Annotated in this window: 73 protein-coding genes, 1 tRNA gene, 2 rRNA genes and 3 pseudogenes; 54 read left to right on the top strand and 25 right to left on the bottom strand. The window is 64.9% G+C overall.

Translation table 11 applies throughout. The features are described 5' to 3' along the window. Positions 1–38 precede the first annotated feature (38 nt). From H1S04_RS12565 to H1S04_RS12550, 4 genes are read right to left on the bottom strand one after another with little or no spacing between them, the layout of a single operon-like run. On the bottom strand, positions 39–641 hold the full coding sequence (locus H1S04_RS12565; protein WP_181745529.1) for a plasmid pRiA4b ORF-3 family protein: 603 nt from the start codon (positions 639–641) through the stop codon (positions 39–41). Beyond that, positions 638–2,290, bottom strand: a complete 1,653-nt coding sequence (locus H1S04_RS12560; RefSeq protein ID WP_181745530.1) for an IS66 family transposase — start codon at positions 2,288–2,290, stop codon at positions 638–640. Before H1S04_RS12560 ends, H1S04_RS12565 begins: the two co-directional genes overlap by 4 nt. Before the next feature lie 58 nt (positions 2,291–2,348). Then, entirely contained in the window at positions 2,349–2,699 is a 351-nt protein-coding gene (gene tnpB, locus H1S04_RS12555) for an IS66 family insertion sequence element accessory protein TnpB (RefSeq protein ID WP_112312267.1), read from the bottom strand. Further along, a complete protein-coding gene (locus H1S04_RS12550) occupies positions 2,696–3,106 on the bottom strand; it encodes a transposase (protein WP_181745531.1) in 411 nt (136 codons plus the stop codon). Before H1S04_RS12550 ends, tnpB begins: the two co-directional genes overlap by 4 nt. A gap of 63 nt (positions 3,107–3,169) precedes the next feature. Here H1S04_RS12550 and H1S04_RS18765 point away from each other — a divergent pair. After that, a pseudogene (locus tag H1S04_RS18765) lies at positions 3,170–3,333 on the top strand (integrase); the annotation flags it as partial. A 338-nt stretch (positions 3,334–3,671) separates the two neighbouring features. Here the strand turns inward: H1S04_RS18765 and H1S04_RS12545 are convergent. The 6 genes from H1S04_RS12545 to H1S04_RS12520 form a co-directional block, all read right to left on the bottom strand. Next, on the bottom strand, positions 3,672–5,993 hold the full coding sequence (locus tag H1S04_RS12545) for a hypothetical protein (protein WP_220185221.1): 2,322 nt from the start codon (positions 5,991–5,993) through the stop codon (positions 3,672–3,674). A 52-nt stretch (positions 5,994–6,045) separates the two neighbouring features. Continuing rightward, complete coding sequence (locus H1S04_RS12540; protein ID WP_181745897.1) at positions 6,046–8,550, bottom strand: AAA family ATPase; 2,505 nt, start codon at positions 8,548–8,550, stop codon at positions 6,046–6,048. Beyond that, entirely contained in the window at positions 8,543–8,782 is a 240-nt protein-coding gene (locus H1S04_RS12535; RefSeq protein WP_220185220.1) for a hypothetical protein, read from the bottom strand. Before H1S04_RS12535 ends, H1S04_RS12540 begins: the two co-directional genes overlap by 8 nt. A gap of 405 nt (positions 8,783–9,187) precedes the next feature. Continuing rightward, complete coding sequence (gene pyk / locus H1S04_RS12530) at positions 9,188–10,132, bottom strand: pyruvate kinase (protein ID WP_181745895.1); 945 nt, start codon at positions 10,130–10,132, stop codon at positions 9,188–9,190. Positions 10,133–10,151: 19 nt separating this feature from the next. Beyond that, positions 10,152–11,408, bottom strand: a complete 1,257-nt coding sequence (locus H1S04_RS12525; RefSeq protein ID WP_181745894.1) for a glycerate kinase — start codon at positions 11,406–11,408, stop codon at positions 10,152–10,154. A gap of 10 nt (positions 11,409–11,418) precedes the next feature. Then, the gene (locus tag H1S04_RS12520; protein ID WP_181745893.1) at positions 11,419–12,492 is read right to left on the bottom strand and encodes a tartrate dehydrogenase; all 1,074 of its coding nucleotides are present in this window, start codon (positions 12,490–12,492) and stop codon (positions 11,419–11,421) included. A gap of 186 nt (positions 12,493–12,678) precedes the next feature. Here H1S04_RS12520 and H1S04_RS12515 point away from each other — a divergent pair, with 186 nt between their 5' ends. Together H1S04_RS12515 and H1S04_RS12510 are read left to right on the top strand one after the other, a co-directional pair. Further along, on the top strand, positions 12,679–13,593 hold the full coding sequence (locus tag H1S04_RS12515; RefSeq protein WP_181745892.1) for a LysR family transcriptional regulator: 915 nt from the start codon (positions 12,679–12,681) through the stop codon (positions 13,591–13,593). A gap of 123 nt (positions 13,594–13,716) precedes the next feature. Then, entirely contained in the window at positions 13,717–14,982 is a 1,266-nt protein-coding gene (locus tag H1S04_RS12510) for an SLC13 family permease (protein WP_181745891.1), read from the top strand. A gap of 325 nt (positions 14,983–15,307) precedes the next feature. Here H1S04_RS12510 and H1S04_RS12505 read toward each other — a convergent pair whose 3' ends face one another. From H1S04_RS12505 to H1S04_RS12495, 3 genes are read right to left on the bottom strand one after another with little or no spacing between them, the layout of a single operon-like run. Continuing rightward, positions 15,308–18,508, bottom strand: coding sequence for an error-prone DNA polymerase (locus H1S04_RS12505; protein WP_181745890.1), 3,201 nt, complete (start codon positions 18,506–18,508; stop codon positions 15,308–15,310). After that, on the bottom strand, positions 18,505–19,974 hold the full coding sequence (locus H1S04_RS12500) for a DNA polymerase Y family protein (RefSeq protein ID WP_181745889.1): 1,470 nt from the start codon (positions 19,972–19,974) through the stop codon (positions 18,505–18,507). The genes H1S04_RS12505 and H1S04_RS12500 overlap by 4 nt, the downstream gene beginning before the upstream one ends. Continuing rightward, a complete protein-coding gene (locus H1S04_RS12495) occupies positions 19,895–20,650 on the bottom strand; it encodes an ImuA family protein (RefSeq protein WP_181745888.1) in 756 nt (251 codons plus the stop codon). Before H1S04_RS12495 ends, H1S04_RS12500 begins: the two co-directional genes overlap by 80 nt. A gap of 153 nt (positions 20,651–20,803) precedes the next feature. Between H1S04_RS12495 and H1S04_RS12490 the strand changes: the two genes are divergently transcribed. Continuing rightward, the gene (locus tag H1S04_RS12490) at positions 20,804–21,451 is read left to right on the top strand and encodes an SOS response-associated peptidase (RefSeq protein ID WP_181745887.1); all 648 of its coding nucleotides are present in this window, start codon (positions 20,804–20,806) and stop codon (positions 21,449–21,451) included. 26 nt (positions 21,452–21,477) lie between these two features. Here the strand turns inward: H1S04_RS12490 and H1S04_RS12485 are convergent, their stop codons facing one another. Then, positions 21,478–21,666, bottom strand: a complete 189-nt coding sequence (locus tag H1S04_RS12485; RefSeq protein WP_220185219.1) for a ribbon-helix-helix protein, CopG family — start codon at positions 21,664–21,666, stop codon at positions 21,478–21,480. Positions 21,667–21,778: 112 nt separating this feature from the next. Here H1S04_RS12485 and H1S04_RS12480 point away from each other — a divergent pair, with 112 nt between their 5' ends. The 4 genes from H1S04_RS12480 to H1S04_RS12465 all read left to right on the top strand — a co-directional run bounded on the left by H1S04_RS12480 (position 21,779) and on the right by H1S04_RS12465 (position 26,207). Beyond that, positions 21,779–22,366 carry a hypothetical protein gene (locus H1S04_RS12480; protein WP_181745886.1) on the top strand — a complete coding sequence of 196 codons (588 nt, stop codon included), beginning with the start codon at positions 21,779–21,781 and terminating at the stop codon, positions 22,364–22,366. 214 nt (positions 22,367–22,580) lie between these two features. Further along, positions 22,581–23,510, top strand: coding sequence for a hypothetical protein (locus H1S04_RS12475; RefSeq protein WP_181745885.1), 930 nt, complete (start codon positions 22,581–22,583; stop codon positions 23,508–23,510). Between the two features lie 160 nt (positions 23,511–23,670). Beyond that, complete coding sequence (locus H1S04_RS12470; protein WP_181745884.1) at positions 23,671–25,761, top strand: AAA family ATPase; 2,091 nt, start codon at positions 23,671–23,673, stop codon at positions 25,759–25,761. Between the two features lie 113 nt (positions 25,762–25,874). Continuing rightward, the gene (locus H1S04_RS12465; protein WP_114350159.1) at positions 25,875–26,207 is read left to right on the top strand and encodes a hypothetical protein; all 333 of its coding nucleotides are present in this window, start codon (positions 25,875–25,877) and stop codon (positions 26,205–26,207) included. A gap of 11 nt (positions 26,208–26,218) precedes the next feature. Here the strand turns inward: H1S04_RS12465 and H1S04_RS12460 are convergent, their stop codons facing one another. Further along, positions 26,219–26,770: a hypothetical protein gene (locus H1S04_RS12460; protein WP_181745883.1), complete on the bottom strand. Its 552-nt coding sequence runs from the start codon at positions 26,768–26,770 to the stop codon at positions 26,219–26,221. 15 nt (positions 26,771–26,785) lie between these two features. Between H1S04_RS12460 and H1S04_RS12455 the strand changes: the two genes are divergently transcribed. From H1S04_RS12455 to H1S04_RS12355, 22 genes and pseudogenes are all read left to right on the top strand, one after another. Then, entirely contained in the window at positions 26,786–27,685 is a 900-nt protein-coding gene (locus tag H1S04_RS12455; RefSeq protein ID WP_181745882.1) for a hypothetical protein, read from the top strand. A 153-nt stretch (positions 27,686–27,838) separates the two neighbouring features. Continuing rightward, complete coding sequence (locus H1S04_RS12450; RefSeq protein WP_181745881.1) at positions 27,839–29,302, top strand: recombinase family protein; 1,464 nt, start codon at positions 27,839–27,841, stop codon at positions 29,300–29,302. 394 nt (positions 29,303–29,696) lie between these two features. Further along, positions 29,697–30,332 (top strand): annotated as a pseudogene (locus tag H1S04_RS12445) (Arm DNA-binding domain-containing protein); the annotation flags it as partial. A gap of 451 nt (positions 30,333–30,783) precedes the next feature. Then, the gene (locus H1S04_RS12440) at positions 30,784–31,032 is read left to right on the top strand and encodes an AlpA family transcriptional regulator (RefSeq protein WP_181745880.1); all 249 of its coding nucleotides are present in this window, start codon (positions 30,784–30,786) and stop codon (positions 31,030–31,032) included. Then, positions 31,029–31,268 carry a hypothetical protein gene (locus tag H1S04_RS12435; RefSeq protein WP_181745879.1) on the top strand — a complete coding sequence of 80 codons (240 nt, stop codon included), beginning with the start codon at positions 31,029–31,031 and terminating at the stop codon, positions 31,266–31,268. Before H1S04_RS12440 ends, H1S04_RS12435 begins: the two co-directional genes overlap by 4 nt. Further along, positions 31,265–31,660, top strand: coding sequence for a VRR-NUC domain-containing protein (locus H1S04_RS12430; protein WP_181745878.1), 396 nt, complete (start codon positions 31,265–31,267; stop codon positions 31,658–31,660). The genes H1S04_RS12435 and H1S04_RS12430 overlap by 4 nt, the downstream gene beginning before the upstream one ends. After that, the gene (locus H1S04_RS12425) at positions 31,657–32,664 is read left to right on the top strand and encodes a helix-turn-helix domain-containing protein (RefSeq protein WP_181745877.1); all 1,008 of its coding nucleotides are present in this window, start codon (positions 31,657–31,659) and stop codon (positions 32,662–32,664) included. The genes H1S04_RS12430 and H1S04_RS12425 overlap by 4 nt, the downstream gene beginning before the upstream one ends. Positions 32,665–32,669: 5 nt before the next feature. Further along, positions 32,670–33,131 (top strand): annotated as a pseudogene (locus H1S04_RS18760) (DNA cytosine methyltransferase); the annotation flags it as partial. 49 nt (positions 33,132–33,180) lie between these two features. Beyond that, on the top strand, positions 33,181–33,774 hold the full coding sequence (locus tag H1S04_RS18755; RefSeq protein ID WP_028720878.1) for a hypothetical protein: 594 nt from the start codon (positions 33,181–33,183) through the stop codon (positions 33,772–33,774). Then, a complete protein-coding gene (locus H1S04_RS12415) occupies positions 33,771–34,451 on the top strand; it encodes a hypothetical protein (RefSeq protein ID WP_181745876.1) in 681 nt (226 codons plus the stop codon). The genes H1S04_RS18755 and H1S04_RS12415 overlap by 4 nt, the downstream gene beginning before the upstream one ends. A gap of 66 nt (positions 34,452–34,517) precedes the next feature. Beyond that, complete coding sequence (locus tag H1S04_RS12410) at positions 34,518–36,059, top strand: class I SAM-dependent DNA methyltransferase (RefSeq protein ID WP_181745875.1); 1,542 nt, start codon at positions 34,518–34,520, stop codon at positions 36,057–36,059. Further along, positions 36,056–37,300, top strand: a complete 1,245-nt coding sequence (locus tag H1S04_RS12405; RefSeq protein WP_181745874.1) for a restriction endonuclease subunit S — start codon at positions 36,056–36,058, stop codon at positions 37,298–37,300. Before H1S04_RS12410 ends, H1S04_RS12405 begins: the two co-directional genes overlap by 4 nt. Then, positions 37,300–37,875: a hypothetical protein gene (locus H1S04_RS12400; RefSeq protein WP_181745873.1), complete on the top strand. Its 576-nt coding sequence runs from the start codon at positions 37,300–37,302 to the stop codon at positions 37,873–37,875. Before H1S04_RS12405 ends, H1S04_RS12400 begins: the two co-directional genes overlap by 1 nt. A gap of 57 nt (positions 37,876–37,932) precedes the next feature. After that, positions 37,933–38,364 carry a hypothetical protein gene (locus H1S04_RS12395; protein WP_181745872.1) on the top strand — a complete coding sequence of 144 codons (432 nt, stop codon included), beginning with the start codon at positions 37,933–37,935 and terminating at the stop codon, positions 38,362–38,364. 5 nt (positions 38,365–38,369) lie between these two features. Then, the gene (locus tag H1S04_RS12390) at positions 38,370–38,510 is read left to right on the top strand and encodes a hypothetical protein (RefSeq protein WP_181745871.1); all 141 of its coding nucleotides are present in this window, start codon (positions 38,370–38,372) and stop codon (positions 38,508–38,510) included. A gap of 157 nt (positions 38,511–38,667) precedes the next feature. Further along, entirely contained in the window at positions 38,668–39,294 is a 627-nt protein-coding gene (locus H1S04_RS12385; RefSeq protein ID WP_181745870.1) for an NYN domain-containing protein, read from the top strand. A gap of 9 nt (positions 39,295–39,303) precedes the next feature. Next, positions 39,304–42,438, top strand: coding sequence for a type I restriction endonuclease subunit R (locus H1S04_RS12380; RefSeq protein ID WP_181745869.1), 3,135 nt, complete (start codon positions 39,304–39,306; stop codon positions 42,436–42,438). 3 nt (positions 42,439–42,441) lie between these two features. Continuing rightward, positions 42,442–42,834, top strand: a complete 393-nt coding sequence (locus H1S04_RS12375; protein ID WP_298948712.1) for a hypothetical protein — start codon at positions 42,442–42,444, stop codon at positions 42,832–42,834. A 92-nt stretch (positions 42,835–42,926) separates the two neighbouring features. Beyond that, entirely contained in the window at positions 42,927–43,934 is a 1,008-nt protein-coding gene (locus tag H1S04_RS12370; protein ID WP_255435604.1) for an exonuclease domain-containing protein, read from the top strand. 396 nt (positions 43,935–44,330) lie between these two features. After that, positions 44,331–45,593: a site-specific DNA-methyltransferase gene (locus H1S04_RS12365; RefSeq protein ID WP_181745868.1), complete on the top strand. Its 1,263-nt coding sequence runs from the start codon at positions 44,331–44,333 to the stop codon at positions 45,591–45,593. Beyond that, entirely contained in the window at positions 45,590–46,930 is a 1,341-nt protein-coding gene (locus H1S04_RS12360) for a site-specific DNA-methyltransferase (protein WP_181745867.1), read from the top strand. The genes H1S04_RS12365 and H1S04_RS12360 overlap by 4 nt, the downstream gene beginning before the upstream one ends. Before the next feature lie 127 nt (positions 46,931–47,057). Next, on the top strand, positions 47,058–47,585 hold the full coding sequence (locus H1S04_RS12355) for a hypothetical protein (RefSeq protein ID WP_181745866.1): 528 nt from the start codon (positions 47,058–47,060) through the stop codon (positions 47,583–47,585). Between the two features lie 96 nt (positions 47,586–47,681). Here the strand turns inward: H1S04_RS12355 and H1S04_RS12350 are convergent, their stop codons facing one another. From H1S04_RS12350 to H1S04_RS12340, 3 genes are all read right to left on the bottom strand, one after another. Then, the gene (locus H1S04_RS12350) at positions 47,682–48,260 is read right to left on the bottom strand and encodes a DUF3489 domain-containing protein (RefSeq protein WP_181745865.1); all 579 of its coding nucleotides are present in this window, start codon (positions 48,258–48,260) and stop codon (positions 47,682–47,684) included. A gap of 137 nt (positions 48,261–48,397) precedes the next feature. Then, on the bottom strand, positions 48,398–48,622 hold the full coding sequence (locus tag H1S04_RS12345; protein WP_181745864.1) for a hypothetical protein: 225 nt from the start codon (positions 48,620–48,622) through the stop codon (positions 48,398–48,400). 111 nt (positions 48,623–48,733) lie between these two features. Beyond that, the gene (locus H1S04_RS12340) at positions 48,734–48,949 is read right to left on the bottom strand and encodes a hypothetical protein (protein ID WP_181745863.1); all 216 of its coding nucleotides are present in this window, start codon (positions 48,947–48,949) and stop codon (positions 48,734–48,736) included. A gap of 134 nt (positions 48,950–49,083) precedes the next feature. Between H1S04_RS12340 and H1S04_RS12335 the strand changes: the two genes are divergently transcribed. From H1S04_RS12335 to H1S04_RS12295, 9 genes are read left to right on the top strand one after another with little or no spacing between them, the layout of a single operon-like run. Continuing rightward, a complete protein-coding gene (locus tag H1S04_RS12335) occupies positions 49,084–49,620 on the top strand; it encodes a hypothetical protein (protein WP_181745862.1) in 537 nt (178 codons plus the stop codon). After that, positions 49,568–51,619 (top strand): phage terminase large subunit family protein, encoded by a 2,052-nt coding sequence (locus H1S04_RS12330; protein ID WP_181745861.1) that lies wholly within the window; start codon positions 49,568–49,570, stop codon positions 51,617–51,619. Before H1S04_RS12335 ends, H1S04_RS12330 begins: the two co-directional genes overlap by 53 nt. Further along, positions 51,619–51,831, top strand: a complete 213-nt coding sequence (locus H1S04_RS12325; protein ID WP_181745860.1) for a phage head-tail joining protein — start codon at positions 51,619–51,621, stop codon at positions 51,829–51,831. The genes H1S04_RS12330 and H1S04_RS12325 overlap by 1 nt, the downstream gene beginning before the upstream one ends. A gap of 3 nt (positions 51,832–51,834) precedes the next feature. Further along, a complete protein-coding gene (locus H1S04_RS12320; RefSeq protein ID WP_181745859.1) occupies positions 51,835–53,346 on the top strand; it encodes a phage portal protein in 1,512 nt (503 codons plus the stop codon). Next, positions 53,346–54,668, top strand: a complete 1,323-nt coding sequence (locus tag H1S04_RS12315) for a S49 family peptidase (protein ID WP_181745858.1) — start codon at positions 53,346–53,348, stop codon at positions 54,666–54,668. Before H1S04_RS12320 ends, H1S04_RS12315 begins: the two co-directional genes overlap by 1 nt. A 53-nt stretch (positions 54,669–54,721) precedes the next feature. Next, positions 54,722–55,102, top strand: a complete 381-nt coding sequence (locus H1S04_RS12310) for a head decoration protein (RefSeq protein ID WP_181745857.1) — start codon at positions 54,722–54,724, stop codon at positions 55,100–55,102. Positions 55,103–55,142: 40 nt separating this feature from the next. Further along, on the top strand, positions 55,143–56,165 hold the full coding sequence (locus H1S04_RS12305; protein ID WP_181745856.1) for a major capsid protein: 1,023 nt from the start codon (positions 55,143–55,145) through the stop codon (positions 56,163–56,165). Between the two features lie 11 nt (positions 56,166–56,176). Then, the gene (locus H1S04_RS12300; protein ID WP_181745855.1) at positions 56,177–56,491 is read left to right on the top strand and encodes a hypothetical protein; all 315 of its coding nucleotides are present in this window, start codon (positions 56,177–56,179) and stop codon (positions 56,489–56,491) included. Beyond that, the gene (locus H1S04_RS12295) at positions 56,488–57,111 is read left to right on the top strand and encodes a DUF6441 family protein (RefSeq protein WP_181745854.1); all 624 of its coding nucleotides are present in this window, start codon (positions 56,488–56,490) and stop codon (positions 57,109–57,111) included. Before H1S04_RS12300 ends, H1S04_RS12295 begins: the two co-directional genes overlap by 4 nt. 15 nt (positions 57,112–57,126) lie before the next feature. Here H1S04_RS12295 and H1S04_RS12290 read toward each other — a convergent pair whose 3' ends face one another. Further along, positions 57,127–57,951 carry a hypothetical protein gene (locus tag H1S04_RS12290; RefSeq protein WP_181745853.1) on the bottom strand — a complete coding sequence of 275 codons (825 nt, stop codon included), beginning with the start codon at positions 57,949–57,951 and terminating at the stop codon, positions 57,127–57,129. 95 nt (positions 57,952–58,046) lie between these two features. Between H1S04_RS12290 and H1S04_RS12285 the strand changes: the two genes are divergently transcribed. From H1S04_RS12285 to H1S04_RS12225, 13 genes are all read left to right on the top strand, one after another. Then, positions 58,047–58,469 (top strand): acyl-CoA transferase, encoded by a 423-nt coding sequence (locus H1S04_RS12285; protein ID WP_181745852.1) that lies wholly within the window; start codon positions 58,047–58,049, stop codon positions 58,467–58,469. A 26-nt stretch (positions 58,470–58,495) separates the two neighbouring features. Next, a complete protein-coding gene (locus H1S04_RS12280; RefSeq protein ID WP_181745851.1) occupies positions 58,496–59,434 on the top strand; it encodes a phage tail tube protein in 939 nt (312 codons plus the stop codon). A 2-nt stretch (positions 59,435–59,436) separates the two neighbouring features. Continuing rightward, entirely contained in the window at positions 59,437–59,874 is a 438-nt protein-coding gene (locus H1S04_RS12275) for a hypothetical protein (protein ID WP_181745850.1), read from the top strand. Positions 59,875–59,882: 8 nt separating this feature from the next. Continuing rightward, positions 59,883–60,104: a hypothetical protein gene (locus H1S04_RS12270; protein WP_181745904.1), complete on the top strand. Its 222-nt coding sequence runs from the start codon at positions 59,883–59,885 to the stop codon at positions 60,102–60,104. Then, positions 60,097–62,559, top strand: coding sequence for a phage tail tape measure C-terminal domain-containing protein (locus tag H1S04_RS12265; protein ID WP_181745849.1), 2,463 nt, complete (start codon positions 60,097–60,099; stop codon positions 62,557–62,559). Before H1S04_RS12270 ends, H1S04_RS12265 begins: the two co-directional genes overlap by 8 nt. 9 nt (positions 62,560–62,568) lie before the next feature. Continuing rightward, on the top strand, positions 62,569–63,195 hold the full coding sequence (locus H1S04_RS12260) for a DUF2460 domain-containing protein (protein ID WP_181745848.1): 627 nt from the start codon (positions 62,569–62,571) through the stop codon (positions 63,193–63,195). Further along, complete coding sequence (locus H1S04_RS12255; protein WP_181745847.1) at positions 63,192–63,539, top strand: hypothetical protein; 348 nt, start codon at positions 63,192–63,194, stop codon at positions 63,537–63,539. The genes H1S04_RS12260 and H1S04_RS12255 overlap by 4 nt, the downstream gene beginning before the upstream one ends. Before the next feature lie 128 nt (positions 63,540–63,667). Continuing rightward, entirely contained in the window at positions 63,668–64,318 is a 651-nt protein-coding gene (locus tag H1S04_RS12250; RefSeq protein WP_181745846.1) for a lysozyme, read from the top strand. Then, positions 64,315–64,524 carry a hypothetical protein gene (locus tag H1S04_RS12245; RefSeq protein WP_068766065.1) on the top strand — a complete coding sequence of 70 codons (210 nt, stop codon included), beginning with the start codon at positions 64,315–64,317 and terminating at the stop codon, positions 64,522–64,524. Before H1S04_RS12250 ends, H1S04_RS12245 begins: the two co-directional genes overlap by 4 nt. Beyond that, positions 64,521–65,405, top strand: coding sequence for a DUF2163 domain-containing protein (locus H1S04_RS12240; protein ID WP_181745845.1), 885 nt, complete (start codon positions 64,521–64,523; stop codon positions 65,403–65,405). Before H1S04_RS12245 ends, H1S04_RS12240 begins: the two co-directional genes overlap by 4 nt. After that, the gene (locus tag H1S04_RS12235) at positions 65,402–65,848 is read left to right on the top strand and encodes an NlpC/P60 family protein (protein WP_181745844.1); all 447 of its coding nucleotides are present in this window, start codon (positions 65,402–65,404) and stop codon (positions 65,846–65,848) included. The genes H1S04_RS12240 and H1S04_RS12235 overlap by 4 nt, the downstream gene beginning before the upstream one ends. 9 nt (positions 65,849–65,857) lie before the next feature. Then, entirely contained in the window at positions 65,858–69,856 is a 3,999-nt protein-coding gene (locus H1S04_RS12230) for a glycoside hydrolase TIM-barrel-like domain-containing protein (RefSeq protein ID WP_181745843.1), read from the top strand. An 11-nt stretch (positions 69,857–69,867) separates the two neighbouring features. Next, the gene (locus tag H1S04_RS12225; RefSeq protein ID WP_181745842.1) at positions 69,868–71,790 is read left to right on the top strand and encodes a DUF2793 domain-containing protein; all 1,923 of its coding nucleotides are present in this window, start codon (positions 69,868–69,870) and stop codon (positions 71,788–71,790) included. Positions 71,791–72,013: 223 nt separating this feature from the next. Here H1S04_RS12225 and H1S04_RS12220 read toward each other — a convergent pair whose 3' ends face one another. Genes H1S04_RS12220 through H1S04_RS12210 form a run of 3 tightly spaced genes read right to left on the bottom strand, consistent with a single transcriptional unit; the run spans position 72,014 to position 75,410 of the window. After that, entirely contained in the window at positions 72,014–72,949 is a 936-nt protein-coding gene (locus H1S04_RS12220; RefSeq protein ID WP_181745841.1) for a plasmid partitioning protein RepB C-terminal domain-containing protein, read from the bottom strand. Continuing rightward, a complete protein-coding gene (locus tag H1S04_RS12215) occupies positions 72,946–73,809 on the bottom strand; it encodes a ParB/RepB/Spo0J family partition protein (RefSeq protein WP_220185218.1) in 864 nt (287 codons plus the stop codon). Before H1S04_RS12215 ends, H1S04_RS12220 begins: the two co-directional genes overlap by 4 nt. 23 nt (positions 73,810–73,832) lie before the next feature. Further along, the gene (locus H1S04_RS12210) at positions 73,833–75,410 is read right to left on the bottom strand and encodes a recombinase family protein (RefSeq protein ID WP_220185217.1); all 1,578 of its coding nucleotides are present in this window, start codon (positions 75,408–75,410) and stop codon (positions 73,833–73,835) included. A 126-nt stretch (positions 75,411–75,536) separates the two neighbouring features. On the opposite strand from H1S04_RS12210, the gene H1S04_RS12205 reads away from it, so the two are divergent. After that, positions 75,537–75,917: an XRE family transcriptional regulator gene (locus H1S04_RS12205; RefSeq protein ID WP_181745840.1), complete on the top strand. Its 381-nt coding sequence runs from the start codon at positions 75,537–75,539 to the stop codon at positions 75,915–75,917. 289 nt (positions 75,918–76,206) lie between these two features. Next, entirely contained in the window at positions 76,207–77,340 is a 1,134-nt protein-coding gene (locus H1S04_RS12200; protein ID WP_181745839.1) for a Fic family protein, read from the top strand. Between the two features lie 133 nt (positions 77,341–77,473). Here the strand turns inward: H1S04_RS12200 and H1S04_RS12195 are convergent. From H1S04_RS12195 to H1S04_RS12185, 3 genes are all read right to left on the bottom strand, one after another. Next, positions 77,474–77,550: transfer RNA gene (locus H1S04_RS12195), tRNA-Met, on the bottom strand. 87 nt (positions 77,551–77,637) lie between these two features. Beyond that, positions 77,638–77,752: ribosomal RNA gene (rrf, locus tag H1S04_RS12190) — 5S ribosomal RNA — on the bottom strand. Between the two features lie 101 nt (positions 77,753–77,853). After that, positions 77,854–80,689: ribosomal RNA gene (locus tag H1S04_RS12185) — 23S ribosomal RNA — on the bottom strand. Positions 80,690–80,825: the final 136 nt, after the last annotated feature.

Raw genomic sequence — 80,825 nt, 5'->3', positions numbered from 1 at the left:
GTAACCATCCGGCGTAGGCCGCGGACGGGTGTCCGTGCTCAGGGAGTGGGCTTGGGTGCTTTGGGCTTGCCGGGCCGCGGGGACCATTTCTTCGCGAGTTGGTCAAAGCGTTCGACGATCCTGTCGATCCTGGCATCTTCGGGATCGAAGGTTGCACCTGACCAGCCGACCATGTCGTCGTGCTGCTCGTGGTCCGGATCTGCGAGGGCTTCGAGGAATTCCTCGTAGCCCGGAGCACCGCCGACATCCTCGGGCGGGCAGGCCCCGCTGGCCTTCAGAAGCCTTGGATAGGTCACGCCCGGGGTGGCCTCGGTGACCCGCTCGATCCGGATGCTGTGGTCCCAGTCATCGCCGAAGTCGTAGACATACTGGATCGTCCTGACGCCGGTATCCTCGAGCACCTTCTGCAGCGTCGCCTTCTTCGCGGGCATCGGGCCGTCGTAGAATCCGTCCGGACCGGGCACGCCCCAGCCCGCCCCCCCGGCCCTGAATTCGTAGAGATGGGTGTCCGTCCAGCCCATCGCCGCCTGGACCACCTCATGCAGCCGGTCGAGCCTGATCTTCAGCGGCACCTCGATATGGCGCATCGGCTGAGGATCGACGTCGTTCAGAAGGATCCGGAGGCGGGCGATCAGGGTCATGCGGCCCTCCTTTGCGGTATTTGCGACCAGTTCCAGGGAAGAAGTTCCGGCAGGCGCGACAGGGGTATGTCCGGCAGCCGGGCAAGGACATCGGCCAGCCAAGCCTGCGGGTCGACGTCATTCATCTTGGCCGTGACGATCAGGGAATACATGAAGGCGGCGCGGTCGCCACCGCGCGGAGATCCGGCGAAGAGCCAGGCTTTCCGCCCGAGGGCGACGCCCCGCAGCGCGCGTTCTGCTGCGTTGTTCGTCAGGCAGATGCGGCCATCATCGAGGAAGCAGGTGAAGGCGTCCCAGCGGCCGTCCTCCTCGAACATGTAGTTGATCGCCTTGGCGACGGGGTTGTGCTTCGACATTCGGGCGCGTTCGGTCCGCAACCAGTTGTGCAGATCCTGGACCATCGGGCGCACCAGCCGCTGACGGGCGTCATGGCGGGCCTCGGCGGTCAGGCCGGTGATCTCGCGCTCGGCATCGAAGATGGCGTCGAAGCGTTTGACCGATTCCAGCGCGATGGGCGAGATCTCCTCGGCCACCGATCTGCCCTTGCGGGCCGTGGCTTTGATATCCGCCAGTTCGAAGAACTTGCGCCGGGCATGCGACCAGCACAGCGCGCTCAGCACCGGCGCGGGCCTGTGGCTGGCATGATAGAGATCGTTGTAACCGCCATAGGCGTCAGCTTGCAGGATGCCGGTCCAGCCCGTCAAATGCCGGGTCGGGTGTTCTTTCCTGCGGTCGGTTGAGAAGTAATAGAGCGCTGCCGGCGGCGCCCCACCGGCAAAGGGCCGGTCATCCCGCAGATAGGTCCAGAGCCGGGCGGTTTGCGTGCCACCTTTGGCCAGCAGCGGCACGGTCGTGTCGTCAGCATGCAATCGCTCGGCGCCGAGGACATGGGCGCGGATCAGATCGTGGATCGGCTGCAGCGCCACGGCACAGGCCCCGACCTGATCGGCCAGGGTCGAGAGGCTGATCTCGACGCCCTCCTTCGCATAGCGCTCGGCCTGCCTGTTCAGGGGCTGATGCTGGCCAAACTTCTCGAACAGCACCATGGCCAGCAGGTTCGGGCCGGCCCAGCCCCGGGGTGTCGGGTGGAACGGCGCTGGCGGCTGGCTGATCTTCTCGCAGTCGCGGCAGGTGAACTTCTCGCGGACGGTTTGCACGACCTTCCACTGCCGCGGGATCACCTCCAGCGTCTCGGTGATGTCCTCGCCCATCTTCACGATGCGCGCCGAACCACAGCAAGTGCAGGAAGTCGGCGCCTTAACCACGACGCGCTCGCGGGGCAAATGCTCGGGGAACGGCTTGCGGGCTGGGCGGCGGCGTTCGAAGGCCGCGACCATCGCCCTCGGGCCCGTCGCCTCGGCTTTGGCCCGGTCATCGGCAATGTCGGTCTCGATGTCTTCGAGCTGCATCTCCAGTTGCTCGATCAGCCGGGCATGGCGTTCGGCACCATGGCCATATTGCTCGCGGCGGAGTTTGGCGATCTGCAGTCGGAGGTGCCGGATCATGTCTTCAGAGGCCGAGACGATCGCCTGAACCTGGGTCAACTCCCCCTTGGCGGCGACCAAGGCGTCCTCTGCGGCAGATGCGCGAGTCTCTGCCGCGGCGAGTGCGGCGCGCAGAACAGCGATCTCCGAGGTGGTCTCCGACATGCCGAAGACCTATCACGAAACCCCGGAATAGTCCAATAAAACAAGGGTATTTTGACTATCAACCCGCCGAGGCAGGCCGCTGCGTCCAGCGCGGATTGCGCCAGTCGATTCCTTCCAGAAGATAGCCGAGCTGCGCCGCCGAAACCGGAACGGCTGAGCCATTCTGGCTCACCGGCCAGATGAACTTCCCCGCCTCCAGCCGCTTCAGATACAGCGACATGCCGACCCCGTCGTGCCACAACACCTTGATCAGGTCACCCTTGCGCCCCCGGAAGCAGAAGATCTCGCCACCGTGCGGATCGCGACCCAGGCCCTGCTGGACCTTCAGCGCCAGGCTGTTCATCCCGCACCGCATGTCCGTCACCCCGCCTGCAATCCACACGCGCGCCCCCGCCGGAAAGGCGATCATGCGCTGTCCAGCACCGGAAGCAGCCGCGCCAGAATGACCGGGTCAATTCCCGCAGGAACCACGAGGTGCCGGCCATTCACCAGTGTGATCGCGACTGTGACGGCATCGGAGATCTCCAGCTCTGCCGCAGGTGATACCGATACAGGCACAGGTTCGGCAGCAATCATCACCGGCGCAAAGGTCAGGGCAGGCTCATTTCCGAGAAGGCCCTCGCGATAGTCCTTCCGCCAGCGCGTCAGCAACGCGCGAGAGATATCGTGACGCCGCGCCGTCAGCGCCACGCTGCGCGGGCGCGACAGGCTTTCCTCGACGATACGGATCTTCTCGGCAGCCGACCAGCGACGCTGCCGACCACTATCGGTCACCGAGAGAACCTCGACTTGGGAACTGAAGCTATGGGTGTCCATAGCTTCAGCCTCCTACATCCATCCCGCCTTCAGCGTCAGACGGTCCTCACCGGGAGCTTACGACGCGCCCGCAAGCTGCAGGGATCGAAACCAACGCCGGTGTGCGCCAACCGGGTCGGCGAGGTGCTCCGAAAGATGTTCACCTATGCGCAAAGCTGGGCTGGAGTGAGGACAATTCGGCATCGGGATTACGCCGCCGGATCGAGAACCCACGCGAGCGGTTCCTGCCACTGGGGGACCAACAATCGTGGTCGGAAGTAAGTGGTTGCCGCTTGCCGTCAACGGGCCAACGTAAAATGCCGCGCCAAGCATGCAATGGCAGGTCTGGTGATTGCTGCAATGTAGCGCCGAACTGAGCGCAAAAGTCCGCTCTGGGCCGCGTTTTCTGCTGCACAAGCGAAAGGCCTGCCTTGCTGCCGCCAACATGAGTGTCGGCGATGGGCTCTAATTGCCGCCGTTCGGCTCGTCGGGGGCAATCCTAGTAGCGGACATGAAATCAGGTGGGGCACGCCGCTGACCTATTCGACAGTTCGCGATTCGAGCCGATTGCGGCAGATAATTGTCGTCACTTATCTACGTCGTCGAAGATCGAGCGCTTTACGGCAGCATCGGTCGAGGACGGCTCTGCCCTCTTCTGCGTCACGATGTGGGTCCAGTCCGTATCGTCGTCGGTTTCCTCATCCCGCTCCCGCCTGCGCTCTTCAAGCATTTCGATTGCGCGCTTTACCTGATCTCGCGCGTCGGCGATCAAGCTGACCGCGTCGTCATCCAGACCGACGCCCATCTCTTCGACACATTCGAGAGCACCGAGCAATTTCTTGAAATGGCTGTCTGGCTCCTCGTCTAGGTCGGCATCCGCAGTGATCTCGCCGATTTTCTCCTCAAGGGCTGGCAACAGGATTGTTCGCAGCGCCATGCCAAGGCCGATGAGGAAAATCGGCGGTATGAGCGCGAGCATCGCCTCATCGGCGAAGAACGACGTATCGAGGTCGGAGAGCGCGATTGATTCCAGGCTGCGAGCTGCGTCGCGCCGCAAGTCATCCGGCAGCAGGCCGAATTGATGAGCGCGGGCATAGGCTCGAAAACGAGGATCGTTGGCAACAGGATCCGCCTGCCAACAGAGCCGTGGAAGCAGGTCAGGAAACTGCGTGATCACCTTAACGAAGACGGCATCACTGGCCCGGTAGGACAGGAAGTGAAAGAGCATCCAGTTGCGATGCGTCTCATCGGGCGTGCGGCTGAGCCGGGCGACCACCGCGTCGTCCAGCGTGGACGGAATCACGAGTGCGTCGCGAATGAGCGGCGAGCCCTCGCAGGTGAAGCTGCCGAGGATCGTGTCGATTGGTGCGCCGCGGATGAGCGCAGCCATCATGTGCGGCTTTTGCCGCAGAATCTCCGTCAAGGCGTCGGAGATTGTTGGATGCGCGAAGGTCCATCTGGCGCCGGACCGTTTTAGGAACGAGCCCTTCAACTCGGCAAAGCAATCCTGGATTCTAGACAGACTGAAACCTGTCAATTCCGCCACTGCTTCGGCGGCGCCGGCATCATGATCGTTCGGATCGAAGCCGGCCTGATGGACGTAGACGAGATACAGCGCGGCCTGGAGCTGCTCGTCCAGAGCGCTGACCGTGTCGACAAGATGCTCGGTCGGTTCCTCCATGAAGCGCACGAGCGAACTCTCGCGAGGTGCAAGCCCCTTAGTGAAGTTCGGATCGCCAAGCCTTTCGGCTATTCCAGGGAGGAAATCGTCGACGGCGGCGACCGCTTCCAGGTGCGGCTTGACGCTTGAACGCCAGCTCTGGCTCTGCTCACCGAAATTAATGTGATTATAGAGGATCTGCGCCTTCTCTTCAAAGGTCAGATCACCGACGTCGACTACGGCGCTGCCATCAGCGAATTGCGCAAGATTGCGCTGCCCCAGCCGGCGCCGAGCTGCCTCATAGATATGCTTGCGCGAAGTCAGCAGGAAACGGTTGCCGTGCTTGATCGCCGCGCGCAGCTTCGAGAAAGCCGACGTCCAGTCCTGCACGTAATCGTCTCGCAGCACGTTCGAGCCGAAGGCGTCGTCAATCCAGAAGAAGCGACCGGGATCGTTGGGATTCCAGCCTGCCTCGAAATCGCGCGGACTGGTCAGGGCAAGGACGGTGTTGTCCGGATTCTCCGAAGCGATCGTCGAAACGATTGCGCCGATCGCCGACTTGCCGCTTGCCGGATTGCCGAGCAGAAGCACCACGCCATGTTCCGAGATGGCGTTGACCGCGTCGCGATGCGCCCGCGTCGGAACATAGGTGCGAAGCTTCGGAATCCAGCTGTCGAGCAACGCTCGGCTCTGTTCGCTCAGCCGTTCGTCGACTATTGAGGTCAAGTCTCCCAAGCCATAGACCTGCGGGACGAGCGCGCGCAGTCGTGTGCTACTCCTAATAACCCGGACGATGTATTGGCGGCCCAGGATGTGTGGCCTTCGCACGCCAAGTTCTCGCAGCTTGGCCCGCATGGCGGCCCCAACTGGCGCATCCACACTCATGTTGGTCATGAAGACGTAGGTGTCCGCCTGGCCGGCATTAACGAGTTCCTCGACGTTACCGATCTCAGTGGAGAGGTCGCCGACCTTGAGCGCCTTTCCGGCATCCGAGGTATGCTTGCACTGAACCGTGCCGATGAATTGCTCATTGCTTGGCGAAGGTATGAGAAATACCGCGTCCTGACCGCCGTCCTGCGCCTCGCGAAATATTTCCACGGGGCGGCCCAGAACCACTTCGCAAACTTGAGAGCAGAGATCCTGGAAGGCGCGCCAACCGATCGTATGAAGCGCAAGGTCGCTCCACGGGCCATGCGCGCAACGCACATTCGTCTCCGCAGGTTCGGTTTGGCCGGCCTCGATTGTCACGTGGCCACCGCGCAATAGATGACGCTTGATCGCGATAGTTCATGCGCTCCCATCATGTGCCCGCCGCGTCGGCCGCAGTTGCTCCCGCCACAGGCGTCTTAAACGCGAACTGGGTCTCGCATTTATCATGCGCACACACCGGTTTGTTAAGGCCAAACGGCCGTTGATACTTGGTGCGACCGCATACGCATTCGAACTGCTTGCGGAACGCCTTGAACTCGTCCCACCGCGTCTGCTCATCCCCGACCGAGCCGTTGCCATAAGGGGCATCCTGAAAATGGCTTCCGAAATTCTCGATATCGCCCTTGATGAGGCTGGTGATGAAGCGATTGTTGACACCCGGCACATCGGCGGGGGTTAACTTGAGGTTGCCGAGGAACATCCCAATCGCCGAAGCCAGCTCGGAGCGCTCATAGGAATAGGCCTTTTCGAGCTGTCGGATGCGGACATTGACGCCGAACCCACGGGCGATGCCCAGCAGCCATTCCTCTTCCGCTTGACGCATCTCGTTGGCGGCGGATTGGCCCTTGGCCCAGCGATCGGCGATCATCTCATCGGTGACTTTGTGGTCGGCGAAGCGGGGCCCAAACGCCGGATCAAGTCCGATGATGCGGGTGAACTGCCAGTCCTTCGCTGCGAGCTGGTCCTTCAGATGATTGAAGAAACGTTCGTCGTGGGTGGCGAGGATGATCTGGCAGTCCGTGAACATCTTCGCGAGCAGCGCACCGATCGCGCGGCGATGATCGGCGTCATAGGATGTGACGACATCGTCCAGCGCAATCACCGGTGCGGCACTATTGAACTTCTTGATAGCCGCGAGGCGCAGCGCGAGCGCGACCGAATGGATCTGGGAGTCGCTGAGATAGCCGCCCGGCGCGACGCTTTGACGATTGTCCGCAAAATCGATCACTAGCTGCATGCGCTGCTGGTTGGTGTCGTCCTCACCAGGCAGTTCAAGCCGGATCGGCTTGGCGTTGGCGCCTTGGATCTCCTTGTAGATGTCGTTCATCGGCGCCTGAAGCGTATCGAGGAGCGACTGGACCTTGTCCCGGATTTTACCCGAGACGAGAGTGGCCTGCGCGACGAGCGCTTCGTGCAGCGTGGTCATCTGCTCGGTGGTGCGGGTTGCCAGCGCCACATCCTTTTGGAGATCAAGCAGTCGGTCGATGCTGGCCTTGACCTTGACCCAAGTATGCTCGCCCTGTTTCGCCTTGATGTCGGCGATCTCATGATCAAGGTTGGAGAGGCGCGTCTCCAACTCGGCGACGATGGCGGAGGAATCGGGCGCGGCAACGGTCGGCCATCCGTTAACGCCGGCTTGATAGGCGATGAGCGCGGTCTTGAACCCGTCGCCATCGTCATCGGATAAATGCTCGATCATCGCGGGAAGACGCGCCATCAGCCGACTGTGCGCCTGGCTGGCGGCGGTCTCGGCATCGTCCAGCGCGGTCTTCGCCTCGTTGTAGCTTTGCAGATCCTCGAGGTGGGTCGTCAGGAGATCGCGGATGGCGAGCACGCTTCCGGCAGCAGTGTTACCGATCGCCGTGGCGCAGACAGGGCATGCGTCGGGCGCGGTGGCGTCGTCAGCAAACAACTTCTCTGCTTCCTTCCACACTGACCGGAAGACCGTGCCCGCCGCATTCTCGCGCTCAACGACCTCAGTGGCCTTTGCGTCAGACAGCGCAGAGAGCGCCTTCTCGAACGATTCGATGGCGCCCGAATATACGGAGTCGCCGCCGTCCTCGGGGACGATCTTTTGCCACAGCGCGACGAGCGAATTACGAATCTGTTTGAGGCCAGCGAGACCAAGCCGCTTTTCCTCCGCCTCAACACGATTCCCGACCTCTATATAACCCTCGTCCTGGGCGGAGAGCGCTGCGAGCGTTAACTCGGGGTCGAGCGGAGCGATGACGCTCAAGTTGACGAAACCGAGCACGGTCGCGTCATCCCACGCCTGAACAGCCTGTGCGGTTTCCGACCGCAACAGACCAGCAAGGCGGACCTGTTCGGTGGTACTCTCGGCAGCCGCCTTCACATCGCGGCGCAGAAGACGGAGGTTTTTCTGCACTTCCACCAGCGGTGAAAGCTGCAGCCAACTTGCCACGTCGCTATAGCGATTCTCGGGACTATGCGTTTCGACGAAGGTGCGCAGCGTATAGCCGCGGATGATCGGCGAGACGACGAATCCGGCGTTCATCGCGGTGGCGGCCGGATGGATCGGGCGACGATTGCCGGTGGCGGTGCGGCTACCCTCGACCGTCGCCGTGCCGGTGATCGTTGTGAACTTGACCATCGGCACGATGCCCGTCGCCTCCGCCGCATTGTGCGCGAGGGCGGGCGGTCCGGCCTGGTTGTTCAAAGTGCGATGCCCGAGGCGTTCGAGCGTGCCGTGTTCGGAAAACAGAAACTCGATTGCGTCAATGACGCTCGATTTGCCGAAGCCGTTGGGCGCGAAGATCGCGAGGCACGGTTTCTTACTAAGGTTGAAGGTCTTGGGCTGAAGATAGGCACGGAAGCCTTCGAGCGTCAGCGAGTGAAAAAGCGTCGGATCAACCATCGGCCTGCTCCTCAACCGGTGCGGCGCGCCTCGCCGCGAGCGCGGCGATCGCGGCCTTGGCATTGGCTACGGCATTGGCATGCGGCGTGACCGTCAGCAGGTGATCGGACAGGATGCCGGCAAGATCGACATCGACATTGTCTGAAGCCTTGAGGGTCCCAGACAGGGTCGCGAGGAACACTTTGGGCGTTTCCGCCTGTTCGACCTGTGGCGCGGCCAGTGCCTCCAGCATATTGGGAGTCGCCGCTTCTTCCGGTGCCCCCGTTTCATCCTGTCCCATCATTCCCTCCTATTGTCGCCCCCCTTCCAAGAACCATCGACGGTGACGACTTACCAAGGCCGCTAGTATCAGATGGCTGGGCGGCAAAACTTCAGGCGCTGATTATTCCCTCTAACTCAACGTGAAACCAGAGAGCAAAGGCGTCAATGGTCGAAGGTGATTTAGGAACCCAAACGGGCAGTTGCCGTCGCCGCCGAGTGCCTGAACGTATGGCAGCTTTCGGAGTGTTGATCCGGAGCACGGTATGACGGGTATGTCCGCCCTACCGACTTTCATCCTCCGAAAATGCTGCGCGATGGACGAATGGCTGGTCTGGTGAAGCTGCACCGCGGCGATCGGCCAGGGACTGAACGGCGGCTAGGCGCCTGCCGCGCTTTCGGCAGACAGCATCACCGCATCGGCGCCGTCATAGATCGCGGTGGCCACGTCCGACGCTTCGGCGCGTGTCGGAGCGGGCGCGGCGGTCATGGATTCCAGCATCTGCGTGGCGACGATCACCGGGCGGCTTTCGCTGCGACAGAGCGCAATCAGTTCCTTCTGGCGGGCGGGCACCTCCTCGGGCGGGATCTCGACGCCGAGATCGCCGCGCGCGATCATGATCGCGTCGGATTTGCCAACGATAGCCTTGATATCGTCCAGCGCCGAGGGCTTTTCGATCTTGGCCACCAAGCCGGCGCGGCCATTGATGATCCGTGTGATCTCGTCCAGATCGCCGGCCTTCTGCACGAAGGAGAGCGCCACCCAATCCACGCCATTCGCCAGCCCGAATTCCAGGTCGCGACGGTCCTTTTTGGTCAGGACCGGCAGGTCCAGCACGGTATCGGGCAGGTTGATCCCCTTGCGGTCGCTGATCTTGCCGCCCTCCAGCACTTCGGCTTCGATCCGCTCAGGCGCAATCCGGCGCGCCGTCAACCGCACCCGCCCGTCATCGATGAACAACCGGTGGCCGGGCCGAAGTGCCGCGAAAATCTCGGGATGCGGCAAGGGCAGCAGGTCGTCATCGGCTTCGCAGGGCACAAAAGCAACGATCTGGCCGCGCTCCAGCATCTTCGGGCCGCCGCCGAGCTTGCCCAGCCTGATTTTCGGCCCCTGAAGGTCTTGCAGGATGCCGATGGGCACGCCTGCCTCGATCTCCAATGCGCGGATCGCGGCGATGACCCCGGCATGGGTCTGATGCTCGCCATGGCTGAAATTCAGCCGGAACGTGTCGACGCCGTCGCGGAAAAGCTGCCGCAACATTTCGGGCGAGGCGCTTGCCGGGCCGACGGTGGCGACGATCCTGGCGCGTCTGTCTCGCATCATGGGATGTTCCTTTCGGGGTTCAGGCGATCAAGATCGCCCTGAAATCATTCACATTGGTCAGGGTCGGACCGGTGCGGATCAGCGCGCCGACGCGGTCAAACAGGCTGTAGCTGTCATGGCCGTCCAGATGGTCGCGCGGGTTCAGCCCGTTCTTGCGGGCCTGCGACAGCGTGTCGGGGCCGATGATCGCGCCGGCGGCGTCTTCGGTGCCGTCGATGCCATCCGTATCCGCCGCAAGCGCATGAATGCCCGGATGACCGTCGAGCGACAGGGCAAGACCCAGCAGGAATTCGGTATTGCGACCGCCTCGACCGGGTTTGCGGTCGCCGATGGTCACGGTCGTCTCGCCACCCGACAGCAGCACGGCGGGGGCAGGTGCAGGCGTGCCATGCGCTGCGACGGCGCGGGCGATGCCGGCCATGGCGATGCCAAGCTGGGATGCCTCGCCCTCCAGCGCGTCGCCCAGAAGCAGAGGCGTGATGCCAGCGGCGCGCGCGACCTCCGCCGCCGCCTCCAGTGACATTTGCGGGGTCGCGATCATGCGGAAATCGGGGCTGAAGTCAGATTGCGGTTCTGCAGGGCGCAGCAGGATATCGCGCGCCGCCGCAGGCAGGTTCGGCCCCAACCTGACGACCAGATGCGACAGATCCTCGCCCGCCGTCGGATCGGGCACGGTCGGACCCGAGGCGATGGCCGACGGATCATCCCCCGGCACATCCGAGATCGCCAGCGTCACCAGCCGCGCGGGCCGGGCGGCTCGCGCCAGCCCGCCGCCCTTGACCAGCGACAGCCGCCGCCGCACCCGGTTCATGTCCTCGATGGTCAGGCCCGAGGCCAGGAGCAACCGATTCACCGCCCGTTTGTCCTCGAGCGTCAGCGGCGGCGCCGGCAGCGTCATCAACGCCGAGCCGCCGCCCGAGATCAGCGCCAGCACCAGATCATCCGGTCCGGCCGCCTGCGCGGTAGCGAGGATTTCCGCCGCCGCCCTGTGCCCGGCCTCGTCCGGGACCGGATGCGCGGCCTCTCGGACCACGATCCGATCAGTCGGGACGGCGTGGCCATAGCGGGTGACGACCACGCCCGACAGGTCAACATCAGGCCAGGCCAGTTCCACGGCCCGCGCCATCGCCGCTGCGGATTTGCCGGCCCCGATCACGATGCAGCGGCCGGCAGGTTTCTCGGGCAGAGCCGGGGCGAGGACGGCGGCGGGGTCGGCCGCCGCAATCGCCGCATCCAGCATCCGCTTCAGCAGATCTCTCGCGTCCTCCTCCCTCATGGCACGGCCCTCAGATATTCTCGCCGCGGATCGCCTCGACGACGGCATCCGTAACCTGCTGGGTATTGGCGCTGCCGCCGACATCCGGGGTCAGCACACCATCGGCACAGACCTTTTCGACCGCCCGCATCAGCCGGTCGGCGGCGGCGGGCTCGCCCAGATGATCCAGCATCTGCGCTGCGGTCCAGAAGGTCGCGACCGGGTTGGCGATGCCCTTGCCGGTGATGTCGAAGGCCGAGCCGTGGATCGGTTCGAACATCGAGGGGAAACGGCGTTCCGGGTCGATATTGCCGGTCGGTGCAACCCCGAGGCTACCGGCCAGCGCACCTGCCAGATCGGACAGGATATCCGCATGCAGGTTGGTGGCGACGATGGTATCCAGGCTCTGCGGGTTCTTGACCATGCGCACGGTCATCGCATCGACCAGCATCTTGTCCCAGGTCACATCGGGGAAGTCCTTCGACACCTCGGCGGCGATCTCGTCCCACATGACCATGCCGTGGCGCTGTGCGTTGGATTTGGTAACCACCGTCAGCAGCTTGCGCGGCCGCGACTGTGCCAGCTTGAAGGCATAGCGCATGATCCGGGTGACGCCCACGCGGGTGAAGATCGAGACCTCGGTGCCGACCTCTTCGGGCAGGCCGCGATGGGCGCGGCCGCCGATGCCCGAATACTCGCCTTCCGAGTTTTCGCGCACGATCACCCAGTCCAGATCACCCGGACCGACACCTGCCAGCGGCGACTGGATGCCCGGCAGGATCTTGGTTGGGCGGACATTGGCATATTGGTCGAAGCCCTGGCAGATCGGCAGGCGCAGCCCCCAAAGCGTCACATGGTCGGGCACGTCGGGGGCACCGACCGCGCCGAAGAAGATGGCGTCGAAGGCTTTCAGCTGTTCGGGCCCGTCCTCGGGCATCAGCGCGCCGGTCTTCTTGTAGCGGTCCGAGCTCCAGTCGAATTCGGTCACGTCGAACTGGAAGCTGCCATCGCGGCGGGCCAGGGCGTCCAGCGCCTGCAACCCGGCGGCGATGACTTCCGGACCGATGCCATCGGCGGGGATCGAGGCGATCTTGTAGGTTTTCATGGGTTTTCTCCTCATTCGGTTAAGGGGGCCGAGCGCGTCGCCGGGCGGGCCAAGATGGCCCCTCAAGTCTCCTCCCCTGCGACGCCCTGCAGCGATCACAAGGCGAAATTGCGCCCGGCGGAGCGATTCCTCAATTTGCGTAGAATTATATATAGAAGTGAGATAATATCGGTGGAGGAGGGGCGCATGGATATCCAGCAGATCAGGTGCTTTCTGGCCGTGGCCGAGCAGTTGCATTTCGGGCGCGCGGCGCAGGCGATGGACATGCTGCCAGCCTCGCTGAGCCGACAGATCAGGCTGCTGGAGGATCGGTTCGAGACCCGGCTGTTCCTGCGCACCACCCGCAATGTCGCGCTGACCGAGGCCGGCACCGCGATTCTGGACGATGCCCGCACGTTGGTCGCGCAGGCCGACCGATTCGAGCAGCGCATCCGCGCGGTCAGGCGGACCGAGACGGCGGTGCTGAAGGTCGGCGCCATCGACAGCGCGGCGGCCGGGCTGATGCCGCAGCTGTTGCAGCTGCTGCGGGCACGACATCCTGAGATCGAAGTCCAGCTGGTCGAACAGAAGTCCATCCATCTGCTGCCCCGCGTCCTCAGTGGCAGCCTTGATATCGCCTTCTGCCGCCCGCCGGACATTCGCGACCCGAAAATTCATTTTCAGACATTGTTTTTCGAGACGGCGGTTGTCGCGCTGCCCGAAGGTCATGCGCTGGCGGATCGCGCCGAACTGACGGTCCGCGACATCGCCGATGAGCCGCTGATCGTTCCCGACCGCCGGTCACGACCGCATTCGCATGACCTGACCATAAAGCTCTTCACCGATGCCGGGCTGACCGCACGGATCGCCCAGATCGCCGAAGAGAAGCACACGATCGTCAATCTGGTCGCGACGGGAACCGGCATCGCGATCGTGCCGCGTTGGGCCTCGCGCATCGCCATTCCGGGCGTCCGCTTCGTCTCGCTGCTGCTGCCCGAGGGGACCACGCGCGGCAAGCTGATCCTGGCTGCCGCCTGGCCGCGTGGAACGCGGGACGCTCAGCGCGACGCCCTGCTGGCCGTACTGGACGAGAACCTCGCGGCGCTGGAAGGCAGCGCCTGATGGCCATCGCCAATTATCACGATAATTAATATAATTTTCGGCGAATTTATTGCGACGTCCCACGCGCCTATCCCGGTGACGATCTGTGCCCAATGGCCAGAACCGGCAACCTGGGAGGAGACCATGGACCCTGCAAATATTACCCTACTGCTGCTGCTGTTCGCGATCGTCATGTTCGTGTGGGAGCGGATTCCGCTGGCCCTGACCGCCATGATCGTCTGCGTCAGCCTTGTGCTGACCGGCGTTCTGGACGCCGGCGAGGCCTTTGACGGCTTCGTCAACAGCAACGTCATCCTGTTCGTCGACATGTTCATCATCGGCGGCGCGCTGTTCCAGACCGGCATGGCGGCCGAGATCGGCGGACTGGTCACGCGCTTCGCGAAGACCGAGCGGCAACTGGTCGTGGCCATCATGCTGATCACCGGGCTGATGTCCGGGGTTCTGTCGAATACCGGCACCGCCGCTGTGCTGATCCCGGTGGTGATCGGCATCGCCGCCAAATCGGGCTTCGCGCGCTCGCGATTGCTGATGCCGATCGTTTTTGCTGCAGGACTGGGCGGAAACCTTAGCCTCATTGGCGCGCCCGGCAACATGATCGCACAGGCCGCTCTGCAAGAGCAGGGGCTGAGCTTCGGCTTCTTCGAATATGGGCTTGTCGGCCTGCCGATCCTGCTGATCGGTATCCTGTTCGTGGCCACCATCGGCTTTCGGCTGCTGCCTGACCACAAGACCGAGGAAATGGCGGCGGACAGCCTGCACCCGATTGATGTTGCCGTTCCGCAATGGAAGAAGAACGCCTCGCTGGTCGTTCTGGTCCTGACCATCCTCGGCATGATCTTCGAGGCGCAGATCGGCATCCGGTTGCACATCACCGGCGCCATCGGTGCCATCGCCCTGATCCTGCTCGGCGTCATCAGCGAGGACGAGGCCTATCAGTCCATCGATGCCAAGACGATCTTCCTCTTCGGCGGCATCCTGTCGCTGGCGACCGCGATGGAAAAGACCGGCGCCGGTCAGGTGATCGCCGAAACCGTGCTCGGCTTTACCGGTCCCGAGACGCCGATGTTCGTCTTCCTGCTGGTCATCTTCCTTCTGGCTGTGGTCATGACGAACTTCATGTCGAACACCGCCACGACCGCGCTTCTGGTGCCGATCAGCCTGTCGATCTCGGCCCAGATCGGCGCCGATCCGCGCGCCGTGCTGATGGCGACGGTGATTGGCGGTTCACTGGCCTATGCGACGCCTATCGGGATGCCGGCGAACGTCATGGTTCTCGGGCCGGGCAAATACACCTTCTTGGACTATACCAGATGTGGCCTGCCGCTGATCCTGGTCTCGACCGTGGTTGCCATGATCCTGCTGCCGATCCTGTTTCCCTTCTTCCCGTGAGTCAGATCGGCACAGAAACCAATATGGGCTCGCGAGAAATCGCGGGCCTTCAATACATCAGAGCAGAGATGCCAACGCCTAAAGCTCATGGTCGCCGCCTGTAGAACACGTCCCAGTTGCAGCGTCGTGCATAATCCCGGAATCAGCACAGAGGCCGCGAATTCACACCTTGTCTGCTCTGCCGTCATTCAGGCGGTGGGAATGCTGCACTGGGTGTCGAACGGCAGGTCTGGTGAATGCCGCAATACAGCGCGGCGCCCTCTCGAACGGCAGCAAAGGGCCGTTTTTAGCCGAGTGCAGATGGCTGAGATGCCCCGCTTTGCCCTCACCTGAAATCCTTTGTCCTGACCTTGATCGTGTCGAGATGCAGATCGCGGATGAACATGTCTCGGGGCTTGGGGTGGCGGGCGTCGGGGGCGGGGCTGGCGTTGTGGAACTCGTCGCCCCGGCCATGCGGCGGGGGGAAGGCGCCGCGGTTGCCGACGCTGGCGAGGGCGCCTGACAGGTCGGTCAGGCGATGGACGACAAAATGCACAACCTCGCCCTCGCGCTGGATTATGCCGCGTGCGGCGATCATGCTGGCCGCGAGGATGATGCGGCGGTTCGCCTCGAAGACCCTGGGCCAGACCACGAGATTGGCGATGCCGGTTTCGTCTTCCAGCGTGATGAACATGGTGCCCTTGGCCGATCCGGGGCGCTGGCGCACCAGCACCAGGCCCGCGACCTCGGCCCAGCGGCGGTTGGGCAGCGCCATGGCGTCAGCGCAGGTCAGGATGCGGCGCCGCGTCAGATCCTCGCGCAGGAAGGCCAGCGGATGGCGGCGCAGCGAGAGGCCGGTGCGGCTGTAATCCTCGACCACCTCGCGGCCTGCACGCATCGGGCGCAGCGGGACGGTGGGCTCGTTGCCTTCAAGCGCGGAGAACAGCGGCAGGTCGCTGTCGGGCAGCCCCTTGACCGCCCAGACCGCCTGCCGCCGTGACAGGCCGAAAGCGTAGAGCCCGTCCGCCTCGGCGATGCGGATCAGGGCGGGTTTTGGCACCTCGGCGCGGCGCCAGAGATCCTCGACCGAGGCAAAGGGCGCGGCGCGGGCGATGGCCTGGGCATGGGCCTCGGCCAGCCCCTTGATCCTGCGCAGGCCCAGCCGGACGGCGAAACGCCCGTCCGTGGCCTCCAGCGTGCAATCCCAATCCGAGGCGTTCACGCAGACCGGACGCACCTCGACGCCATGCGCCTGGGCATCGCGCACGATCTGGGCCGGGGCGTAAAAGCCCATCGGCTGGCTGTTCAACAGCGCCGCGCAAAACGCATCCGGGTGCCAGCATTTGAGCCAGGCCGAGGCATAGGCGACCAGCGCAAAGCTGGCGGCATGGCTTTCGGGGAAGCCGTATGAGCCAAAACCTTCGAGCTGGCGGAACGTCCGCTCGGCGAAGTCGCGCGGGTAGCCGCGCGCGTCCATGCCGTCGATCAGCTTGTCGCGGAAGGCGCTGACGCCGCCGGTGAACTTGAAGGTGGCCATGGATTTCCTGAGCATGTCCGCCTCGCCCGGGGTGAAGCCCGCGCATTCGATGGCGACCCGCATGGCCTGTTCCTGGAACAGCGGCACGCCCAGCGTCTTGCCCAGCACCTTTTGCAGCTCTGGCCGCGGATATTCCACCGGCTCCAGCCCGGCGCGGCGGCGCAGATAGGGATGCACCATGTCACCCTGGATCGGGCCGGGGCGCACGATGGCGACCTGAATGACCAGATCGTAATAGGTCCGGGGCTTCAGGCGCGGCAGCATCGCCATCTGCGCCCGGCTCTCGATCTGGAAGGTGCCCAGCGTATCGGCCCGGCGGATCATGGCATAGGTGCGCGGATCCTCGGCCGGGATGCTGGCGAGGTCATATTGCGCGCCCTTGTGCGCGGCCACCAGCGCCAGCCCCTTGGCCATGCAGGTCAGCATGCCAAGCGCCAGAATGTCGACCTTCATGAACTTCAGCGCGTCGATGTCATCCTTGTCCCATTCGATGATCTGGCGATCCTGCATTGCGGCGGGCTCGATCGGCACCAGATCATCCAGCCGGTCATGGGTCAGCACAAAGCCGCCCGGATGTTGCGACAGGTGCCGCGGCGCGCCCATCAGCTGCCGGGCCAGATCAAGCGTCAGGCGCAGACGGCGGTCAGCGGGGTTCAGGTTCAGCTCGGCCAGTTGCGCATCGGTGACGCCCTCGTCGGACCAGGCCCAGATCAGCGAAGACAGCGCGGTGATCAGATCCTCGGGCAGGCCCATGGCCTTACCGACATCGCGCAGAGCCCCCTTGGCGCGATAGCGGATGACGGTGGCGGTCAGCGCAGCATGATCGCGGCCATAGGTCTGGTAAATCCACTGGATCACCTCTTCGCGGCGCTCATGTTCGAAATCGACGTCAATATCGGGCGGCTCGCGGCGTTCCTCGCTGACGAAGCGTTCGAACAGCAGGTCATTGCGGCCCGGATCGATGGCGGTGATGCCCAGAACATAGCAGACGGCCGAGTTGGCCGCCGAGCCGCGCCCCTGGCACAGGATATTCTGCGACCGGGCATAGCGGACGATGCTGTGCACGGTCAGGAAATAGCGCGCATAGTGCAGCCGGCCGATCAGGGTCAGCTCATGGTGCAGCGCCTGTGTCACCTCGGGCGGGATGCCCTCGGGGTAACGCTCGGCCGCGCCCGCCCATGTCAGGCGCGCCAACGTGTCCTGCGCGGTCAGCGCGGGATCGTCGCGTTCTTCGGGATATTGATATTGAAGCTGTCCAAGGTCGAAGGTGCAGCGCTGCATGATCTCGATGCTGCGGGAAACCGCCTCGGGATAGCGCTCAAACAGGCGGGCCATTTCCTGCGGCGGCTTCAGATAGCGGTCGGCGTGACGTTCGCGGCGATGGCCAAGCGCCTCGACGGTGCAATTGTGGCGGATGGCGGTCACCACATCCTGCAGGATGCGGCGCGCGGGGATGTGGAACAGGACGTCATTGGTGACAACGGTGGGCACACAGGCGCGGGCGGCCAGCGTGGCCAGATCATGCAGGCGCAGCTGGTCGTTCGGGCGGCGGCGCAGCGTCAAGGCGAGATAGGCGAGGTCGCCGAAGACGTCGCGCAACCGGCGCAGGTGCAGGGCGCAAGCGTCATCGGCCTGGTCGGGGATCAGGATGGCGATCAGCCCTTGGGCATGCTCGGCCAGATCCGGCCAGTGCAGATGGCAGGCCGCCTTGCCCGCCCGCGATTTGCCAAGCGTCAGCAAACGACAGAGGCGTGACCAGGCCGCTTTGTCGGTCGGATAGACCAGCACCGAGATGCCGCATGCCAGATCCAGCCGGCAGCCCGCGACCAGCCGCACCCCTGTGGCCTTGGCCGCCTGCCATGCGCGGACGATCCCCGCGACGGAATTGCGGTCCACCACGCCAAGCGCCTCGATCCCCAAGGCGGCCGCCGTGGCGAACAGATGCTCCGCATCCGATGCCCCGCGCAGGAAGGAAAAATCCGAGGTGACCTGAAGCTCGGCATATCTCATCCAAAGATCCCGTGCAGGAACCAGCGATGCGAGCCGGTGGCGGCGTCCTCGCCGTCGCCCGCGCGAAAGATCCACAGCCGTTCGCCCGCATCATCCTCGACGCGGAAGTAATCGCGCACGGCGATGCGCTCAGCCTCGCGGGTCCACCATTCGCCGAAGATGCGTTCCGGGCCATCAGCGCGGGCGATACGGCGGCGCACGCCGCGCCAGGCAATCCAGACCGGCGGCTGGTCGGGCAGCAGCGCCATAGTGTCGATGGGTTCGGGGCGCGGCAGCAGGCGCGACGGGCGCGGCCAGTGATGCGGCCAACCCGCACCGCTATCCTCGGCCAGGGCGGAAATCCGGCGGCTGGACCGTTCGGGCACATCGCTGTCAACGGGCGCGAAGCGGTAGATCGCCTGCGCGCCGACGCGATTGGCCAGAATGTCGATCAGACCGGACAGATCCGGTGCCTCGGGCGCAAGCGTGCTGGTCTGGCGCGCCGCCAAGGGCTCGGTGATGGGTGCGGCGAGCGTCATGATCTCGATGCCGAAGCCCGGCGCGATGGTGGGGATCTTGTCGCAAAGCAGCCGGGTCAGGCGGGCCGGATCGCGTTGCGCCACGGCAAGGCCCACGCGCACGGTCTGCATCTCGCGGTCGGTGCGGTGGCAGATCAGATCCAACCTGCGGGCGCCAAGGCCCTGCGCTTCCAGCTGCGCGCAAAGTGCCGCTACCAGCTTGGCGATATAGCGCGCGATGGTCTCGGGCGCGGCAATGGGTTCGGCAAAGGCGCGGCGGGTCTCGATCAGGTCTGCAGGCCGTAGGGCATCGATCGGTTCCGGCACATCGCCAAACATCTGGTCGATGCGGCGGATCAGCTCGGGGCCAAAGCGGCGGGTCAGCGGCGCGCGTGGCTGCGCCAGGAGATCGCCGATGCGGCCAAAGCCCATGTCGCGCAGACCGGCCACGGTGGCGGCGGGCAGCCGCAGCGCCTCGGGCGGCATATTTTCCAGATCGCCACCGAACCGCGCCAGCGCATGCGCCGCGCCCCAGGTTCCGGCCACCGCCGCGCGCGCGGTCACACCCGACAGCGCAAGCCGGCCGGTCAGCGCCTCCAGCATCGGGTCTTCGCCGCCATGCAGATGCGCGGCACCGGTCGCGTCGATGACGATCCCGTCCGGCGGATCGACCGCGACGATGGGCGCGATGCGCTGCAGGATCCAGAAGGCCAGCCGCTCGAGGCTCGCCAGATCCTCGGCCACATTCGCAGGCGCGATCCGCAGATCCGGCACCAGCGCCTGCGCCTTGCTGACCGGCATGCCGGGCCGCAGGCCAACCCCTGCGGCCAGCGCATCCACCGCCGTTACCACGCGGCGACTACCGATGCGTCCTGCCAGAACCAGTGGCCTATCCGAAGGCGTGCCGTCCTGCCGCCGCAGCCGGTCCACCGGCCACATCGGCAGGAAGACCGAGATGACCCGTGCCATCACATGCCTCCAGCTCCAGATCGAACGACTCCCCGGCCCGCGCGCGCAGCAGTTCCACCAGCCAGCGCGCCCGGCCCAGCCCCGGCACAGGCAAGGGCGAGGACGGCAGCACTGAGACCCGCCAGCGCGTCATCGCCGCGGTCGGCTGGCCAAAATCGCTGGCGTCCGCCTGCCTGCGCCAGCGGCGCAGGGCGATGCCGGTGGTGCCAGCGGTCTTGGCCGCCAGATGCAGCCGGCGCGAGGCGGTCATCGACAGCCGCGCCACATCCGCGACCACGGCGGCCAGACTGCCATGGCGCAGCCCCTCCTCCATGCAGGCCAGCACCGCCGTATCATCGCCCGCCTCGACATGAATCACCCGGCCCGGCGGCAGCCCGGCCTGTTCCAGCCCCGGCGCGAACAGATCGGCCTGCGTCACACACCAGAGCACCTGCCCCGGCAGGCGCGCGGTGATCCCGGCGGCAAAGCAGGCCGCTGCTGCCCCATCGGTGGCGCCGTTGCCGCCGCCCGCGACCTCGTGCAGGCAGCCAAGCGCGAGCCCGCCCTTGGGCAGGCGGCGATCAAGCTCGGCCAAACCGAAGGGCAGCACCGCCGAGGGCGGGCCGTGATCGCCCTCGATCGCCGCGATCCGCTGCCGCAGCGCCACGAGAGCCGGATCTGAACGAGGCGCAGACATGGCAGTGTCGGGCTCCTGTAGGGGTGGGACTCAAGGCAGTATGTTCCACTTTTGTTCCCGTTCAGGCCGTGAGTCAATCGCCGCCGGGGATTTGTGATCCGCGCCATCGGGGGCCATATCGACAGGAATGCCGTGACCGGAGGAGGCAAGCCGATGTGTAACCTGTATAATCTGACCACGAACCAGCAGGCGATCCGCGACATTGCCGGGGCCATGACCGACAGTGTCGGCAATCTTGAGTCCTCGCTGGATGTCTATCCCGACCGCCCGGCGCCGGTGCTGCGCAATACTGCCAGCGGTCGCGAGTTGGCGCAGCTGACTTGGGGGATGCCAACGCCGCCGCAATTCCTGAAGGCGCCCGATGCGCCGGACAACGGCGTGACGAACATCCGCAACACCGCCAGCCCGCATTGGCGGCGCTGGCTTGGCGTCGCGCATCGCTGCGTGGTTCCGGCGACGACCTTCTCGGAATACGGCCAGCGGCCCGACCCTGTGACCGGGCGCAAGCCGCTGCACTGGTTCGCGCTGGACCGGACGCGGCCGCTGTTCTTCTTTGCCGGGATCTGGACGGGGTGGCAGGGCACGCGGGGCTCAGCGAGGACGCCCCGGGCCGGCGATCACCAGCTCTTCGCCTTCCTGACCTGCGCACCGAACAGCGTCGTCGGGCGGATCCATCCCAAGGCCATGCCGGTGATCCTGACCTCGGCGGCCGAGATCGACACCTGGCTAAGCGCGGAGTGGTCCGAAGCCCGCCATCTGCAGCGCCCGCTGGAGGATGATGAGCTGATCGAGGTGGAGTGATGCCGCTGCGGTGGCGCGCGGGCGGGCTACTTGCCCGTAGATGACGCAGTCAGGTCCAGCCATTGCACGAGGGCGCGACGGATCATCTCGGGGCGGGTGGGCAGATCGGGCTCAATGCGGCGGCGATCGTCGATGGCTTCGATCAGTTCGCGAGGGAGACGAAGGTTGATCGCCTCACTATCTACCGACGGACGCCCTCTCTTATTTTTTTCCAACGCGCCACATCCGGTCTTGATTTTTGGTTTTTTAGTATCATATAATCGGGCATGGTCAAGGGTTGCCGCCCTCGACCTGCCCTAATCAGGTCAACCTTAGCGGAGATCGACCATGACTGTTTACCAATCTATTCCTTCTGCTGGCGTTCTGGAAGCCTTTGCTCCGGGCTTCACGCATACCTCGGTGACGCGGCGCTTTGGCGTGATGCAGCGGGCGCTTGGGGCGTGGATCGAGGCTGAGCGGGATCTGGAGCATTCCGGCAGCTGGGATCCGGCCTGCGATCACTGGCTGCGCGATGCCGAAGCCGCCCGGGCGGCAGTCGGGGCGGCGCTGGATGCGCTCTGCGATACCCCTGCCGAACGGCTGGAGGACCGGCCGCTGTTGCGGATTGCGCGCATCACCCGGGCGCTGGCGCTCAGCGAGGATGGCGCGGAATTCGCCCAGCTCTATGCGCGGGTGACGGCGCCCGGGGCACTGCTGCGCTGTCCGGGGCGGCATCCGCTGGCACTGCGGGTGAACCTGATGCTGTCCGAGGCGCGGCGCGCGCTGGCGCAGCTGGCCGCCTTGCCCGACCATGCGCTGGTGATCGACAGCAATTGCGTCGAGATCATGCCCGAGGATGTTGCGGTCGCAGAGACCGGTTTCACTGTGGCTTCCGGCGCGTATCCGCAAACGATGCAGGCCGCGCCCGGCGTGTAGCGCCCGACCTGCGGCATCCTGAACCCGCGCGGCCCGGACAAGAGTTCGGCCCGCCGGGTTCTGGTCAGCACAGCACTGACTCGGCGGATTTTTCCCGCACTGCCTTGGCGCGCGCCGTGCCGCCACACTGCCACCCTTCCCAGGTTTCCCGCCTCGGGCTGCACATCTGCAGCCCTGCGCCCCCCATGCATCCCGCCTCACGGGAGGATCCCTCATGCCTTCAACACACCCAACGCCCGTCTTCCACGGCCCGGTCCATGCGCATTGGCGCGAGATGGCTGCCGCGAAGGGCTTCGACCTCATCGCCCGCATCAACGACCGCTATCACCTGCACCTGCGCTGCCGGACCTGCGGCGGCGGCTTTACGGCCAAGCTGTTCACGCTGATGCGCCACCAGCCGCTCTGCCCGCATTGTCTGGCCGCGCGGCGCAGCGCGGTGGCCGCGACGGCGGGCGTCACCTTCCTTGGCCCCGATCCGGATCGGCGCGGCTATGGCCGGTTCCGCGCCCCCTGCAGCCATGTTCTGGCGCGGCAGTTCGAGCTGATCGAACGGGTCGCCAAGGGTGCGACCGGACTGCGCTGCGAGACCTGCCATGCGCACCGCGAAGCCAGCGAGGCGCGGCGCTTTGGCTGGGAACGGCTTGGGTATTGCCCCTCGGGGCGGCCGAACTACCGGCTCTATCGCCACTCTTGCGGCCATGTGCAGCGGATCGCGCAGGCCAATATGCTCTGGGGCCAATGCGATTGCGCTGGCTGCGGACGAGGCTGGAACGCCAAGCCGAGCTTTCTTTATCTCTTCCGCATCTTTCTGCCGGCGACGACGAATCGTCCGGCCCGGCACTATCTGAAGCTCGGTTACAGCGCCCATCCGGTCAAGCGCCACCGCCATCAGCTGGGCCTGCCGCGCGACGCGCAGGTCGAGGTGCTGCGGGTGCTGGCGATGGCGTCGGGCCATCTCGCCTGCGCGGCGGAACAGGCCGCGCATCGCCGCCTGACCCGCGCCCATCCCGAGGCGGTGGTGCCCGCCGCCGAACTCGCAGGCACGATGAATGTGGTGCGCGAGATCTATCGCCCGGCCCTGCTGCCGGTGCTCGAGGCCGAACTCGACCGCATTGCGGCTGAGGCCGACGCAAAGTCAGGCTGAGAAGAGCCGACGACCAGGCTGCTGCCTCTGCATCACGATCCGAACGGCAGCGCCAGCGGCCACGGCCTCCACGGCACCAGCCCGCCCGTCTCCACTCCTCAAACATCATCCGCACCGCCCCTTGCGGCGCGGCCCGTCCTCTCATGCTCTGGAATCGCCCATGACCCAGCACCAGCCCGCCCCGAAGAAAGCCGTCCGTCCCACGCAACCCGGCTGGAGCTATCTCGCCCATAAACTGCTGCAGCGGCTGCAGGATCACGAGGATCTGCCGGAATCCGATGCGGATGCGACCGATGACCCGGCCCGCATGCCAAATCCCACGCCCCCGGCTCTGACCAGCCGGACGCTGCTGATGGGCCTGCGCCTTGCCGCCAGCTTCGGCAGCCAGACCGCCGTCAATGCCGCGATCACGCCGAACGCCATCACGCTGCTGCGCGGCGTCACCGCAGAAGACTGGCCCGCGCTGCACTATATCCTTCCCTGCCTTCTGCCCGCGATCTGGCAGATCCGCGAGCAAAAGTCTTTGGACAGCTTTCCGACCCGTCGCCTGCCGCCGCGCTGCCTGCGGCTGATCCCCATCGGCAGCGGGGATCGCCCGGCCGATCTGACGCGGCTGCTGATGATCGGTCTGGACAGCGCAGCCCCCTTGCTGATCGTGCTGGCCGGCGGCGCCCTGCCCGAGCCCCAACTGCAGGACCGCATGCAGGTCATCGACTTCGCGCCCGTCGACGCGCAGGTCCTGCAGGCACTGCTGGCCCGCACCCATCCGGCGGCCAAATCCCGCGACATCGCCGCGCTGCATATCGCCATGAACGGGTTTCACCCCGGCATGGCCGATCTGCTGATCGCGCTGCGCGGCGCCACGGTCGGCGATGTCGCCCGCAATCTCGCCGCCCTGCGCGCGGCGCAAAAACTGGACCAATATGACCAGCCCAACCTCGACGCCATCAGCGGCGACAGCCCGGCGCTGAGCGCTGCCCGCGCCATGGTCGCCGATCTGCAGCTCTGGCGCACGGGCGAACTCGGTTGGAACGAGTTGACCCGGACCGCGCTGTTTCACGGCCCGCCCGGCACCGGCAAAAGCTGGCTTGCGCAGGCCATGGCACGATCTGCGGGTTTTGCCACCGTCCCGGCCAGTTTCAGCGAATGGCAGGCCGCGGGCCATCTGGGCGATATGCTGAAGGCCATGCGCGAGAGTTTCGCCGAGGCCCGCCGCCGCGCCCCCGCCATGCTGATCCTCGACGAGTTCGACGCCGTCGGCACCCGCACCGATCGCGGCCCGCATCAGAATTACCGCGTCATGGTGGTCAATGCGTTTCTGGCGCTGATGGACGGGATCGCACGCGACGAGGGCGTCGTCGTGGTCGCGACCTGCAATCACCCCGAGTTGATCGATCCGGCCGTGCTGCGCCCGGGCCGCTTCGACCTGCGTCTGGCCGTGCCGCTGCCCGATGCCGCAGCGCTGGCGGGCGTGCTGCGCCGACATCTGACCCTGCCGGAGCCCGAGATCCGCGCGCTGGCGCAACAGGCCGTCGGGCACAGCATGGCCGATTTGGACGCAACGCTGCGCGACTTGCGCGGTCAAGCCCGCCGGGCCGGACGTCGGGTGACGGCAGAGGATCTGCACGCGGCCTTTGGCGCCGATGATGACCCCATGATGACGCGACGCATCGCCATCCACGAATGCGGCCACGCGCTGGTGACGGCGGCGCTCGGCCATGGCCAGATCCAGCACATCGCGCTGGACCGCGCTGGCGGCCAGACCCGCATCCGCCGCGCCCCGCGCGCCGGCCTGATTGCCGATCACAGCGATCTGCTGGCCGAACTCATGGCCGGCCGCGCCGCCGAACGACTGATCTTTGGCACGGTCACCTCGGGCGCCGGCGGCCCCGACGACTCCGATCTGGCGCTGGCCACTCGCGTCGCGCTGGCCATCGAGACCCGCTTCGGCCTCGGCGCCGAGGGCCCGCTCTGGCTCGGCGAGACTGCCGACTGGCTGCATGATCCCGAGACCCGCCAACGCCTGCGTGCCCGCATCGAAGCCGCCGAGGCGCAGGCCCTGCAGATCCTCACCCCCTATCGCGTTCTGCTCGAGGACATGGCCCAGACCCTCGCCACCCGCCGCGAACTCTCGGGCAACGACGCCGCCAAATGGCTCGATCAGATTGAGACCGTTGCCGCAGCGCCCGAGCCGGAATGCGCGCAATCACCATCCGAAGCTTCTCAGCTTCCGGCCTGCCGAACAGGCTGAAGAATGCCGCCCAGGCAGTGGCCACGCCCCGACCACCGCAGCGATAAAGGCTCCAGAACCCCTGGGAGGCTCGGCTTTCTTCCACATCATGCCCCCCAACCGCGAGGCGCCCCATGCCCAAACCCCGGCCCCAAACCCCGCGCAAGATCTTCACCACCGCCCTCGCCGACTGGCAGCGCGCCTGGACCGCCCACGCCCATCACGACCGCCGTGCCGCCAGCGCCGGGTTCGCCACCGCAACCGGCCGCGCCCACTTCACCGCTATGGCCGACCTCTCGACACGCATCGCCGACATCGAGGGCAGGATCGCCCAGACCACGGCAAACAACCGCGCCGAACTCCACATCAAGATCACCCTCCTCTCCCTAGATGGACAGATCAGGCCTGAGTTCCAGAGCAGTATTCTGGAGGACGCCATGCGGATGATCGCGGAGGCAAAAGCGTGATACTGCTTACCTCACTCCTCAATCAACAGATTGCGCAGGCTGATGATGGCGGCGGCAATGTCGCGGGCACCGGTTTCAATCGGGTCGGCCCCCGGATTCCGTGGCGCGTTGCTGGTCCGCAGCCAGGGCAGCAGCGGCTCGACCGCCTCGCGCGTCTCGTCCCTACGCTGGAACTGCATGGCACCGAGCGCACGGGCGGCAAGGATCTCGGGGCAAAGCAGATGATGCTGGGCGCAGAGATGGAAAGGGTCGATGTCGCAGAGAAAGGCCAGCGCTGCGAGTTCCTGCGGGCTGAACCGGATGGCGGCATCGGGGATGGGCGGCTGGATCAGCGCATCGGGTTTTTGCGCCGCGTTGATGGCATTTGCTGCGGCGAGCCTGCGTTTGCCCAGCCCCGTTGGATCACGGCGCAGGCCATGCGCGCCCGCCCCGTCGAGCCGATCCATGCCTTCGGTATAATCCCGCATCTCGCCGGGCCGCGCGGACATGATCGCCGCCGCCGCTCGGCGCGCCTTGGCCAGCAGGTCCAGCAATTCGATGCGCTGCAGAATTTCTCCGGCCATCACCGCGCGATCCACATGCGTCCCGCAGGCCGCGACAGCGCGGGCTGTCTGGCGCTGCCGCAAGCCTCCGCAATTGCCGCCAATGCGGCTGCCCTCACCGGCGATGACGAGCCGATGCTTGCGTCCCTCATCGGCCTGCGCACGAACGAACTCGCGCAGCGCGGGCTGGTCCTCGGCATCATCGGGACGATCAACTGCAATCTCGTCGGCGGCCCGCCCGACACGGGAGTGATCGGCCAAAGCCAAAAGATGCGGCGCATTTTGCGCGAGGCAATCAAAAGGCGACGCGTATCCGCTCTTAAGTGCCTTGCTTTGCGCGAAGATCGCCTCGATTGCCGGGATCAGCGCAAAGGCCCAAAGCTGCAGCGCTTCCCGCAGGGCCAGTTCAACCGGGGCCAACGCCCGCCTGCCGCGCGGGATGTGCTGCAAAGGAAGGTGAACCAGCACCGTCAGCGCATAGCCCAATTCGCGGAACTGCCTGCGCTGCCAGGGGTCCATGAAGGGATCGAGTTCGGGATCATCCGGCGAGAGCGAAAGCACCTGACGGAGCGGCCGCGCCTGGAATCGTTGACGGATCAGGGCTGGCACAGACGTCCATTCCACACCGAACCGCGCCGGGTCCAGAAACAGCAGCACCGGTTGCAGATCGGCAAAGGCGGAATCCGGTGCGCGCTCTTCGGCTATCCTCTCACGGCAGAGCCTTTCGAACTGCCGGGACCAATCCTCCATCGCAATACCTTAAAATCGATCAAAAACAACAAGTTGCAAAACAGGGATTTGTTTCCCAAAAAGACTGTCGGTTTCAGGGCAGGTCGATGGCAAGCCAATACCATCGAGCCCTGTCGCCATGCCAAAGCCGCCTCGCCCTGCACATCATACGCCGCAAAAGCGGATATCGCGGCACGACCAGCTTGATGGGGCATTGCCGAGGACGCAACCGCTTTCCGATTCCGGACGCGAGCAGAAGGAGCTGCTGCACCACTTCATTCGGGAGTTGGCGCGAGATGCGGCGCGCCGTGACCACAGCGCGACCGATGAATGATCGCCTGCACATCAGGAGATGTTTCCGTGACCCAACCCCCGCTGCGCGTTGCGATTTACGCGCGCTTTTCGACGGACAAACAGCGCGATGCCTCGATCGAGGATCAGGTCGACTCCTGCCGGGAGCTGGCGGCTCGGGAAGGCTGGGAGGTTGTCGCCACCTACCACGACCGTGCCACCTCGGGCGCCAGCATGTTCCGCCCCGGGATCGAGGCGCTGCAACGTGACGCCAAGGCGGGCCGGTTCGAGATTGTCCTGGCCGAAGCCATGGACCGGCTATCGCGCAAGCTCGCTGATATTGCCAAGTTCCACGAGCGGATGGACCATCAGGGCATCGAGATCCACACGCTGACCGAAGGCAAGGTCGATGCCATGCTGATCGGCATGAAGGGGACGATGAACCAGATCCTGCTTCGCGACATCGGCATCAAGACCCATCGCGGCCAGAAGGGCCGGGTCAGGGCCGGCAAGCTGGCGGGCGGCAATGCCTATGGCTACGACGTGCTGCCCGGGATCTCGGTGAACGGCAAGCTTGAGCACGGCGATCGCGCCGTCAACCGCATCGAGGCGGAGGTGGTGCGCCGGATCTTTGAGGATTACGCGCAAGGCATTTCGGCCGGCAAGATCGCCGAAGCGCTGAATCTCGAGAAGATCCCTGGCCCGCGCGGCGGCTTCTGGGGCACCTCGACGATCCTCGGCAATCGCGAACGTGGAACCGGCATCCTGAACAACGAACTGTATGTCGGGCGCCTGGTCTGGAACCGGCTGCATTACAGCAAGGATCCTGATACCGGCAAACGGAACTCGCGGCAGAACTCCGAGGACCGGGTGACCTCGGTCGCCGTGCCGCACCTGCGGATCATCGACGACGCGCTTTGGGATCAGGTGAAGGCGCGGCAGCGGGCGATGAAGACCAAGAACTCCGATGTCCCGATCTGGGACCGGCGGCGGCCGAAGTTCTTGTTTTCAGGGCTGATGACCTGCGGATGCTGCGGCGGCGGGTTTTCGAAAGTGTCCAAGGGTGGTTTCGGCTGCTCGACCGCGCGGAAGAAGGGCGCCGCCGCCTGCACTAACATGGCCGTCATCAAGCAGAAGGATCTGGAAGGCCGCGTTCTGAGCGCCCTCGAACATCATCTGATGGACGAAGAAGCGGTCCGCATCTTCTGCGAGGAATATGCCGCCGAGCGGAACCGGCTGCAGGCGACCCGCGCCGCAGGGCAGGCCGAACTGAAGAGAGAACTGAAGCAGGTCTCGACCGATCACAAGAAGCTGGTCGACGCGATTATCGCCGGGGTTCCCGCGGAACAGGTCAAGGACCGAATGATAGAACTGGATGCCCGCCGGAAGGACCTGGAGCGCCAGCTCTCGACCTCCCCTGCCCCGGAACCAGACCATCCTCGTGCAGAATGCGCTCGGCAACTCGGGCTTGGCCGATGGCCACTCGAGAAAGCAGCCCAGCCAAAGCATTTTCGTCTTCGATCCTCCAGGTAGACCCAGTCCATAGCTCACCCTCTCGGATCGGCGTCAGCGCAATTGCCATGGTGGTCAGTCATCTCGTTTAGGGCGGAGTACCGCCGAAAGGATATCGACATCTCGAATATTGAGGGGTGTTCCTGGTCCAATGATCATGCCGCGGAGGATGGGCCGCAACCATCTGAGTTGCAACTACCGGAGTGAGCCTCGATCCATTCGCAACCAAAAGGCAAACACATAGCTAATATCCCAGCGCACTGGTCCAGTTCGCCCAACCCCTTGGTCTTCTGGCCCGGAACGCTCATCCCCGCCCCAGTTCCACCTTCCGCCTGTATTCCGGTCCCCTGCTCGTGGTCCGACTTGATAGTGGCGCGGGTCTACGCCTGTGTCGTCGGGCAAGGAGGCATGATGGATGGTCAAGAGACTGAAACTGAATGAGAAAACCCTGCGCGAGGCGGAGCCGAAGCCCGGCGTTAGCTATCAGATCTTCGACACGGAGGTGATTGGCTTCGCCGCCCGTGTACAGGCCTCGGGCGCGCGGACCTTCACCATCGACTACCGGCATTCCGGTCGACAGCGGCGGATGACCATCGGGCGCTGGCCTGAGTGGAGCGTCACGGCCGCGCGCGAGCGCGCCAAGGAACTGCGCCGCGCCATTGACGAGGGGCAGGATCCTCTGGCGGCGCGCGACGATTGGCGCGGGGCCCCGCGCGTCACGGACATGATCGACCGCTACATCGCCGAGCATCTGCCGAAACTGGCCAAGACCAATGCGGGCGATCAGGTGTCGATGCTGAAGAAGATGGTAGAACCCACCTGGGGCAACCGGCTGGTGACGGAGATCACGAAGTCCGACGTCGCGAAGTTCCTCGATTTCGTGGCCGAGGGGCGGCCCCGTCCCTGCAAGGCAAAACCCAACAACCGGGCCCGCAAGCTGCAGGGGCACAAGCCCACCCCGATCCGCGCCAACCGCATGGGCGAGGTGCTGCGCAAGATGTTCACGCTGGCGATGGAGTGGGAATGGCGGACGGACAACCCCGCGCAGGGGTTGCCTTGTCGATTCTTATGTTCTGCTCAACCACGAATCTACGCATCCTGAAGGCGAACGATCAACCAGAATCCTGCACTGGCGCACCAGAACAAAAAAAGAACTTGTGGATATCATCCAGAACCGTCGGAACCCGACCGGAATGGTCCATTCCGGCAATTCCGGTCCCTGCGAAACCGGCGAAACCGCCTCAGCGCCGCCCAATCAGCCCCAAGCTGTCGGAGCGGTGTCGACGAAGCGCGGATCGTCGCCAGGAACCGGCGCGAGGGATACCCCACGAAGACTGCCGTAACGCGTGTCGTGTCGCGCGCCAGCCGCCGAAGCACCAATAAAATAAGGGGTGGAATTGGATGGCAGCGGCCAGTTCCACCTTCCGCCTGTCTTCCGGTCCTCGCGCTCTGCTTCGCTGAAACCGCCCCAGCAGAGGGGCGCAAGGCGAACGGAACAGCCCATGAAAGACATGCAAGATGACCCGGTGGAAGAGATCCCCGACCTGCTGGCCGACTGGATCAGCCGGGAGCAGTTGGCCCGCGCGCTGGGCCTGACGACCGACACGCTATCCCGGTGGGAAGCCCGCCGTCAGGGGCCGCCATGCACACGCATAGGTCGAAAGACCTTCTATAGCCGTGCCGCCATACAGGAGTGGATCAGGGCGCAGGAACAGGCCCATCCGGTGCGCAAGACGCGGGGGCGGTCATGAAGATCCACCCCCGCAGTTCCGCCTGGCCCGCCGACCGCGTGGCCGAGGCCCGTGCCGTCATCGCCGATGTCGCGCATCACAGCGATCTCCTCATCCGGCTCGCATGCAATGTGCTCGTCCAGCACGGCGAGACGTCGGCCGAGCGAACAGAGGCGCAGCGCCTGCTGGTGGTGGTTGACGCGCGGCGGCCGGTACGGCGCGCCCAGCGCGAGGATCAGGGGAGGGCCGCGCGATGAAGCGCCGCGGCACCCCCGAGGCCGATCTGCAGCGCGCGGTCGTTCAAGCGCTGCGCATAGCCCTGCCCCGCTCGGCCATCATCCACCACTGCGCCAACGAGGTGACCGAGGCCGGGCCCCGCGGAGCCAAGCGCCAGGCGATCCTTGTCGGCATGGGCGTCCATGCCGGGTTCGCCGATCTGATGGTCATCTGCGACGGCCGTGTCCTGTTCCTCGAGCTGAAAGCGCCGAAAGGGCGGCTGCGGCCGGAGCAGGAATCATTCCGCGATGCTGTTCTGGCTCAGGGCTTCGGCTGGGCGCTGGTGCGCAGTCTCGACGACGCGCTGGGCGCGCTGGCGGATCACGGCTTCACAACGCGCATCGCGCCCGCCCCGCGGAGGCCCGCGCCATGAGCCACGAGGCCACCAACTGGGCCATAAAGCAGCGCGGGTTGAAGCCCACGACCAAGATCGTGCTCTGGCACCTCTGTGACCGGTTCAACCCTGATTTCGGCTGCTTCCCCTCGCAGGATCGGCTGGCGCATGACTGCGAAATCAGCCGGTCCACGCTGAACGACCACCTTGGCCAGCTTGAGGCGGTGGGCCTGCTGCGGCGTGTTCCGCGGCTCGATCCCGTGACCAAGCGCCAGCTGCCGACACGCTACATCCTGGGGTTCGAGCCGGGCTTCACACCTGTAGCTGTGGTGCCGTGTCCGGAAATCGGACACGGGGAATGCCCCGATGCGAAAATCGCCGACATGGCAGAGGGTTCGCCCCTGGACGGCGCGTTCGATGCCTTGCCGTGTCCAGATTTCGGCCACGGAATCGATGCGGAAGCCGTGTCCGATTTTCCGGCTGACCCGTGTCCGGAAAATGCTGAAAGCCGTGTCCGGATTTCGGACACTAACCTTGTAAGGGAACCTCTAAGTAAACCAGTAAAGGAGGAGGAGGGCGCGCAGGCGCGCGAAGGCGTACCCGATGAGGTTTTCGGGGACCTGCTCGGCGCGCTGGGCCTCGACCCCGACGCCCTGCCCGGCTGGTGGCAAGGCTGGCCGCCCCGGCTGCACGTCCAGCGCTGGCGTGACGAGCTGGGGCTGACCGAGGCGGAGATCATCGCCGCGGCCGAGGCCTCCCGCGATGAGCATCCCGAACCGCCCGATGGGCCGAAGGCGCTGGACCGGGCGATGCAGCGTGCTGCCCAGCGCAAGGTCGAGGATACGGCCCGGAAACGGCGCAAGCCCAAGGTGGCCCCTGCTCCGGCCACCAAGCCGATCACCGACCTGCCCGCCTTCTACGCCGATCTGGTCAACTCCGACCGCTACCTGCCGGTCAGCGCGATCAGCAACACGATGCGCGATGCCATGCTGGCCCGGGGGCTGGTGACAGCCGAACGCCTGCGCGAGCGCGGGGTGCGGTGAATGGCATGGTGCTTCGTCCCCGGCACGGATTGTCCCTCTGCGCTGGCGGCGGAGGCCTTGATCTGGGCCTCATGCTCGCCGAACCCGGCTATCACACCCGCGCCTTCGTCGAATGGGAGGACTGGCCCCGCGCCGTCCTCATTGCCGCCCAGCGCGCAGGCTACTTCGCCCCGGCCCCGATCTGGACCGACCTGCGCAGCTTCGACGCCCGCCCTTTCCGCGGCGCCTTCGACACGGTGCTGGCTGGATATCCCTGCCAGCCCTTCAGCGCGGCCGGAAAGCGCGGCGGCGCCGACGATCCCCGCCATCTCTGGCCTGATGTCGCCCGCGTCATCTTTGAGCTCCGCCCCGAATGGGTCTTCCTCGAAAACGTCGCCGGTCACGTCACTCTCGGCCTTGAAACCGTCCTGCGAGAGCTTTGGGGATTGGGCTATTCGCCTGCGGCGGGCCTGTTCTCGGCGGCAGAGGTCGGCGCGCCGCATGAGCGGCTGCGCATCTTCATCCTGGCCCACACCAATGAGCCTGCATCCCGGCACCGGCCGCTACAACCCGGCCGGGAACAGCGAATTCGCTGTCGCGGACCTTCGGTTCACGCGGAAGGCGGAGGCGCTGGCACTGTGCATCGCGAAGGCCCTGCCGAACCATTGGCCGACCCCGGCAGCACAGAACTGGAAGGGCAGTTCGGAGGCCAGCGTCACCCGCAGCGACGGCAAATCCCGGATGGATCTGCTGCACTACCGGGCGGAGCAGGGCTTCACCCCCCCGGCCCCGGCGACCTCGCCCGATGGGCCGCGGTCCTTGCCGCACGCCCCGATCTCGCGCCCGCTCTGGGCTTCGATGATTGCCTCGCATGGGCGCGCCGTCTCGCGGCGGATCCTGAAGGGCCGGTCGCGGCGGCGGCTGAACCCGCTCTTCGTCGGATGGCTGATGGGCTGGCCCATCGGGCACGCGCTGTGCGCCTGCTCGGCAACGGAGTTCACCCTCTGGCAGCAGCACATGCGTGGCGCTCTCTCGCAGCTGCCCATGGCCTCGGGCCCGTGGATCTGGCGGCCGACGGATGCAGCCCAGCGCCCGGCGCAGATGGATTTCCTTGAAGGATTGCAGCGATGAGTTTCCACGGCCGCGTCAGAGGCACCAGGATCAAGCGCGCGCTGGGCGTGCAGGCGGCGCTGGAATGGGCGTTCCGGATCGAACAGGCGCAGCTGGAACTGCCCCTGCCCCCGGACGTCACCGAGGAAGGGTTCGGCTTCGGCCTGGAATACGTCCTGCTGCAGCGCGCCGTGCTCGGCTGCAAGATCGACGGCGGCCAGCACAAGATCGGCGGCTACACCCACGAGGACGCCGAGGTGATCGCCGCCACCGTCGCCGGGATCCCCGACATCCTCGGCGGCAAACGCATGGCGATCCGCGTCGCCGAACTGGCCCGCGCAGGTCTGACCCCCGACTGGATGCCGGGCGCCATCCCGCGCTGCGTGCCGACCATCGTCAAGCAGAACCAGCATGGGACGCATGCGGGCGCCATCGTCGTCGGCACCGAGCGCATCCGCGTGCGTGGCGCGGGTGCCCGAGCGACATGGAAGACCATCGACATCCTGGCCTGCCCGGTCACCTTCTCGCCCCACCCGCAGCAGATCGACGCTGCCCGTCGCGGCTATGACGACTGGTGGCAGGCGCTGGGCTGGGTCCGGCAGGGGCTAATCGCAGGCGGGATGCTGCGCGAGGTCGAGGTGACAGGGGCGATGCCGAAGGCAAAGCCGTGGGAAAGAACCCCGCCAAGCCGCTGTTAGCGGCTGGATTTCGCCCTCCGGCTGAAATACCGTCTGGAAAAGGCTTACCGGGGGGCAGATTTCACAATGGCATCAATCGACAATGGCTCCGACCTCGGCATTGAAGCCGCCCTTTTCAAAGCCGCCGACAAGCTGCGCGGCAACATGGAGCCGTCGGATTACAAGCACGTCGCCCTCGGCCTGATCTTCCTCAAGCACATCTCGGACGGGTTCGAGCTGAAGCGCCAGGCGCTGCTGGCCGAATACCCCGAGGGCGCCGAGGACCCCGACGAATACCTGGCCGACAACATCTTCTGGGTGCCGCAGGAGGCGCGCTGGTCGCATCTGCAGGCCAGCGCGAAGCAGCCCACCATCGGCCGCCTGATCGACGAGGCGATGATTGCCATCGAGAAGGTCAATCCGTCCCTCAAGGGCGTCCTGCCCAAGGACTATGGCCGCCCCGCGCTCAACGCCGTCATGCTGGGCGAGCTGATCGACCTGATCTCGGGCATCGCACTTGGCGAGGGCAAGGACAAGGCGCGCGATCTGCTGGGCCGGGTCTACGAATATTTCCTCGGCCAGTTCGCGGGCAGCGAGGGCAAGCGCGGCGGCGAGTTCTACACCCCCCGCTCGGTCGTCCGCACCATGGTCGCGATGCTGGAACCCTACAAGGGCCGCGTCTACGACCCCTGCTGCGGATCGGGTGGCATGTTCGTGCAGTCGGAGAAGTTCGTCGAAGCCCACGGCGGCCGTCTGGGCGACATCGCCATCTACGGACAGGAGTCGAACTACACCACCTGGCGGCTGTGCAAGATGAACCTTGCCGTGCGCGGGATCGACGCCGACATCCGCTGGAACTCGGAAGGCACCTTCCACAAGAACGAACTGCCCGACCTGCGCGCCGATGTGATCCTGGCCAACCCGCCCTTCAACATCTCGGACTGGGGCGGTGAGCGACTGCGCGAGGATGCGCGCTGGAAATACGGCATCCCGCCCGCGGGCAACGCCAACTTCGCCTGGCTGCAGCACATCCTGCATCACCTGTCGCCCACCGGCACGGCGGGGGTGGTGCTGGCCAATGGGTCCATGTCCTCCACCCAGTCGGGCGAGGGCGAGATCCGCCGCGCGATGATCGAGGGCGAGGTGGTCGATTGCATGATCGCCCTGCCGGGGCAGCTGTTCTATTCCACCCAGATCCCGGCCTGCCTGTGGTTTCTGGCGAAGGACAAGTCGAACGGCATCGCGCGGGACCGATCCTTGCGCGACCGGCGCGGCGAGGTGCTGTTCATCGACGCCCGCAAGCTGGGCCACATGGCGGATCGCACACGCCGCGAGTTCTCCGATGCCGATATCGCCCGCATCGCCGACACTTACCACGCCTGGCGTCTGGGCGAGGGCTATGCCGATGTGCCCGGTTTCTGCAAGGCGGCGAGCCTCGAGGAGATCCGGTCCCACGGCCATGTCCTGACCCCGGGCCGCTATGTCGGCGCCGAGGCAGCGGAGGAGGACGAGACGCCCTTTGCCGACCGTTTCGCGGCTTTGCAGGAGCAATTGGAGGCGCAGTTCGCCGAGGCGGAGGAACTGACGGGGACCATCCGGGCGCGGCTGGCGGGGGTTAGGTTCGAATGAACTCGTTCACGACTCGCAAGATTGGCACCCTTGGGCGTGTTGTGACCGGAAAGACTCCGAGCACTGCAAACGACGATTACTTCGGCGGTCCTTATCCATTTATCACAATTCCTGATCTCGATGGTCGTGTAGTAATTGATTCGTCGGCTCGAACACTGTCCCAAACAGGCGCAGGCGCAATCAAGTCGTCATTGCTGCCCGCTGGATCCGTGATGATGTCGTGCATCGCGACAGTTGGGAAGTGCGGGATTACGGCTCGCACAAGCTTTACCAATCAACAGATCAACAGCGTAATCCCAAACGAAGATGTCGATGCCCAATTTCTTTACTACGCTTTTCGGGAGATCGGTCATGTGCTGGAACGATCCGGAGGTGGTGGATCGGTCTACACCAATGTGTCGAAAAGCAGATTCTCCGACATTGAGCTGCTCGTGCCACCCCTCCCCGAACAACGCGCGATTGCTGCCACCCTCGGGGCGCTGGATGACAAGATCGAGCTGAACCGGAAGATGAACGCCACGCTGGAATCCATGGCGCGGGCGCTGTTCCGCGACTGGTTCGTCGATTTCGGCCCCACCCGCGCCAAGATGGAAGGCCGCGAACCCTACCTCTCCCCCGACCTCTGGTCCCTCTTCCCCGACCGCCTGGACGCCGAGGGCAAGCCGGAGGGGTGGGAGGTTTCAACCATCGGCGACTTTATCGAACTGCTGGACCACAAGCGCGTGCCTTTGTCTTCTCAGGAGCGCGCTAAGCGGCAGGGGCCGTATCCCTATCATGGGGCAACGTCTGTGATGGATCACATCGACAGTTACCTCTTCGATGAACGGCTCCTGCTGCTTGGTGAGGACGGATCAGTGGCAAAGGAAGACGGTCGGCCTTTCACACAGTATGTCTGGGGCAAGCTATGGGTAAACAACCATGCACACGTGATCAAAGGGCGCAACATGAGCGTCGAGCAACTCAAGTTGTTCTTTGACCAGATAGACATCCGACCCTTCGTGACCGGCGCTGTGCAGCCAAAGTTGAATCAAGCGAACCTCCGGCGAGTGCCATATCTTCGCGCCAGCGATGCAATTCATTCGGCCTTCGATGCCACCATCGCTCCACTTTATGATCTGGTAAGGCAACTGAATGAGGAATCCCGCACCCTCGCCCAGACCCGCGACCTCCTGCTGCCGCGCCTGATGTCGGGGGAGTTGCGGGTGGCCGAGAACGAGCGCCTCGTTGGCGAGGTGGCATGATGAGCGAGGCAGTTGCCGCCTTGGTGGGTGCCATTGTGGGTTCGGGGATCGTCGTTGTTCGCGAATGGCTGGCCAGTTCGGCCGACAGTCGCAAGCGTGCGAAATACCTCGCCGTGCGCGTCGTGATCACGCTGGACAGGTTCGTTGACCAGTGCGCGGTCGTTTCGCTCGACGACGGGTATCTTGAAGGGAACCGCGACGAAGCAACGGCGACCACCGAAGCGCCCTCGCCCATCAGCTTTCCCGATGATGTGGACTGGCGCAGTATCGATCACCAACTGGCCTATGATCTTCTCTCGCTCGACAACAAACTACACGACGCCCAGCAGGCGATCAATGCGGCGGCCGACTACGCGTCGCCCCCGGACTACGACGCATATTACGAAACGAGGCGCTACAGGTATGCCCTTCTCGGGTTGGAAGCCGCAAGACTCGCCCGCATCCTTCGGGATACGCATGATCTTCCCAGAAGAACCTTCGGCGAATGGAACCCCGAAAGCAAACTGGAGGAGACACGCAAAGAGATCGAAGCGGAACGGGAAAAGGACAAAGCGCTTTCGTCCGAGCTACTTTGAAAAGCCGCGTGCCAAGCCATACACTAACAAATTCGCCCACCTTTGAGATCAAACAGAATGAGCGCAGCCGAGATCGATCTGACCAACCTGAAACGCGCCATCGTCATGCGGCTCGACCGCGAGGCGAAAGAGCATTCCAGGGGCCACCAGAAGAGTTACGCAAACCGCTATTCGATGCGACCCTCCGACGGCGCCCTGATAGAGTTGATGTTCGAGAAGGGCGAGAAGTCCCCTGCCAATCTGTGGGTCAAAGAGGATTTCGTGCGGGACCTTCTGGATGGCAGCATCCCGTTCACGATTTCCCCCGCATCGAAGCTGTACCAAACCGTCGGCAAGACCGGCGAGAAGCAGTACGGACGTCACTCGGCGCTAGAGGACATGATGCAGCTTGGGAGGGCGGACCTGGTCTGTTTCGCCCTGCGGAGCATGGCGGACCTGGACCGGATTCTGGCTGTGCTGGCGCGGGTTACGAGACCGGTGCGCGCATGATAACCTTGACCGAAGTCGAAGCCGCCCCGCTCGATGACGCTGAATGGCAGGGGGATGTCTGCCTGACTGGTGCCGTTTCGGGCCTGAGTGATTTCAAACCTGAGCGGGATGTCGGGTCGGAACAGATGGCGGAGGCGGTACGATGACCTGCCCGTGCATCACGCCGCTGCGTTGCGTTTTTCGCAACTGGACTCTTGACCTGGTGGAGAAAATGTCCACTTATGCCTTCATATCTCCCTCGGCGCTTCGGTGCCGGGGCGCGCGGCGGCCCCAGTGGCCGCTGCTGCTTTTTTGGGGGTTCGCATGAGAACCCATGTCTATGTCGACGGTTACAACCTCTACTTTGGTTGCCTCAAGAAGACTCCGCACAAGTGGTTGAATCTGCACGCGCTTTGTAGCGCGCTGATGCCGCAGAACGACATCCGTGCCATCCGCTATTTCACCGCGCAGGTCAGCGGCACCCCGCATGATCCCGACCAGCCGACCCGCCAGCAGACCTATTTCCGGGCCCTGCGTACCCTGCCGCAGGTCAGCATCCACCTCGGCCATTTCCTGACCCACGAGGTCAGCATGCCCGACGCCGCCGACTGGCAGCGCGGAAGATACACCCCGCGGCGGGTGATGAAGACCGAGGAGAAGGGCTCGGACGTCAACATCGCCACGCATCTGTTGATCGACGCCTTCGATGATGCGTTCGACGTGGCAGTGATCGTCAGCAACGACAGTGACCTGAAGGAACCTATCTCGGTGGTTCGCAACCGGTTCGGCAAGACTATCGGGATTCTCAACCCCCAAGCCAAGGTCAGCCGCGCCCTGCAACCGTTGGCGCATTTCATCAAGCCGATCCGGCCAGGCGCCTTGGCGAACGCGCAGTTTCCGGCCGTGATGCAAGACGCCACGGGCCAGTTTCACAAACCGGGGCGTTGGTAGGGAATCGGAATGGCAACATTGACCGAAGCCGAAGTTGAAGCCGTCCTGCTCGATCAGCTCGGAGAGCTGGGTTACGCTCTCCTGAACGACGCGGTCTCCGGCCCTGATGGCAGCGCACCCGAGCGGGCGGCGTATTCCGACACCATCCTGGCTGCGCGACTGCGGGATGCGATGGCCCGGCTGAACCCCCACATCCCCGAGGACGCGCGCGAGGATGCCCTTCGGCGGATGGTGGCCAGCGACCGACCCTCGCTGATTGAGGAGAACCGCCGCCTTCACCGCTTCATGGTCGAAGGTGTGCCGGTCGAATACCGGACAGACGATGGCACGATCCGCGGCGATGCGGTGCGGCTGGTGGACCCGGAGGACGGGCTGAACGACTGGCTGGCCATCGCGCAGTTTACGGTCATCGAGAACGGCAACAACCGCCGCCCCGACGTGGTGGTGTTCCTGAACGGGCTGCCACTGGGCGTGATCGAGGTGAAGAAGCCGGGGGCCGAGACAGCGACACTCAGTGCGGCCTTCAACCAGCTGCAGACCTACAAGGCGCAGATCCCGTCACTGTTCCGGGCCAATGCGGTGCTGGTGACGACCGACGGTATCCAGGCCCGCATCGGCTCGCTGACTGCCGATCTGGAACGCTTCATGCCGTGGCGCACGACCGATGGCGCCGATGTGGCGCCCAAGGGCGCGCCGGAAATGCCGGTGCTGATCGAGGGGGTGTTCGAACGCGGGCGGCTGCTGTCGCTGATGCGCGACTTCACGGTCTTCGGCGACACGCCCGGCGGGATTGCCAAGATCATCGCGGGCTACCACCAGTTCCATGCCGTTAGGAAAGCCGTGACTAGCACGGTGGAGGCCAGCACGTCGGGAGGCGACCGCAAGGCAGGGGTAATCTGGCACACGCAAGGATCCGGCAAGAGCCTGCTCATGGCATTTTACGCAGGGCAATTGGTCCGCGACCCGGCGATGGAGAACCCGACCATCGTTGTCATCACCGACCGGAACGACCTGGACGACCAGCTGTTCGGCACATTCTCAATGTGCCGCGACCTGATCAGGCAGACGCCGGTGCAGGCTGAAAGCCGAGAGGATCTGCAAAAGGCGCTGTCCCGCGCCTCGGGCGGGGTGGTGTTCACGACGATCCAGAAGTTCGCACCGGAGAAGGGCGAGGCCTATCCGCGGCTGACGGATCGGCGGAACGTGGTGGTGATCGCCGACGAGGCGCACCGCAGCCAGTACGGGTTCAAGGCGCGGATCGAGAAGACCGGCGAGATCGCCTACGGTTTCGCCAAGCACCTGCGCGACGCGCTGCCGAATGCTTCCTTCATCGGATTCACCGGCACGCCGATCGAGCAGGACGATGTGAACACCCCGGCAGTGTTCGGCCACTACATCGACATCTACGACATCAGTCGTGCTGTCGAAGACGGGGCGACGGTGCCGATCTACTACGAAAGCCGCCTCGCGCGCATCGAGCTTTCCGAGGAGGAAAAGCCGAAGGTCGATGCCGAGATCGAGGACCTGACCGAGGACGAAGCAGTCAGCGAACAGGAACGGCTGAAGCGGAAGTGGTCCACGGTCGAGGCGCTTGTCGGGGCAGAGAAGCGGCTGCGCATGGTTGCCGAGAACCTCGTCGCCCATTTCGAGGCGCGCGTGCAGGCGATGGACGGCAAGGCCATGGTGGTCTGCATGAGCCGCCGCATCTGCGTCGACCTCTACAACCAGATTGTCGCCCTTCGGCCAGACTGGCATTCCGACGACGACAATGCTGGGCTGGTGAAGATCGTGATGACCGGATCAGCCTCGGACCCGGAAGCTTGGCAACCCCATATCGGCAGTAAGGCCCGGCGCGACTTGCTGGCCAAGCGGGCGAAGGATCCGAAAGACCCGCTTAAGCTGGTGATAGTGCGCGACATGTGGCTGACCGGCTTCGACAGCCCCTCGATGCACACGATGTACATCGACAAGCCGATGCGGGGCCACGGGCTGATGCAGGCGATTGCCCGCGTAAACCGCGTATTCCGCGACAAGCCCGCGGGGCTGATCGTCGACTATATCGGCATCGCCCAGAACCTGAAGTTCGCGCTGGGCCAGTATTCCAAGGCGGACCAGGAACAGGCGGGGATCGACGAAGCGGAAGCTGTCGCCGCACTGCTTGAGCGGTTGGATGTCGTGCGCTCCATGTTCCATGGTTTCGACTACTCGGCTGGATTGACCGGCACCCCGCACCAGCGGCTCGTCGCCCTGGCAGAGGCGTTGAACTGGATCCTCGCCGGGCAGGACGAAGCCGCCCAGCGCGAAACCGACAAGGAGGCGAAGAAGGCAGCGCACCGCCGATACCCGGACGCAGTGCTGGCGCTCTCCAAAGCATTCGCCCTTTGCTCCGCCAGCGATACGGCCCGCGATGTCCGCGACGAGGTGGGCTTCTTCCAGACCGTGCGAGCCGCGATGGTCAAGGCGGTCGACAGTTCAGGTACGTCGGCAGCCGACCGCGACCTCGCAATCCGCCAGATCGTCAATGCTGCCGTCGCCTCGACCGAGATCGTCGACATTCTGTCGGCGGCCGGGCTGTCATCGCCGGACATTTCCATCCTGTCGGATGAGTTCCTCGCCGAAGTCGGCCAGATGGAGAAGAAGAACCTCGCCCTGGAGGCACTGAGGAAACTGCTGAACGACGAAATCCGATCGCGCAGCAAGAGCAACGTAATCGAGACCCGGAAGTTCTCGGAGCGGCTTGAGGAAGCTATCGCCCGTTATCACACAAACGCCATCAGCACCGTTGAGGTTCTGCAGGAACTGATCGCGCTGGCCAAGGAAGTGCGCGAAGCGCGGAACCGCGGCGAAGAAACCGGGCTATCCGCCGAGGAAATCGCCTTCTATGACGCCCTTGCTGATAACCAGAGCGCGGTCGAAATCCTCGGTAATGATCAGCTTAAGATCATCGCCCATGAACTGCTCAAAGGGCTCAAGGCCAATGTCAGCATAGACTGGGCCCATCGAGACAGCGCTAGGGCAAGATTGCGAGTGCTCGTGAAGCGCATCTTGAGGAAGTATGGTTATCCGCCGGACCTCGAGGATGCCGCAGTGCGCGGTGTTCTGGCGCAGGCCGAGGCGATGCTGTCGAAAATGTCGGGGTCATAAATCGTGGATACCAAGCTGATCCGAGTTCTTCTATCACTTCTGGCCCTTGCGGCTGCTTCCCCTGCGCTTGGACAGAGCTTCTCCTGTCGAATTGGCACGCAGCCCGCATGCCTGGACTACGGTGACAAGGTCTGCTCGAGCAGCGGCATGTGCGTCGACCGTAACGCAGCCTGCTTCGATCAGTATCAGTGCAACTACGAGGGTTTCACCTGCAAATCAAACGTCACCGAATGCGTCGAAGCACATGACTCCCTGCTGCGAAAACACAATGAGCTGGTCGACGATTTCAATGAGAACCTTGAGATTGCCAAGAGAATGGCAGCGCGCTTGGACGACATCGAAAGCTGCCTGATCTATGCTAGTACCCTCGAGGCTGCGAAGCGATGTGCGCCATGAACCCGAAGCTGAAGATCATGATCATACGATGAAAGCCGTGCCCCTAGCAGAAACAATTGGTCGGTTGCGGTATTTTGGGGAGCAGTTTCTGCATGGCGCCTTTTAACTGGCTGTTCGGCCGCACCCCAAAACCGACCCAACAGAACCAGCCCGCACCCTTGGAGGAATTTCGGCCATCTCCGATCATCCGTGCTCCCGCCAGACCAGCATTATCGCGCGCGGTCAGGGTGCCGGAGGGCAGCTTCCGCTTCGTCGCGCTGGATGTCGAAACCGCTTGCAGTGATGCCGCCAGCATCTGCCAGATCGGCCTGGCCTGCGTTCAACCCGACAACCAGATCCAGACCTTCTCCATGCTGGTCAATCCCGGCACCAGGTTCGACGCCTTCAACATCCAGCTCCATGGCATTGGCCCGGACCATGTGGCGGATGCACCGCGGTTCCCTGACGCCTTGGATGCTTTGCTCCCTTTGCTGTCGCGCCACCATCTCATCCAGCATAGCAACTTCGACAAGCAGGCAATGAATGCCGCCTGCAGTTTCTGCGGCATCGACGCCCCTGACCTGCGCTGGGCCGACAGCGTCCAGATCGCGAGACGGGCGTGGCCCGAGTTGAAGGGTAACGGCGGGCACGGATTGGCGAACCTCAAGCGAACGCTGAACCTTCAGTTCCACCACCATGATGCAGGCGAAGATGCCCGCGCAGCCGCATTGGTCGTGCTGCACGCCGAGCTCCATCTTCGCCTTCCGTTTGAAGAACTGATCAAACCGGCCGCCAGAAAGAGCTACTCAGCCGCGATCACCATGGACGGCGACCCGACAGGCGTACTGGCCGGGTCTGTGGTGGTCTTCACCGGCGCATTGGGAATGTCCAGAAGCGAAGCAGCCGAGCTTGCTGCCCGCGCAGGTATGTCCGTGAAGGCTGGCGTGACCAAGGAGACGACCCATTTGGTTGTAGGTGACCAAGATTTGAGCGTGCTTGCAGGGCACACTAAGAGCAGCAAGCACCGGAAGGCCGAAGACATGCAGAGGGCGGGGCATCCCATTCGCATTATTGGCGAGAGCGCCTTCAAATCCCTCGTGGCTAAATCGAAAGCAAGCTGATCCCCCCTCCTCTGGTTCCTCCCCGGCCCCGAACGTATGCGGGGGGGCGCAGCGCGGCGGTTCGATAGCGTCAGGCATTTTCACCGGGGAAGCCAGGCGGAAGCCACCTTGCGCGCTGATGCCGGAATTCCTGAGTCAGATCAGCGGCTTGCGGAATCACGATCTGGCGGGGGTGGATTCCCGGCGGGAAGCCAGGGAAGCCACCTTCGGGGAAGCTAGGTGGGCAGAAGCCACGCCGAAAAGCCAATTCATTAGAAGCTGTTGAATCCGCTTCACTTTTCGGGTTGACAGACCTGCCCCCATTGACCTACCCCTTGATCATCGAAGAATTGCGCCCGGAGGAACCCCCTCGCGGGCGCTTTTCATTTCCCTCCTCCACATCCCGAGCCCCATCCCATGGACCTCGTCTTCGCGCCGAGCCAGGTAGAATCCTGGCCGATTGCCCGGCTGCGCCCCTATGCCCGCAATGCCAAGATGCATGGCGACGACCAGGTGGCTAAGATCGCCGCCAGCATGGCCAAGTTCGGCTGGACCGTCCCCTGCATGGTGGCCGACGACGGCGAGCTGATCGCGGGCCATGGCCGGGTGCTGGCCGCCACGATGCTCGGCCTGACCGAGGTGCCGGTGATCCGGCTCAGCCATCTCGACGAGGCGGAACGCCGGGCCTACCGGATCGCCGACAACAAGCTGACGGAACTGGGCGAATGGGATGAGGCGATCTTGCGCGACGAGATCGCGGGGCTGCTGGCCGAGGATTTCGACCTGACCCTGCTCGGCATCAGCGATGATGAGCTTGACGCGCTGCTGCGAGATCCGGAGGCGCTGGGCGGCGATGGCCCGGTCGAGGGCGAGGACGATGTGCCCGAGCTTCCGGTCACGCCAGTTTCGGTGCCGGGCGATCTCTGGCAGCTGGGCGCGCACCGGCTGATCTGCGGTGACAGCACCTTGGCCGATGTGGTCGGGCGGCTGCTGGGTGACGTGCGCCCCGTGCTTATGGTTACCGACCCGCCGTATGGCGTGGAGTACGATCCCTCCTGGCGAAACCAGGCTGGCGCGGCGAAGACCAAACGCACCGGCAAGGTGCTGAACGACGATCGCGCCGACTGGCGCGAAGCATGGGAGCTGTTCCCCGGCGACGTGGCCTATATCTGGCACGGGGCGCTGCATGCCGCGACCGTGGCCGAAAGCCTGGCGGCCGCGGGCTTCGCCATCCGGTCGCAGATCATCTGGGCCAAGGACCGGCTGGTTCTCAGCCGCGGCGATTACCACTGGCAGCACGAACCCTGCTGGTATGCCGTGCGTGCCAAGGGCAAGGGTCACTGGGCGGGCGACCGCAAGCAGACGACGCTGTGGCAGATCGCCAACCGTGATCAGGACGCTGACACGGTGCATGGCACGCAGAAGCCGGTCGAATGCATGCGCCGCCCGATCCTGAACAATTCCAGCCCCGGCCAGGCCGTCTATGAACCCTTCATGGGATCCGGCACGACGCTGATCGCGGCGGAGACGACGGGGCGCATCTGCTTCGGGGTCGAGTTGAACCCGGCGTATGTCGACGTGGCCATCGAGCGCTGGCAGTCCTTCACCGGTCAGGAGGCCCTTCTGGCGGGAACCGGCGATACCTTCGCCGCCCTCAAGGCCAAGCGGCTCGCGGCATGAACGCGCCCCTCCTGCCCGGCCGGATCGAGCACTGGCCGCTTGCGCGCCTTCGCCCCTATGCCCGCAATGCGAAAACCCACGATGCCGATCAGGTGGCGAAGATTGCCGCCAGCATGGCGGAATTCGGCTGGACCGTCCCCTGCCTCGTCGGTGCGGATGGCGAGTTGATCGCGGGCCATGGTCGCGTCCTGGCCGCAGTCCAGCTCGGGCTGGTCGAGGCTCCGGTCATCGTGCTGGGCCATCTGACCGAGGCGCAACGCCGGGCCTATCGCATCGCCGACAACAAGCTGACCGAACTGGGCGGGTGGGACGAGGCGCTGCTGCTCGAGGAACTGCGGGGCCTGATGGCCGAGGACTTCGACCTGGGGCTGATCGGCATCCCGGAGGATGAACTGGACGCGCTGCTGCACGATGCCGACGACCCCGCGCCAATCGACGATGACACCGCCGACACCATCCCCGAGGCCCCGGCCGATCCGATCACCCGCCCCGGCGACATCTGGGCGCTGGGCGATCACCGCCTGATCTGCGGCGATGCGACCAACCCCGCCGTGGTGGCGCGACTGATGGATCGGGCGCAGGCGGCGCTGATGTTTACCTCGCCGCCCTATGCCCAGCAGCGCGACTATGGCGCGGCGAAGGAAAAGGTCGGCGATTGGGATGCGCTGATGCAGGGCGTATTTGCCGCAGCGCCGGTCACCGCCGATGCCCAACTGCTGGTCAACCTCGGCCTCGTCCATCGCGATGGCGAATGGATCCCGTATTGGGAGGGCTGGGTCGACTGGATGCGCGCGCAGGGCTGGCGGCGCTTCGGCTGGTATGTCTGGGACCAGGGGCCCGGCCTGCCGGGCGACTGGAACGGCCGCCTGGCGCCCTCGCACGAGTTCATCTTCCACTTCAACCGCAAGCCGCGGAAGCCGAACAAGACGGTCGAGAGCAAGCACGCGGGCGAGACCCTCGGCGGCGGCGGTCTGCGCGGGGCCGACGGCACGGTCCATCGCAAGACCGGCTACGGAAACGCGATCCAGAGCCACCGCATCCCCGACAGCGTATTCCGGATCATGCGGCACAAGGGCGGGCTGGGTGCGGCCGGATCGCACCCGGCCGTGTTTCCCGTCGCGCTGGTCGAGGCCGTGCTGGTGGCCTTCACTTCCCACGGCGACCTGGTGTTCGAGCCGTTCTGTGGCTCCGGCACCCAGCTGATCGCCGCTGAACGCACCGGGAGGCGCTGCTGCGCGGTGGAGTTGGACCCGGTCTATTGCGATATCGCGGTGCGGAGGTGGGAGATGGCGACGGGGCGGACGGCAGAGCGACCATCGATTGACCAGATCGGATAATGGACCCATACATTTTGATTTAGACAGAGCGATGTTGGCCTAAAGGGTCCGAAACGAAATGCCTGCTGACACAGAAAACGAGCGGAACTTTGACGAGATCAAGCGGCTTTTGGCACGTGGCCTAATCATGAACACCGCCAAAGAAGTAGCGGTGGGGAAAAGAGACGAAGCTTTCGAAGTAGCCCGTGCGGACGAAGAGCGCACACTCCGCACCTGGTGCCGTGGAAAAAAGAACATCCCTACTGCCCTAAAAGCAGTGTGGGACCTGACCCCAGAAAAATTCTATCTCGCGCTCGACGGAGCGTATCCTGGCGATCACGCGTCAGCCGCTTTCGTCATAATCGAAGCCGATATCGACGAGGTGAATCGCAGGCTCACGACCGCTGCAAGCAGGGATAAGGGTCCATGGCATACGCAATACAAAAGGAAGAGCTGCGGTATCGCATATCGGTGGCTGCAGGGGACTGCTGTGACACCGCCCTTGCTCAGGGAGGTCCAAGGTCAAATTCATATTGAGGGAGGAATGCACCGCTTCCATCTTGCAAGGCATTATGGAACGGCACGCATGCCTTTCCTCGTCCAAGAGGCCGAGTTGGCCGCCGTGTTGGCGTTGATACCCTCGGCTGCTTTGGGAGCCGTCCACACCGAGAACTAGATGTACCAACAGTGGCCTTCAGGGAGTCTTCAGTCGCACTGGAGAACGAGGATAACGTAACGTGCGGACACAGGATGGAGAGCAGCCGACAGGTGGCTATGTGCCGTAGATGCCGTACCCAATCCGATAGACCGTCCCCCTGCCCTCGACTTTCTCGGCGGCGATGGGCAGACCCAGCTTCTTCTTCAGCGCCCCCGAGATCGAGCCCCTGACCGTGTGCGCCAACCATCCTGTCGCCTCGACCATCTCGGCGACCGTCGCCCCCTCGGGGCGCTGGAGCATGGCGATGATCTGGGCCTGCTTGGTGCCAGCGCGGATGGCCACGGGTTTCGCGGTGTCGGTGTCGTCGGGTATCTGTGCCGGGTCCGGCTTCGGCTTGGCCTTCCGCGCGCTGGCGAAAGCGCTGGCCGCCAGCGGCTCGATCCCGATGGCCTCCAGCCCAGCCGCGGTAGCGATCAGCGTGGTGCCGTGACCGTCGCCGGTCTCGCGCCACATCGTCTCGCCGCGACGCAGGTTGGCCTCGACCTCTTCAAGCCAGCCGCGGGCGATCATCTTGCCGACGACCATCTTGGCGGCGGCGCCGACCAGCCCCTCGGGCAGCGGCAGGGCGAGGTTGCCGGGCCGGGTCGCGGCGCGGGACAGGATCAGGGACTGGGTGTCGGACGGGGTGGTCATCGGGGCCTCCGTGGCTTTGGGCGCGCGATCTGCGGGCCTTCTACGGACGTTCGCCCGGCTTACGCGGCCCCACTGGGGCCACGGTCCGGGCTCACCCCCGTCATCGCACGGGGCGGCCGTCGCGCCGTGTGGGCGCGTCAGGCGTGTTCGCCTTCCTTGAAGGCGCTGTCGGTGATCTGGCGCAGCAGGCCCGCGTAGTGCTTCAGAGTGCCGACATGGCCCCAATGGATCTCATCGGGGTGGGTCTCGAAATGGTCGTCGCTGAGGGCCTTCAGGCGCTCCAGCATCACGTCGATCTCTGCCTTGGCTGCGATGAAGGCGTCGAGAGCCTTGGAGTTGTCGACGGCGCGGCGGGTGGTCATGGCGGGGCATCCTTCGGTGAGTTGCATCGTTCTGGTGCGAACACAATCGCTCTGTCGGGCGAATGATCGTAGGCGAATCGGAGCAATATCAGTGCTTTCTAATCGCTCCGGTCAGATCAGCCGCATCTCGGCCAGCGCGCGGCTGGCGGCACCAAGCTGGGCGGTGGGCAGCTCGATCTTGAGGTGCGACAGGACGTCGGAGGCCTCGGCTGGGATCCCGCTCTCGCGCAGTGCCTGCTCGATGACCTCGGCGATGGCGTCCGGGCGGCTCAGGTCGAACCCCTCGGGAAGGGTGGAGTAGTCGATGCGGATGGTGGTCGTGGACACGGTGAAGCCCTCCTGGGATCGGCGCGATGCGGCCTGTTGATGGACGACAGAATCGCTCCGGAGGGGGAGACAATCAACGGGATTGATTGCCTTTTCCTGTTTATTTTCAATATCTTGATAGGCATCACCGCGCCATGAAAGGCATGAGCGAACGTGAGTACGCGGCCCATTCCGGTCTGTCGCGCGGCGGGGTGCAGAAGGCGCGCAAGAACGGGCGGCTGGTGGTCCATGACGACGGGTCGATCAACGCCGCAGCCTCGGATGTGCGGCGGGCGGAGATGACGGACCCCGACCAGCAGCGCCGGTCTCTCGGTGGCGATGGGCTGTCGAGCGGCCCCGGCGATACGACTTCGTATATCAAGGCCCGCACGGCGCTGACGGTCTACGCTGCGCAGGAACGCCAACTGGCGGTCCAGAAGAAGAAGGGCACGCTGGTCGACCGCGCGCGGGCGGAAACGCTGGTGTTTCGCCTGGCACGGCAGGAACGGGATGTCTGGGTGACCTGGCCCGGACGGGTGGCCGCGCTGATGGCGGCACAAATCATGGCGGAGGTGGAACGGCAATCCGGGGCATCGGTGACGATCGAGACCGCGATCATGCAGAGGGTGCTGGAAGCCCATGTCCGCGAACAGCTCGACGCCCTCGCCGACCTCAGGGTCTCGCTTGCATGATGAGTACGATGACAACGATCTGACCGCAGGTCTCGACCTCGGATTCGACGGTGCTGAAGACCTGCTGCGGGTGTGGCGGCAGGGGATGCGGCCCGATCCGAACCTGACGGTGTCGGAATGGGCGGATCAGCATCGCTGGCTGTCGTCGCGGGGCGCGGCGGAGCCGGGGCGCTATCGCACCGCCCGCGCGCCCTACCTGCGCGAGATCATGGATGCGCTGTCGCCCAGCCATCCGGCCCAGCGCATCACCTTCATGAAGGCCGCGCAGGTTGGGGCGACCGAGGCCGGGAACAACTGGATCGGCTTCGTCATCCATCACGCGCCGGGGCCAATGCTGGCGGTGCTGCCGAGCCTGGAACTGACCAAGCGCACCTCACGGGGGCGTTTGGACCCTCTGATCGCGGACAGCCCGGCGCTCCGCGAACGGGTGAACCCGGCACGGTCGCGGGATGCCGGGAATTCGATGCTGTCGAAGGAGTTTCCCGGCGGCATCTTGGTGCTGACCGGGGCCAATTCCGCCACCGGCCTGCGGTCGATGCCTGCGCGCTATGTGTTTCTGGACGAAGTCGATGCCTATCCGGCCTCGGCCGACGAGGAAGGTGATCCTGTCACGCTGGCCGAAGCGCGGACCACCACCTTCTCGCACCGGCGCAAGGTCTTCATGGTCTCGACCCCGACGATCCGGGGGCTGTCCCGGATCGAGCGGGAATTCGAAGCCTCCGACCAGAGGCGCTACTTCGTTCCCTGCCCGCATTGCGGGGCGATGCAATGGCTGCAGTTCGACCGCCTGCGCTGGGTGAAGGGCCGACCGGAAACGGCGGCCTATCACTGCGAGGGCTGCGAGATGCCCATCGCCGAGCACCACAAGACCGAGATGCTCGCCCGCGGCGAATGGCGGGCGACGGCGGTTTCCAAGGATCCGAAGGCTATCGGGTTCCACCTCTCGGCGCTCTATTCGCCGCTCGGGTGGAAAAGCTGGTCCGACGTCGCGCGGGAATGGCTGGCGGCCCAAGGGTCGGACGAGACGCTGCGCGCGGCGCGCAACACGCTTCTGGGCGAGACATGGGTCGAGTCTGGCGACGCACCGGAATGGCAGCGGCTGGCGGATCGGCGCGAGGCGTGGAAGCCCGGCACCGTGCCGATGGCCGGGCTGTTCCTGACGGCCGGTGCCGACGTCCAGAGGGACCGGATCGAGGTCGACATCTGGGCCTGGAGCCGCGGCCTCGAGTCCTGGCTCGTCGATCACATCGTGATCCCGGGCGGGCCTGATGATCCGGCCGCCTGGGACAAGCTGACAGCGCTGCTCGGCCAGTCCTGGCAGCACGCCAACGGCGCGTTCATGACCGTGGCGCGGCTGGGCATCGACACCGGTTATGAGGCTGCGGCGGTCTACGCATGGTCGCGCAAGCTCGGGTTCGAACAGGTGGCGCCGCTGAAAGGCCTCGAGGGGTTCAACCGGTCGGCGCCGGTCTCTGGCCCGACCTTCGTCGATGCCACCATCGGTGGCAAACGCCTGCGCCGGGGCGCGCGGCTCTGGTCGGTGGCCACGGCGACGTTCAAGGCGGAGACCTACCGGTTCATGCGGATCGAACGGCCCTCAGACGAGGACCGCGCTACGGGGGTGCTCGATGCCCCCGGCACGATCCACCTGCCCGGCTGGGCCGACACCGAATGGCTGAAGCAGCTGGTGGCCGAGCAGCTGGTCACCATCCGCAACAAGCGCGGCTATGCCCATCAGGAATGGCAGAAGATGCGCGAGCGGAACGAGGCGCTGGACTGCCGGGTCTATGCCCGCGCCGCGGCGTGGATCCTCGGCGCCGACCGGTGGGACGAGGCGACCTGGCGGCGGCTCGAAGCGCAGGCGGGCGTGGAAACGCGCCTGCCCGCAGCCGTGCCCGCGGCTCCCACACCACCCGACCCGGCCCAGCCCAAAGCCGGGACTCTGACCACGCCGCGCCGGAAACGGCGGGCTTACACTCCGAACTTCATGAGGGACTGATGGACCTGGAACGCATGAAGGCCCTGCTCACGGCGCTGCAGGAAGCCCGCTTCGCCGGGCTGCGCAGCGTCAGCTACGACGGCAAGACCGTGACCTATGGCTCGGACGCCGAACTGGCGGCGGCGATCCGGGATCTGGAGAGCCGAATCGCTACCGCCTCTGCGACGCCCCGCCGCCGTCGATGGGGCACCGTCGCGACGAAGGGCCTTTGACCCATGGTGCTGGATGCCTTCCGCGCGCGCCTCGGGTCCATCATCGGTGGCTTCGACGCCGCACAGTCCCACCGTCGCATGCGCGGGTTCCGGGCCACGCGGGCGCATGTAAACACGCTGATCGCCGCCTCGGGCGAAACCATCACCGCCCGGGCGCGCTGGCTGGTTCGGAACAACGGCTATGCCTCGAATGCGGTCGACGCCTTTGCCAACCATGTCGTCGGCGATGGGATCAAGCCGTCCTCGAAGATCGCGGACGCAGTGAAGAAGGAGGAGCTGCAGAAGCTCTGGCTCGCCTGGACCGACGAGGCCGACGCCGAGGGGCTGACCGACTTCTTCGGGTTGCAGCGGCGGGCGGCGCGGGAGGTGTTTCTGGCAGGCGAGGTCTTCCTGCGTATCCGGACGCGGCGGCCGGAAGACGGTCTGACGGTGCCGATGCAGCTGCAGATGCTGCCCTCGGAGATGCTGCCCCAGGACATGACCCGCGTCCTGCCCGGCGCGGGGTCGATCCGGCAGGGGATCGAATTCGACGGGATCGGGCGGCGTGTGGCCTATCACTTCCTCCGCCGCCATCCGGGCGACATGACCGATCCGGGGCTCGCCGGGGAAACCGTCCGAGTTCCAGCCTCGGAGGTGATCCACATCCTCGACCCGGTCGAGGCAGGCCAGCTGCGCGGCGTGTCGCGCTTCGCGGCGGCCGTGGTGAAGCTCTTCACCCTCGACCTCTACGATGACGCGGAGCTGGAGCGGAAGAAAACCGCGGCGATGTTCGCGATGTTCATCACCTCCCCCGCCCCCGAAACCGCCCTCGATCCGGCGGAGGACGATCTGGAGGTCGAACCCGGCCAGGTGGTGCGGCTGGACCCCGGCGAAGATGTCACGACGCCATCCACCCCGGACTCCGGATCCACCTACGAGCCCTTCCAGTACCGCACGCTGTTGCAGATCGGCGCGGCGCTGGGCGTGCCCTATGGCTATCTGACCGGCGATACGGCGAAGGGGAACTTCTCCAATACCCGGATCGCCCTCGTCGACTTCCGCCGCCGCATCTCGGCCTTCCAGCATTCGGTGATGGTCTATCAGCTCTGCCGCGCCGTCTGGACGCGCTGGATGGAGATGGCGGTGCTGGCGGGCGCCATCGATCTGCCGGGCTATGCCACCGACCGGCGTGCTCATCTCGCCTGCGACTGGCTGCCCACGAAATGGGACTGGATCGACCCGGCCAAGGATGCCGCGGCCGAGATCCTGCAGATCGAGGCGGGTCTGAAATCCCGGACGCAGGCCATCGCGGAGCGCGGCTACGACGCCGAGCAGGTCGACCGCGAGATAGCTGCGGAACGCAAACGCGAGGCGGAGCTGGGGCTCGACTTCCGGCGTCCGGGGTCACCGGCGCAGGCGGCGGGCGGTAGCGCTGGTCCGGGTGATGCCGAAGGTCAGCGGCAGGAACAGCAGGACAGCGACGATCAGGAAGACGAGGGCGAGGACCGGGAATCCCGGCCCGCGGAGGACGCATGATGCACCACACCCAGATCGCCCAGCGCGTCTTCAACACGCCCCTAATGGTCGATCCCGCCAAGGCACTGGCCTTTCTGACCGGGCTGGGGCCCCGGATCGCGGGGCGGGAGATCAGTGTCGATGGTCTGGAGGTCACGGCCGAGGACCAAGCCAGCGCCACCGTTCCCGCCCGCGCCTCGCTCTTTGGCGACGACCTGACCGCGCGACAGACGCGAAACGGCGGCCAGCCCTTCGCCGTCGTCGAGGGGATCGCGGTGATCGAGATCGCGGGCACGCTGGTGCATCGCGGGGCGTGGATCGGGCAGTCCTCGGGGCTGACATCCTACGAAGGGATCGCGGCGCAGTTGCAGGCAGCGCTGGCCGACCCCGCCATTCGTGGCATCGCCCTCGACATTGACAGCTTCGGTGGCGAGGTAGCCGGGGCCTTTGACCTTGCGGACCGCATCCGAGCCGCCCGGACGCAGAAGCCGGTCCAAGCATTCGTCGCCGATCACGCCCTCTCGGCCGCCTATGCGCTGGCCTCCCAGGCCGACCGCATCATCCTGACCCGCACCGGCGCTGTCGGCAGCATCGGTGTCGTTGCGATGCACAGCGACATGAGCGGGGCGCTCGATCAGAAGGGCATCGCCGTCACGCTGATCCACTCAGGCGCGCACAAGGTCGATGCCAATCCATACCAGCCGCTGCCCGAGGTCGTACGCGCCCGGATGGCGGGCGAGTTGGAAGACCTCCGTCAACTCTTCGCCGAAACCGTCGCTGAAGGTCGTGGACGCCGCCTCGACACATTGCAGGCGCTGGGCACCGAAGCTGCCGTGTTCCGCGGCGAGGCGGCGATCTTCGCCGGTCTCGCCGATGAGGTGGCCGATCCCGTCACCGCCTTCCGCGCTTTCGCCGCCTCACCCCGCGGCACAACCACCCTCACATCCAACCCCAAGGGAAAGGGCCCGATGATGACCACTGCCCCCGAAGACCATGCGCAGCCCCCGGCCGCGCCTGCCATCAGTCCTGCGCCGGAACCGGCCCCGCCCGCGGCAAGCGCGCCGCCGCAAACCGCGGCGGCCGCCATGTCGCCCGAGGCGATCCGCGCCGAGGCGGCCGAGGTCGCGCAGGTTTGCGCGCAGGCCGCGCGCCTCGGCGTCCAGATCGATGCCGCCGATGCCGTCGCCAAGGGCGTGAAGCCGGAAGCTCTGCGCGCCAAGATCCTCGCCGATCTTGCGGCCCGCAGCGATGCCGCGGGCATCATCGCCACCGCCCCGGCCACTGGCGCGAAGGAAAGCCCCATCGTCGCGGCCGCGAAGAAATCGGCCGCCGCCTCGCGCTGACAATTTTGCCCGCGCTGGGCGCCCCCATCCCCCAACATCCTGGAGACTGAACCATGCCCGTCCTGACGGAACCGCCCAGCATGGGCGATGTCCTCAAATATGAGGTCAACCCGAACTACACCCGCGAGGTGGTGACGCTTCTTGCGGGCATGCCCTATCCCGTGGGCTCGGTGCTCGGGAAGATCACGGCGAGCGGCAAATACACCCTGTCGCCCGCGACCGGGGCCGACGGATCGCAGGTCGCCACTGCCGTCCTGCTCTATGCCGTCGATGCGACGCTGGCTGACGCGACCGGCATCGTGCTGGTCCGCGGCCCCTCGATCGTGTCGCGCGCGGCCCTCGCCTACGGCGCCACCGTCGATGACGGCACCAAGATCGCCGCGAAACTCACCCAGTTGTCCACCGTCGGCATCATCGCCCGCGACGGCGCCTGACGCTCAACATCACGCTTCCCCATTCCCCCGGAGCATCCCCATGACCCTCGTCCGCAATCCCTTCGACGCTGGCGGCTACTCGCTGGCCGAGATGACGCAGGCCATCAACATCCTGCCCAACCTCTACACCCGCCTTGCCCAGATCGGCCTCTTCCGCTTCGAAGGGGTCAGCCAGCGCTCGGTCATCATCGAGCAATACGAGGGCGTCCTGAGCCTTCTGCCCTCCGTCCCCCTCGGTGGCCCCGCCACGGTCGGTACGCGGGAGGGCCGCTCGATGCGGTCCTTCGCCCTGCCGTGGATCCCGCATGACGACGTGGTCCTGCCCGCCGACATCCAAGGCGCCCCCGCGCTGGGCGCCTTCGACGCAGCCGATCCCCTCGTCGAGGTGATGAACCGCAAGCTTCTGCTGATGCGCCGAAAGCATGCCCAGACGCGGGAATACATGGAGATGAACGCGCTGCGCGGCATCGTGAAGGACGGGGCGGGCACCACCCTCTACAACTACTTCACCGAATTCGGCCTGGCGCAGATCTCGGTCGACTTCGTCCTCGGCACCGCGGGCACGAACGTTCAGGGCAAGGTTCGCGAGGTGCTTCGCGCCATTGAGGACAACCTCTTGGGCGAGGCCATGACCAGCGTCCATGCGCTGGTTAGCCGGGAATTCTTCGACAAGCTGATCGCGCACCCCAAAACCGAGGAAGCCTACAAGTTCTACGCCTCGACCGGCGCCCAGCCGCTGCGCGAGGATGTGCGCCGCAACTTCCCCTTTGGCGGGATTCTGTTCGAGGAATATTCCGGCACCGTCACCCTCTCCACCAAGGCCACCGAACGGATGGTCCCGGCGAACGAGGGCATCGCCTTCCCGCTCGGCACGATGGACACCTTCACCACCTATGGCGGTCCGGCGAACCTCTTGGAAACCGCCAACACCATCGGCCTGCCGCTCTACGCGCGCCAGCATCTGGACGAGAAGGGCCGCTGGATCGATGTAATGACCGAGGCCTCGATCCTGCCGGTGAACAAGCGGCCGCGGCTGGCGATCCGTCTGCACACGTCGAACTGACGGACCCACCCATGTCCGTCTTCGCCGCCGCCATGGACCGCATCTTCACCCATGCCTCCATGGCGGCCCCGGCTCTCTGGATCTCGGCCACCACGTCGGAGGAACGCCCGATCCGCATCATCCGCCGCGCGCCGGATCGCGTCACCGACTTCGGCGCGGGGCGGTTCGTCAGCGACACGACGGTGGTGGATGTGCGCGTGTCCGACCTCCCCGCCCCGCGCCCGGGCGACGTAATCGTCATTGGCGCCGACAGCCATGTGATCCAGGGAGAACCCCTGCGCGACCGGGAACGGCTGATCTGGACGCTGGACCTGAGGCCAGCATGAAATTGAAGCTTGATATCAGCCCCGACCTCGCCGCCCTGATGCAGGCGGAAATCGCCGCGGGCGAGAAGGCCGTGACCACCGCCATGCGCGAGGCGGGCGCGGGCCTGAAATCCGCCTGGCGCGGCCAGATCACCGGCGCGGGGCTCGGCACCCGGCTTGGCAACTCGATCCGGCTCGCCACCTATCCCAAGGGCGGCGAAAGCCTGAACGCCGCGGCGCTGGTCTGGTCGAACGCCCCGGTGATCGTCAGGGCCCACGACACAGGGCCGCTAATCCGGTCGCGCAACGGCTTCTGGCTGGCGATCCCTACCGCCGCCGCAGGCAAATCCACCCGCGGCGGGCGGATCACCCCCGGCGCATGGGAACGTCGCACGGGGCTGCGGCTGCAGTTCATCTATCGCCGCCGGGGCCCGAGCCTGTTGGTGGCCGAGGGGCGGCTGAACAGCAAGGGACGGGCGGTAGCGTCACGATCGAAGAGCGGCCGCGGGCTGACAACCGTGCCGATCTTCCTCCTCGTGCCGCAGGTCAAGCTGCACAAGCGGCTCGAACTGGCGCGGGATGCCGAACGGGCCATCGACCGCGTGCCGGGGCGGATCGTGGCAGGGTGGGTGGAAACATAGGAAAAGAAATGTCGATCACTCTTCCGGGCCCACGGTTTCTTGTTCCAAGCTCTCCGGATGCGCGAGTGCGTCCTCAATAAGACGCGTTTCATCGGGTTTGACCTCTTCGAGCGCCTCACCGGCCTCGCGGAGCTTGTCGCTCGCTGAGGACGCTTTTCTGAAGCCCATCATCTCACTGTAGGATTGAGCGTCCTTCGTTTGTTTGCCGGAGGCTCCTGGGCTACCATCGATTGAAAACCGTTCGCGCTCCACAACAGTAGAAATGTTGTGGAGCCACGGGTTCGAATTCATTGCGTGACCGATCATCATGTATTCGGCGCTATTGATTACTTTCTCGGCGCTAGATTCGCCCGGCGCCGCTGTCGGAAGCCGAGCAAGTCGTCCCGTGGGCGTAAGGAGCGGGAACAAGAACACAAACGGCTTAGCATGTTTGTAAACATTCAGGATCTCAGTCACCTTGGCGAGCTTATCCTGCTTTTGAAACAGCCGTTCCTTAATCGTCTGACGCGCCGCCTTGCCAACATAGAAGGGGATGAGCTTCCCCCTCGGTTTCATGCCGATAATATAAAGGCCGATTGCTTGGTCTATACCCTCGACCCCAATTCTGCGCTCTTGCTGAGCCGCCAGCTCAAAAACTGCCTCCGTGGCAGCTTTAGGATCGAACAGACGGTAGTGGTTTTTCCAATGGCGCGTGCTTCTATAGACAGGAAACTCAAATGGGCCGAGGCAACGGAAACGGTAACCAGACATCTTATCTCCGACTATGGAATCAAAGTTAAACACAGGCTTTTCAGGTGGTTGGGTCAAGAAAATTCTGGCTCTGTGGTTGACCAGCAGCATGATCGAGCGCCAAACCCGTCCTCTGTCCCGTCTGTGGCTCTCGTGGCTGGAGGTCTACTAACCGCTCGATCTAGCCACTGAATACTGAATATTGCATGCCCACCACCCGCGAACTCGTCCTCGCTGCGCTGTACGCGCGGCTTCAGCCGCTTGCCGCCCTCACCCTGCGTGACGAGGTGCTGCCCGAGCGGATTCCCACAGCCGGTCTGATCATCCTTCGCGACGGCCAGCCGGGCGAGCCAGAGGTGACACTGTCACCGCTGCGCTATCACTACCAGCACCGGGCCGAGTTGGAGGTCGTCGTCCAGGCGGGCACCGCCAGGGCCAGCGCCTTCGATGACCTGATCGCCGCCATCGGCGCGGCGCTGGAAGCTGACCGGACGCTGGGCGGCCTCTGCGACTGGGTCGAACCTGATGCCCCAGCCTCGGTCGATCTGCCCATTGAGGGTGCCGCGGCCCTGAAGGCGGCAGTGATCATCGTCGTCCTGCATTATACCACCACCGGCCCTCTGGCCTGAATTCCCCTACATCCAAGGAGAACCCCATGGCACGCGCACACGGCGCGCGGGCGCAGATGGCGCTTGCGTTCGAGACGGTTTACGGCACCCCGCCCGCCAGCGGCTATCAGCTGATGCCCTTCGCCCGCACCACGCTGGGCGCGGAGCAGCCTCTGTTGAACAGCGAACTGCTCGGCTACGGCCGCGATCCCCTGGCCCCGATCAAGGACGCCGTCACCGCCGATGGCGAGGTGGTGGTGCCGATCGATGTGGAGGCCTTCGGCTACTGGCTGAAGGCGGCCTTCGGTGCACCGACCACGACGGGCACCACGCCCAAGACCCACACCTTCCAGTCGGGGAACTGGACCCTGCCCTCCATGGCCATCGAGGTGGCCATGCCAGAGGTGCCACGGTTCGCGATGTATGCGGGCTGCGTGATGGACCAGTTGTCCTGGCAGATGAACCGCTCCGGCCTGCTGACCGCCACCGCCCGGCTGATCGCGCAAGGTGAGGCCATCGCTGCCACCACGGCCGCAGGCACCCCGACCGCGCTCGGCCTGCAGCGCTTCGGCCATTTCAACGGAGTGGTGAAGCGCAACGGCACGGCGCTGGGCAACGTCGTCTCGGCCGAGATAACCTATGCCAACGGCCTCGACCGGATCGAGACCATCCGGAACGACGGCAAAATCGAGGGCGCCGATCCCGGCATGGCGGCCCTGACCGGCCGCATTGAGGTGCGGTTCGCCGATAGCGCACTGGTCACCCAAGCCATCGACGGCACGCCCTGCGAGCTCGAGTTTGCCTACAGCCTCGGGGCGAACGCCAGTTTCACTTTCACCGCCCATGCCGTCTACCTGCCGGTCCCGCGGATCGAGATCCCTGGGCCGCAAGGCATCCAGGCCACCTTCGACTGGCAGGCCGCCAAGGCCACCAGCCCCGCCCGCATGTGCACCGCCGTCCTCGTCAACACCGTCACGGGATACTGACCATGATCCGTCTGAACCTTTCGAACCGGCCCGAATGGCTGGACCTGCTGCCCGGCCTGCGCGTCCTGGTGGCCCCTCTGACCACCGCGCTGATGGTCTCAGCCCGCGCGGACCCCATGATCGGCGGCCTGTCGGAAACCTCCAGCCAGGAGGACATGGCCCTCGCGATGGCCAAGGCTGTCGCCCGCCGCGCGGTACTGGAATGGGAGGGGGTCGGCGACGATGAAGGCAACCTCGTGCCGGTCAGCCCGGCTGGGATCGACGCCCTTCTCGAAATCTGGCCGGTCTTCGAAGCCTTCCAGGCGCAATACGTCGCCCGCGGCCTAATGCTGGACGCAGAAAAAAACGTCTCCGCGCCCTCGCCGACTGGTCTTTCGGCGGGGGCGATGGCTACTGCGCGGCCTGCGCAGGCCCCTGCCCCGACTGCCCCGCAAGACTGAACCGGCCGATGACGGTCGAGGGCTGGCAGGTCTGGGATCTGACCCAGCGCCTCGGCGGGCAGCTGCGGATCGCGCCGGGGGCTGTCATCGGATGGGACATGGGTGCCGCGCTTTCACTGGCGCAAGCGCTGGGCATCAACCGCCTGATCACCGCCGAACTGCTGCCCGAGATCGAGGCGGTGATGGTTCGCAAACTGAACGAGCAGATGGAAGGACGCCGGAATGGCTGAGAAGAAGGTCTCCGTCCGCCTCGTGGCGGAAGGCGGACGTCGCGTGCGAGCCGAACTGGAAGGCGTGGGCGAAGCCGGAGCCCGCGGCTTCGGCCGCCTGTCGCGCGAGATGGAACTGGCGAACACCCGTCTGGCCGCCTTTGCGCGCAGGGCGGGCCTTGCCCTCGGGGCCGCCGCGGCGGCCGCTACAGCCTCGCTCGGCCTGATCGTCCGATCCACCGCCGAGAGTGCCACGCAGATCCGGCAGTTCGCGCAGGTCGCCAATGCAACACCCGATGCGCTGCAGCGCTGGTCGGCCGGGGCGCGGACAGTCGGCATTGAACAGGAGAAGCTGGCCGACATCCTGAAGGACGTGAACGACCGGGTCGGGGATTTCCTGCAGACCGGCGGCGGGCCGATGGCGGATTTCTTCGAGAACGTGGCCCCGAGGGTCGGTGTCACCGCTGACCAGTTCGCACGGCTGTCGGGACCGGAGGCACTGCAACTTTACGTCGACACGCTGGAGCGGGCGGGTCTTAGCCAGCAGGAGATGACCTTCTATCTCGAGGCCATGGCCTCGGACGCGACCCGCCTCCTGCCGCTCCTACGCAATGGTGGGGCCGAAATGGCGCGGCTTGGCGACCAGGCCTCCGATTTGGGTGCGGTTCTGGACGGTGATGCGCTGGAAGCTCTGCGCCGTACGCAACTCGCACTCGGCACGGTGTCGCTGGTCTTCGATGGCCTGCGCAACCGCATCGCCGTCGCCGTCGCCCCGACCATCGAGGCGCTGGCCAATGCCTTCGTGGCGCTCGCCTCGGATGGCGGCATCCTGCGCTCGGCCATCGACGGTCTGATCGGCAACCTCGGGCGCATGGCGTCCTATGCGGCAACGTTCGCCGCCGTCATGGCCGGGCGCTGGGTGGCAGGCATGGCGGCCGCCGCCCTGTCGGTTCGCGGGCTCGCGACGGCGCTCGTGTTTCTGCGCGGCGCGCTGATCCGCACCGGCATCGGGGCGCTGATCGTCGGCGCGGGAGAGCTGGTCTACCAGTTTTCGCAGCTGGTCGCCCGGGTCGGCGGAGTGGGCGAGGCGTTTCGCCTGCTCGGCGATCTGGCCCGCGAGGTCTGGTCGCGCATCGGGCTGTCGCTGGACGCGGCCTTCGCGCGGATGGCGGCCGGATGGGAGGGGCTGAAGGCGGCCGGTCTTTCGGCGCTGGAAGGGACCATCGCAGGCGTCGTCAGCTTCGGCGACCGGACGGCGGCGATCTTCCAAGGGGCCTATGATGCGGCCGTCGCCATCTGGGGCAGCCTGCCCGGCGCCATCGGCGACTTCGCCTTCCAGGCTGCGAACGGGCTAATCTCAGGCGTCGAGGTGATGCTGAACGGCGTCGTCACCCGCATCAACAGCTTCATAGAGACCCTGAACGCGGCCCTCGCGCTGCTGCCCGAATGGGCTACGGGCGAAGGTGGCGTGCGGATCGGCATCCTCGATCCGGTTGAACTGGGGCGTATCGGCAATCCCTTTGAAGGGGCCGCGACCGCAGCCGGTGCCGCCGCCGCAGATGCCTTCTCCGCCGCGCTGTCGCGGACTTACCTCGAGCCGCCTGACCTCGGCCTCGGTGCCATGGCCGACGACGCCCGCGCCCGGGCCGATGGCTATCGCGAGGCGGCGGGGATGCTGGCCGACGCCGCGGGTCGGCCGCTGGCCAGTTGGCAGGCGCTGAAGGATGCGGTGACTGGCACAGGGACGGAGGCCGAAACCGCGCTGGCGGATGCGGCCGGCGGGGCCGATGCCCTGACGTCTGGGTTGAACGACACCGCCACGGCCGCTGATGGTGCGGGCGGTGCCGCGCGCGAGGCCGGAGCGGCTGCGGCCGAGGGTGCCGACACGGCCCTCACCGGCTGGCAGGCCGTCACCGCCGCACTCGCCGACTACGCCGCCAAGGCGCGCGACATCGGCGGGGATATCGGCAGTGCGCTGGTCGGGGGCTTCACCTCGGCCGAGAACGCCATCGGCGACTTCGTGAAGACCGGCAAGCTCGATTTCCGCGATCTGGTGACATCGATGATCGCCGATCTCGCCAAGCTCGCTGCCCGTCGTTTCATCCTTGGCCCTATCGCGAACGCCCTCTCCGGCGCGCTGGGTGGGGCGGGTGGCATCTTTGCCAATATCCTGCACGCGGGCGGCATGGTCGGTGCCCCGGCACCCGGCCGGATGGTCCCCGCCTTGGCCTTCGCGGGCGCCCCGCGCATGCACAATGGGGGCTGGGCCGGGCTGCGGCCGGACGAGGTGCCCGCGATCCTGCAACGGGGCGAACGGGTGCTCTCGCGACGGGAGGCGGCGGGGTACGGCCAGGCCAGCCCCTCGACCGTCAACGTCACGATCAACGCCCGCGACGCCGAGAGCTTCCGGCAATCCCGGACGCAGGTTGCGAGCGACATCGCCCGCGCCGTGTCGCTCGGGCGGCGGGGCATGTGAGGATCAGCCATGGCATTTCACGAGGTCCGGTTTCCGGACAACATCAGCCGCGGGGCGCGCGGCGGCCCGGAGCGGCGCACGCAGATCGTCGAGCTGGCGAGCGGGGCCGAGGAACGCAACGCCAGCTGGGCCAACAGCCGCCGCCGCTACGACGTCGCCTATGGCATCCGCCGCGCCGACGATCTGGCGGCGGTCGTCGCCTTCTTCGAGGCCCGCAACGGTCGCCTCCACGGCTTCCGCTTCAAGGACTGGGCCGATTTCAAGTCCTGCCTGCCGTCACAGACGCCGGGGCCAAACGATCAACCCATCGGCACCGGCAACGGCAGCACGACTCAGTTTCAGCTCACCAATCGCTACACCTCGGGCGCCCAGTCATGGATGCGGGCGATCACCAAGCCCGTCGCGGGAACCGTGACCATCGCCCTGAACGGCACGCCCCAGGCCTCCGGCTGGTCGGTTTCCACGACCACGGGCCTCATCACCTTCACCACCGCCCCGGCTGCGGGCGTGGCGATCACCGCGGGCTTCGAGTTCGACGTCCCGGTCCGCTTCGACACCGACGCCCTCGACGTCACCCTCGACCTTGAACGCCTCGGGTCGATCACCTCGATCCCCCTTGTGGAACTCCGCACATGAACGACGAATCCTTCTGGTCCCACCTTTGGCGCGAGATCGCCGCCTCGACGGCGCTGATGCTGGCCTTCTGGGGCGCGCTGGGCGGTGCCACCAATGCCCTGACCACCCGGATGGCGCTGCGTGAAGCCTTGCGGCATGTCCTGCTTGGCGGGTTGATCGCCGCGGGGATGGGCAGTTTTTCCATCGTGATCGTGGCGGACTGGCTCGGTCTGCCCGATGGCGCCGTCGCCGCAGGCGGGGCGGTCGGCTCGGCCGCCTACCTGGTCGGCGTCTTCGGGGCCGCCTTCATCGAGCTCATCCTCGCCAGGCTCCGCCGCGCCGGGAAGGATGACGCCGATGCATGAGATCCTTCGCCTTGCCCGCTCGCTGCGCTGCGATCCCGCGGACCCCGGACAGGCCTTTGCCCACCGGCTCCGTATCGGCCTCGCAGTCGCCGTCCTGATCCTTTTTATCTCAACCCTCGGGTAATCCCATGCAAACCTCTGATCGGGGGCTTCTGGCCCTGATCCGGCACGAAGGCGTCGTGCCCGGACCCTACCTAGATGTTAAGGACATCTGGACCGTCGGCATCGGCCATACGGCCGCCGCTGGTCTGCCCGATCCGGCGCGGATGCCGCGCGGCATGCCCGCGCATCTCGATGCCGGGATCCGCGAGGCCTTTCGCATCTTCCGCACCGATCTCGCCGCCTACGAGGCAGAGGTTCTGCGCGCAGTGAAGGTGCCGCTGGACCCCCACGAGTTCGATGCGCTGGTCAGTTTCCACTACAACACCGGCGGCATCGCCAAGGCCGCGCTGACTAAGGCTCTGAACGTGGGCAACCGTGCGGCGGCGGCAGCGGCCTTCATGGGCTGGCTCAAGCCCGCGGCCATCCGGTCCCGGCGCGAGGCGGAGCGCGATCTCTTCGCGAGGGGCATCTACCCTACCGGCACCATCCCGGTCTGGTCGGTCGACCGCAACGGCCAGGTGGATTTCTCGCGGCCGATCCGTCGGCTGACCGAGGTCGAGGCGCTGGCATTGCTGCGCCCGACCGGCACGACGATGCCGCCTCCCGCCCAATCCACCACCGCGCCCAGCTGGTGGCAGCGCCTCGCCAACCTCTTCACGCGAAAGGAAACGACATGAACTGGACCCTCGCACGCGGCCTCGTCTATCTGGCCTGCCTTGCCGCCTCCGGCCTCGCCGTGGCGGGGCTCGCGGATTTCGACCTCGCAACCGGCACGCTCGATATTCGCCCCTTCAATCTCTATGCCCTGACCGGCGCGACCGGAGGCGTCGTGTCTTCGCTCCTCGCGTCCGTAGCTCTCCTGCGCGGCTGGGGGCGGAAGTGAAGTCGCTTTCGCCCGCGCTTCAGGCCCACCTCGACGAGGGCACGACCACGCTTGCCTGGTGCTGGCGTATCACCCGCGCCGATGGCGTGACCTTCGGCTTCACGGACCACGACCGGACACTGTCATTCGACGGGACCGAGTTCGAGCCGGAAAGTGGGCTGACCGCCTCCGAGGTCCGGTCGGGATCCGATCTGTCGGTGGACGCGCAGGACGCGCAAGGCGTGCTGTCGTCTGACCGGATCACCGAGACCGACATCCTCGATGGCCGATGGGACAACGCGGCGGTCGAGGTCTGGCGGGTGAACTGGTCTGCACCGGCGCAGCGCGTCCTTCTGCGGCGCGGGGCCATCGGCCAGATCCGGCGTGGGCGGCTGGCTTTCGTGGCGGAGGTGAGGTCGCTGGCCCATGTCCTCGGCCAGACGGTGGGGCGGACGTTCCAGGCAAGTTGCGATGCCGCGCTGGGCGATGCGCGCTGCGGCGTGAACCTCGAAGCACCTACCTTCAAGGGGAGTGGCGCGGTCATCGATGTGCTGCGGGACCGGGCCTTCACGGCCTCGGGCATCGCCAGTTTCTCGGCAGGCTGGTTTGCCTTCGGACTGGTGGAATGGTCGACCGGGGCGAACGCCGGGCGGATGGTCGAGGTGCTGTCGCATGACCTCGTCGATGGCGTGGCGATCCTGACTCTGCTGGAAGCCCCAGTGCGCCCGATCACGGCGACGGATACCTTCGTGGTCCGGGCGGGCTGCGACAAGCGGATCGCGACCTGCGGGACGAAGTTCGCCAATGTGGCCAACTTCCGGGGGTTCCCCCACATCCCGGGGCAGGACGCGGTCCTGCGCTATGCCACCAAGGATGGCGGGCACGAGGGGGCGGTTCTGTGACCGCGACAGTCCCAACGGGCGATCCCGCGCGCGTCATCGCTGTAGCGCGATCCTGGCTCGGCACACCTTATCACGACCAGGCCAGTTTGCGCGGGGTCGGCTGCGACTGCCTCGGCCTCGCGCGCGGTGTCTGGCGTGAGGTCGTCGGGCCCGAACCATTCCCGATCCCGCCCTATAGCCGCGACTGGGGCGAGACCGGGCCGCGCGAGGTGCTGGCCGACGGGGCAAGACGGATGATGCCGGAACTTGATCGATCCGAGGCCGGGCCCGGTGCGCTGATCCTCTTCCGCATGATGCCCCGCGCCATCGCCAAGCATGTCGGGATCCTGACCGGTCCCGACACATTCCTTCACGCCTACGAACGCCTCGGCGTGATCGAGGAACCGCTGACGCCCGCATGGCGACGCCGCATCGCCTTCGCCTTCCTGTTTCCTGCACACTGAGATTTCCCCATGGCCACGCTTGTCCTCGGCGCTGTCGGTTCCGCCATCGGCGGGGCGTTTGGCGGCGCGATCCTCGGATTTTCTGGCGCTGCAATCGGCGGCTTCATCGGATCGACCATCGGTTCGGTGGTCGACAGCTGGATCGTGTCCTCGCTGACGCCTGCCCAGAAGATCGAGGGCCAGCGGCTGGATTCCCTGCGCATCACCTCCGCCACCGAAGGGGCCATCATTCCCCGCCTCTACGGCCGCATGCGCATCGGCGGCAACATCATCTGGGCCACGGATTTCCGCGAGGAGACAAAGACCACCACGCAAGGCGGTGGCAAGGGCGGCGGGGGCGGCAAGGTCCGGACGACGGAGTACCTCTATTACGCGTCCTTCGCAGTCGCCCTGTGTGAGGGTCCGATCACCGGCATCGGCCGCATCTGGGCCGACGGCAAGCCGCTCGATATGACGGGGATCACCTGGCGCTGGTATCCGGGGAACGAGACCCAGGGGGCTGATCCGTTCATTTCGGCGAAGATGGGGTCGGCCAACACACCCGCCTATCGCGGCACGGCCTACGTTGTCTTCGATGAACTGCCGCTTTCCACCTATGGCAACCGCCTGCCGCAGCTCAGCTTCGAGGTGTTCCGGCCGCTTGCGGATCCCGACACGGCCGAAGGGCTGGTCAAGGCCGTGACCATGATCCCGGCCTCGGGCGAGTTCACCTATGCGACCGAAGCGGTCCGCAAGACAGTCGGGGCCACGACGACGATCTTCGGCCAGACCACGGGCGGCACCACCTCGGCCGAGAACCTGAACGCGCTGCCCGACGAGGCCGATATCGTCGTGGCCCTCGATCGGCTGCAGGCCATGGCCCCGGCCGTCGAGAGCGTCAGCCTGGTCGTCGCCTGGTTCGGCGATGATCTGCGTGCGGGCAATTGCACCATCAAGCCCGGCGTCGAAGTGGCGACCAAGGTCACCAGCCCCAAGACCTGGACGGTCAATGGCGTGGCGCGGGCCGCCGCTCATCTCGTCAGCCGTGACGCCGAGGACCGTCCGGTCTATGGCGGCACGCCCGCCGACTTCGCGGTGGTGCAGGCCATCCGCGAGCTGAGGGCGCGCGGGCTGCGGGTGACGTTCTATCCCTTCCTCCTAATGGACGTCCCGCCCGGCAACACGCATCCGAACCCCTACAGCGCGAATGCCGCCACGCCGGGCCAGCCGAGTTTCCCGTGGCGGGGCCGGATCACCTGCTCCCCGGCGGCAGGCTATGCCGGGACGGCCGACAAGACCGCCGCTGCTGCCACGCAGGTTTCTAGCTTCTTCGGCGCGGCCACACCGGCGCAGTTTGCCGTTACCGAAGACACGGTCAGCTGGACCGGCCCTGCGGGCGACTGGGGCCTGCGCCGAATGATCCTGCATTACGCCCATCTCTGCGCGGTCGCGGGCGGGGTCGATGCTTTTCTGATCGGGACCGAGATGCGCGGGCTGACGACGATCCGGTCGAGCGCCAGCGCCTATCCGGCCGTGACGGCGTTCAAGGCGCTGGCGGCAGACGCGAAGGCGATCCTCGGTGCTGGCACCAAGGTCGGCTACGCCTCCGATTGGTCGGAGTATTTCGGTCACCAGCCGGGCGATGGCAGCGGCGATGTCTATTTCCACCTCGACCCGCTCTGGTCCGACGTCAACATCGACTTCATCGGCATCGACAACTACATGCCGCTGTCGGACTGGCGCGATGGCTTCGACCACGCCGACGCCCTGCAAGGCTGGCCCGCGATCCATGACCGCGGTTACCTGCAGGCCAATATCGCCGGTGGCGAGGGCTTCGACTGGTTCTATGCCTCGGCCGCTGACCGGTCGGGCCAATTACGCACCCCGATCACGGATGGCAGCGCAGGCAAACCTTGGGTCTTCCGCTACAAGGATCTGCGTGCCTGGTGGTCGAACCCGCATTTCAACCGCCCGGGCGGGGTCGAGAGTGGCACGCCGACCGCATGGGTGCCGCAGTCAAAGCCCGTCTGGTTCACCGAACTGGGGTGCCCCGCCATCGACCGGGGCACGAACCAGCCGAATGTCTTCTTCGACCCGAAGTCGTCCGAAAGCTTCACGCCCTGGTTCTCGCGGGGCTGGCGCGACGATGCCATCCAACGCGCCTATCTCGAGGCCAGCTACCTCTGGTGGGGCGAGGCGGCGAACAATCCGGTGTCCGCGATCTACGGCGGCCGGATGGTCCATGTCCCCGAATGCGCCGCCTGGACCTGGGACGCACGGCCCTATCCGTTCTTCCCCGAGCTGACTGGTGTCTGGACGGACGGGCCGAACTGGCGGCTGGGGCACTGGCTGACCGGACGGCTGGGTGCGGTGTCATTGGCCGCGCTCGTGCGCCATCTCTGCCTGCGCGCTGGGCTGGCGGAAGACCTCATCGACGTCTCCGGCCTCTGGGGCGCGGTCGAGGGATATGTGATCGGGGCCCTCGAAAGCCCTCGCGCATCGATTTCCACGCTGGCCCGGCATTTCGGCTTCGATGCCATCGAGACCGAGGGCGTGATCCGCTTTGTCATGCGCGGCAGCGCCTCGGTCGCCACGCTGGACATCGACGATCTCGTCGCCAGCCGCGAGGGCGAGGCTTTCGAGCTGACGCGCGGCCAGGAGACGGAATTGCCGCAGGCCCTGAAGTGGCAGGTCGCACGCGCCGACGAGGACTATGACGCGGCGCTGGTCGAGGCACGGCGCATCACCGTCGACACCACCCGCATCTCCTCGGAAAGCTTCCCGATGGCGATCCCGCCAGAAGAGGCCGAACGCCGCTGCCGCCGTGCGCTGATGGAGGCCTGGATCGGCAGGGAAAGCGCCACCTTCCGCCTGCCTCCCTCGCGGCAGGCCCTCGATCCGGCCGACGTGATCCGGCTGGCGCATGACGGTCGCGAGGTCGAGTTCCGCCTGGTGTCTGTCGCCGACTCTGAGGCGCGCGGGATCGAGGCTGTCCGGCAGGACCGCGCCGCCTACGATCTGCCGCCCGGCGATCCGCGCCCGGCCTCGCTGGCCAGCCCCGTCGTCTTCGGGACGCCGGAGGTGGTGATGCTGGACCTGCCGCAGATTTCCGAGAACCAGCCCGCCCATCGACCCCTGATCGCCGCACATGCCAGCCCCTGGCCCGGCGAGATCGCGGTGTTCCGCAGCGCCTCGACGGATGGGTTCAATCTGCTCACCACCTTCGGCAGTCGGGCGCGGATCGGGGCGCTGGCCTTCGACGTCTTTCCGGGCCCGACCTCGCGCTTCGATCTCGGCAACGCGCTGGTGGTCGATCTGCTGTCCGGAACGCTGGAAAGCGTGACCGACGTCGCGCTTTTCGGCGGCGCCAATGCGCTGGCGGTCGAGTCCGCAGCAGGGGTGTGGGAGATCATCCAGGCTGGCCAAGCCGAACTGATCGCCCCCGGCCGCTATCGCCTGACCCGCCTCCTGCGCGGCCAGCGCGGGACGGAACATGCCATCGGCAACCCGGCACCGGCTGGCGCGCGAGTTGTGGTTCTGGATACCACGCTGGCCTCGCTTCCCATCGCCGAGGCAGACCTTGGCCTTCCGTGGAACTGGCGCGTAGGCCCGGCTGCGCGGGCGGTCAGTGACGACAGTTACGCCGCGCTTGGCTTCACCCCGACAGGACGCGGCCTTGTCCCCTTCGCCCCGGTCCATGTCGAACAGCCGTGGCGGATCGCGCGCAGCCCGGGCGATCTGACCATCCGCTGGACGCGCCGATCCCGCGCGCTGGTCGCGGATGCCTGGGAACAGGTCGAGGTGCCGCTCGCCGAGGACCAGGAATCCTACGACGTCCAGATCCTCGACGGCGCTGCAATCAAGCGCATTCTGACCAGCAGCACGACCTCCGTCCTCTACACCGCTGCTCAGCAGACCGCCGATTGGGGTGCGCCGCTCGGGCACGGCCAGACACTGGCGATCCGCATCTTCCAGCTCTCGAACCGCCTCGGGCGCGGTACGCCCGCGACCGTGTCCCTCCAGTTCTGACGGGATTTCCAATGTCTGACACCACGACCCATCTGAGCCTGCCGTACCTCCTGGCGGCACAAGCCCAGAAGCACGTCACGCACAACGAGGCGCTGCGCCTGCTCGACGCCATGGTGCAGCTTTCCGTCCTTGATCGGATGCGCACCACGCCACCCGCCAGCCCGGCAGACGGCGACCGACACTTGGTGGCCTCCGGCGCCACTGGCCTCTGGGCCGGGTGGGACCTGAACATTGCCTTCTGGGTCGACGGCGCGTGGATCCGGCTCGTCCCACGCACCGGCTGGCTGGTGTGGGTCGCAGCCGAGGGGCTGTTTCTCGTCTGGACCGGCAGTGCCTGGGAGGTCGTGGGCGAGCCACGCGACGTGTCGGACGCGGTCTTCAGCCTGGTGAACGACACCGATCCGACGAAGAAGGCCACTTTCGCGCTGGCAGGCATCAGCGCCGGGACGACGCGCAGTTTCACGCTGCCCAACACCTCGTCGGAACTGGCGATCCTCGCAGGCACCCAGACCTTCACCGGGAACAAGACGTTTTCAGGGACGCTGACCGCTTCAGGCATGGTCACCGTTTCGGCCGCGTCGGCCAGCATCGGCACGGCGACGACGACCGCCACCTACGGGATGGGCACCGGTGCCACGACGAATGGCGTGACCAAAACCGTAAACATCGGCACCGGCGGTGCCTCCGGATCGACGACGGTCGTGAACATCGGCTCTGCGACCGCAGGCGCGGGCGGCACGACCGTCATCAACACGCCGACGGTAACCTTCGCCAATGCCGTCACACAAGTTGGCATACCCCAGGCGAGCCTGACAGCGCAGCTCTTGGGCCTCGGCGGGGCGACGGCCGACAGCTACAACCGGCTGTCGGTCAACACCCCGGCCGTGCTGTTGAACAACGCAGGCGCGGGCATCGAAGCCACGGTGAACAAGGCCTCAGCGGGGAACGACGCCGCTTTTGCCTTCAAGACCGGCTTCTCCGCCCGCGCGCTGATCGGGTTGCTCGGCAACGATGACTTCAGCTTCAAGGTCAGCCCGGATGGCTCTGCCTTCTTCGAGGCGATCAGGATCGACCGCGCGAGCGGCCAGCTGGAACTGCCCCAACCCACGGTCCTGCCCGGTCTCAGCGCCGCGCCGACCCCGCCGCCCGCAGGGAAAGCCGCCGTCTATGCCCGCAGCCGCGCCGGTGCGCCGTGGATCGACGTCATGCGCCCCTCCGGGCGGGACTTCCCGCTCCAGCCGCATTTCGGGGTGAACCGGATCGCCAACTGGTCACCCTCGACCGGCACGACGGTGACCACCGAAGGCCTGCCAATCACTTCGGTCGGCACCGTTTCGACGCCCACTCTGGCCGCGACGAACCTTGCGACCTCCATGCGGCGCTGGCGTCTGACCTCTGCGGCCGTCGTGGACTCGGTGGCCGACCAGCGATCCGCAGGCTGGGCCTGCTGGCGCGGCAATGCGGCGGGCTTGGGCGGCTGGACCTTCGTGACGCGGATTTCGCTGACGACGCTGCAGGCGACCGGGATGGGGTTCTTCGGCCTCTACGGGTCGACCGCAGCGCTTGCCACAACGCTGACGCTCGCCACCGCCATCAACTGCATCGGCATCGGTTTTCAGCGGGGCACCCATGCCAACTGGCAGCTGGTCGCCAATGACGGGACCGGGGCACCGACGCTCACCGACATGGGCGCGAGCTTTGCCATTGCCACCGGCGGGGTGCTGACCCTGTTCATAGCCGCGCCGCCGAACGGTTCGTCGGTGTGGGCCCGAGTCGTAAACGAGGTCACCGGCGCGGTCTTCGAACAGGAAATCACCGCCGACCTGCCCGCCGCGACGCAATTCCTGTCGCCGCGGCTGTTCCTGAACACCGGCACCACGGCCGCCGCCGTCGCCTACGACTGTGCGGGGGTCTACCTCGAGACGGACTTCTAGGGCGGCGGGCGCATTCGTCCCCCCCCAGCGGATGCGCCCGCCCCTTTCAATGGCCGGAAGCCGACCATTGGGCTGGCGAAAACTCGAGCCAGCCTGGCGGGCTCCGAGCGGGTTCGCCGCCATCCCCGCCGCCGCGCTTGATCCGGCCCTCTGTCCAGCGTCTCCTGCGGTCCCCGCGCTTTCGGGTCCGGGTCCCCATCGTCGATAGAAAGCAGTCGGCGAACTAATCGGCCTCACTGCTCCGCACTTCCGTCGTGGGCGCTGGCTGCGCCAGGCCCGCGACGATCTGCCGAAACTCGCTAAGGATTTCGCCATGGTTCTTGTCGAGGTAGCGGGCGAGACGGTCATTCTGCAGGAGCCGCTCGACATAGCGACCGGCCACTACCAGCCGGAGGTGATCGGGACCAAGGGTGCCTTCGATCAGCTTGATGTTCTTTTGCAGGTTGGCCATCTCGGCCTTCATCCGCTCGGCTTGTTCGCGTGTCACACCTGCAGGTGTCTTCTTTGCAGCCGGGTCAACCAGGTCTGTGGCGTCAGATGCTGCGAGGATCGCCTCGACATAAGGCACGGTGTAATTGTTTGCGGCGATCATCAGTTCCGCCGCCTGAATTTGCCGCAGGGGCTTCATCTTGCGCAGGGCCCGGAAGCTGTTGATCGGGCAATGCCGGGCCTTCAGCAGTTCGGCCGCCTCCGGACAGATGCCGTTCAGCAAGGTGCGCTTCTGTCGGATCAGAGCGATGTTCACATTCAGCGCTGCCGCAATGCGGGCCTCCGATACGCCACGCTCGACCGCGCGCAGGATCATCTTATGCTCCTGGATCGTGGCGAGGCGGCTGATGCGCTTGTTGTAAGTGAAGGATTCGTCGTCGGTCGCCACCAGGCAGGTGACGGTCGTCTCGCCCATTTCCTTCAGAACATGCAGCCGAACATGGCCATCGAGAAGGATGAAGGACCCTTCCTGTCCTGCCGCACGGGCGACCACCGGCGGTTCGATCAGCCCGACCTCGCGGATCGACGCGGCGATCTGTCCATACTTCTGGCTCTTGGGCACTGTGGCCGGCAGTTGCTTGACCGGCAGGATCGCGTCGATCTGGATCGTGCGCAGGTTCGCCTCGAATCCCGGGCTCTTCGGCGGAGGCATTTTCTCCATGTGTGTCATGATCTTGGCTCCTGAAGGCCATCGACGATCATGCGCGGCACGGAATCGAGCCCCTCGGCACGAAGCAGCGTCAAGAAGTTCTCATCCTTCAAGAGCGACTGAAATGCAGCATCGAGAAACAGCAGGCTGCTGCGCGTCGACTGCGCCCTGCGGACCATGTCCTGCTGACGCTCGGCCTCGGCGCGATAGGCTTTGACCAGCGCGGCAGATGTCATTCGCGCGCGTGGCTGTTTGTTCCGCGCGCCACCTCGCTGCTTGCCGTGGCGCTGGCGCAACTCAACCAGCCGCCGCGCCTCCAGCAATTTCTTTCCGCGCAGTTCACCCGAGGCATAAGCAGCCTCCAGCGCCTTCTGCACGTCTTTCTCCTCGGCCCGCGTGATGTAGAGCGCGACGCTGAGCGGCATCTGCCCGGTTTCGACCGCGATCAGCAGGCGTTCTTCACCGTTGGCGATCAACTCACCGATTTCATGGACATAGGCGAGGGAAAGCCCCGTCTTGTCGGCGATCTGATGGTCCGAATATCCCCGGTCGCGCAGGACGGCGATGTCCTGCAACAGCTCCAGCGGACGCTGCTGGCGGCGGGCGATGTTCTCGATCACGCTGCGCAGAAGGCGCTCGGCCTCGCTCGCATCTACGACGATGGCCGGGATGTGGGTTTCCCCAAGGGCGACATAAGCCTCCATCCGACCCTGACCGCAGACCAGGCGATAGGACACTCCCGCCTCTTCATCGACCCGGGCGACTGTGATCGGCTTTTTCAGCCCGACCCTAGCGATACTGTCGACAAGCGCGCGGAAGGTCTTTTCCGAGCGTTCGCGCGGGTTCTCCACCGTTATGGCGGAAATCGGGATGATCTGCACTTCGTCCCGCATCTCGACTTCGCTCACCATGGTGTCACCTCGGCAACCGGAACGCGGCGGGCCATGTCGAAAAAGAAATCCAGCGTTTCAAATCGGAAAGCGTCCAGCATCAGGCCATTCTCCTCGGCAAGCCCCAGGGGTTTTGTTCGCAACTCGAATTGGGGCAGCAGGTAATAGTCGAGCGCGGCGGTATTCGTTCGCTCCATCCGGATGGCGATGGTGATGTCGGGCGCGAGGCCGGTGTCGAAACGGATTTTCCAGCGCAAGGCGCCGGTGGAGGTTTCGCGACAGCGGGCGACGACGACGGAGATGGTGAATTCGCCGTTGATGGTCAGTAGGTCGGTCGCCGGATTGCGTGCCACGGTTCCGCCGAGTCGGTTGATCTCGCGGATCACACGCTCCACCTCGTCCCCATGGAAAAGCCGCAGCAAGCGGTTCACTTCGATGTAGTGGTAGTCCCGATCCGGGGTGAAGCCGACAAGGGAGTAAGCCCGAATCAGGCTGCCGAAACGGTGGGCATAGGCGCCGCTGGACGGCATTCCATCGGCCTCGTCGATCACCAGACCGGATATGTAGCCGTGGCGCTGGAACAGCCGCGTCAACCGTTCCAGCATCTCGTCGTCCGAAAATCGGCGGTTGCGGGCGGCGATGATCACCTGCACCTTCTGAAACTGTTTCGGCTCGACGATGGCATCGAACGCCCCTTGCGACCGGATCCACATCTCCGGGCCATTCGCGACCCGCTTCTGCTTCAGCTTGAAGGAGCGCCGGTTGTAGACGTTGTTGCCGATGTATTTCTCGTTGGTCAGTATCTGATGGACGGTGGCGCGGGTCCAGGCCCGGCCGAGATCGGTCAGGATTCCGCGCTCGTTCAGTTCGGCCGCGATTTCGCTTTCCGAACGGCCGTGTTTCAGGAAACGGCTGTATATCCAGCGAACGGTTCTTACCTCGGTCTCAGGCCCGGGCACCAGGATCACCCGGTCTGTCTGCAAGCTCTTGTGCTCACCACGCTTCAGCTCGGCCTTCACGTCACCCCGTTCGTCAAGCAGAACCCGGCGAAGGCCAAAACCCGCTGCACCGCCCTGACGGAAGCCGCGTTCGATCAGGCGGCACTGTCCGATGAAGACCTTGTTGGAAAGTTCCCGGCTGTATTCCCCGGCCATCGCGCGCTTGACGCTCTTGACGATCGTGGCAACCGGGCCGCCGTCATTTTCGAATTGCTCGGCGCAATATTCGACCTGCTTGTTGGCGCGACGGCAGATGTATTCGTAATAGGCGGATTCATCGGCATCCTGAAACCGCCCCCATCGGCTGACGTCATAGACGAGGATCACTTCGAAATCCGCAGTACCGTCCTGCACATCCTGGATCAGCTGCTGCAGGGCTTCGCGCCCCTCGATCCTCAAACCACTCTTTCCGGCATCTGCATAGGAACGGACCAATTCAAAGCCGCGTTCCTCCGCGTACTTGCGGATCGCATCCGACTGGTTTTCCGTCGAGTATTTCTGATGGTCCGTGGACATGCGGACATATTCGGCCGCACGGCGCTTTGGCGGGGAGTTCGCCGGTTCTTTTCTTGAGGGCAGCTCTCTGCCTGCCATTCCCGTCTCCAGATCAGTTCATGCAGGCGTCTCCGTCTGGTCGGACCCGGGGTATTGGCTGGGGCGCAAAATGGAATCTGCCGCTGTGTTGTCTTCTCCACAGGTTTACCGGAGGAGGACGCCGCGATGCGGATCAAGATGGGCACATCTGTGCCGAAAATGGGCACAACTGTGCACCTGGGCGCGGATCAGGCCGCCTATCGCAAGGCCATTTCCGACACCCTGCGGCGCGAACTGGGGCCCACACATCAGGCCATCAAGACAGTGATGCGCTGGACCGGAGCGAGTGAGCGGACGGCCAAGTACTGGCTGTCTGGCGAACGCGGGCCGAGCGGGGAGCATCTGATCCGGCTCGCGCAGCATTCCGATGCGGTGTTGATCACCATCCTGACCATGGCCGAGCGACTGTCGGAGAAGCCGCGGCAGCACAGATGTGCCGGTTGCCCCGCGCGCGACCTGGTGTTTCAAAACCTCGGACAGGAATGGAAATTGTCCGAGGGTTCCTGACACGCAAGGGAGCGGCCGGACGCCACCCCGCCCGGTCGTTCAGGAAACAAGTCGCCACAATGTTCATGCGGAGATTAGAACCCACATTCTCCGCATGAGTTGCGGCGAATGGCAGGGGGTCATGCTTTGATACCATTTTCCTGCCAATCTCTGTCACCAATCTGGCTTGACGGCAGACTGCTGGCGACAACGCCCCTTGGTGTCAGAATGGAGCCATATTCTGTTGCCAAGCGCACTTGTCGTGACTAGGTTGGCGTCAAACCCCGTTGATGACAGAATCGGCACAACTATGATCATCAAGCCTTACGATCTTTCGGATGCCGTCACCTATCACATCGGCACCTTTCCCCCGTCCGCCCTCGACTACGAGGTGCTGCTCGGACCGCTCGAGGAGGCAGCCGCCTCCCTCGCGCGGTACGACACCAAGATGTCAGGCATGGTGAATAGCGAGTTGTTCCTCGCCCCCCTGCGTCGCCAGGACGCGGTAACGTCTTCCCGGATGGAGGGGACGATCTCGACCATCGAGGAACTGTACCGGCTGGAGGCCGAAGAAGATGCGGGTAGCACCGACCCTTACCGGGAAGCGCGCAACGACGACGTCGAGACCTACCTTTACTCCCGCGCACTGCGGAATGCCCAGCAGGCCCTCGCCGAGGGCGCCCCGCTTGGCGAACACCTGATCCGGACCGCCCACCAACAGCTGCTGTCCTTTGGACGGGGAGCCCGCAAGCGCCCCGGCAGCTACAAGGTCGAGCAGAATTACATCGGGGACGAACGGCGAGGAAAGATCTACTACGTCCCGATCGCTCCCGAGCAACTGGGCCCGGCGATGGCCGAACTCGTCCGCTACATCAACGAAAGCACGATGCGGCCATTGATCCGCACCGCCATCGCGCATGTCGAATTCGAGGCTCTGCATCCGTTCGAAGACGGCAACGGCCGGATCGGCCGCATGCTGATCACGCTGATGCTGTGGAAACTCGGTGTCCTGCATCAGCCGAACTTCTTCGTCTCGGGCTACTTCGAAGCCAACAAGGACGAATACATCGAACGAATGCGCGCGGTCTCGGCCATCGGCGATTGGACCGGCTGGGTCGTATTCTTCCTCAAGGCGATGCACGCCCAGGCGACGGTCAACATCCAGACGGCGGACGCCATCTTCCGCCTTCACGGCGAGATGCGGGAACGGTTCCGCGAAGTGCTTAACTCACAGTTCCACGATCAGGCGCTGGATTTCGTCTTCGCGAGCCCGATCTTCCGCAACGACCGCTTCGTGGAACGCTCGGGGATCCCACCGTCCTCCGCGCGCGCGCTGTCCCGGCGGTTGGTCGAGGCTGGCATGCTGCGGACCATTGAACCGGCTTCGGGGCGACGCGCGGCGATGTACGCCTTTGATCCGCTGCTTGATCTGTTGAAGGTGTGAAGGTCATGGCCACGATCAAGTTGCCCGTCGATGGGGGGCTCGGTAAACGTTGACCAGGTGTTGACAAGAATTTGGAACGACAAAAGCCGAGCGTTATGCTCGGCATTGAAGTCTTTGATAGTGTTGTATTTTTTGGTTGCGGGGACAGGATTTGAACCTGTGACCTTCAGGTTATGAGCCTGACGAGCTACCGGGCTGCTCTACCCCGCGCCATTCTGCGCGATCTGTTGCGCGGCTGCGCCGATTGTTGGGTTGGCGCGATGATCTGGATCGTTCGAGAGCTGCGTTTCTTATCAGATCTGGCGGTGACCTACTCTCCCACGTCTTGAGACGCAGTACCATTGGCGCAACGGCGCTTAACGGCCGAGTTCGGGATGGGATCGGGTGTTTCGCTCGTGCTATGTCCACCAGATCAGATAAGAAACGCTCAGCGTTGCGGACCTTGCGGTCCGTAAGTTGTCCAAGGATGCTTTTGGAAGCGGGGATCTGTGTCAGATCTGGCCACTTCCGGATCAAATCAAGCCTGTCGAGCCATTAGTACCGGTCAACTGAACGCATTGCTGCGCTTACATCTCCGGCCTATCGACGTGGTGGTCTTCCACGGCTCTCAAGGGATACCTGGTTTTGAGGGGGGCTTCACGCTTAGATGCCTTCAGCGTTTATCCTGTCCGTTCATAGCTACCCAGCACTGCCGTTGGCACGACAACTGGTCCACCAGTGGAACGTTCACCCCGGTCCTCTCGTACTAGGGGCAACTCCTCTCAAGTATCCTACACCCACGGCAGATAGGGACCGAACTGTCTCACGACGTTCTAAACCCAGCTCACGTACCTCTTTAAACGGCGAACAGCCGTACCCTTGGGACCTGCTCCAGCCCCAGGATGAGATGAGCCGACATCGAGGTGCCAAACGATGCCGTCGATATGGACTCTTGGGCATCATCAGCCTGTTATCCCCAGCGTACCTTTTATCCGTTGAGCGATGGCCCTTCCACTCGGGACCACCGGATCACTATGGCCGTCTTTCGACTCTGCTCGACTTGTCAGTCTCGCAGTCAGGCTGGCTTCTGCCATTGCACTCAACGAGCGATTTCCGACCGCTCTGAGCCAACCTTCGCGCGCCTCCGTTACTCTTTAGGAGGCGACCGCCCCAGTCAAACTACCCACCACGCAGGGTCCCGGACCCGGATAACGGGCCGCGGTTAGACATCAAGAGTGCGAAGGGCGGTATCTCAAGGATGGCTCCACGGGAACTGGCGTCCCCGTTTCAAAGCCTACCGCCTATCCTGCACATCACAATCCTGATGCCAGTGCGAAGCTATAGTAAAGGTGCATGGGGTCTTTCCGTCTAACCGCGGGAAGTCTGCATCTTCACAGACAATTCAATTTCGCTGAGTCCACATTTGAGACAGCGGGGAAGTCGTTACGCCATTCGTGCAGGTCGGAACTTACCCGACAAGGAATTTCGCTACCTTAGGACCGTTATAGTTACGGCCGCCGTTTACCGGGGCTTCAATTCAATGCTTGCACATCTCCTTTTAACCTTCCGGCACCGGGCAGGCGTCAGACCCTATACGTCGTCTTGCGACTTCGCAGAGCCCTGTGTTTTTAGTAAACAGTCGCCACCCCCTGGTTTGTGCCCCCCGCCAACAGTTGCCTGCCAACGGGGCCTCCTTCTCGCGAACTTACGGAGGTATTTTGCCGAGTTCCTTAAATGTGGTTCTCTCAAGCGCCTTGGTATTCTCTACCAGTCCACCTGTGTCGGTTTAGGGTACGGTCTCATGGAGGGCTGTTTCCAGGAACCGCTCAGCAGCAAGGTCAATCCGATAAGACCTCACTACACCTGCGATCCGTCACCATCTCCTGGCCCAGGAATATTAACCTGGTTCCCATCGACTACGCCTTTCGGCCTCGCCTTAGGGGCCGGCTTACCCTGCTCAGATTAGCTTTAAGCAGGAACCCTTGGACTTTCGGCGACAGGGTCTCTCACCCTGTTTGTCGCTACTCATGTCAACATTCTCACTTCTGATCACTCCACCGGATGCCTTACGGCCCGGCTTCACAGTCAGAACAATGCCTCCGTTGATCCCGAAGGAACAAAAGAGGCAGCGTTCTCTATCACAGAACGCTCCGCTACCGCGTGCACAGATGTGCACACCCAAAGCTTCGGCTCGTGGCTTGAGCCCCGTTACATCTTCGCCGCAAGACCTCTTGATTAGACCAGTGAGCTGTTACGCTATCTTTAAAGGATGGCTGCTTCTAAGCCAACCTCCTGGTTGTTTTGGAAGTCTCACATGCTTTCCCACTTAGCCACGAATTGGGGGCCTTAGCTGTTGGTCAGGGTTGTTTCCCTCTCCACGACGGACGTTAGCACCCGCCGTGTGTCTCCCGGATAGTCCTTCCTGGTATTCGGAGTTTGCTTAGACTCAGTAAGGCTGTGGGCCCCCATCATCCATGCAGTGCTCTACCCCCAGGAGGATACGTCCGAGGCGCTACCTAAATAGCTTTCGCGGAGAACCAGCTATCTCCGAGTTTGATTGGCCTTTCACCCCTAGCCACACGTCATCCCGACCTTTTTCAACAGGTGTGGGTTCGGACCTCCAGTTGGTGTTACCCAACCTTCATCCTGCACATGGCTAGATCACTCGGTTTCGGGTCTGATCCATCTGACTGAAGTCGCGCATTTAACACTCGCTTTCGCTGCGCCTACACCTAACGGCTTAAGCTTGCCAGATAGACCAAGTCGTTGACCCATTATACAAAAGGTACGCCGTCACCGCTCAAGGCGGCTCCGACTGCTTGTAGGCGTCCGGTTTCAGAAACTGTTTCACTCCCCTCGTCGGGGTGCTTTTCACCTTTCCCTCACGGTACTGGTTCGCTATCGGTCAGCAAGGAGTACTTAGCCTTCGAGGGTGGTCCCCCGATCTTCAGACAGGATTTCACGTGTCCCGCCCTACTTAATACGTCCAATCGAACTTCCCATACGGGGCTGTCACCCGCTCTGGCTGTGCTTTCCAGCACATTCCGGTCATTCTCATGGCTCGGCTGGTCCCCGTTCGCTCGCCGCTACTGGGGGAGTATCTGTTGATTTCCTTTCCTCCGGGTACTTAGATGTTTCAGTTCCCCGGGTTCGCTTCTAAAACCCTATGTATTCAGGTTGAAGATACCTGGTTCAGCCCGTTATTGATTACCCGAAGATAACAATAACAAACTGTCAGGTGGGTTGCCCCATTCGGAGATCCATGGATCAAAGCTTATTCTCAGCTCCCCATGGCTTAACGCAGAGTATCACGTCCTTCATCGCCTCTTGCTGCCTAGGCATCCACCAAACGCCCTTATCGCGCTTGATTTGATCCGGAAGAAGACAGACCGCAGTCCGTCACCGCGCCCCTTTGTAAAACGCGGCGTCGCTTCCGATCAAAAGCATGTACTTTCCCGCTCCTTCCATCCGGAAGAAGCTGTGTTCCTTACATGAAGAAACACTTG

Origin of the sequence: Paracoccus sp. S1E-3 (assembly GCF_013868135.1) — a bacterium.
GTDB lineage: Bacteria > Pseudomonadota > Alphaproteobacteria > Rhodobacterales > Rhodobacteraceae > Paracoccus.
This window is presented reverse-complemented; position numbering and strand designations above follow the sequence as displayed.

Excerpts from the sequence above, each read along its gene's own strand:
- H1S04_RS12565 (WP_181745529.1), bottom strand. The coding sequence starts at position 641 with ATGACCCTGATCGCCCGCCTCCGGATCCTTCTGAACGACGTCGATCCT.
- H1S04_RS12560 (WP_181745530.1), bottom strand. The coding sequence starts at position 2,290 with ATGTCGGAGACCACCTCGGAGATCGCTGTTCTGCGCGCCGCACTCGCC.
- tnpB (WP_112312267.1), bottom strand. The coding sequence starts at position 2,699 with ATGATCGCCTTTCCGGCGGGGGCGCGCGTGTGGATTGCAGGCGGGGTG.
- H1S04_RS12550 (WP_181745531.1), bottom strand. The coding sequence starts at position 3,106 with ATGGACACCCATAGCTTCAGTTCCCAAGTCGAGGTTCTCTCGGTGACC.
- H1S04_RS12540 (WP_181745897.1), bottom strand. The coding sequence starts at position 8,550 with ATGGTTGATCCGACGCTTTTTCACTCGCTGACGCTCGAAGGCTTCCGT.
- H1S04_RS12535 (WP_220185220.1), bottom strand. The coding sequence starts at position 8,782 with ATGCTGGAGGCACTGGCCGCGCCACAGGTCGAACAGGCGGAAACGCCC.
- pyk (WP_181745895.1), bottom strand. The coding sequence starts at position 10,132 with ATGATGCGAGACAGACGCGCCAGGATCGTCGCCACCGTCGGCCCGGCA.
- H1S04_RS12525 (WP_181745894.1), bottom strand. The coding sequence starts at position 11,408 with ATGAGGGAGGAGGACGCGAGAGATCTGCTGAAGCGGATGCTGGATGCG.
- H1S04_RS12520 (WP_181745893.1), bottom strand. The coding sequence starts at position 12,492 with ATGAAAACCTACAAGATCGCCTCGATCCCCGCCGATGGCATCGGTCCG.
- H1S04_RS12515 (WP_181745892.1), top strand. The coding sequence starts at position 12,679 with ATGGATATCCAGCAGATCAGGTGCTTTCTGGCCGTGGCCGAGCAGTTG.
- H1S04_RS12510 (WP_181745891.1), top strand. The coding sequence starts at position 13,717 with ATGGACCCTGCAAATATTACCCTACTGCTGCTGCTGTTCGCGATCGTC.
- H1S04_RS12505 (WP_181745890.1), bottom strand. The coding sequence starts at position 18,508 with ATGAGATATGCCGAGCTTCAGGTCACCTCGGATTTTTCCTTCCTGCGC.
- H1S04_RS12500 (WP_181745889.1), bottom strand. The coding sequence starts at position 19,974 with ATGGCACGGGTCATCTCGGTCTTCCTGCCGATGTGGCCGGTGGACCGG.
- H1S04_RS12495 (WP_181745888.1), bottom strand. The coding sequence starts at position 20,650 with ATGTCTGCGCCTCGTTCAGATCCGGCTCTCGTGGCGCTGCGGCAGCGG.
- H1S04_RS12490 (WP_181745887.1), top strand. The coding sequence starts at position 20,804 with ATGTGTAACCTGTATAATCTGACCACGAACCAGCAGGCGATCCGCGAC.
- H1S04_RS12480 (WP_181745886.1), top strand. The coding sequence starts at position 21,779 with ATGACTGTTTACCAATCTATTCCTTCTGCTGGCGTTCTGGAAGCCTTT.
- H1S04_RS12475 (WP_181745885.1), top strand. The coding sequence starts at position 22,581 with ATGCCTTCAACACACCCAACGCCCGTCTTCCACGGCCCGGTCCATGCG.
- H1S04_RS12470 (WP_181745884.1), top strand. The coding sequence starts at position 23,671 with ATGACCCAGCACCAGCCCGCCCCGAAGAAAGCCGTCCGTCCCACGCAA.
- H1S04_RS12465 (WP_114350159.1), top strand. The coding sequence starts at position 25,875 with ATGCCCAAACCCCGGCCCCAAACCCCGCGCAAGATCTTCACCACCGCC.
- H1S04_RS12460 (WP_181745883.1), bottom strand. The coding sequence starts at position 26,770 with ATGGCCGGAGAAATTCTGCAGCGCATCGAATTGCTGGACCTGCTGGCC.
- H1S04_RS12455 (WP_181745882.1), top strand. The coding sequence starts at position 26,786 with ATGCGTCCCGCAGGCCGCGACAGCGCGGGCTGTCTGGCGCTGCCGCAA.
- H1S04_RS12440 (WP_181745880.1), top strand. The coding sequence starts at position 30,784 with ATGAAAGACATGCAAGATGACCCGGTGGAAGAGATCCCCGACCTGCTG.
- H1S04_RS12435 (WP_181745879.1), top strand. The coding sequence starts at position 31,029 with ATGAAGATCCACCCCCGCAGTTCCGCCTGGCCCGCCGACCGCGTGGCC.
- H1S04_RS12430 (WP_181745878.1), top strand. The coding sequence starts at position 31,265 with ATGAAGCGCCGCGGCACCCCCGAGGCCGATCTGCAGCGCGCGGTCGTT.
- H1S04_RS12425 (WP_181745877.1), top strand. The coding sequence starts at position 31,657 with ATGAGCCACGAGGCCACCAACTGGGCCATAAAGCAGCGCGGGTTGAAG.
- H1S04_RS18755 (WP_028720878.1), top strand. The coding sequence starts at position 33,181 with ATGAGCCTGCATCCCGGCACCGGCCGCTACAACCCGGCCGGGAACAGC.
- H1S04_RS12415 (WP_181745876.1), top strand. The coding sequence starts at position 33,771 with ATGAGTTTCCACGGCCGCGTCAGAGGCACCAGGATCAAGCGCGCGCTG.
- H1S04_RS12410 (WP_181745875.1), top strand. The coding sequence starts at position 34,518 with ATGGCATCAATCGACAATGGCTCCGACCTCGGCATTGAAGCCGCCCTT.
- H1S04_RS12405 (WP_181745874.1), top strand. The coding sequence starts at position 36,056 with ATGAACTCGTTCACGACTCGCAAGATTGGCACCCTTGGGCGTGTTGTG.
- H1S04_RS12400 (WP_181745873.1), top strand. The coding sequence starts at position 37,300 with ATGAGCGAGGCAGTTGCCGCCTTGGTGGGTGCCATTGTGGGTTCGGGG.
- H1S04_RS12395 (WP_181745872.1), top strand. The coding sequence starts at position 37,933 with ATGAGCGCAGCCGAGATCGATCTGACCAACCTGAAACGCGCCATCGTC.
- H1S04_RS12385 (WP_181745870.1), top strand. The coding sequence starts at position 38,668 with ATGAGAACCCATGTCTATGTCGACGGTTACAACCTCTACTTTGGTTGC.
- H1S04_RS12380 (WP_181745869.1), top strand. The coding sequence starts at position 39,304 with ATGGCAACATTGACCGAAGCCGAAGTTGAAGCCGTCCTGCTCGATCAG.
- H1S04_RS12370 (WP_255435604.1), top strand. The coding sequence starts at position 42,927 with ATGGCGCCTTTTAACTGGCTGTTCGGCCGCACCCCAAAACCGACCCAA.
- H1S04_RS12365 (WP_181745868.1), top strand. The coding sequence starts at position 44,331 with ATGGACCTCGTCTTCGCGCCGAGCCAGGTAGAATCCTGGCCGATTGCC.
- H1S04_RS12360 (WP_181745867.1), top strand. The coding sequence starts at position 45,590 with ATGAACGCGCCCCTCCTGCCCGGCCGGATCGAGCACTGGCCGCTTGCG.
- H1S04_RS12355 (WP_181745866.1), top strand. The coding sequence starts at position 47,058 with ATGAACACCGCCAAAGAAGTAGCGGTGGGGAAAAGAGACGAAGCTTTC.
- H1S04_RS12350 (WP_181745865.1), bottom strand. The coding sequence starts at position 48,260 with ATGACCACCCCGTCCGACACCCAGTCCCTGATCCTGTCCCGCGCCGCG.
- H1S04_RS12345 (WP_181745864.1), bottom strand. The coding sequence starts at position 48,622 with ATGACCACCCGCCGCGCCGTCGACAACTCCAAGGCTCTCGACGCCTTC.
- H1S04_RS12335 (WP_181745862.1), top strand. The coding sequence starts at position 49,084 with ATGAAAGGCATGAGCGAACGTGAGTACGCGGCCCATTCCGGTCTGTCG.
- H1S04_RS12330 (WP_181745861.1), top strand. The coding sequence starts at position 49,568 with ATGTCCGCGAACAGCTCGACGCCCTCGCCGACCTCAGGGTCTCGCTTG.
- H1S04_RS12325 (WP_181745860.1), top strand. The coding sequence starts at position 51,619 with ATGGACCTGGAACGCATGAAGGCCCTGCTCACGGCGCTGCAGGAAGCC.
- H1S04_RS12320 (WP_181745859.1), top strand. The coding sequence starts at position 51,835 with ATGGTGCTGGATGCCTTCCGCGCGCGCCTCGGGTCCATCATCGGTGGC.
- H1S04_RS12315 (WP_181745858.1), top strand. The coding sequence starts at position 53,346 with ATGCACCACACCCAGATCGCCCAGCGCGTCTTCAACACGCCCCTAATG.
- H1S04_RS12310 (WP_181745857.1), top strand. The coding sequence starts at position 54,722 with ATGCCCGTCCTGACGGAACCGCCCAGCATGGGCGATGTCCTCAAATAT.
- H1S04_RS12305 (WP_181745856.1), top strand. The coding sequence starts at position 55,143 with ATGACCCTCGTCCGCAATCCCTTCGACGCTGGCGGCTACTCGCTGGCC.
- H1S04_RS12300 (WP_181745855.1), top strand. The coding sequence starts at position 56,177 with ATGTCCGTCTTCGCCGCCGCCATGGACCGCATCTTCACCCATGCCTCC.
- H1S04_RS12295 (WP_181745854.1), top strand. The coding sequence starts at position 56,488 with ATGAAATTGAAGCTTGATATCAGCCCCGACCTCGCCGCCCTGATGCAG.
- H1S04_RS12290 (WP_181745853.1), bottom strand. The coding sequence starts at position 57,951 with ATGCTGCTGGTCAACCACAGAGCCAGAATTTTCTTGACCCAACCACCT.
- H1S04_RS12285 (WP_181745852.1), top strand. The coding sequence starts at position 58,047 with ATGCCCACCACCCGCGAACTCGTCCTCGCTGCGCTGTACGCGCGGCTT.
- H1S04_RS12280 (WP_181745851.1), top strand. The coding sequence starts at position 58,496 with ATGGCACGCGCACACGGCGCGCGGGCGCAGATGGCGCTTGCGTTCGAG.
- H1S04_RS12275 (WP_181745850.1), top strand. The coding sequence starts at position 59,437 with ATGATCCGTCTGAACCTTTCGAACCGGCCCGAATGGCTGGACCTGCTG.
- H1S04_RS12270 (WP_181745904.1), top strand. The coding sequence starts at position 59,883 with ATGACGGTCGAGGGCTGGCAGGTCTGGGATCTGACCCAGCGCCTCGGC.
- H1S04_RS12265 (WP_181745849.1), top strand. The coding sequence starts at position 60,097 with ATGGCTGAGAAGAAGGTCTCCGTCCGCCTCGTGGCGGAAGGCGGACGT.
- H1S04_RS12260 (WP_181745848.1), top strand. The coding sequence starts at position 62,569 with ATGGCATTTCACGAGGTCCGGTTTCCGGACAACATCAGCCGCGGGGCG.
- H1S04_RS12255 (WP_181745847.1), top strand. The coding sequence starts at position 63,192 with ATGAACGACGAATCCTTCTGGTCCCACCTTTGGCGCGAGATCGCCGCC.
- H1S04_RS12250 (WP_181745846.1), top strand. The coding sequence starts at position 63,668 with ATGCAAACCTCTGATCGGGGGCTTCTGGCCCTGATCCGGCACGAAGGC.
- H1S04_RS12245 (WP_068766065.1), top strand. The coding sequence starts at position 64,315 with ATGAACTGGACCCTCGCACGCGGCCTCGTCTATCTGGCCTGCCTTGCC.
- H1S04_RS12230 (WP_181745843.1), top strand. The coding sequence starts at position 65,858 with ATGGCCACGCTTGTCCTCGGCGCTGTCGGTTCCGCCATCGGCGGGGCG.
- H1S04_RS12225 (WP_181745842.1), top strand. The coding sequence starts at position 69,868 with ATGTCTGACACCACGACCCATCTGAGCCTGCCGTACCTCCTGGCGGCA.
- H1S04_RS12220 (WP_181745841.1), bottom strand. The coding sequence starts at position 72,949 with ATGACACACATGGAGAAAATGCCTCCGCCGAAGAGCCCGGGATTCGAG.
- H1S04_RS12210 (WP_220185217.1), bottom strand. The coding sequence starts at position 75,410 with ATGGCAGGCAGAGAGCTGCCCTCAAGAAAAGAACCGGCGAACTCCCCG.
- H1S04_RS12205 (WP_181745840.1), top strand. The coding sequence starts at position 75,537 with ATGCGGATCAAGATGGGCACATCTGTGCCGAAAATGGGCACAACTGTG.
- H1S04_RS12200 (WP_181745839.1), top strand. The coding sequence starts at position 76,207 with ATGATCATCAAGCCTTACGATCTTTCGGATGCCGTCACCTATCACATC.